At 37.1% G+C, this 115,343-nt stretch carries 99 protein-coding genes and 1 rRNA gene; 36 read left to right on the top strand and 64 right to left on the bottom strand.

Annotation, left to right across the window (positions count from 1 at the left end):
• Positions 1–14 precede the first annotated feature (14 nt).
• Both H4J66_RS14555 and H4J66_RS14550 read right to left on the bottom strand, forming a co-directional pair.
• A complete protein-coding gene (locus tag H4J66_RS14555) occupies positions 15–620 on the bottom strand; it encodes a peroxiredoxin (protein ID WP_182175738.1) in 606 nt (201 codons plus the stop codon).
• Positions 621–761: 141 nt separating this feature from the next.
• Positions 762–1,100, bottom strand: a complete 339-nt coding sequence (locus H4J66_RS14550) for a Grx4 family monothiol glutaredoxin (protein WP_070376459.1) — start codon at positions 1,098–1,100, stop codon at positions 762–764.
• A gap of 311 nt (positions 1,101–1,411) precedes the next feature.
• Here H4J66_RS14550 and sodB point away from each other — a divergent pair, with 311 nt between their 5' ends.
• The 4 genes from sodB to H4J66_RS14530 all read left to right on the top strand — a co-directional run bounded on the left by sodB (position 1,412) and on the right by H4J66_RS14530 (position 7,131).
• Positions 1,412–1,993 carry a superoxide dismutase [Fe] gene (gene sodB, locus H4J66_RS14545; protein ID WP_182175737.1) on the top strand — a complete coding sequence of 194 codons (582 nt, stop codon included), beginning with the start codon at positions 1,412–1,414 and terminating at the stop codon, positions 1,991–1,993.
• Between the two features lie 360 nt (positions 1,994–2,353).
• Complete coding sequence (locus tag H4J66_RS14540) at positions 2,354–4,288, top strand: PrkA family serine protein kinase (RefSeq protein WP_182175736.1); 1,935 nt, start codon at positions 2,354–2,356, stop codon at positions 4,286–4,288.
• 45 nt (positions 4,289–4,333) lie between these two features.
• Positions 4,334–5,611: a YeaH/YhbH family protein gene (locus H4J66_RS14535; RefSeq protein WP_182175735.1), complete on the top strand. Its 1,278-nt coding sequence runs from the start codon at positions 4,334–4,336 to the stop codon at positions 5,609–5,611.
• Positions 5,612–5,637: 26 nt separating this feature from the next.
• The gene (locus H4J66_RS14530) at positions 5,638–7,131 is read left to right on the top strand and encodes a SpoVR family protein (RefSeq protein ID WP_182175734.1); all 1,494 of its coding nucleotides are present in this window, start codon (positions 5,638–5,640) and stop codon (positions 7,129–7,131) included.
• Between the two features lie 59 nt (positions 7,132–7,190).
• Here the strand turns inward: H4J66_RS14530 and fadR are convergent, their stop codons facing one another.
• Positions 7,191–7,901 (bottom strand): fatty acid metabolism transcriptional regulator FadR, encoded by a 711-nt coding sequence (fadR, locus tag H4J66_RS14525; protein WP_070376454.1) that lies wholly within the window; start codon positions 7,899–7,901, stop codon positions 7,191–7,193.
• An 813-nt stretch (positions 7,902–8,714) separates the two neighbouring features.
• Here fadR and nhaB point away from each other — a divergent pair.
• From nhaB to H4J66_RS14510, 3 genes are all read left to right on the top strand, one after another.
• Complete coding sequence (gene nhaB / locus H4J66_RS14520) at positions 8,715–10,289, top strand: sodium/proton antiporter NhaB (RefSeq protein ID WP_182175733.1); 1,575 nt, start codon at positions 8,715–8,717, stop codon at positions 10,287–10,289.
• Positions 10,290–10,517: 228 nt separating this feature from the next.
• Positions 10,518–11,036, top strand: coding sequence for a disulfide bond formation protein DsbB (gene dsbB / locus H4J66_RS14515; RefSeq protein WP_182175732.1), 519 nt, complete (start codon positions 10,518–10,520; stop codon positions 11,034–11,036).
• A 156-nt stretch (positions 11,037–11,192) separates the two neighbouring features.
• Positions 11,193–11,909, top strand: a complete 717-nt coding sequence (locus tag H4J66_RS14510) for a ZIP family metal transporter (RefSeq protein ID WP_182175731.1) — start codon at positions 11,193–11,195, stop codon at positions 11,907–11,909.
• 93 nt (positions 11,910–12,002) lie between these two features.
• Here the strand turns inward: H4J66_RS14510 and H4J66_RS14505 are convergent, their stop codons facing one another.
• The 3 genes from H4J66_RS14505 to H4J66_RS14495 form a co-directional block, all read right to left on the bottom strand.
• Entirely contained in the window at positions 12,003–13,379 is a 1,377-nt protein-coding gene (locus H4J66_RS14505) for a DASS family sodium-coupled anion symporter (protein WP_182175730.1), read from the bottom strand.
• 44 nt (positions 13,380–13,423) lie between these two features.
• Positions 13,424–14,437 carry a beta-N-acetylhexosaminidase gene (gene nagZ, locus H4J66_RS14500; RefSeq protein WP_182175729.1) on the bottom strand — a complete coding sequence of 338 codons (1,014 nt, stop codon included), beginning with the start codon at positions 14,435–14,437 and terminating at the stop codon, positions 13,424–13,426.
• Positions 14,438–14,598: 161 nt separating this feature from the next.
• Positions 14,599–15,219, bottom strand: coding sequence for a TetR/AcrR family transcriptional regulator (locus tag H4J66_RS14495; protein ID WP_070376448.1), 621 nt, complete (start codon positions 15,217–15,219; stop codon positions 14,599–14,601).
• Positions 15,220–15,980: 761 nt separating this feature from the next.
• On the opposite strand from H4J66_RS14495, the gene H4J66_RS14490 reads away from it, so the two are divergent.
• The gene (locus H4J66_RS14490) at positions 15,981–17,822 is read left to right on the top strand and encodes a M2 family metallopeptidase (RefSeq protein ID WP_182175728.1); all 1,842 of its coding nucleotides are present in this window, start codon (positions 15,981–15,983) and stop codon (positions 17,820–17,822) included.
• A gap of 88 nt (positions 17,823–17,910) precedes the next feature.
• On the opposite strand, the gene H4J66_RS14485 is transcribed toward H4J66_RS14490, so the two are convergent.
• The 11 genes from H4J66_RS14485 to H4J66_RS14435 form a co-directional block, all read right to left on the bottom strand.
• The gene (locus H4J66_RS14485) at positions 17,911–18,633 is read right to left on the bottom strand and encodes a hypothetical protein (RefSeq protein WP_182175727.1); all 723 of its coding nucleotides are present in this window, start codon (positions 18,631–18,633) and stop codon (positions 17,911–17,913) included.
• A gap of 310 nt (positions 18,634–18,943) precedes the next feature.
• Positions 18,944–19,864 (bottom strand): hypothetical protein, encoded by a 921-nt coding sequence (locus H4J66_RS14480; protein WP_182175726.1) that lies wholly within the window; start codon positions 19,862–19,864, stop codon positions 18,944–18,946.
• Between the two features lie 63 nt (positions 19,865–19,927).
• A complete protein-coding gene (locus tag H4J66_RS14475; protein ID WP_070376444.1) occupies positions 19,928–20,575 on the bottom strand; it encodes a hypothetical protein in 648 nt (215 codons plus the stop codon).
• A gap of 87 nt (positions 20,576–20,662) precedes the next feature.
• Positions 20,663–21,127, bottom strand: a complete 465-nt coding sequence (locus H4J66_RS14470; protein ID WP_182175725.1) for a hypothetical protein — start codon at positions 21,125–21,127, stop codon at positions 20,663–20,665.
• A 21-nt stretch (positions 21,128–21,148) separates the two neighbouring features.
• The gene (locus tag H4J66_RS14465; RefSeq protein WP_070376442.1) at positions 21,149–21,421 is read right to left on the bottom strand and encodes a DnaJ domain-containing protein; all 273 of its coding nucleotides are present in this window, start codon (positions 21,419–21,421) and stop codon (positions 21,149–21,151) included.
• A 204-nt stretch (positions 21,422–21,625) separates the two neighbouring features.
• Entirely contained in the window at positions 21,626–22,063 is a 438-nt protein-coding gene (locus H4J66_RS14460; protein WP_182175724.1) for a group 1 truncated hemoglobin, read from the bottom strand.
• The gene (locus H4J66_RS14455; protein WP_182175723.1) at positions 22,063–22,884 is read right to left on the bottom strand and encodes a DUF3034 family protein; all 822 of its coding nucleotides are present in this window, start codon (positions 22,882–22,884) and stop codon (positions 22,063–22,065) included. Before H4J66_RS14455 ends, H4J66_RS14460 begins: the two co-directional genes overlap by 1 nt.
• Positions 22,868–25,195 carry an EAL domain-containing protein gene (locus tag H4J66_RS14450; protein WP_182175722.1) on the bottom strand — a complete coding sequence of 776 codons (2,328 nt, stop codon included), beginning with the start codon at positions 25,193–25,195 and terminating at the stop codon, positions 22,868–22,870. Before H4J66_RS14450 ends, H4J66_RS14455 begins: the two co-directional genes overlap by 17 nt.
• Positions 25,185–25,823: a methylamine utilization protein gene (locus H4J66_RS14445; RefSeq protein WP_182175721.1), complete on the bottom strand. Its 639-nt coding sequence runs from the start codon at positions 25,821–25,823 to the stop codon at positions 25,185–25,187. Before H4J66_RS14445 ends, H4J66_RS14450 begins: the two co-directional genes overlap by 11 nt.
• A 479-nt stretch (positions 25,824–26,302) precedes the next feature.
• Positions 26,303–27,160, bottom strand: coding sequence for a polyamine aminopropyltransferase (gene speE / locus H4J66_RS14440; RefSeq protein WP_182175720.1), 858 nt, complete (start codon positions 27,158–27,160; stop codon positions 26,303–26,305).
• Positions 27,150–28,112 carry an adenosylmethionine decarboxylase gene (locus tag H4J66_RS14435; RefSeq protein WP_182175719.1) on the bottom strand — a complete coding sequence of 321 codons (963 nt, stop codon included), beginning with the start codon at positions 28,110–28,112 and terminating at the stop codon, positions 27,150–27,152. The genes speE and H4J66_RS14435 overlap by 11 nt, the downstream gene beginning before the upstream one ends.
• A gap of 212 nt (positions 28,113–28,324) precedes the next feature.
• Here H4J66_RS14435 and speB point away from each other — a divergent pair, with 212 nt between their 5' ends.
• The gene (gene speB, locus H4J66_RS14430; protein WP_259369135.1) at positions 28,325–29,266 is read left to right on the top strand and encodes an agmatinase; all 942 of its coding nucleotides are present in this window, start codon (positions 28,325–28,327) and stop codon (positions 29,264–29,266) included.
• A gap of 68 nt (positions 29,267–29,334) precedes the next feature.
• On the opposite strand, the gene nhaD is transcribed toward speB, so the two are convergent.
• The 10 genes from nhaD to H4J66_RS14380 all read right to left on the bottom strand — a co-directional run bounded on the left by nhaD (position 29,335) and on the right by H4J66_RS14380 (position 40,529).
• Complete coding sequence (nhaD, locus tag H4J66_RS14425) at positions 29,335–30,756, bottom strand: sodium:proton antiporter NhaD (protein ID WP_310650667.1); 1,422 nt, start codon at positions 30,754–30,756, stop codon at positions 29,335–29,337.
• A gap of 783 nt (positions 30,757–31,539) precedes the next feature.
• Positions 31,540–31,803: a hypothetical protein gene (locus H4J66_RS14420; RefSeq protein WP_182175717.1), complete on the bottom strand. Its 264-nt coding sequence runs from the start codon at positions 31,801–31,803 to the stop codon at positions 31,540–31,542.
• A gap of 21 nt (positions 31,804–31,824) precedes the next feature.
• On the bottom strand, positions 31,825–32,070 hold the full coding sequence (locus H4J66_RS14415) for a hypothetical protein (protein ID WP_182175716.1): 246 nt from the start codon (positions 32,068–32,070) through the stop codon (positions 31,825–31,827).
• Between the two features lie 27 nt (positions 32,071–32,097).
• Entirely contained in the window at positions 32,098–32,346 is a 249-nt protein-coding gene (locus H4J66_RS14410; RefSeq protein WP_182175715.1) for a hypothetical protein, read from the bottom strand.
• 296 nt (positions 32,347–32,642) lie between these two features.
• Entirely contained in the window at positions 32,643–35,780 is a 3,138-nt protein-coding gene (locus H4J66_RS14405) for an efflux RND transporter permease subunit (RefSeq protein ID WP_182175714.1), read from the bottom strand.
• Between the two features lie 9 nt (positions 35,781–35,789).
• Positions 35,790–37,202, bottom strand: coding sequence for an efflux RND transporter periplasmic adaptor subunit (locus tag H4J66_RS14400; protein WP_182175713.1), 1,413 nt, complete (start codon positions 37,200–37,202; stop codon positions 35,790–35,792).
• Between the two features lie 246 nt (positions 37,203–37,448).
• Positions 37,449–38,300 carry a DUF6279 family lipoprotein gene (locus H4J66_RS14395; RefSeq protein ID WP_182175712.1) on the bottom strand — a complete coding sequence of 284 codons (852 nt, stop codon included), beginning with the start codon at positions 38,298–38,300 and terminating at the stop codon, positions 37,449–37,451.
• Between the two features lie 234 nt (positions 38,301–38,534).
• Positions 38,535–39,065 carry a TetR/AcrR family transcriptional regulator gene (locus H4J66_RS14390; RefSeq protein ID WP_182175711.1) on the bottom strand — a complete coding sequence of 177 codons (531 nt, stop codon included), beginning with the start codon at positions 39,063–39,065 and terminating at the stop codon, positions 38,535–38,537.
• Between the two features lie 87 nt (positions 39,066–39,152).
• Positions 39,153–39,404 (bottom strand): glutathione S-transferase N-terminal domain-containing protein, encoded by a 252-nt coding sequence (locus H4J66_RS14385; protein WP_182175710.1) that lies wholly within the window; start codon positions 39,402–39,404, stop codon positions 39,153–39,155.
• Positions 39,405–39,416: 12 nt separating this feature from the next.
• Entirely contained in the window at positions 39,417–40,529 is a 1,113-nt protein-coding gene (locus H4J66_RS14380) for an FAD-dependent oxidoreductase (protein WP_182175709.1), read from the bottom strand.
• 187 nt (positions 40,530–40,716) lie between these two features.
• Here H4J66_RS14380 and H4J66_RS14375 point away from each other — a divergent pair, with 187 nt between their 5' ends.
• Positions 40,717–41,334 (top strand): glutathione S-transferase, encoded by a 618-nt coding sequence (locus H4J66_RS14375; RefSeq protein ID WP_182175708.1) that lies wholly within the window; start codon positions 40,717–40,719, stop codon positions 41,332–41,334.
• 88 nt (positions 41,335–41,422) lie between these two features.
• Complete coding sequence (locus H4J66_RS14370) at positions 41,423–42,115, top strand: cupin domain-containing protein (protein WP_182175707.1); 693 nt, start codon at positions 41,423–41,425, stop codon at positions 42,113–42,115.
• 23 nt (positions 42,116–42,138) lie between these two features.
• Here H4J66_RS14370 and H4J66_RS14365 read toward each other — a convergent pair whose 3' ends face one another.
• Positions 42,139–43,083 carry a LysR family transcriptional regulator gene (locus H4J66_RS14365; RefSeq protein WP_182175706.1) on the bottom strand — a complete coding sequence of 315 codons (945 nt, stop codon included), beginning with the start codon at positions 43,081–43,083 and terminating at the stop codon, positions 42,139–42,141.
• Between the two features lie 119 nt (positions 43,084–43,202).
• Between H4J66_RS14365 and H4J66_RS14360 the strand changes: the two genes are divergently transcribed.
• Genes H4J66_RS14360 through H4J66_RS14345 form a run of 4 tightly spaced genes read left to right on the top strand, consistent with a single transcriptional unit; the run spans position 43,203 to position 50,021 of the window.
• Complete coding sequence (locus H4J66_RS14360) at positions 43,203–44,384, top strand: efflux RND transporter periplasmic adaptor subunit (protein WP_182175705.1); 1,182 nt, start codon at positions 43,203–43,205, stop codon at positions 44,382–44,384.
• A gap of 9 nt (positions 44,385–44,393) precedes the next feature.
• Positions 44,394–47,537 (top strand): efflux RND transporter permease subunit, encoded by a 3,144-nt coding sequence (locus H4J66_RS14355; protein WP_182175704.1) that lies wholly within the window; start codon positions 44,394–44,396, stop codon positions 47,535–47,537.
• 3 nt (positions 47,538–47,540) lie between these two features.
• Complete coding sequence (locus H4J66_RS14350; protein WP_182175703.1) at positions 47,541–48,977, top strand: TolC family protein; 1,437 nt, start codon at positions 47,541–47,543, stop codon at positions 48,975–48,977.
• 15 nt (positions 48,978–48,992) lie between these two features.
• Complete coding sequence (locus H4J66_RS14345; protein WP_182175702.1) at positions 48,993–50,021, top strand: zinc-binding dehydrogenase; 1,029 nt, start codon at positions 48,993–48,995, stop codon at positions 50,019–50,021.
• A 25-nt stretch (positions 50,022–50,046) separates the two neighbouring features.
• Here H4J66_RS14345 and H4J66_RS14340 read toward each other — a convergent pair whose 3' ends face one another.
• Positions 50,047–50,820: an ABC transporter substrate-binding protein gene (locus H4J66_RS14340; protein ID WP_182175701.1), complete on the bottom strand. Its 774-nt coding sequence runs from the start codon at positions 50,818–50,820 to the stop codon at positions 50,047–50,049.
• Between the two features lie 767 nt (positions 50,821–51,587).
• Between H4J66_RS14340 and H4J66_RS14335 the strand changes: the two genes are divergently transcribed.
• Genes H4J66_RS14335 through H4J66_RS14325 form a run of 3 tightly spaced genes read left to right on the top strand, consistent with a single transcriptional unit; the run spans position 51,588 to position 53,990 of the window.
• A complete protein-coding gene (locus H4J66_RS14335) occupies positions 51,588–52,313 on the top strand; it encodes a 5-oxoprolinase subunit PxpA (protein ID WP_182175700.1) in 726 nt (241 codons plus the stop codon).
• Complete coding sequence (gene pxpB / locus H4J66_RS14330; RefSeq protein WP_182175699.1) at positions 52,313–53,017, top strand: 5-oxoprolinase subunit PxpB; 705 nt, start codon at positions 52,313–52,315, stop codon at positions 53,015–53,017. Before H4J66_RS14335 ends, pxpB begins: the two co-directional genes overlap by 1 nt.
• Positions 53,001–53,990 carry a biotin-dependent carboxyltransferase family protein gene (locus H4J66_RS14325; protein ID WP_259368533.1) on the top strand — a complete coding sequence of 330 codons (990 nt, stop codon included), beginning with the start codon at positions 53,001–53,003 and terminating at the stop codon, positions 53,988–53,990. The genes pxpB and H4J66_RS14325 overlap by 17 nt, the downstream gene beginning before the upstream one ends.
• A 49-nt stretch (positions 53,991–54,039) precedes the next feature.
• Here H4J66_RS14325 and H4J66_RS14320 read toward each other — a convergent pair whose 3' ends face one another.
• The 12 genes from H4J66_RS14320 to H4J66_RS14265 all read right to left on the bottom strand — a co-directional run bounded on the left by H4J66_RS14320 (position 54,040) and on the right by H4J66_RS14265 (position 63,753).
• Complete coding sequence (locus tag H4J66_RS14320) at positions 54,040–54,285, bottom strand: hypothetical protein (protein ID WP_182175698.1); 246 nt, start codon at positions 54,283–54,285, stop codon at positions 54,040–54,042.
• Positions 54,286–54,494: 209 nt separating this feature from the next.
• Positions 54,495–54,944 carry a hypothetical protein gene (locus tag H4J66_RS14315; RefSeq protein WP_182175697.1) on the bottom strand — a complete coding sequence of 150 codons (450 nt, stop codon included), beginning with the start codon at positions 54,942–54,944 and terminating at the stop codon, positions 54,495–54,497.
• 183 nt (positions 54,945–55,127) lie between these two features.
• Positions 55,128–55,667: a methyltransferase gene (locus tag H4J66_RS14310; protein ID WP_182175696.1), complete on the bottom strand. Its 540-nt coding sequence runs from the start codon at positions 55,665–55,667 to the stop codon at positions 55,128–55,130.
• 401 nt (positions 55,668–56,068) lie between these two features.
• A complete protein-coding gene (locus H4J66_RS14305) occupies positions 56,069–56,761 on the bottom strand; it encodes an SOS response-associated peptidase family protein (protein WP_182175695.1) in 693 nt (230 codons plus the stop codon).
• A 210-nt stretch (positions 56,762–56,971) separates the two neighbouring features.
• Positions 56,972–57,676 (bottom strand): outer membrane beta-barrel protein, encoded by a 705-nt coding sequence (locus H4J66_RS14300; protein WP_182175694.1) that lies wholly within the window; start codon positions 57,674–57,676, stop codon positions 56,972–56,974.
• 291 nt (positions 57,677–57,967) lie between these two features.
• Positions 57,968–59,329: an alkaline phosphatase PhoX gene (locus H4J66_RS14295; RefSeq protein WP_182175693.1), complete on the bottom strand. Its 1,362-nt coding sequence runs from the start codon at positions 59,327–59,329 to the stop codon at positions 57,968–57,970.
• A gap of 115 nt (positions 59,330–59,444) precedes the next feature.
• On the bottom strand, positions 59,445–59,858 hold the full coding sequence (locus tag H4J66_RS14290; RefSeq protein WP_182175692.1) for a MerC domain-containing protein: 414 nt from the start codon (positions 59,856–59,858) through the stop codon (positions 59,445–59,447).
• On the bottom strand, positions 59,855–60,340 hold the full coding sequence (locus H4J66_RS14285; RefSeq protein ID WP_182175691.1) for a Fur family transcriptional regulator: 486 nt from the start codon (positions 60,338–60,340) through the stop codon (positions 59,855–59,857). Before H4J66_RS14285 ends, H4J66_RS14290 begins: the two co-directional genes overlap by 4 nt.
• Positions 60,341–60,345: 5 nt before the next feature.
• Positions 60,346–60,969 (bottom strand): DUF2796 domain-containing protein, encoded by a 624-nt coding sequence (locus tag H4J66_RS14280; RefSeq protein ID WP_182175690.1) that lies wholly within the window; start codon positions 60,967–60,969, stop codon positions 60,346–60,348.
• A gap of 27 nt (positions 60,970–60,996) precedes the next feature.
• Positions 60,997–61,701 (bottom strand): DUF1826 domain-containing protein, encoded by a 705-nt coding sequence (locus tag H4J66_RS14275; RefSeq protein WP_182175689.1) that lies wholly within the window; start codon positions 61,699–61,701, stop codon positions 60,997–60,999.
• A complete protein-coding gene (zigA, locus tag H4J66_RS14270; protein WP_182175688.1) occupies positions 61,698–62,906 on the bottom strand; it encodes a zinc metallochaperone GTPase ZigA in 1,209 nt (402 codons plus the stop codon). The genes H4J66_RS14275 and zigA overlap by 4 nt, the downstream gene beginning before the upstream one ends.
• Positions 62,907–63,198: 292 nt before the next feature.
• On the bottom strand, positions 63,199–63,753 hold the full coding sequence (locus H4J66_RS14265) for a DUF3299 domain-containing protein (protein ID WP_259368534.1): 555 nt from the start codon (positions 63,751–63,753) through the stop codon (positions 63,199–63,201).
• A gap of 131 nt (positions 63,754–63,884) precedes the next feature.
• On the opposite strand from H4J66_RS14265, the gene H4J66_RS14260 reads away from it, so the two are divergent.
• Together H4J66_RS14260 and H4J66_RS14255 are read left to right on the top strand one after the other, a co-directional pair.
• The gene (locus tag H4J66_RS14260) at positions 63,885–64,571 is read left to right on the top strand and encodes an ABC transporter ATP-binding protein (RefSeq protein ID WP_182175687.1); all 687 of its coding nucleotides are present in this window, start codon (positions 63,885–63,887) and stop codon (positions 64,569–64,571) included.
• A gap of 4 nt (positions 64,572–64,575) precedes the next feature.
• Positions 64,576–65,814: an ABC transporter permease gene (locus H4J66_RS14255; RefSeq protein ID WP_182175686.1), complete on the top strand. Its 1,239-nt coding sequence runs from the start codon at positions 64,576–64,578 to the stop codon at positions 65,812–65,814.
• A gap of 57 nt (positions 65,815–65,871) precedes the next feature.
• Here H4J66_RS14255 and rimO read toward each other — a convergent pair whose 3' ends face one another.
• Positions 65,872–67,326, bottom strand: coding sequence for a 30S ribosomal protein S12 methylthiotransferase RimO (gene rimO, locus H4J66_RS14250; RefSeq protein ID WP_182175685.1), 1,455 nt, complete (start codon positions 67,324–67,326; stop codon positions 65,872–65,874).
• Between the two features lie 394 nt (positions 67,327–67,720).
• Here rimO and H4J66_RS14245 point away from each other — a divergent pair, with 394 nt between their 5' ends.
• Both H4J66_RS14245 and H4J66_RS14240 read left to right on the top strand, forming a co-directional pair.
• Positions 67,721–68,242, top strand: a complete 522-nt coding sequence (locus H4J66_RS14245) for a gamma carbonic anhydrase family protein (RefSeq protein WP_182175684.1) — start codon at positions 67,721–67,723, stop codon at positions 68,240–68,242.
• A gap of 206 nt (positions 68,243–68,448) precedes the next feature.
• Positions 68,449–70,245 carry a diguanylate cyclase domain-containing protein gene (locus tag H4J66_RS14240; protein WP_182175683.1) on the top strand — a complete coding sequence of 599 codons (1,797 nt, stop codon included), beginning with the start codon at positions 68,449–68,451 and terminating at the stop codon, positions 70,243–70,245.
• Positions 70,246–70,307: 62 nt separating this feature from the next.
• Here the strand turns inward: H4J66_RS14240 and H4J66_RS14235 are convergent, their stop codons facing one another.
• Both H4J66_RS14235 and H4J66_RS14230 read right to left on the bottom strand, forming a co-directional pair.
• Entirely contained in the window at positions 70,308–74,042 is a 3,735-nt protein-coding gene (locus H4J66_RS14235) for a translocation/assembly module TamB domain-containing protein (RefSeq protein ID WP_182175682.1), read from the bottom strand.
• Positions 74,039–75,790, bottom strand: a complete 1,752-nt coding sequence (locus tag H4J66_RS14230) for an autotransporter assembly complex family protein (RefSeq protein ID WP_182175681.1) — start codon at positions 75,788–75,790, stop codon at positions 74,039–74,041. The genes H4J66_RS14235 and H4J66_RS14230 overlap by 4 nt, the downstream gene beginning before the upstream one ends.
• A 224-nt stretch (positions 75,791–76,014) precedes the next feature.
• On the opposite strand from H4J66_RS14230, the gene H4J66_RS14225 reads away from it, so the two are divergent.
• On the top strand, positions 76,015–76,869 hold the full coding sequence (locus H4J66_RS14225; protein WP_182175680.1) for a universal stress protein: 855 nt from the start codon (positions 76,015–76,017) through the stop codon (positions 76,867–76,869).
• 53 nt (positions 76,870–76,922) lie between these two features.
• On the opposite strand, the gene H4J66_RS14220 is transcribed toward H4J66_RS14225, so the two are convergent.
• From H4J66_RS14220 to H4J66_RS14205, 4 genes are read right to left on the bottom strand one after another with little or no spacing between them, the layout of a single operon-like run.
• Positions 76,923–77,795, bottom strand: a complete 873-nt coding sequence (locus H4J66_RS14220; RefSeq protein WP_182175679.1) for a mechanosensitive ion channel family protein — start codon at positions 77,793–77,795, stop codon at positions 76,923–76,925.
• A 22-nt stretch (positions 77,796–77,817) separates the two neighbouring features.
• On the bottom strand, positions 77,818–78,606 hold the full coding sequence (locus H4J66_RS14215) for a hypothetical protein (protein WP_182175678.1): 789 nt from the start codon (positions 78,604–78,606) through the stop codon (positions 77,818–77,820).
• A gap of 10 nt (positions 78,607–78,616) precedes the next feature.
• Positions 78,617–79,081 (bottom strand): hypothetical protein, encoded by a 465-nt coding sequence (locus H4J66_RS14210; RefSeq protein WP_182175677.1) that lies wholly within the window; start codon positions 79,079–79,081, stop codon positions 78,617–78,619.
• 35 nt (positions 79,082–79,116) lie between these two features.
• Positions 79,117–80,088, bottom strand: coding sequence for a magnesium transporter CorA family protein (locus H4J66_RS14205; protein WP_182175676.1), 972 nt, complete (start codon positions 80,086–80,088; stop codon positions 79,117–79,119).
• Between the two features lie 192 nt (positions 80,089–80,280).
• Here H4J66_RS14205 and H4J66_RS14200 point away from each other — a divergent pair, with 192 nt between their 5' ends.
• On the top strand, positions 80,281–81,306 hold the full coding sequence (locus H4J66_RS14200) for a DUF21 domain-containing protein (protein WP_182175675.1): 1,026 nt from the start codon (positions 80,281–80,283) through the stop codon (positions 81,304–81,306).
• Between the two features lie 186 nt (positions 81,307–81,492).
• The gene (locus H4J66_RS14195) at positions 81,493–82,179 is read left to right on the top strand and encodes a mechanosensitive ion channel family protein (protein ID WP_404842785.1); all 687 of its coding nucleotides are present in this window, start codon (positions 81,493–81,495) and stop codon (positions 82,177–82,179) included.
• A gap of 228 nt (positions 82,180–82,407) precedes the next feature.
• On the opposite strand, the gene H4J66_RS14190 is transcribed toward H4J66_RS14195, so the two are convergent.
• From H4J66_RS14190 to rimK, 4 genes are all read right to left on the bottom strand, one after another.
• Positions 82,408–84,237, bottom strand: a complete 1,830-nt coding sequence (locus tag H4J66_RS14190) for an SLC13 family permease (RefSeq protein WP_182175673.1) — start codon at positions 84,235–84,237, stop codon at positions 82,408–82,410.
• Between the two features lie 462 nt (positions 84,238–84,699).
• Complete coding sequence (locus tag H4J66_RS14185; RefSeq protein WP_182175672.1) at positions 84,700–85,152, bottom strand: RimK/LysX family protein; 453 nt, start codon at positions 85,150–85,152, stop codon at positions 84,700–84,702.
• Between the two features lie 8 nt (positions 85,153–85,160).
• Positions 85,161–86,201 (bottom strand): succinylglutamate desuccinylase/aspartoacylase family protein, encoded by a 1,041-nt coding sequence (locus H4J66_RS14180; protein WP_182175671.1) that lies wholly within the window; start codon positions 86,199–86,201, stop codon positions 85,161–85,163.
• Entirely contained in the window at positions 86,201–87,106 is a 906-nt protein-coding gene (gene rimK / locus H4J66_RS14175) for a 30S ribosomal protein S6--L-glutamate ligase (protein WP_070376387.1), read from the bottom strand. The genes H4J66_RS14180 and rimK overlap by 1 nt, the downstream gene beginning before the upstream one ends.
• Before the next feature lie 150 nt (positions 87,107–87,256).
• On the opposite strand from rimK, the gene H4J66_RS14170 reads away from it, so the two are divergent.
• The 3 genes from H4J66_RS14170 to H4J66_RS14160 all read left to right on the top strand — a co-directional run bounded on the left by H4J66_RS14170 (position 87,257) and on the right by H4J66_RS14160 (position 89,904).
• Entirely contained in the window at positions 87,257–88,105 is an 849-nt protein-coding gene (locus H4J66_RS14170; protein ID WP_182175670.1) for a LysR family transcriptional regulator, read from the top strand.
• A 73-nt stretch (positions 88,106–88,178) separates the two neighbouring features.
• Positions 88,179–89,006 carry an alpha/beta fold hydrolase gene (locus tag H4J66_RS14165; protein ID WP_182175669.1) on the top strand — a complete coding sequence of 276 codons (828 nt, stop codon included), beginning with the start codon at positions 88,179–88,181 and terminating at the stop codon, positions 89,004–89,006.
• Positions 88,984–89,904 (top strand): diguanylate cyclase, encoded by a 921-nt coding sequence (locus H4J66_RS14160; protein WP_182175668.1) that lies wholly within the window; start codon positions 88,984–88,986, stop codon positions 89,902–89,904. The genes H4J66_RS14165 and H4J66_RS14160 overlap by 23 nt, the downstream gene beginning before the upstream one ends.
• A gap of 96 nt (positions 89,905–90,000) precedes the next feature.
• Here H4J66_RS14160 and H4J66_RS14155 read toward each other — a convergent pair whose 3' ends face one another.
• Together H4J66_RS14155 and H4J66_RS14150 are read right to left on the bottom strand one after the other, a co-directional pair.
• Positions 90,001–92,187, bottom strand: a complete 2,187-nt coding sequence (locus H4J66_RS14155; RefSeq protein ID WP_182175667.1) for an OsmC domain/YcaO domain-containing protein — start codon at positions 92,185–92,187, stop codon at positions 90,001–90,003.
• Between the two features lie 397 nt (positions 92,188–92,584).
• Complete coding sequence (locus tag H4J66_RS14150; protein WP_182175666.1) at positions 92,585–92,821, bottom strand: hypothetical protein; 237 nt, start codon at positions 92,819–92,821, stop codon at positions 92,585–92,587.
• Positions 92,822–92,999: 178 nt separating this feature from the next.
• Here H4J66_RS14150 and H4J66_RS14145 point away from each other — a divergent pair, with 178 nt between their 5' ends.
• From H4J66_RS14145 to H4J66_RS14135, 3 genes are all read left to right on the top strand, one after another.
• Positions 93,000–93,968, top strand: coding sequence for a tRNA-dihydrouridine synthase (locus H4J66_RS14145; protein WP_182175665.1), 969 nt, complete (start codon positions 93,000–93,002; stop codon positions 93,966–93,968).
• A 96-nt stretch (positions 93,969–94,064) separates the two neighbouring features.
• Positions 94,065–96,830, top strand: a complete 2,766-nt coding sequence (prsT, locus tag H4J66_RS14140) for an XrtA/PEP-CTERM system TPR-repeat protein PrsT (protein WP_182175664.1) — start codon at positions 94,065–94,067, stop codon at positions 96,828–96,830.
• 115 nt (positions 96,831–96,945) lie between these two features.
• Complete coding sequence (locus tag H4J66_RS14135; RefSeq protein ID WP_182175663.1) at positions 96,946–98,040, top strand: choice-of-anchor A family protein; 1,095 nt, start codon at positions 96,946–96,948, stop codon at positions 98,038–98,040.
• Between the two features lie 61 nt (positions 98,041–98,101).
• Here the strand turns inward: H4J66_RS14135 and H4J66_RS14130 are convergent, their stop codons facing one another.
• Positions 98,102–98,389 (bottom strand): hypothetical protein, encoded by a 288-nt coding sequence (locus H4J66_RS14130; RefSeq protein ID WP_182175662.1) that lies wholly within the window; start codon positions 98,387–98,389, stop codon positions 98,102–98,104.
• 623 nt (positions 98,390–99,012) lie between these two features.
• Between H4J66_RS14130 and H4J66_RS14125 the strand changes: the two genes are divergently transcribed.
• Positions 99,013–99,447 (top strand): hypothetical protein, encoded by a 435-nt coding sequence (locus H4J66_RS14125; protein ID WP_182175661.1) that lies wholly within the window; start codon positions 99,013–99,015, stop codon positions 99,445–99,447.
• A 62-nt stretch (positions 99,448–99,509) separates the two neighbouring features.
• On the opposite strand, the gene ggt is transcribed toward H4J66_RS14125, so the two are convergent.
• Together ggt and H4J66_RS14115 are read right to left on the bottom strand one after the other, a co-directional pair.
• A complete protein-coding gene (gene ggt, locus H4J66_RS14120; protein WP_182175660.1) occupies positions 99,510–101,273 on the bottom strand; it encodes a gamma-glutamyltransferase in 1,764 nt (587 codons plus the stop codon).
• 23 nt (positions 101,274–101,296) lie between these two features.
• Positions 101,297–101,887: a tRNA-uridine aminocarboxypropyltransferase gene (locus H4J66_RS14115; RefSeq protein WP_182175659.1), complete on the bottom strand. Its 591-nt coding sequence runs from the start codon at positions 101,885–101,887 to the stop codon at positions 101,297–101,299.
• A 135-nt stretch (positions 101,888–102,022) separates the two neighbouring features.
• On the opposite strand from H4J66_RS14115, the gene rrtA reads away from it, so the two are divergent.
• Together rrtA and H4J66_RS14105 are read left to right on the top strand one after the other, a co-directional pair.
• Positions 102,023–102,631, top strand: a complete 609-nt coding sequence (gene rrtA, locus H4J66_RS14110; RefSeq protein WP_182175658.1) for a rhombosortase — start codon at positions 102,023–102,025, stop codon at positions 102,629–102,631.
• Positions 102,632–102,689: 58 nt separating this feature from the next.
• On the top strand, positions 102,690–102,863 hold the full coding sequence (locus H4J66_RS14105) for a hypothetical protein (RefSeq protein WP_182175657.1): 174 nt from the start codon (positions 102,690–102,692) through the stop codon (positions 102,861–102,863).
• Positions 102,864–103,109: 246 nt separating this feature from the next.
• Here the strand turns inward: H4J66_RS14105 and H4J66_RS14100 are convergent, their stop codons facing one another.
• Entirely contained in the window at positions 103,110–105,626 is a 2,517-nt protein-coding gene (locus tag H4J66_RS14100; RefSeq protein WP_182175656.1) for a prolyl oligopeptidase family serine peptidase, read from the bottom strand.
• Between the two features lie 310 nt (positions 105,627–105,936).
• Between H4J66_RS14100 and H4J66_RS14095 the strand changes: the two genes are divergently transcribed.
• A complete protein-coding gene (locus tag H4J66_RS14095) occupies positions 105,937–108,267 on the top strand; it encodes a YgiQ family radical SAM protein (RefSeq protein WP_182175655.1) in 2,331 nt (776 codons plus the stop codon).
• Positions 108,268–108,401: 134 nt separating this feature from the next.
• Here the strand turns inward: H4J66_RS14095 and H4J66_RS14090 are convergent, their stop codons facing one another.
• The 5 genes from H4J66_RS14090 to H4J66_RS14070 all read right to left on the bottom strand — a co-directional run bounded on the left by H4J66_RS14090 (position 108,402) and on the right by H4J66_RS14070 (position 113,479).
• Positions 108,402–108,737 (bottom strand): ATP-binding protein, encoded by a 336-nt coding sequence (locus H4J66_RS14090; RefSeq protein WP_182175654.1) that lies wholly within the window; start codon positions 108,735–108,737, stop codon positions 108,402–108,404.
• A gap of 38 nt (positions 108,738–108,775) precedes the next feature.
• Positions 108,776–109,153, bottom strand: a complete 378-nt coding sequence (locus H4J66_RS14085; protein ID WP_259368540.1) for a histidine kinase dimerization/phospho-acceptor domain-containing protein — start codon at positions 109,151–109,153, stop codon at positions 108,776–108,778.
• A 15-nt stretch (positions 109,154–109,168) separates the two neighbouring features.
• Complete coding sequence (locus H4J66_RS14080) at positions 109,169–109,834, bottom strand: hypothetical protein (RefSeq protein WP_182175652.1); 666 nt, start codon at positions 109,832–109,834, stop codon at positions 109,169–109,171.
• Between the two features lie 656 nt (positions 109,835–110,490).
• The gene (locus H4J66_RS14075; protein ID WP_182175651.1) at positions 110,491–111,708 is read right to left on the bottom strand and encodes an ATP-binding protein; all 1,218 of its coding nucleotides are present in this window, start codon (positions 111,706–111,708) and stop codon (positions 110,491–110,493) included.
• A 64-nt stretch (positions 111,709–111,772) separates the two neighbouring features.
• Positions 111,773–113,479 (bottom strand): bifunctional diguanylate cyclase/phosphodiesterase, encoded by a 1,707-nt coding sequence (locus H4J66_RS14070; protein WP_182175650.1) that lies wholly within the window; start codon positions 113,477–113,479, stop codon positions 111,773–111,775.
• Between the two features lie 177 nt (positions 113,480–113,656).
• Between H4J66_RS14070 and H4J66_RS14065 the strand changes: the two genes are divergently transcribed.
• On the top strand, positions 113,657–114,736 hold the full coding sequence (locus H4J66_RS14065) for an ATP-binding protein (RefSeq protein WP_182175649.1): 1,080 nt from the start codon (positions 113,657–113,659) through the stop codon (positions 114,734–114,736).
• 493 nt (positions 114,737–115,229) lie between these two features.
• Here the strand turns inward: H4J66_RS14065 and rrf are convergent.
• Positions 115,230–115,343 (bottom strand): 5S ribosomal RNA (rrf, locus tag H4J66_RS14060).

The raw sequence follows: 115,343 nt of genomic DNA, 5'->3' as shown, positions 1-115,343 counted from the left end.
CCTAAGCTTTTATCTTAAAGCTTGTCAGCATTGTTTGCTAAGTAAGATGCAACGCCTTCAGGAGAAGCAGTCATACCTTTATCACCTTTATTCCAGCCAGCTGGACAAACTTCGCCGTGATCTTGGTGGAATTGTAATGCGTCAACCATACGGATCATTTCATCAACGTCACGACCTAATGGTAAATCGTTAATCACTTGATGACGTACATTACCTTCTTCATCAATTAAGAAAGAACCACGAAATGCAACACCGTCTTCAGGATGTTCAACATCGTAGGCTTTACAGATTTCATGCTTTGTATCAGCAACCAAAGTATATTGTACCGGGCCAATACCGCCTTCGTTTACTGGAGTGTTACGCCATGCGTTATGAGAAAATTGTGAATCGATAGAAACACCAATAACTTCAACACCACGGCTTTTGAATTCTTCCATACGGTGATCAAAAGCTAATAACTCAGACGGACAAACAAAAGTAAAATCTAGAGGGTAGAAAAACACTACGGCTTTTTTACCTTTAATTGCTGTCGATAACGTAAAGCTATCAACAATTTCGCCACTACCTAAAACTGCTGCTGCAGTAAAATCTGGTGCTGCACGGCCAACTAATACACTCATTTTTTTCTCCAATATTTTTATTAAATTGATTTAAATCATAAAACTGACGTACATCTATTATTGAGACGATAAGGTGATTTTCAACTTACTTTTCATCTTTTTTAATAAAAAATTTAGCTAACGTCAGTTTCTAAAATGATATTAAGCTTTTTCTTCAGAATTATTTTTTTCTGCAGCTTCTTTGATCAAGGTTTGTAATTCACCTTGTTGGAACATTTCCATAATGATGTCACAACCACCGACTAATTCACCGTCAACCCATAATTGTGGGAATGTTGGCCAATCAGCATACTTTGGCAATTCGGCACGAATATCAGGGTTTTGTAAAATATCAACATAAGCAAATTTTTCACCACACTGCATTAGTGCTTGTGATGCTTGTGAAGAAAAGCCACAGCTAGGCAATTTAGGAGAACCTTTCATATAAAGCAAAATAGTGTTTTCAGAAAGTTGTTCTTTGATACGTTCAATAGTTTCCATGGGATACCTCTAATTACGACCGAAAAAACCTCGATCTTTACAATATAAAATTTAGTGTTTATTACTTTGATTAATGGAGTCTGACACTAAAATAATCAAGGTAATAAAGACTAAAAAGCACTTATTTAGTAGAATAAACAATAACAGGCTTGATATTTACACTGGCAAAACCTATATAAATGGGTACACTAGTCAGGCTTTAATAATACTTGACTAGTTTACTAGGTTTTAACTGGTTTTTAAATAAAAGCACACAACTTCTTTATTTTTGCGCAAAAATAAATTTGTATAACCCATTTCTGGAGAAACTAATGGCTATTGAATTACCCGCATTACCCTATGCACAAGATGCACTTGTACCACATATTTCAGCTGAGACACTTGAGTTTCACTACGGTAAGCATCACAACACTTATGTTGTAAAGCTTAATGGATTAATTGAAGGTACTGATTTTGAAGGCAAGTCTTTAGAAGACATCGTAAAGACTTCATCAGCAGGCATTTTCAATAATGCAGCACAAATTTGGAATCACACATTCTACTGGAACAGCTTAAGCCCTAACGGCGGCGGTGAACCAACAGGCGCTTTAGCTGATGCGATCAATGCAAGCTTTGGTTCTTTCGCTGAATTTAAAACAAAATTTACTGAAAGTGCAATCAACAACTTTGGTTCAAGCTGGACATGGTTAGTGAAAAAAGCAGATGGTAGCCTTGCTATCGTTAACACTTCAAATGCTGCAACACCATTAACTGATGAGAGCGTTACACCGTTATTAACAGTAGATTTATGGGAACATGCTTACTACATTGATTACCGTAATCTTCGTCCAAGCTACATGGCTGGTTTTTGGGCATTAGCTAACTGGGATTTTGCTGTGGCAAACTTCGCATAATTTATATTCATTAAAGATTGATTTATTAACCTTTAATGAATAATTTTATTAAAAACCAGAGTATCTACTTTGGTTTTTTTATGCATAAAATTCAATAAAAGTGTCCTTTTTTTTAATTCAATATAAAAGATTTCTATAATTTCCTCTTTGCTTACAAAAAAAACCTCTAATTATTCTCTCCCTTAAAAAATACCGTCTAGACTTAATGGTAGACATACTCGTTTCAATGCAAAGTTTAGTGTCTTGTTGAAGCGATTATCGATAGTTTCTTGGTCTTATTTGAATGAGTTAAACAATATCGACTTTGTACTACGGTAAGTTTTTACTCATCTGCAAATTTTTTCCCTTATGGAGGCAGTTATGAGTATTTTTCAGCATTATCAATCACGTTACGATGAAGCTAAAGAAGAGAACTTTAGTATTCAAGAGTTTTTAGCTATTTGTCAAAAAGACAAACTTGCTTACGCCACCGCTTCTGAGCGCTTATTAAAGGCCATCGGCGATCCTGAAATGATAGACACCTCAAATGAACCTACCTTAAGCCGTATATTTTCTAATAGGGTAATTGCTCGCTATCCTGCCTTTAAGGACTTTTATGGCATGGAAGACGCTATAGAGCAGATTGTTGCCTACCTTAAACATGCTTCGCAAGGATTGGAAGAACAGAAACAAATTCTTTATTTATTAGGGCCTGTGGGGGGAGGGAAATCATCATTAGCTGAAAAATTAAAAGCATTAATGCAGCAAGAGCCTATCTATGTGCTCAGTGCTAATGGCATAAGAAGCCCAGTAAATGACCACCCCTTTTGTTTATTCGACGCAAATGCAGATGGTAAGATATTAAAGAAAGAATATAAAATACCAGAACGTTATTTAAAGACCATTATGTCGCCATGGGTGGCTAAAAGGCTACATGAATATCAAGGTGATATTGCAAAATTTGAGGTGGTTAAGTTATATCCTTCAATTCTTGATCAAATAGCCATTGCAAAAACAGAGCCTGGTGACGATAACAATCAAGATATTTCAGCCCTTGTTGGTAAAGTTGATATTCGACAATTAGAGCACTTTTCACAAAATGACCCTGATGCCTACAGTTATTCAGGCGCATTGTGTCGAGCGAATCAAGGCATGATGGAATTTGTCGAAATGTTCAAAGCCCCCATTAAAGTATTGCATCCGTTGTTAACAGCAACACAAGAAGGTAATTATAATCCAACAGAAGGCTTATCAGCCCTGCCCTTTAATGGCATTTTGCTTGCGCACTCTAATGAGTCAGAATGGCAAACCTTTAGAAATAACAAAAACAACGAAGCCTTTTTAGACCGCGTTTATATGGTCAAAGTCCCTTACTGCATGCGGGTTTCTGAAGAAGTAAAAATTTATAAAAAATTACTCGAAAACAGTGAATTAAAAAATGCACATTGTGCGCCAGATACGTTAGAAACCTTAGCAAAGTTTTCGGTACTATCACGTTTAAAAAATCCTGAGAACTCTAGTATTTATTCTAAAATGCGCGTTTATGACGGCGAGAGTTTAAAAGACACCGACCCAAAAGCTAAATCGTATCAAGAATACCGTGATTATGCGGGGATGGATGAGGGTATGTCTGGGCTATCAACACGTTTTGCTTTTAAAATATTATCACGCGTTTTTAACTTTGATCATTTAGAAGTTGCCGCAAACCCAGTACATTTATTTTATGTACTCGAGCAACAAATTGAACGAGATCAATTACCCCAAGAAGCAGCCGAACGGTATTTAGAATTCATTAAAGGTTACTTGTCAGCCCAATACATAGAATTTATTGGCAAGGAAATTCAAACGGCTTATCTAGAGTCTTATTCTGAATATGGACAAAACATCTTTGATCGCTATGTCACTTATGCTGATTTTTGGATACAAGACCAAGAGTATCGCGATGCTGAAACTGGACAGCTTTTCGACCGAGAAGCCTTAAATAATGAATTAGAAAAAGTTGAAAAACCTGCAGGCATTAGTAACCCTAAAGATTTTCGTAATGAGATTGTCAATTTTGTATTACGTGCTAAAGCGAATAACAACGGTAAGAACCCCAACTGGGCAAGTTACGAAAAACTCCGCACGGTTATTGAGAAAAAAATGTTCTCGAATACTGAAGATTTATTACCCGTTATTTCCTTTAACACCAAAACATCGAATGACGACCAGCAAAAACATGACGATTTTATAGAACGCATGATGAGTAAAGGTTATACAAAAAAACAAGTGCGGTTACTGTCAGAGTGGTATTTACGCGTAAGAAAATCTTCTTAACTTGTACTTTATTGTTTTAAAAAGCCAATAAAGTAGGAGGAAAATATGGCGAATTTTATTGATAGACGCTTAAATAGCAAAAACAAAAGCACGGTTAATCGCCAGCGTTTTATTAAACGCTATAAAAGCCAAATAAAGAAATCCGTTGAACAAGCAATTAATAAACGCAGCGTTACTGATGTTGATCGTGGTCAGGACATTACCATCACCAAAAAAGATTTATCTGAACCTGTTTTTCACCAGGGCAGAGGGGGTGTTAAAGATAGAGTTCACCCGGGTAATGACCAATTTTCAACTGGCGATCAAATCAAACGCCCTCCTCAGCAGCAAGGACAAGGTAGCGGTGAAGGTGATGCCAGTAACACTGGTCAGGGAGATGATGATTTTATTTTTTCTATTTCTAAAGATGAATATTTGAACTTACTTTTTGAAGATCTTGAATTGCCAAATTTAAAAATGAACCAATTAGATACGTTAATTGATTATAAGACTGTTCGCTCTGGTTATTGTGCTGAAGGCGTCCCTTCAAATATAGATATTGTAAAATCGCTACAGGGATCAATAGCAAGACGTATTGCCATGACATCAACCAAGCGTAAAGAGTTGAAAGTCCTTGAACTTGCCTTAGCAGCATTAATGGCTGATAAACATGATCATGTCCAAAAAATTAAAGACCTAAACAATCAGATCGATATGCTTAAAGGTAAAATCAGTAAAGTCCCTTTTATTGACACCTTTGATTTACGTTTTAGAAACTATGCAAAACAAGCCCTACCTACATCAAAGGCGGTGATGTTCTGTTTAATGGATGTTTCAGGATCTATGGACCAAGCCACTAAAGATATTGCCAAACGTTTTTATCTCTTATTGTATTTGTTTCTCACCCGCACCTATAAAACAATTGATGTGGTCTATATTCGACACCACACACAAGCAAAAGAGGTTGATGAAGAAGAGTTTTTTTATTCGCAAGAAACTGGCGGCACTATTGCTTCAAGTGCATTAGATTTAATGATTAAAATAATGGATGAGCGTTATAAGGAAAACGAATGGAATATTTACGCAGCGCAGGCCTCTGATGGTGATAACTGGGCCGATGACTCTCCTCGTTGTCAAAAGTTACTCACTGAACATATTCTACCTAAAGCACGCTACTTTAGTTACATTGAAATATCACAACGACCTCATCAAACACTTTGGCAGCAATACCAAGAAATTGCAGCCTATACAGAACATTTTGCAATACAACATATTAAAAGTGTTGAAGATATTTATCCTGTTTTTAGAGAGCTTTTCAAGAAAAAACAGAGTAGCGCAGCCTAAGTTAATAATGGCAAAGGAGGCAAATAATGGACAAACGTAAACCCTTAAGTGACCAATGTGACTGGAATTTTGACTTACTTGATCAATATCAAACTGAAATTGCACGGGTTGCAAAGCATTATCGATTGACTACTTACACCAACCAAATTGAAGTGATCACCGCAGAGCAAATGATGGATGCATACGCTAGTGTCGGTATGCCTATTGGATATAACCATTGGACATTTGGTAAAAAATTTATTCAAACAGAGCAAAACTATAAACGTGGTCAAATGGGCTTAGCCTACGAAATTGTTATCAATTCTGATCCTTGTATTTCATATTTAATGGAAGAGAATTCTATGACCATGCAAGCACTCGTCATAGCACATGCTTGTTACGGACATAATTCTTTTTTTAAAGGTAATTATTTATTCCAAACCTGGACTGATGCGAGCTCAATAATTGACTACTTATTGTTTGCTAAAAACTACATTAGCGAATGTGAACAAAAATTTGGCATTAGTGAGGTTGAATCATGCTTAGATGCTTGTCATGCATTAATGAATCACGGAGTTGACCGCTATAAACGTCCACAAAAAATATCATTAGAGGAAGAGTTACAACGTCAAAAGGACCGTGAAGCATATTTACAATCGCAGGTGAATACATTGTGGCGAACATTACCGAAAAACAAAGGTGATGCTAAGAATAAGAAACCGACATTCCCAAATGAACCGCAAGAAAATATTTTATATTTCATTGAAAAATATGCGCCTTTACTAAAACCATGGCAAAGAGAAATTGTACGCATTGTTCGAAAAATCTCACAATACTTTTATCCGCAAAAACAAACACAAGTCATGAACGAGGGCTGGGCCTGTTTTTGGCATTACACACTGTTAAACCATTTATATGATGAAGGTCTAGTCACCGATAAGTTCATGATGGAATTTTTACATAACCATACCAATGTTGTCGCACAACCCAATTACAACAGTCCTCATTATTCTGGCATTAATCCTTATGCGTTAGGCTTTAATATGTTTATAGATATTAGAAGAATATGTGAACACCCAACAGAAGAAGATAAACGATGGTTTCCAGAAATAGCCAACAGTAATTGGCTAGATACTTTACATTTTGCCATGGAAAATTTCAAAGATGAAAGCTTCATTAGTCAGTATTTATCACCAAAACTAATGCGCGATTTCAAGCTGTTTTATTTACACGATGATGAAAAAGAAAATTTTATTGACGTGGCGGCTATTCACAATGAAAGTGGCTACAAAAAAGTAAGAAGCGCGTTATCTGAACAGTATAATTTGAGTAATCTAGAGGTTAATATTCAGGTAACAAATGCTGATATTGATGGTGACCGATCGCTAACATTAAAATATACACCACACCAAAATGTTCCGCTAGATGATTCAAAAGATGAAGTGATGAAACATTTATACACCTTATGGCAATTTAACGTGCAGTTAGTGCAGAACAATGAAGAGGGGGATGAAGAAGTTATTGCACAATATCCAGAATGAGAGAGCAATGAAGATAATTAAAGGCAAGTTAACCCTTGCCTTTAATCACTATAGATAATTTATTCTGATAACTCTTTTAATACGTCATCTTTAAGTTCTAGCCAAAGTTTCCCTGACTCAATACCATATTTACGAACGGCAAATATAGATTCATCAAATTTATTTTCGCTGGCTAGTTCAATTAATTTTTTGTAATAGTCGCGTGAAATTTCACGACCTTTAGGATGCGCAAAATATAGAGTCCCTAAACGAGAGTACAAGCCTCTAAAACCATTTAAAATCAGTAGATATATAGAGTTTCCAGAAGCAACCACTAACTCTTTATTTAATCGGTAATCAAATTCAGCAAAGGCTTCACCGTTATCTTCAACGTCTTCATAGGCTTTAATGAGCTCAATAGCCTTTTCAGGATTATTTTTAATCGCGCCACGAATGTAAATGGCACTGATATTTGTCCGAGCTGACATTAAATTGTCAACTAGATCAGGTATGCCTTCTTGATCAAGTTGAGCCAAGGTTTCAAGAATATTTAAACTAGAGGTTTCCCAAAAGTTATTCACTTTAGTGGGTTTACCGTGCTTAATAGTCAACCAGCCATCTCGTGCTAAGCGCTGTAAAACTTCACGTAACGTGGTACGTGTAACGCCAATGAGTTCAGATAACTCTCGTTCAGCCGGAAGTATAGAACCGGGGGGGAAACCACCGTTCCAAATAGACTCAACAATATATTGCTCTGCAAACCCTGCTGGGCTATGTGCTTTGATAACCATACTGCTCCACACAATATCTTAATCTTAAAATTTTAACTGATTGTACCAGAACATCTATTTGGTACAAGCGGATAAATTCGACGTTACTGCTAACTTCGATCACTTATGTGGCTTTTTAGTGGCAACCTCACGCTATATTTTGTGAAAAACAACAGAGCTAAACCCTATTTATTATCGGCTGCAGAGAGATAAGCCTATAATTTATGAATAATAAATAGTTTCATTTGTAGATAAAGTCAGTAAGTCAAAATGCAATTTAGTATTTAGTTTTTAAGTCAATACTGAACTAATGTCTAACAAACTATTAATATTCAAAGCTAATGCCTGATAAGAAGCGATGAATTAAGTCAAGAAAACACCCCCTAGTGAAATTTTTCTCTTATTAAGCACTTTTTATGCAGAAACATCGACTAACTCAATAATTTAGCAATATCAACATGCTATATTCTGCGAAGTCGTACGAGAAATCTATAATTAGCATACTAATTCTGAATTTATAGTTCAATCGATGATGTTTAACGCAGGGTTAAAGTGTGTATTTGTAAAGGCAATATTTAATACTGCAAGGTCGAAGCATGTTAAGCAAAACAGCAATTCAATAAATATCTCTGCTGCTAAGTTATTAAATAATATAAAGGGCTTATGCCTGATATTATCAGAAGAAAAGGACACGATTACGCTATATAAAGATAGATTATTTACAAGCTTTTCAATTGCACTTAAACTACTATGCATTTTTTACCAATATAATAAAAAATAGTTCCATTCAAGACGACAAAAAATCGTCATATTCTTAAAACAAACAGGCCAATTATGCAACAATCCTTCATGAGTGCATTTTATAAAAACTTTCTTGGCAACTCGCCAGAGTGGTACAAACTGGCAATTATTTCATTCTTAGTGATTAACCCTATCCTCTTCTTCTATGTTGACCCCTATGTTGCAGGTTGGGCATTAGTCATAGAGTTTATATTCACTTTAGCAATGGCATTAAAATGTTACCCGCTGCAACCCGGCGGTTTATTGGCGATTGAAGCTATTGCCATAGGTATGACTTCACCGGCTCATGTAAAACATGAATTAATGATTAACTTCGAAGTAATTCTACTGCTGATTTTTATGGTTGCTGGAATATATTTTATGAAGAGTTTATTGCTCTTTTTGTTCACGAAAATAGTCACTAAGATCCGTTCAAAAATAGTGGTGTCATTATTATTCTGTTTTTCAGGGGCCTTTTTATCAGCCTTTTTAGATGCACTAACCGTCATTGCGGTAATTATCAGCGTTGGCCTAGGTTTTTATTCTGTCTATCATAAAGCTGCCTCTATAGGTGAAGACCATCCCCATGACAATCCCGATGATGATGATATAAAAAGTGATTTACAAAGCTTTAGAGGGTATTTACGTAACCTATTAATGCACGCGGGTGTTGGTACCGCTTTAGGTGGTGTATGTACTATCGTGGGCGAGCCACAAAACTTGATTATTGGTCAGCAAGCCGGTTGGGATTTCATTGAATTCACCATTCGGATGTCGCCCGTTACTATTCCTGTATTTTTTTCCGGTTTAATCACATGTGCTTTATTAGAGAAGTTCAAATGGTTTGGTTATGGTTTTGCCCTGCCAGAAAATGTTTATCAAATATTACGTGACTTCGACATTGAAGAAAGTAAAAAACGCAATAAAAGTGATAATGTAAAATTAGTCGTACAAGGGTTAATCGCCGTTTGGTTGATTGTTGGTTTAGCATTACATTTAGCACCAGTTGGCTTAATTGGTTTATCCGTTATTATACTTGCAACCGTTTTTACAGGTGTAACTGAAGAACATCAAATTGGCCATGCCTTTGAAGAAGCATTACCTTTTACCGCGCTATTAGTGGTGTTTTTGTCCATCGTTGCCGTTATTGTTGACCAACAATTATTTACGCCAGTCATCACTTGGGTATTAACTTTTGAAGGTAACATGCAATTAGTCATGTTTTATTTAGCTAATGGCCTATTATCTATGGTCAGTGATAACGTATTTGTTGGCACGGTATACATTACTGAAATTGAAAAAGCACTGTCTTCAGGAATAATAAACCGTGACCAATTTGATTTACTTGCGGTTGCTATTAACACAGGCACTAACTTGCCAAGTGTTGCGACACCAAATGGTCAAGCTGCGTTTTTATTCCTATTAACTTCAGCGCTTGCTCCCTTAGTTAGATTGTCATATGGCCGTATGGTTATTATGGCTTTCCCTTATACTATCGTATTGACCATTGTTGGTTTACTTGCTATTTCTTCAGGTCATTTAGAGCAATCGACACAAGATTTTTATGACTCGGGTTTAATTAAGCATCACACAACTAAAGGTGGGACTTCTTCTTCACAAGGGCACTAAAGTTAACATTTAGTAGTTTTACTGTTAACTTTTATCAATAAAGCGCCCTTTTGGCGCTTTATTGATGCTAATGATAAAAATCATTTTTGTACCAAACAAAAATAAGTACTAGCAACTATCACGCTAATGTCACGATTACATCAATTGGATGTGTCAATATGTGACCCAGCTTTAGTTAACTAAACGACAATCTAAAATAGCAACATTGAACATGATTAAGGAAAACTTTTGAAATTTTTAAGTGATTTATCGGTAAACACTCGCGCTTGGCAATTACTTAGCCTAACCGTTTTTGGATTAGAATTATTGGCTCTTTATTTTCAATACGTAATGGGATTAGCTCCTTGCATTATGTGTATTTACCAAAGAACAGCATTATGGGGAATATTCTTTGCTGGCATAGTTGGTAGCATGGGCAATAAAAATATTGTCTTACGATCAGTCGCATTTACACTCTGGGGGGGTGCCGCTATATGGGGGTTATTAATTGCCATTGAGCACGTTGAAATTCAATCAGCTACATTATCATTTCTCTATAGTTGTGAGTTTGTACCTAACTTTCCAAGTTGGGCCCCATTACACGAATGGTTACCTTCGTTATTTGAAGCAACGGGAGATTGTGGTGATATTAATTGGCAATTCTTCGGCTATACGATGCCACAAATGATGATTGTTGTTTTTGGTAGTTTTACTGCTGCGCTAGTGGTTATTCTATTAGCTCAACTGATTAATAAAAAATCCCTGTGATCATTTAAAATGTCGAATTAATCGCTGCTTTAATGAAGGATCACAGAACAGAGTAGTCACTTTATAAGGCCTTTATTGGCCTTCAACAACCTAACTACTCTAATTATATTAAGTATAGTCTCACAATGGGGCCATTGCTGCTTAAGTGATAAAAACATGTCTATATTACTCACTGTTATCGTATCAACATTCCTTGCCGGTTTAGCTATGCCACTAGGTGCTGTTCTAGCCTACGTAGAAAAAATTGGCAATGACTGGCTTGAGCAAGAGCTCAGACATAGCGTTATGGCTTTTGGTGGCGGAGCGCTGTTGTCAGCAGTTGCCTTAGTTTTGGTACCCGAAGGTATAGAAAGCCTTGATATATTACCCGCATGCATTTGGTTTATTGTTGGTGGGTTTAGCTTTATGGCATTAGATATTTATCTTAAAAAAATAGATACACCTGCTAGTCAACTAGCAACAATGCTTGCTGATTTTATTCCAGAATCAATCGCACTTGGCGCAGCATTCGCAACAGGAAGTAGTAGTGCATATTTGCTAGCTGGTTTAATTGCCTTACAAAACTTACCAGAAGGATTTAGCGCTTATCGTGAGTTAAGTGCTTCTTCAACTTATAAACCGCAAAAAATTATCATGGTCTTTGCTTTAATGGCAATACTTGGGCCTATCGCAGCAATTTCTGGCTATTTATGGCTATCGGAGTCCCCCAAAATTATTGGCGCGGTTATGCTTTTCGCTTCTGGCGGAATTCTTTATTCAATATTTCAAGACTTGGCACCACAAGTGAAATTAGAAAATCATTGGGCTCCACCAATGGGCGCTGTGTTAGGCTTTACTCTCGGCATGTTAGGGCTAATGTTAACAGCAACATAAATCATAATGGCATTATAATAGAACCATAATTTACCATTACATTTATGCTAGGTAATGAAGATAAAGGGGCTAAAGTTTAGCCCCTTATTTTTGTTATAACAAAAATAAATAGCAAACCATTGCTATTAAACAAGACAAGATAAAACTTAATATTGCCCCTTCTTTCACCATATCTTTAATTTCAAGTTCACCCGTACCATAAGCAATTGCATTAGGCGCAGTAGCAACAGGCAGCATAAAAGCGCAACTCGCGCACATAGCCGCGGGCACCATTAATACCATGGGGTCGTAACCAGCAGAGGTGGCAACTACAGCCAAAATAGGCATAAGCAAAGTTGCTGTCGCGGTATTACTGGTAATTTCTGTAAGGTAAGTAACCACTAAACAAATTGTCAGTACCATCACAATTACCGGTAAATTAGCCAACGAAGACAGCCATTCGCCTAGTATCTGGCTTAAACCTGATTCAACAAACCCTTTAGCAATGGCAATACCACCAGCAAATAACAACAACATTCCCCACGGTATTGATTTAGCAGTGTCCCAATCAAGCAGGCGCGAGCCCTTACCATTAGGGATTAAAAACATTAACACAACGGCGAATAAAGCGACGGTACTGTCACCCGCAATTTGAACATTTAATAGGTCACTCCATCCACCAAAGGGCTCTGAGCGAGTGATCCATGCGAGTGCTGTAAGGCCAAAAACCCAAAGCGTTCTTTTTTCTTCACTTCGCCATTCGCCTTGCGCGGGTAACTTTATTTCATGGTCGAGTTTTACCTTTCTTGTTAGCCAGAATGCCATAATAGGTAAAGCGATTAACACTATCGGAACGCCTATTTTCATCCATGATAAAAACCCAAATTCTCGGCCCGTATTTTCTTCATATATGCCCATAAAAATAACATTGGGTGGCGTACCAATCGGGGTACCAATACCGCCAACCGACGCAGCATAGGCAATACCTAAAATTAAAGCGACTTTAAGTTCTTTGTTATCTACATGAGTAAGTATAGCTAATGCAATCGGCAGCATAATCAACGTCGTTGCGGTATTTGAAATCCACATACTTAATAAAGCAGACGCTAACATAAAACCAAAGACTAATCGCCGCCCACTTGAAACGCCGACTAACTTAACCATGTAAACAGCAAGTCTTTGGTGTGCTCCACTTTTCTCTATCGCTTTAGAGAGCATAAATGCGCCCATTAACAATAAAATAACGTGACTACCTAATGATGAAGCTACTGTTTTATGATCAACAACCCCCAGTAGTGGCAGCAAAGCAAAAGGGACTAAAGATGTAGCAGGAATGGGTATCGCTTCACTGACCCACCAAATAACGGTGAGTAATGTTATTGCCGCCGCAGTTGCGGGTTTTTCTGCTAAGCCTAACCAAAGTAGCAAAAAGTAAAAACCAAAGGCTAGCGCGGGTGCTAAGACAATAAAACTTTGTTTAGTTAACTTCATTTAACTCTCTATTTTTATTATTTTAAGAGGACGATAAGGCTATTTTATAAGTATTCGGCTAATGCTTGTCGAGCATGTTGCCAATGAGTATTTGCCTTTAACTCATTGAGCCCAGTCGTAGACGTTTTCAATAAACGTAATAAGCGCTGATTACTTTCTTCATCAATAATAATATTGGCATGGTCAATGACATCTATACAGCTATCTCGGTTATTACACAGTAATAGCATGTCGCAACCTGCTTGTTGGGCTGCTTCAGCACGTTCAACATACCCACCAACACATGCAGCACCTTCCATCGATAAATCATCACTGAAAATAACACCACTAAAGCCAAGTTGCTTACGCAAAATATCTTTGAGCCAGTAAGGAGAAAAACCGACTGCTTCGCGGTCAACGTCAGGAAAAATAACGTGGGCAGGCATTAATGCATCGACTTTATTGTTATTAATTAACGTTTTAAAAGGTAACATATCAACAGCAAATATTTCATCACGTGAACGAGAGTCAATAGGTAACGCAAGGTGTGAATCTGCTTCAACACTGCCATGACCAGGAAAATGCTTCCCCGTAGCCTTCATGCCAACCAAATGTAAGCCATCGACAAAAGCACTGGCGAGTTGACAAACAATTTCTGGATTTTTATGAAAAGCCCTATCGCCAATAACAGCACTAATATCGTTTATATCAAGAATAGGTGCAAAACTAATATCAATACCGACGGCTTGAACTTCTAATGCCATTAATATTGCACTTTGTTTAGCCAGCTCTTGCGCCACACTAATATTTTCTTCGGCAAAGTGCCAAATTTTACCCATTGCCGGAATAAGAGAGAAGCCATCACGAAATCGCTGAACTCGACCACCTTCATGGTCAACGGCAATAATCAATGGCTTTTTAGCGGCACGGTGGATATCAGCAGTTAATTCAGCAATTTGTTCAGGAGATTCATAATTACGAGTAAATAAAATTAACCCGCCAACAAGAGGATGTTGCAGAAGCTCTTTGTCTTCTGCCGTTAAAGATGTGCCAAGCACATCTAGCATAATAGGACCCATATACACACTTTGAAGATGATAAGTTTTTGATGTTGCTACTTTACCTAAATCAATAGTAATTACAAAGGCTGATATTGATATATAACGGTGATACCTGAAAATTATCGCTGACAGATTGAAGTATCACGGATATATCATATCAAAATGATAAAAGAGTCAGATTAAAGTAAAGGAGCAGCAACACCTGCGGCGACATAAGGGATAACTTGTTTAATCACGCCGGCAATATCCATATTACGATCAAAATCACTTTTAGCGATATCAATTAAAGCATCACTCGAAGACATGGTAAAAACCACTGTGCCCATAGTGAAGTGCAAACGCCAAAACATTTCCTCAGCAGTAAGCTCTGGATAAGCTTTTTGCACCGCTTTAACAAAGTTATTAATAACGCCTGGGTATTGTGTCGTTAAGAACCAGCGCAAAAAGCCTTGGCTATCGCTATAACCTCGTCCTAATAATTGTAAAAAATTACTGGTACCATTTTCTTTAAATTCATTTAATGATAACAAGGGTTCAATAAAAGCTGAAAACACTTCAAGTAAGGTTAAATCATCTTGTTCGCATATATTCACTAGCGATAATTCTAAACGGGGTGAAAGCTCGTTCATATAACGAGACATTACTGATTTTATTAACTCTTTTTTAGAGCCGAAATGGTAATTAACCGCGGCTAAATTAACTTCTGCTTGGCTAGTAATTTCTCTTAATGATGTGCCATTAAAACCTTGCGTCGCAAATAATTTTTCTGCTGCATCTAAAATTTTGTTTTTTGTACTCATGTGCCAACGGTACCTCTTACCTGCGCCCTAAATGAAAATATTCATCATTAATTAAGCCTAGTTTAAACAAGCGTTTGAAATAACGCAACAATGAATATACAGATCAATCTATTTTCATTTTAATTCAATGAGATAGCTTGATTTTTGGTATGACTACCTCCTCTATTAACCTATTCACAGCCAGATGAATATCGCAGCGTTCACAATACAGAGCAAACGTTGTTATATTCGCAACAACCGCAATGTAGATCTTTACGTTTTATTGAAGCGAATGTTGAAGCAAACAATGTACTGGAGATGGTTTTCAGTTCAGCCCATGAATAAAAGTTAAACCCTAGCATTAAATTCTCCCTTTATAAGCCTAATTTGACTTTAGTCACATTCGCTAAGTTTAAGTTTAAGTTTAAGTTTAAGTTTACACACTGAAAGTAAAGCGCATCATATGGCGATAAAAAAGCATTAAACGTAAAAGCGTTTGGTGCTTTTTTATCGAAACAACTAAAACGTTTAGATACTTTGTTACTTCCCTATTGGCTTATCTGATTTAATCTACATAGGAGATGTTAAATCCTAACTTTATTTAGCATTAACCGCATGAACATTTACCCGTTAGTTATCTAGTAAGATAATGAGTCAAATCTACTTAATCACAGAGTATTGTGAAAGTTTGATCAGTTTTTGCGGTCAAAGCTTTAAGCGGACTAGACAATTTTATATACTGGTGACTCATTATCTATCAATAATAAAAATATAAGACTTTTATGATAAAACTATTCAAACAAACAAGCGTAGCCTTGTGTGTATTGGCCTCACTTACTGCATGTAATGGTGAAAATGCTACACAAACTCAACAAGCACAAACGCAAGTAGCTCCAGCATTAACGGCAAAAGATGCGAATATATTTCTTAACGCTACCGAAAAAGAATTAATCGCTCTGGGTATTGAGGGGAGCCGCGCCGAATGGATTTATTCAAATTTTATTACCGATGATACCGCTGCCCTATCAGCGGCAGCAAACCAAAAATCGACAGAAGCTGGCGTTCGTTTCGCTATGGCAGCAGCTAAATTTGACGATGTCGATGTTACAGAGACTCAACGTAGAAAATTAAATACCTTAAAGCAAAGCTTAGTTATGCCGGCGCCACAAGATTCTGAAAAGTCAGCTGAACTGGCAAAAATTGGCTCTGAACTTGGCGGCATGTACGGTAAAGGAACATACACGACCCAAGCTGGAAAAACATTGAGCTTAGGTGAAATGACTTCGACGATGGCAACATCACGTGATTACGACGAATTGCTAGAAATGTGGCAAGGCTGGCGAACAATTAGTCCAGAGATGAAACCTTTATTTGTTCGTCAATCTGAATTAGGCAATGAGGGTGCACAAGGGCTAGGCTACAAAGACTTAGGCGCCATGTGGCGTTCAAACTACGATATGCCTGCTGACGATTTCGCTAAAGAACTTGACCGTTTATGGGGACAAGTAAAACCCTTGTACGATGACCTTCATTGCTATGTTCGCAGTGAACTAGGCAAAACCTATGGAGAAGACAAAGTAGCACAAGACCAACCCATTCCCGCTCATTTGTTGGGTAATATGTGGGCGCAATCATGGGGGAATATCTATGAGTTAGTGGCTCCTGAGAATGCAGATCCAGGTTATGATGTTACCGAGCAGTTAGCTGCAAATAACTATGACGAAATTAAAATGGTTGCAGGGGCTGAAACCTTTTTTACATCTTTAGGGTTCGAAGCATTACCTGAAACATTCTGGACGCGATCATTATTTACTAAACCAGCAGACCGCGATGTTGTTTGTCATGCTTCCGCTTGGGATCTTGATGCAAAAGATGATATTCGCATTAAAATGTGTATTCAAAAAACCGGCGAAGAGTTCAACGTTATTCACCACGAACTTGGTCATAATTTCTATCAGCGCGCTTACCAAGATCAACCCGTTTATTTTCAAAATAGTGCCAACGATGGTTTTCATGAAGCGATTGGTGACACCATTGCACTTTCAGTAACACCTAAATACTTGAAAGAAATTGGCTTAATCGACACTATCCCTGACGAATCAAAAGATATTGGTTTATTAATGAAAATGGCGTTAGAGAAAATAGCCTTTATCCCCTTTGGCTTAATGGTTGATCAATGGCGTTGGAAAGTCTATTCAGGAGAAATTACACCAGAGAATTACAATACAGCTTGGTGGGAATTACGTCAAAAGTATCAAGGCATTGCTGCACCCGTAGCTCGTGAAGTTGATGCATTTGACCCCGGTGCGAAATACCATGTGCCTGGTGGCGTACCTTACAGTCGATATTTCTTAGCGCATATTCAACAATTTGAGTTTCATAAAGCGCTTTGTGAAATATCAGGTAATACCGATCCCATTCATCGCTGTTCAATTTACAACTCTAAGACTGCCGGTAAAGCACTTAATACCATGTTAGAAATGGGCTCTAGTCAGCCTTGGCAAGAAGCTTATAAAGTGTTGACTGGGAGTAAACAAATGGACGCAACCGCAGTACTCGATTACTTTGCTCCTTTACAAGTCTGGTTAAAAGAGAAGAACAAAGGCAAGCAATGTGGTTTCTAATCTTTTAATGCCATTATAATTTTTATGAAAAAAGCCTGATAATTGACTTATCAGGCTTTTTTATTGGGGAGAATGGGAACTAAAATAATTACTTAAAGTATTGGATGACTTCATAGGTAACATTTAACAACGTCGCTTGCTTGATTTTTATTTCAGCGCCTTTGAAATTAAATAGGATATGCGCGCCTTGTTTATTTTCTATAGAAAAATCTTGGCTAAAAGTCGCTTTAGCCATGTTTGCTGAGTATTCAGCATAGTTAAAGTTAATTTTACCGTTTGATAATCCTTTATAAGAGAGTGTTTTTCTGAAGTAGCCTTTCTCAGGTGTCTTACTTTTATCGCTAAAAATATTATAAGGGATATTTAAAGTAACACTTTCATCGCCAGCAAAAGTTCCCAATTCAAAATACCCATCTTTGTTTTCATCAAATAAACAAAATTTAACCAAACCATCATCATACTCAGCGTCATTAAAACAAGCGGCATTGCCTCCTGAGCGACTCATGCCTAACAAGGTGGTTTTTCCTTTGCTTAATCCTGGGTGTTCATCGTAAATAAACTTAATATGAGTAAGTAAACTAACAGACTGCGTTTTTTGTTCTAAGTAGCTACCTGACACTTTAGTTAATAAGTTATCACCTATGTCTACTGTAAATTCATCGGCTAACTCAGGGCTGTTCTTTTTAGCATTAACCACTATCGCGTCACTAGACAAGTTCAGATAAACAGGTAAAGAAGAACAAGCACTCACTATTACACTACCAGCAACCCAACAAACAACAGGTAAAAAACGCCTCTTTATTCTATTCATCCATAACCCTTTGTCCAAAAATAATAATATGATGAGTAAGGTAGCTTAAACCTAAACTTTACGTCAACCAATCTGTACAAGTAATTGCCTTAGATATATTTTATCAACACAGAAAGTAATATTTCAACCGACAGGTCTAAACTTAATAAAGGGAAGGTTTAATTGTATTAACAAAAACTAAAAAAAAGCGCTAATAATGAATAGCATTGAAAATTTTATCTGGGGTTGAGTTATCACAGAGAAATAACCGCACTAGTGCACGGTATTTAACAAGTTATAGCTTACTTTTAAGTATTTTTTAATACTTTTATTATTGCCCTTCAGGTCTTAAATAAGCCAAATCATCTTCATCGTCAGCATGAAAGTCATAGCCACCGTCAAAGTCGCCATTGAGCTCATTAGCAACAGTGATAGGCAGTTCTAATATCTCCTGAATATAAATAGAGAGATTTTCTTGTTGATCAATAATGCCCTTAAGTTCTGTGAACGTTAATAACTTTATATCTTGCAGGTAACCTTTAGTTAAAACTGATAATTGTTCAGTAAAACTGGCAATACACGTATTGACTTTAGTCAGTAGGGCCTGCTTATCTGTTTTGGTCAGATAAGTATTCAACTGCTCGTACAAACTCGTAGTAAAAACTTTTTTATCACTATCGATAAGTAATAAGGCAATGGCAGTGTTTAGAAATTTTTGTAATTCAAACAACAATACCTCTTCATCATCGTCAACAAGTAAAGTGGTTGCACAATAATCTGCGGCAATGCTTTTATAAACTTGTAATAACTTGGCACTTTTATAGCCTTCATTAACTAACGCTGTATGCATAACTCTGATATCAGTTGCATCATTGATGGCTAAAGCATAACGGCGAATAGATATTTCTTCGAAGTATGAAGGGGATATTGTTTTTAACTGGGCATACTTTGCCCAGCCTGCCCGAAAGCAATAAACAACACCTTGGCTTTTTAAGATTTCTTTTGCCTTATATGTATCGTTATCACAAAGGTCTAACAAACCTAAATTGCTCATTCCCAGAACAATTTCACAGCCTTTTTTAATTTGATCAGCATAAATTATTGATAGATTATCAGACGCTATTCTCAAAGACATATCAGATAACTGTTGTTTGGTTTTATGCATAAATTCAGGCGTAAAAAAACCTTCACTTTCCCCGTCTCTTAATACTAAAAGTAAAAACGGATAATTTCTTAACTCTGCAATGTTCATTGATGAATTCCAATCAATTAAAGCGGTGATTATAAGCTAAATAAATACGGTGGCGGTTTAGCGTTAAAGAGGCGCAAACATATCGTCGGTATCCATTTCTACAGCAGTCACTCTTTGTTTATTTGCATTTTGCTTTAATGCATTCTCTATATTATCGAGTGTGCCATTGGTACTAACCGTCATTACTTCACGATAAGCTTCTTCGCTTAAGGATTTTATTTTCATTAATAATTCTTCAATACTACCAGAGGTTTGCTCTTCATCTTCTTCAATTTCTGAAAAATCATGGCCGATGAATGGTAAAGACAAGTATAAAAGACCAAAGTCGTCTTCAACTATCGCCGTTAATACTTCTCGTTGTTTTTCTTCATCATCAGAAGAAAGAAATATTTGCGTTAACAAACTATGCGCTTCTGTTTGTGCACAAAAGACGTGGTCTTCATCAATATTTTGCCAGTAAGATGGTTCAACATTTAAGAGTTGTTTTATTGACTCAGCATCCATTAACCATGTGGCAATAGAGGGAATGGTGGCATCGTGCTCTCTGACAATTTTTGCTACCGTTAAAATATCCATCTCGGTTAACACTGCCAGCATTTTTTCGTCGCCGTGCTCAGAGGCAATCGCCTCTAATGAAGTGCCTGCACGTCTACCGCTGTGTTGTGCTTGTTCTATAATATCGCTAGCTAGAATTAATGCATTTTTTGTCAAGTTGATTCCTTAAAACTTATATTTATTTGTCGATTATTTCGGTTTTTAATGGTGAGTTAAACTTAATTACACTCTTATTGATTAAGCTTAGTAGTTCTCATCATAATCATTAGATTCATCGTCATCATCGACTTGAGCGTAATCATCTTCTTCGGCTTTTAAGGGCGTTGCATCATAACCATTATAGAAATGAATCAGCAAAATAGCTTTTTTCAAGTCGTCTTCAGCATGCGCCATTATTTCAGTAATACATGCTCGAGCATCAGCATGAACGCCGACAAAAGGCTTAACGTCAGCCCACTCTGGTTCATCGTTAAGCTCGATTGTCGATAAATTTTTACTATCGATTCTTACCTTAGTTGAGATAGCCATCGCCAATTGATCAACCATGCCATTAAATAATAAAGGCATTTGCTTTAATTGTTCAAACAAATTTGATAAATAATTTGATAATAGATCAGGATTTTCTGGATCCGATAATGAATTCATATTCTCTAAATACATAGAGAAATCATCCGTTAAATATTCGGGTAAGTTAGTTTGGGATTGCATACAAATCTCCTAGTAAAAAGGCTAATTCTGCGCTTGATTAAAGGCACTTTGCCAAAAAGAATCAGCAATTTCTCGCGGATCGGTTATCACCGTATAGTTACTTTTTAAATATAATGACCGTTTTTTTGGATCAGAAATAACATCATATGCTTTTTGAATAAGTTGAAACTTTTCTTTGGCTTCAACATTATCATTTCTATCTGGGTGATATTTATTGGCAAGTTTTCGATAAGCTTTTTTAATTTCGATGGTGGTTGACACCCTACTCACGCCTAACTGTTCAAAATAATCCATAAAATTTCAACTACCTTTAGCAAGACAACATAAAAATGACTGTTGACACAATTGGTGCAATTTTACCTTCGCTATTACATAATTAACATCATTATGTTTGCTTATTTTTCGTTTATATTAAGGTATAGGGGTAATCGATTAAAACTAAACGCAAATAATGTTGTTAGGGCTAACTTAAGCAACAGATAGAAACAGTTGCCGACTTTAGATTTTTATTATCTCTGGTCTCAAAACAGCTAATTTAACCAATATTTTATTTTGGGACTGATAAGAGATATCAACATCTTCCATCGCCTCTATTAACAACTCTACCACACGATTAAAATCAGCTTCATTGATATTCATACCGGTATGAATATCAATCATGCTATCGCCATTATACTTACAGGGACCATTAACCACACCACACAGATGGTTGATAAAACCGTGCTTGAAATGTTTGACGCTCGATTTGGCAAAATAAGGCAGTATTGCTTTATCCTTGACAATTCTTTTTACAAAAGCATCAACAAGTTGTTCTATCCCTTGATGACCGCCAATATCTTGATAAAGTTCATCACTTGGTATTAAATTCTTACTACTACAGCCAAGGCAAAGTTGCAGGACTAGGACAATAAAAAAACCGCTAACATATTTAATCATTAATAAGATCCCGACAAAGATAAATACCAACCCTTTTGATCGGCTAATGCAGCTATAGTGCCTAAATTAAGATAGGCGAGGGTAACGTTCAAATGTTTGTTTGGGAACCAAGCAACAAAAACATCTTGCCAGTCGTCTTCTCCAAGACCTAAATTGTCTGGTTTATGGCGATATTCAGTGCCAATCGCCAAGTGTTTATTCATTAATACGGCTACTGACATTTCGGTTTGTAATGCACCATTACCTTTTGGGCCACTAAAACCGAGTAACCCCATTTCATTTGCTTTTGTGTAACGAGCAGTGGCATTCCATAACACGTTATAGCCGGCCAACAAACCTAAATGAAGCTTGCTCGCTGCTAAATAAATATCGGTACCTGCGTCATCTTTCGCGCCTAATGAAAAAGCAACATCGGCAGTTGATAGTGATTTGTGCTGTATACCTACAGATAATTGTGGCCAAGTGCTATAAACCAAGTCACCGTACAAGCGTACTTTAAGACCTAAAATTTTTTGAGATAAGGTTAATGATAATGGGTCGACCTGAAAATTTTGCTTAGCAAATGAAAACTCGACACGGTCATAAAAATTAATTTGGCCTCCGCAGCTATTTAATTGAAAGTCTTTCAAGTTAGCCTGCGAACAAAAGGCAGAAAAGGCTATTTCGTCTTCCGTTGCATAACCCGCTAATTGCGCCCAAGGCACTAAACCACCGCCTCCTGAGCCCTCGACTTGAGAAACACCAGGGGTTGCTAATATTTTACCATTAGCGAAGCTAGTCATAGGTAAAAGAAGTAATATAAGGCTAAAGAGGCGATTCATAAGTTTTATACCATTCTATAAATTTTTCAGCGCTAACAGGTCTTGATAAATAGTAACCTTGTGCATAGTCACAATGAAAGTCATTTAATAACATTAAGCTTTCTTTGTTTTCAACACCTTCAGCTACCACACTCAGCCCAAGCTTATGACCAAGAGAGATAGTTGAGGCAACAATATCTTGATCTTTCTGGCATTGTTCTAACTTTAAAATGAAGGTTTTGTCAATTTTCAATTCATCGACAGGTAAACTTTTTAACTTAGCTAATGAAGATTGACCAATACCATAGTCGTCGACTGAAATCAGAAAGCCTAATGATTTTAGGTGAGATAAACGCGCAACGACTAATGCTTCGTTTTCGGCAATATCTCTCTCTGTTAATTCCAAAGTGATTTGCGATGTTGACACTTCGTGATTATTTACTGTGTTAAGTAAATAATCAACAAATTGCTCATTTTGAATATCTTGTGCGGATAAGTTAATCGCTACCTTAAAACGGTAGCCCATCTTATTCCATTGTTCAGTTTGTTGAATAACTTGTAGGATCACCCAGCGTGTTAAGGATACAATCAAACCGGCTTTTTCAGCTAAATCAATAAACAATTCTGGGTTTACAAAGTTACCTTCTTTATTTATCCAACGAATTAACGCTTCAAGTTTATCAATTTTACCGGTATTCATATTTAATTTTGGCTGATAATTCATGAAAAGTGGACTTACTTCACACTCAAGTGCCTCTTTTAACTCTTCTATTAAGCGCAACTTATAAAGATAAGCCTCGTCTTCTCCATCTTGATAAAATCGCAATAAGACCTGGTCTTGATAAGCTGAAGCAACTGCCATGGTTGATCGCCTGATCAATCGCTCCGCATCGACACCATGCTCTATAGAGTTGGCGACACCAAAATAAAGTGATAAATTAATTTTAATGTCATCAAGCCAAAAAGGACGATTAAGTTCACTCTGCAGCAATTCGATAAAATGTTTTATTTCATTGGTTTTCTGTATAGGAACAGCCAATAAAAATTCATCTGAATTAGTGCGCGCAGCAATAATATCGTGCTCTAAGTTATGATTTGATTTTTCAATATAGACTAAAATACGGGCAGCAATTTCTTTTAAAATATTATCACCATTAGTCAATCCTATGGTGTCATTAAGTGCTTTAAAGGCTTTAATATTAAAAGTAATCACCACTAAGTGAATATCTTTATTAAAGTAGTCAGCTACTTTCGTTAATGTTTTATGACGGTTGTATAAGCCGGTTAATATATCGCGCTCTGCCTGATAAACAATTGACTGCTCACGATTCTCAATAGCCGCGCCCATCAATGAAAATCCTTGATAAAGTTCGCTAAATTCAACAGGCAAACGGTTGGCCAATTTAGGCACATTAAGTTCACCGCGGCCAATTTTTTTCGTAACTTCCATTAAAATATGTAACGGCGTAGATAAGCCTCGAGATAACAGGCGAGAAAAGGTGATAGCAATAACGATGACAATCACCGCTATTATCAACATAGAAAAAATCAGCCGATTAAAATCACTGTGAATTTGTGTTAAAGGCGCAGACAAGGTTGCTTTTATATCTTTAGAACCACCGAAGTTGATGGTTTTGTGGAAGTAATCTGCTCGTGTTAGCAATAAGTTTGGCGACTGTTGTTTAGTGCCTTGTAACAATTGTTTTATAATGTCTTCACGTTCGATACTTGACTCAATCAGTTGATTGTTTTGCACTAATGTTAAGTCTAAAGCGATGAGGTCTTTCAGTTTTAATAGTGCAACTTGGTCAAATTCAAAGCCAATCACGGTGTAAGCAATAACTCTTGGCGCCTTAACCGGGACAACAATAACTTGGTAAACTTTATTTTCGATACTTAGAATTTGAGCATGAACCTCCCTAAAAGGAAGTTTAGTAATATTTGCTTGAATTGTTTTTTCATCGAATGAGTGTAATGAACTGGTCGTCGATAACTTACCTTCTAAGTCTAGAATCAACATCAAATCAGCATTGATACGTTTACCGTGATTAAAGAGAACACTCTCCACAGTGTTTTTGTCGCGAGTCGCTACCGCTTGTTTAAAACCAAAGTCTGCGGCTAAAACACTGGCGGTAGTCGTTAACACTCGCTCTTGCGACATTAATGTTTGGTCGAGTACGTTTTGAGCAAAATACATTTGGCGTTCGATTTGGTTTTCGGCATAATCAGCAAACCTAAACCAATTACTCCCCGTTAAAATAATTACGGTTAATAAAATTAAACTGGTTAATAGCCAAGTAATTTGTGCTTTAAAACTAAACCTAGTGTTCATAGAAAGCTAACTCTTCAAAACTGCCTCTTGCTTGAGGTGCTTTTACGCTTATGGTGATAAAAATTTCATTGTTATCAATCATTTTTTGATCAACGGTTAACAGGGTATGCTTTGTTAAACCTATAGTGCTATTAGGATGCCAAATTTTTAATTGGGTATTTAACGCTAATGGTTGCGTTAACAAGACCTCTCCGTTGGTATCACTTAAGTAGGCATTATTTTCATCTGAAACATAAATATAGCCGACCATAGCATCATGAATATTGCAGCCCATAACGACAAGACCTTTATCTTCGAAACGAACTGGACTTTTAGGCTTACCTGAATACAATTTTAATTCAAATGTTTTAGCTAGCGAAAAAGAATAAACATGATGTCTAATATCATCTTTATTGGGAAAGCTAACCTGACTATTAACCGGCACAACTAAAACATGAGGGGAAAATTGTTTGTTTATTTGATCCATCACGTAGATACGATCATCGATTGATTGATTTATAACGGGTTGAGGTATGACATACTCAATAACAGCATCGGGCAGAGGGTCGTTATTTTGATCAACAATTTTTATAAGTGTTTGGCTAAAAGCAGTTTCAAGGAATACTACTGAACAGAAAGATATAACCATAAACAATCGAAACGTAAACATTATCATGATGGCCTTAAATGATTTTTTTTCGTTTTCAAATAATACCTGTACATATGACAAGAGTCTAATTTTATTAAAGTAATATTCAATCCCACTCCATTGTTAACGGTGTAATAACTTATATTTAACGATAATAGTAAAGTTAAAAGACTTAGCGCTTTACCTGCTAAGCATCAGTAAAAAGAATCGTTGCCAATAGTTTAATGAGTCGATGTAAAAATGAACAATATCCTTTGCACAAGTATAAATATAAATATAAATAAAAGAGCATTAGGGGATCACTTGGGAAATAATCATAAGCTATAGCAAATAAGCTACAGTAAAATAAGGGGATCACTTGGGGAGTAATCATAAGCTATAGCAAAATAAGCGAGTTACTTAGCTATAGCTTGTCTGGTGATTTTTACTTACACAGTTACAACGCAAACGTCTAAAGATTATTGGCCGTTTAAAATGACTTAATTATCAATTAAACCCAGCAAACCTTTTTTGACAAAGCTAGGTAAGGCGAAGGCAGCAGAGTGTAGCGGAGCATTATAATAATCAAAACTTAAGCCTGACTTTTCAACCCGTTCAGCGTTAAAATCATTAATAGGATGGTATTGCTTAGACGCAAAAGTAAAACTCCATAAGCCGCCTGGATAAGTTAAATTACTAAAACTATACAAATAAGTTTTAGGAAAGACATTGTTTAATACTTTCAATAGCGATTGTTGAATATCCATGGCATACCAAGAAGACTCTCCCTGAGCAACAACGATACCGTCATCGGCTAGACAGTTAAAAACATCTTTATAAAATGCTTCACCAAATAAGGGTTGAGCCGGTCCAATCGGATCAGTGCTGTCGACAATAATAACGTCAAACTTCTCAGTGGTTTCTTTAACAAATTGCACACCATCACCGATAATAAGATCTATGCGTTCATCATCGAGTGCTGAAGCGGTTTGTGGAATGTGCTCTTTACAGGCGTTGACAACCATCACGTCGATTTCAACCATAGTACATTTTTTTACTGATAGATGACGAATGACTTCTCTTGCCGTTCCACCATCACCACCACCAATCACTAAAACATTTTTAGGGTTAGGATGCACAAACAAGGGCACATGGCTTATCATATCGTGATAAGCAAATTCGTCTCGCTCGGTGACCATAATCAAACCGTCATTTAGTAACATTTTACCATGACCTTTAGTTTCAACAACATCAACGGTTTGAAATTCACTTTTCCCAGAGAAAAGTACTTTTTCTACTTTAAATTTAATCCCCAAAAAGTCTTCAAACTTTTCTTCTACCCATAAATTAGAGTGCATGGTTTTCTCCTGAAATATCAATCATAATTGGCTCAGCAAAGACTGTCTGTGGCAGAATATAGTTGGCAAAGTTTACTAAATAGCCATTATCAAGCTTTTTACAAACACGTGATTTACTCACATATTGTGTTGGAATTAACACCCTTAATTTTTGCTCAAAAGCTTGTTCATTAAAGCTCATTAAATCAAAAGATTTTGGTGCCAGTATCTCTAAAAGTTTTGGCGCAAGCAAAAGTAAATCTATATTCGATTCAAAGCTAATATAACTACTGTCCATTTGAGGCGTCACATGAATGGTTAAATATTGCTGTTCGTTAATCGCATTAAGTGAATAACCGTAAGGAGAAAAGACAAAGTCATCAATAATAAAGCCAGGTAGAATACTATCAATACACAAAAACTGACGAATTTCTTCAGCTGTCAAATTAGCTTGTGTTAAATGTTTCGAAGCCTGCTCACTTATTTGATAGGCGAGTAACTCGTAGGTAATGTCATCAGTATCAGCAGTAAAGTCGTTATCTAAATGAAAAACGTAGTTGTGGTGACTGTCCATTTCACCAAAACGATAAGCCTTACCCGGTAAATATTGATTAATTAATTTGATATCATCACCAAAGCAGCTAGGCTGGGCGTTTGAAAAATATTCGTTCTTACGCTGATAAGTAAGCTGTTTAATCACTTTTGTGCCAAATTTTTGAATAAAAAACTCTACCGCTTTAACTAACTGCGTTTCACCACAGGTTAATATTAATATTCTATCTGACCAGACAAATAAACTCGACTCGGACAACAAAAAAGCTTTGCAATACTCATTTTCAATCGAAGATAGTATTTGAGCTTGACTACGATGAACTAATGCTGACCAAAATTCGTCATCAATATCGTTAAGTAAAGAAAGCTGCTTACCATCGATTAAGATTTCAGCTTTTTTTTCTGATCCCTCAAAAAACATAACAACTCCTCATTAAAAAATAGTGCGTCATTTTACAAATTATTTCATTTTTATCAATAAAATAATGTAGCTAACATCGAAAAAATAAACAACAAGCTTGCTATTCAATAGCCCTCCTTTTATTAACAACACTATATTTTATAAATAAAACTATACATTTAGCCTTTATTTTGGATAATTAAGAAAATATTGCCGTTAGGTATCACGACTCGATGAATATGGTTAAAGAAATTAATGTGGGTTTAATATCCCCGCCAACACCTTTTGAAGGAGCTAAAGATAAGCGAGGTATTTTTCAAAATACCAGCCACATCATCGGCTTTGAGTTTGATGGTACCGCATGCTTTAGAAAAGGCACTAAAGATGGGCCTAACGCACTTCGAGCCGTTTCTGATGGTATTGAATCGTATTCTCCGTATTTAGACGCAGACCTTGAAGATATTTCATTTGTTGATCTAGGTAATTTACCGATTGATTTATCTATTAATGAACAAAGTTGTCAAGCTGATATAGAAAACGCCTATAGTAATGCTAATGATGCTTTTAACACCTTATTTGAAAATGTTGCTTTAAAAGAAAATAATATTCGCATTGTCACCTTAGGCGGCGAACATTCTATTTCTTACGCTCCAATAAAGAAGTATTTGACCGAATACCCTGACTTAATCATATTGCATCTCGACGCACATGCTGATTTACGCGATGGTTACTTAGGATATCATTATTCCCATGCCGCTATTATTCGCCGTATTACCGATCATTTTGGTAAAGATAATAAGCTAATACAATACGGTATTCGCTCAGGTACTCGTGAAGAATATCAATGGATGAAAGCACATCAAACACTCAAAAAAAGCAGAGCTGAATTTCTTGCCAGTGTTGAGGCGATTGCACAAGATACACCTATTTATTTAACCTTAGATTTAGATTATTTTGATCCAAGCTTTTTTCCAGGTACCGGAACACCTGAACCAGGCGGAGAAGATTTTCATTCATTGATTAGCTTATGCAAAATATTGCGATCTAAATATTTTGTTGGCTGTGATGTAGTCGAGTTAGCGCCTAAAATTGACAGTACAGGAAATAGTGATGTTTTTGCGGCGAAAGTCGTGCGTGAATTATTACTTTGTTTAGCGGGGCCAAGCCCGGCCTAATAGTCGTTCAATATTCTAAGAGAACACCTTTAATATAAAGCAGTTACATTAAAGGTGTTCCAGATTACTTAGCCATTAATCAAAAAATGAACATAGATACTGGCGCTATAGCCTAAAGCGATAGCCCAACTCCATTTAAGGTGGCCAACAAACGAGTATTTGCCTTTCGTTTGCCCCATTAAAGCAACACCCGCCGCAGAGCCAACCGACAGTAAACTTCCCCCTACCCCAGCGGTCATTGTAACTAATAACCATTGTTGTAAATCCATCACGGGGTTCATACTTAAGACAGCAAAAACAACAGGGATATTATCAATAATAGCTGAAAGTACGCCGACAGCAATATTGGCATAAGTAGGATCCCAGTTGGTATATAGTAAGTCTGATACTAAACTTAAATAGCCCATAAAACCGAGCCCGCCAACACACATAACAACCCCATAAAAAAACAATAAGGTATCCCACTCTGCGCGTGCTATTTTTTCAAAAATATCAAAAGGAACAATATTACCTAATCTTTTTAGGGCTTTTTCATCATGACGGATGGTTGCTAAGGTACGTTTTTTATCTAATGAACGAGGAAGGCTTCTTCTTAAATAAAACCCTAAAAACTTGAGGTAACCTAAGCCCATCATCATTCCTAACACGGGTGGCATGTTAACAACACTATGGGTGGCAACTGACGTTGCTATGGTGAGTATAAATAAGAAAATAATTCGCTTCGCGCCACGTTTTAGCATGAAGTCTTCATCGGTTATCGGTGTTGATCTTTCATTAGAGATAAAAAAGCTCATAATAATGGCAGGGACTAAAAAGTTGACCAGCGAAGGTATAAATAGTACAAAAAATTGCTCAAACTTAACTAAGCCTGCCTGCCATATCATTAAAGTGGTTATATCTCCAAATGGACTAAACACCCCGCCAGCATTAGAGGCGACCACTATATTTATACAGGCAATGTTAATAAACTTAAGGTCCTTCGGAGCCACTTTAAGGACAATGGCACACATCAACATTGCCGTCGTTAGATTATTAGCAAACGAAGAAATAACGAATGCCATCATGCCGGTTAACCAAAACAAGCTGCGTAAACTTAACCCTTTAGAAATCATCCAAACCCGTAAGCTATCGAACACCCCTCGCTCTTCCATCGCATTTATATAAGTCATCGCGACTAATAAAAATAATAATAACTGAGCATATTCTAATAAATTATGATTAAAAGCTTCTTCTGCCGCTTTAGGAATGCCGTGTTGAGTATAAATCCAACCAATAATCAGCCAGATGACACCGGCGGCGACCAATACCGGTTTTGACTTTCTCAGATGAAGAAACTCCTCACTAATAACCAGTAGGTAAGCGATAATAAAAATCGTTAATGCAGTAAATCCTGCAACAGTGTTAGTGAGATCAATTTCGCCGGCTCCAGCGGCAAAAACAGGTGTTGCAAAGAGGAGCAGCAATACAGTCGTTATTAATTTTTTCACAATATTTCTCTGAGTTAATTTAAAATTTGTCAAAAAACGTTTTATCTCAGCGAGCAGCGCTGCATTAGATATTCCTTTGACAGAGTAAGCAAAGAGAATACAAGGCAACGGTCACCATCAAAAAAAGCCAGTGGCTAACGCTTTTAAAGGCTGAAAATTAAGAACAGCCATAATATAAGTATGTTTGGGGTTTATCTGCATGTCTTGCTTACATAAAATAAATATGGGTAAATATCATCAATAGATAAGCGTAATTTAACGGTTAATATTTCACATGGCAGTCAACAAAACGACGATTATATTCCAATTAAAAGACAATACAATTTTAATTAAATGATAATCAAAATAACATGTCGCTATACAAACATTAAAGATGGAAAAAAAAACAGCCAAATTTACAGTAATCATTGATGCTAAAAAAGGCGAGCTTTGAAAAACTGGCGGTATTAGCTGATGTCAATGCGTCGTAGAAAGTGCGACAAATGATCAGGGAATATAGTGAGAAAAGAGTAGAGGGAAGTTTGCAAGACAATGTTTTTAAATAAATAATATTTTAAGAGCTTGGTCGTTATCAACTTTTATAATCTTGATTATCGCTATCAAACGCTTAGCTAGGTAGGTTGGTATCAACCGGACTAGTATTGATATATTCGAACGAATATAACGTGAAGTTTCAGCCGCAACCTTAAGTGCCTTGCCCTTTTAAAGGGGAATGTCTAATAGCTATTCATTATTAAATGACCAAAAATAGCTATTAAATTTTAATATCCCTAGCTTAAATAAACATTAACAATATTCAGTTTTATAATCTTGAAGGGGCATGACCGCATCATGCAGGCTATCTTGGTTAACTTGTATAATACCGCGCTTAGGTCTGTCTAAATCAATGATAATAAAGACCACTAAGATGATTAAGGTGAATAATAATATCGTGGGAAATGCGGGACGCTTGTTCCCTAACCCGCTATTATAACCAAGCATGCCGCCAACAGTAACAAAAACACTGAACAACAAAAACAATACCGGCTCGGGCACATGGAGTCTAAGCATAGCCGAACGTTTGTTTTCAATTTAAATCATGCTGGACAATGACTGATAAAAGCCATTGGCAATTAACAATGATCTTGAATTTTCCAATTCTTGTTGTGCTAATTCAATCAGTTTCGCTTGTGATTTACTGACCTTTTTGTTCACAGCCATACGTTGGTCTACATTGCTCAAATCTATTTGGCTTAGTGAAATACGCAGTGATAGATAAGACTCTAATTCATCAAAAACGTCATCTTTTACTTTACCACTCAATAGTTTTGCTTGCATGGCTACTCTTGAAATAGCGCCAGCTTCTTAAATAACCACGCTGCTTCGTCCATCATAACGTTGCAGTGACATATTAAAGGTGAAACCTAGCAGCAAAGCCAATAAACCCAGAATGCCGGCTTGAATAGCCGGAGATTGACTTTTCATCTCGGTGTTTTCTGCGTCTTTATTACGTAAACCGAAGCTGTAGCCTATTTGGTTAATAATTAACATCAAGATAAAAAGGGTAATAATAATGATAATGCTATTTTTGTCGTACATTAATTCTTGGCTCACTAATTAAATCTCTACATTTGAATAAATTCGTGGGCAAAGAGGGGGGTGATTGGTCAAGGAATATTTTAATAAATATCAGTATCAGCGCTAACCTTGACGAAATATTGTAGCCAAAGTGTTATTTTAAGTAAACAGTTTACTGTGTTAAGCATATTTTAATAAAATTTGAAGAAATTAGCACTGCAGATAATAGTGCGATTAAATTTTATTATGAAAAAAAAATTGCCAACCTAATAAAAGGTTGGCAATTTTTTAGTGTAATCGCAACAACATAGTTGAGCGTTTAACAGCTGACGTTATAACGATTTTCCTTTACTAACGCCTTTACGTACTAACCAACGCATGTCATTTTTATAACGATCGAAATAGCGTTTGATATCTTCCATAATCAAATAATTTATCGGCACTAAAAACAATGTAATGATTGTTGCAAATAAAATACCAAAGCCAAGACTTACAGCCATCGGAATTAAGAACTGTGCCTGAGTACTCTTTTCAAATAAAAGTGGCATTAAACCAGCAAACGTTGTTAATGATGTCAGTAAAACCGGCCTAAAGCGACGACCACCAGCGGCATAAACAGCTTCAAAGACAGCACTTCCCTCAGCACGCTTTTTGTTAATATAGTCGACCAGGACCAGTGAATCGTTAACCACCACACCCGATAACGCTAAGACCCCCATCAGACTCAGTAAGGTTAAATCCATACCCATTATCCAGTGACCTATTACCGCACCGACAATGCCAAAAGGAATAACCATCATCACCACTAAAGGCTGGGAATAACTTTTAAACGGAATGGCAAGCAGGATATAAATCACTAATAACAAGCCAAACATACCAAACTTCAGTTCTTGAGAAGACTCTTTTTGATCTCTAGCTTCACCAGCCATTTCATAATTCATGCCTGGATACGTACTTATCGATTGTTGTAAAAACTCTTCTAACTCTTCCTGCACCGCAGACAAATTACCTTGTTCTTTGTTAAAGTCAGCAGTAATAGAAAGTGTTCGCTGTCGATCAATACGTAAAATACTCGAAGGACTTAATCCAGGTACGATATCAGCAATCTGCCATAGCGGAACTTCTTGACCGGCTTCAACTCTGATCATCATCTGCTCTAACGTCTCAATCGACTGTCGAGCAGCAATAGGATAGCGCACCATAACTCGCACTTCTTCACGCCCACGTTGAATACGCTGAACTTCAAAACCGTAGACTGCTTGACGAACTTGTCTTGCAACCATATTCAAATTAAGTCCAAGTAGCGTTGCTTCGGGCTTAAGTTTTAATTGTAGTTCTTCTTTGCCATCAGACATTGAGTCTTCAACATCTGAAACTGCTGAGTACTGCGTTAATTTACTTTTGAACTTATCGCCTAGCTCAGCTAAATCATCAGCATTCTTGCCACGCAATTCGATATTAATAGCGGGTCTACTCCAACCAATTTCAGCTCGATAATTTAACTGCTCAGCGCCAGCGACTTGTCCAACCATTTTACGCCATTCTGCAACTATCTGTTGAGTGCCAATGTCTGTGCTACGGTCTTCTGGGGGGATTGTTTCGACACGAACACGTCCCGTACTTGAATTACGTCCGCCACTAATAGAATAAATATTCTTAATAATAGACTCACCAGATTCGGCATCAATATATTTCTCTTGTAATAACTTCGCTTGCGTAGTCATATGTTGAACAATACGATCGGTACTTTCAAAGGCGGTACCTGTTGGCATTGTTAGTGTTGCTGTTGCTACTTCACTTTGCACACGAGGGAAAAATACAAATTTTGTTTGTCCGCTTGAAAGCGCACCAATGACTATAAAAAGTGACGAGAACATAATTGCCAGCGTCGCGTAACGCCAGCGCAGCGCTAATGCTAATGTTGGTTGATAACATTTAGCAATAAACGTCTCTAAAGAGGTCGATATTGCCATTTGAATGCGTGTTAGCCGCGATGGCGCGCCTGTACGCGGTTTAATGTGTTTAAGATGCGCGGGTAATACCAATTTAGACTCGATCAATGAAAAGAGTAAAACCGGCACAATAACGTAAGGAATACTCTGGTACCAACTGCCTCTTCCTTCAAGTAGAGCCAGAGGTATAAACGCTGCAACAGTCGTTAAAATACCAAAGGTAACTGGCACGGCAACTTCTTGAGTACCTCTAATGGCAGCGGTAAGGGGATCAGTACCGCGTTGCATATGTTCGTAAACATTTTCCCCCGTAACAATCGCATCATCGACAACAATACCTAGCACCAAAATAAAAGCAAATAGGCTCATTAAATTCAAAGATATACCAAAAAATGGCATCAATATAAATGCGCCCATAAATGACATTGGAATACCAAGACACACCCAGAATGCAACGGCGGGTCGTAAAAATAAAGCTAAGAGAAGAATAACTAATAGCGCACCTTGCCAAGCGCTTGTAGTAAGCGTAGCTAAACGTGCTTTTATCGACTTACTGCGATCGCGCCAGTAAGTCATCGTTAACCCTACAGGTAGTGCTTGTTGTTTACCTGCGATATAATTTTTAACGGCATCAGTTACTTCGATAATACTTTGATCACCAACGCGAAAGACCTCTACCTCTATTGCGGGTATACCGTTAAATCTTGTTCTCAAGGGGGTTTCTTCAAATTCATCACGTAAAACGGCAATATCACCTAAGCGGATTAATGTACCATCTTTATCGGTTAATATCGGTAGCTGGCTAAAGTCACTTGCTTTATAAGCTTGACCAATACTGCGGATAAAAATATCTCCACCTTCAGTTTTCAAATTACCGGCGGATACATCTGTAGAGTTACGTCGTAAAGTGTCGGCAACCTGCTCTAAGGTAATATCATATTTTCTTAATGACCATTCAGGTATTTCAATCGATATTTCAAAACGCAAAGAGTTATCAACACTAACTTGAGTAACCCCAGGCAACGAAGCTATTTCATCTCGAACATCTTCAGCATAACGGCGTAATGTTAAGCTGTCATAATCGCCATACATCACCACACCAATAGCGTCACGCATACGCTTAGGCATTGTCACCAAAGGACGTTCAGCTTCAACGGGGAAATTATTAATCGCATCTACGCGAACTTTCATTTCGTCGAGTACTTCTCTAACGTCGAAACCATCTTCTACTTCAACAGTCACGGTTGAACTGCCTTCATTAGAGCGGGAAGTCATTTCACGAATGCCGTCGATATCTTGAATCGCTTCCTCGACTATTATGGTTAAACCTTCTTCAACCTCTTGTGGTGAAGCGCCAGGTAAAACAGTACTGACTTGTACGGTATTTATTGCAAATTCAGGAAATAGATCTACAGGGATTTTGTTGGACAAACTATAAAGTCCGACGGCAACGATGACCACCATAAGAAGATTAGCAGCAACGTCATTACGAGCGAACCAAGCGATTAAACCATGCATAATGAGTTCCTAGTCCGTACTTGAAGTGGATGAATTATTTTGGGATTTTTTTAAAGCAGGTAAACCTTCTTGCTTTTCACTACCACTGTCTCGTATCTCTTGATTCATTTCGGGTGTTGACACTTTCTTTTTAACTAATTCTTCATTGGTTGTCGAATTAATGTCATTCAATGATTTAACTCGGGTACCCGCGGCTAAATTGGCCGTTGGTGTTAAAATAAGTTTATCGGTAGAATCAATAGCGGCAGCATAATTATAAATGTCGCCAGTAAGTGATGAGGCAGAGATAACGACAGACTCAACATCTGTCCACAAAGGTTCAATAGCGCGTTTTTGCAACAAACCATCTTCTGCAACCGCGATCATATTATTCTGACTTACTGCTCTTCTTGGAATAGCATAGACATTCTTCAATTGTGTGCCTTCAATCTTTGCTCTTAAAAACTGCCCAACACGTAATGCGGGGAGTTGGGGAGAGCTAACAAAAGGATTATCAAGCTTGGCAACAACGTAAAGCATACGAGTAGATGAATCAAAAGCTCCTTCGCTGCGCACTAACTTACCTTTCCACGTATAAGTTTTACCACCTAACTCACCTTCAAAAAGAACAACAGATTGATGTTCCTTGTTGTCTGTAGGCTCTTTGCCTGGTGCATTGTATTCATCGGGTAAGTAGATGTGCGCTAGGTCTTGGGCTTTTACCGGTAATCTTACTTCAATATAATCAGTGGAATATATCTCAGCAATAGTTTGAGAGGGATTAACAACTTGCCCTAAATCAACCATTTGCTTCAAAATTTTTCCATCAAAGGGGGCTTTAACTTGGGTTCTCTCAAGGTTGAGTTTGGCTTTCGCCAATTGCGCTTTAGATGCATCATAAGAAGCGAGTGCAGCCGCAACTTGTGGAATGCGAAGTGCTAAATCGCGACCCGCTTTGCTACCAGGTCTAACATTCCAGTCGCGCTCAGCGACATCTGCTTGAGCCAATTCTTCTTTGTATTTTACCCAAGCATTGGCGACTGTTGATTTTGCAACATCAACTTCTATCTGATAATCACGAGGGTCGATCGCCAGTAAAACATCACCTGTTTTAAATGATGCTCCTGCTCGAATATTATTAGCGACCTCAATGACACGCCCACTGACATCTGAAACTAATTGCGTTCGAGTTAAAGGCTCAGCTGAGCCGTAAGATTTAATCCAAACAGGGTAATCCGTAGCCGTTAATTGTACTGTTTCAACACCAACAGAAGCCGGCGGACCTCCTCCCCATTTACGTGGAGTAGGTTTACTAGCAAACATTGCGGCAATAATTGAAAAAGCAATAGCAAAAATAACGATGGTTACAATCAAATGTATTCCCCAAACAACAGGTTTTTTGGTCACTTCCACCGGTTTTTGTGGTGAATTAATATCGTTCATTTAGCACTCTCTTAAATTATTTTTACTGGGTGTCTGCACGTTAATCGCACTTATTACCGATGATACTTATAAATTGATCTATGTTATACGATAAAACCAATATTAAGTTTACTTTTTATGTGAAAAAATAGTTTTATTTTCAGGTGGGTACAGCAAAGATGAGATAATTAAAATTAAGCATGGGGGTGAAATAACAACGTCAACGTAAAACTGCCTTATATAAAGGCTTTAAAACAAGCTCTGCTACTAAGTATTTATAGCCAGTTCTTTTAAATCATCAATTAAACCATCAAGTTTATTATTTAGTCGATTCAATTGTTTATCTGTTAGACTGTTCATCATAATATGAAATATTTTTACAGAGGTATCACTGTTATTTTTAGATAATGTTTTGTGTTGCTCAGACTTTAATAATTCTGGTTCAGAAATAAGTTCGGTAAACATCACTTCATATTCTTGTCTATCTAATCCCATGGCTAATACCTGTTTTAGACCTGAGTGCCATTTTATTCGATAATCCATTCTATGATTAAATGTCGGTGCTAGACTTTTGGTCAGTTGGCATACTTCAATTTTTTGGTTTTCAGTTAACTTCCCCAACCATTTTTTGAACTGCTCTTGTCGTTCTATACATGTTTCGTTAAGCCATTGCTCTTGAGATAACTCATCATAGTCCTCGAGACGTTCTTCATTATTACTGGCAATTTCATCGATGACTTGTTTTCTTTGGCGACTACTCAAGCTATGAACTAACGATATCAGCGCCGGTTTTGCTTGCTCTCGCACTACAAGCCAATGCTGCTTAATATTAACTAACTGATCGTCGACTTCTTTTACGGTAATACCGCGATTTACTTGGGCTTTTAGTGTGATAAGTTGCCGACTATATTCACTGAGTTGTGTTCGTCGGTGCCATATGTGCAGCTCATTAAATTTTGTATCAAATGTTTGTTGCTGTTCTTGGCTTAAGGTAACGTAATCGTCAAGATACCAATTACTCCACCAGTCTAAGTGGTTATAAATAAAACTAAAACTACAGGCTGATAGCAAAAATGAACTAAAAATCACAACAATGCCATTTTTAATAATTCGTTGCATATACCTGACCTTATTTTATTTGTGATTGATAAATAACATGATTAAAGTAATGAAATATTAATTACTGTCAGCTCGGGGAATATTTGTCAATATAATTTTATACGCTGTAGCGTAAAACAAGGATCAATCGCTGTTATTTTAGATACCATAAATTATCGTCAGTACTATCGAATGAAGTCATCAACCATGACAACGGTGTGAACGACATTATAAGGATTTACTTGCTACAGATGACTAAACAAAGTCAGTAAGGCTATCAAAAGCCGTTGTATCGTCTAACACTTTTGCTAAAATCATCATCCCTTCTAAAGTGGCTAATAACTGAATAGCTTTAGTTTTAGCAATGTCTACTGTTAAACCTTTTTCGTCTATATACACTGTTTGTAACCAGTTTATATTTAATTCAAAAAAGCGTTTTATTTCTATGTTGACTTGCTCTGGCAGTGCATCAGATTGTGCGCCTAACAAGCCACATAAACACATTTGATTGTCTTTTTCTAATGCCGTTTTAAAAGCATTAATATAGAGATTAATCGCACTATGGCCCTTTAACTTTGCTTTTTCAGCATTTAATAACGCTAAAAAATCATCTACGTACTGGTGTGCTAGTGCGGCACCTAAATCAGCTTTTGTACGAAAATAGTAATGAACACTTGAGCTTTTAATGCCAATTTCATCAGCCAGTTCCCTAAAGCTAAAATTACCATAGCCACCAGATCTTACTTTATTTTCAGCTAATTTGAGTATTTGAGATTTTTTATTCATAAATAAATGCTATTCGAAGGGTTACGTAAATCATATAGATTTTTACTGCTATTACGACTAATCTGTAGTTTCATCTATTATCAATGACTACGTTATTTTATTCAAATACTTAATAATATCTCCAGACTCATACAGCCAAGATTCTTGCCCATTTTCAATGACTTTTAAACAAGGTACCTGTTTCTTTCCTCCTTTTTGAATTAATTCCTTGTTAAAGGCTAAATTTTTCTCTGTATCACATAATTCAAGGGCTACATTGCTATTTTTCATTGCGGCAATGACTTGTCGACAATATGGACAATGAACTTTGTGATATAAAGCATAAGAACTTTTACTCATTATATTTTCTCTCTAGTTAAGGTCATTAAATTCTTTTTTTAATGACCTAATGGTTGTATTTGCGGCAAATAATGCGCCTTCAAGGTAACCGGCTTCTTGCTGAGCAAATTCGCTACCGGCTAAATATAAATTTAATGAGGATAATTCGCCAGCAAACCCCTTCATATTAAAATAAGGATGATTTGGTGGCTCCACTCTGTCTTTTTCAACGGCAACATAATGATCATTACCCCAGCTTTTTAAATAACACTGTGAGTATTGCTGGGCCTCATCACCAAATAATAAGCTCAGTTGATTAATACACAAAGCTTTAACCCGTTCTACAGATAAGCTTTCTATCGCTTTTGAAGAAAGCCCAATAAAACCAAATAAAGCGAAACCTTGCTGTACTTGTGCCGAAGCATCATGAATTTCTATCATAGGTCCAACACGGCTAAAGGCTTGCCCTGCTAATCCTTTTGTTCGCCAAAAAGCTTCTTCATAAGTTGCAATAAACTTAGCTTGGCTTGCCATCCAAGTAGGCACAGCGACAAGGGCTGCGGTTAAAGCTTTACTTGCCCAATAAACGGGTGTTAAAAATTCATTAATGATCCGCGGTGGTAAAGCTAAAACTAAATGGTCGGTTTCAAAAACAGATGTCGAGTCATCTTTAATATTTTTTACTGCCACTTGCCAGCTATCGTGGACTTTTGTTAATTGCTCGACTTGACAACTAAGCTGATAGTTATCTTTAGATAGCTTAGCCTGTAAAGCTAAAATGAGCTTGTATAATCCGCCAGCTAAACGATGTAAAAGTGGCCCTTGACCATTTTCAATAATTTGTGGCTGAGTATGCTGATCCGCATGATAAACAACAGCACCTTCAATATGTTGGTCAAACAAATGTGTTTGCAAGTCAGCCACTAATGCTTTCATCTGGTGATGATGCGGAAATATCCACGTCGGACCTAAATCATGTAATGGTTCATTTTCATCATACACTTTCGGTTGCTCGCTATATATACGGCCACCAAAAACATCTTTTGCTTCAAAAAGAAGATAAGGAATATTCAACTGTTCTAGTTGATAAGCGGTATATAAACCCGCTAATCCCCCACCGACAATAATCACACGTTTATTATTCATATGTAAACTTTAAAAAAAACTATCTACTGATAGATAAATATTAACTAGCTCGACCTGTAAAAGCAACTTTAATTTTTAGGAGACTTGAGTTTTAAATAAAATTTGACAATATAATTAAAAATACGCAAACTACCTACCAGTAGGTAGTCAAGTAAACAACGATAACTAAATTAATTGGAAATATAAAATGAAAATATATGATGTAGAAGGTTTTCCTAACCCATTGCGTGTCCGCATGGCGTTAGCAGAGAAAAACGCCTCTGACAAGGTCACTTTTATTGCTGTTGATGTGATGAACAAAGAACATCGAAGTGACGCTTTCATCGCTATGAACCCCTTAGCCAGCGTACCCGTATTGGCATTAGATGATGGAACTTACATCGCTGAATGTTCTGCTATTATTGAATATATCGACCACACTTTTGAGGGGATATCGTTAACAGGGTCAACGGCAAAATCGCGTGCCGTTATTAGCATGATGCAACGAAGAGCTGAATTAATGGTACTTGATGCTGTCGCTACTTATTTTCATCATGCTACCGACGGCCTAGGACCTGAACTTGAAACATATCAAAATAAAGAATGGGGTAAGAAACAAGCCGAGAAAGCACTTGCTGGTTTTAAATACTTTAACACTGTTTTAAGCAACCAGACTTATGTCGCAGGTGAAGCTTTTACTGTCGCTGATATTACCCTGTTTGCCGGTCTTGGTTTTGCTGACTTTGCAAAAATAGCCATACCCGATGAATACACACATTTACTCAATTGGCGTGCTAAGGTTGCTGAACGTCCAAGCGTTAAATAAAAATGACTGTCAGTCATTTTACATGAAGGTTTTTACTAAATGTAAAATGGCTCACTTTCACCCTTACTGTTTTAAAATAGGATTGATTATGGAAATTTTAGCTAACTTTGAACAAAGAGCTATCGTGCACAGTACCTCATTAGCATGGTTAGTTTCACCTATGCCTGGCGTAGACAGAAGACCGTTAGACCGAATAGGCGGAGAAGTGGCCAGAGCAACATCAATAGTAAGATATGCAAAAGGGAGTAAGTTTTCTGCCCACGTTCACACCGGTGGTGAAGAATTTATTGTACTTGAAGGTGTATTTCAAGATGAACACGGCGACTACCCTGTCGGCACATACATTAGAAACCCACCACAATCGTCTCATACACCTCGTTCTGATGAAGGCTGTATTATTTTTGTAAAACTTTGGCAATTTCAGCCAGAAGATAGAAGCCATGTTTGTTTACAAACACAGCAAATGTCTGCAACACCGACAGAAATACTAGGCGTTTCAATTATCCCACTACACCAAGATACTATCGAAGAAGTCGCTATTTTATCTTTTGAACCGAGCGCAGTAATGAATATTGTCGCGACTCAAGGGGCTGAAGTTTTAGTGTTATCAGGGGAGTTACAAACACCCAGTGATTTATTACAAAAGCATAGTTGGGTACGTTTACCATTAGGCGATACCTTAAAGGTAACCGCTGGTAGTGCTGGCGCAAGAATTTGGCTTAAGACAGGTAATTTAACTGAGGTAAACAAGCAAATAAAACGAGTAAAATTGGCGGGTTAATATTTAATAGCACAGACAAATATCTACATGGTATATAACTGTTCAAAGTTAGGAATAGCCCGTTCCCAAATAGGTATTTCTTTTCCTAGATACTCACGAACCGCATCAAAAAATAATCGCGTTCTAACGGGTATATCACGATGTGGATATACTGCATAGATAGCGCCATACTCCATTAATCTAACGTCGGTCAATAAAGGTACTAAACGACCATCTTTCACTTCGTTATCAAGTACGAAAGCTGGCGCAACAAAAAACGCGCTACCTGATAATGTTTTCATCAATAAAACTTCGGCATCGTTTGCCCTAAAAATACTATTGAGTTTTTGTTCCTTGGCTTCACCATTTTTATCATAGTAGCGAACACCTTCGACTTTAAATGAGGTGCTAGCGTAACTTGCCGCCGGTAATTGCGTTAAATCTTCGATAGTTTGAGGTAAACCATAATTATCAATAAATGACGGGGTCGCTAAAATTAATAAACGATTACGCGCTATTTTACGAGCAATTAACGACGAATCTTTGGGCTCACCGATACGAAACGCAAGGTCAAACCCTTCTGAGACAATATCAATAACACGATCATCTAAACGCAATTCTACTTCAACCTGCGGAAAGCGCATTTGAAAATCGTTAATGACTGGCTGTAAGTAACGTTTCCCAAATAAGGTAGAAGACGTTATTTTGAGGACTCCTTGGGGCTCCAAATGATAATTTTCAGCCATTCGTACTGTTTCGCCCAGTAACTCTCTAAGTTCAGCTGCTTTTTTAACCATCTCAGCGCCAGCAGCCGTTAAGGAAAATGAACGTGTCGTGCGATTAAGTAATCTAACGCCTAATTGTTCCTCAAGGCGGCTGAGCTGTTTAGAAATAACCGAACGGTCAATATTACGTACTTCAGCCGCTTTAATAAAAGAACCTTGTTCAACCACTTCAAGCAACATCAATAATCGGCTAGTCGTATCCATACTTTATTACCATCACAATTCAATTGATGCCATTTTGGCACTAATCAAATGCAAAATCTATGGTTTTTATCAACAGGTTTGTTACGTAAAATTGCGCTCAAATTAAAAGAGGTCTTATTATGAATAAACATTTAATCGCAGTAGCTATTGCTATGGCAAGCTTAACTTTATTAGGTTGCTCAGAAGCGCCTAGTCAAAAAACACAGCAGCAACAACTACAGTCGATTGATGTGGCAGAAGTGCTAGTCAAATCTGTACAAAATTGGCATACCTATACCACCCACTTAGAAGCTCCTGAGCAAGTTGCTTTGAAACCACGTGTTTCAGGGGTAATAGAGTCGATTGCTTTTGATGAGGGTCAGCAAATTAAAACGGGCGACCTACTGTTTAAACTAGATGATCGACCCTTTTTAGCTATTGTTGCTAGCCTTCAAGCACAAGTTAACAGTGCAAAAGCTGCATTTGATCAAGCAAAAAGTGAAGAAGAACGTGCAATACGTTTAACTCAACGAAAAGCGATATCCACTGAACAAGCAGAGTCTCGCACGTCAACATTACGTCAGCGCGAAGCACAACTCGCTGCATTACAAGCACAATTAACAGCAGCACAACTTGATTTAGAATTTACCGCTATTCGTTCACCTATCGACGGTATTATTTCTCGAGCCAACATTACCAAAGGCAATAACATTATCGCCGGACAAAGTGTGCTAACAACGATTGTCTCTAACCAAGCGATGTTTGCTTACTTTGACATTGATGAGCGCACCTGGAATAGCGATTTTGCTAATATTAGTGCCTCCGATCAGCAAAAAGTCATGATGCAAAAAGTAGGACAAAGTGAGTTTGCTTACCAAGGCTATATTGATTTTATTGATAACCAAATAAATTCGGCAACCGGCACATTGCGGGTAAGAGCGGTATTTAATGAAGAGAAAAACCAACTCCGTGCAGGCTCTTTTGCACGCATCAAGTTGGCTGCAAATGCCATTACCGAAAAAATTATCGTGCCTTCACGCGCTATTGGTACCGACTTAAAAAATAATTTTGTTTTAACTGTTGGTGAAAATAATATTTTGCAATATAAGCTGGTTAAATTGGGTGAGCGTTACGGCAGTTTACAGGCAATTACTTCCGGGCTAAAAGCAACAGATGTTATTGCTGTTAATGGTCCTGCCCGCGTAGGTCCAGGCATGCCTGTCGCACCTAATAATGTCACCATTGATAGTGCTGGTATTGCCTTTACTTTATCACCTGTTGCTGATGCCAGTTTAACGGCAAAACTAACGTCAGAAGAATAAGAGTTAACCATGAATTTTTCCCATTTTTTTATACAACGCCCGATATTTGCAGCTGTCTTGTCATTTGTCATTCTGCTTGCTGGTGGACTTTCACTTTTTCAACTACCCGTTAGTGAATACCCTGGTGTTGTGCCACCAACCGTGGTGGTTACGGCAAATTACCCGGGGGCAAATCCTTCGGTTATTGCACAAACAGTGGCAACCCCACTTGAGCAAGAAATCAACGGCACTGAAAACATGCTATACATGTTTTCACAAGCCACTGGCGATGGTCGTATGACCTTAACGGTGACGTTTGCTCTTGGAACCGATCTAGATCGCGCGCAAGTACAAGTACAAAATAGCGTTAATAGTGCATTATCTCGCTTACCAGAAGAAGTGCAACGTCTGGGTGTGGTTGCAGAAAAATCATCACCTGATTTAGCTATGGTGGTACATTTATATTCACCCCAAGAAAGCCATGATACCGCATATTTATCTAACTACGCCGATCTCTACGTTAAAGATAAAATCTCCCGCTTACCCGGCGTTGGTGATATAAAATTATTTGGTGGTGGTCAATATTCGATGCGCGTTTGGCTTAACCCAGATGCATTAGCTGCGCGTGAATTAACCGCAACCGATGTTATTAATGCATTACGTGAGCAAAACCAACAAGTTGCTGCCGGTAGTTTAGGCTCTCAACCTGCTGCTAACGACAGTCAATTTCAAGTATTACTCAATGTAAAAGGCCGTCTTGATAACATTGAAGAGTTTGAACAAGTTATTATTAAAGTCGGTGAACAAGGCCAGCTGACTCGATTAAAAGATGTCGCTCGTGTTGACCTAGGACAAAATACTTATGCCTTGCGTGCCATGTTAGACGGGCAACCTGCTTTAGCTATGCCTATTTTTCAACGACCTGGTTCTAATGCTATTGAGTTATCAGATCAAGTACGGGCAACTATGGCGTTATTATCTGAAGACTTCCCTGCTGGTGTCGAATACGACATAGTTTACGATCCCACTATTTTTGTCCGTGACTCTATCGATGCAGTAATAACGACCTTAATTGAAGCCATTGTTTTAGTTGTGATTGTGGTAATACTATTTTTACAAACATGGCGTGCTTCAATTATCCCGTTAATTGCCGTACCCGTGTCTTTAATTGGTACCTTTGCGGTAATGCAATTACTTGGCGTTTCAATTAACACCCTATCACTCTTTGGTTTAGTACTGGCAATAGGTATTGTCGTCGATGACGCTATTGTTGTCGTTGAGAATGTCGAGCGTAACATCGAAAAAGGGCTAAGCCCTTTAGAAGCAACACGCGTTGCCATGACAGAAGTCACAGGACCTATTATCGCTATCGCCTTAGTATTAAGTGCGGTATTTATACCAACGGCATTTATTAGTGGCCTATCGGGGCAATTTTATAAACAATTTGCCTTAACTATTACGATATCAACGATAATATCGGCCTTTAACTCTTTAACGTTATCGCCAGCATTGGCGGCATTGTTATTAAAATCACACGATAGTAAACCAGACCGATTAACACGCCTACTTAATAAGCTTTTTGGCCGTTGGTTATTCGCGCCTTTTAACCGTGTTTTTGAACGTGGTAGCCATGGTTATCAGAAGCTGGTTAAAAAATTAATGCGTATGAGTGTTATCGTTATTGTTGCCTATATCGCACTCGTGGGTGGAACCGTACAGTTATTTAGCAGTGTGCCCGGTGGCTTTATTCCAGCACAGGATAAACAATATCTTATCGCTATTGCTCAATTACCTGACGCAGCAAGTCTTGACCGTACCCATGCGGTGGTTAGAGAAATGGAAAAAATTGCGCTAGATATACCAGGTGTTGCTCATACTGTTGCTTTTCCTGGCTTGTCGATCAATGGTTTTACTAATAGTCCTAATAGTGCGATTGTTTTTCTTCCTTTAGATGCTTTTTCTCTGCGAACTGATGATAGTAAATCAGCTATGGCAATTGCAGCGCAATTAAACCAACGTTTTACAGCCATAGATGAAGCTTTTGTTGCGGTATTTACACCACCACCAATCCAAGGTTTAGGTACAACCGGCGGCTTTAAGTTACAAATTGAAGACCGTGGTAACAAAGGCTTTGAAGTGTTATTTAATAGCTTACAGGCAGTTATTGACAAAGCAAGACAAGACCCTGCATTGGTAGGACTGTTTTCAAGTTTTAGAATTCAAGTTCCACAAATGGATATAGATATCGACCGTGAACAAGCCTTAATACAAGGAATTCCACTTGATGAAGTCTTTAATGCCCTGCAAGTCTATTTAGGCTCAGTTTATGTCAATGACTTCAATATGTTTGGTCGTACTTATCAAGTAAAAGCGCAAGCAGAAGCTGAGTTTCGCCAAGACCCTGAACAAATATTAAACCTCAAAGTGCGCAATCGCCATGGTGATATGGTGCCGTTAGGTTCTGTTTTAACCGTAACGCCAACAACAGGTCCAGACCGTGTAATGCATTACAACGGTTACCCAAGTGCAGAGCTTAATGGGAGCCCTGCTCCTGGTTATAGTTCAGACCAAGCACAAACGGCAATAGAAGGTATATTGGCCAATACCCTACCCAAAGGTATTGCTTATGAATGGACAGAAGTGACTTACCAACAAATATTAGCCGGCAACACTATGGTGTATGTTTTTCCGCTAGTGGTGCTTTTAGTCTTTATGGTTTTAGCTGCACAATATGAAAGTTTGCGTTTACCTTTAGCCATTATTCTCATTGTACCCATGACTATATTCTCTGCTTTGTTAGGTGTTTGGCTCGTTGGTTCAGACAATAATATTTTCACCCAAATTGCGTTAATTGTTCTGGTTGCCCTGGCCTCGAAAAATGCTATTTTAATGGTGGAGTTTGCTAAGGATCAAAACGATCAAGGCTTATCTCACTTTGACGCTATTATTGAGTCATGTAAGCTACGATTACGTCCAATACTCATGACTTCGATAGCCTTTACAGCGGGTGTACTACCGTTAGTTTTTGCCACAGGTGCTGGAGCAGAAATGCGCCATGCTATGGGTAATGCGGTATTCTCAGGCATGATAGGTGTAACAGTATTTGGCCTGCTCTTTACGCCAGTATTTTATATTTTAGTGACAAAGACTAAACAAAAAAAGCTTGAGGAATAGCCAATGATTAAATTACTTACCCGTCGGTTAAAAGCCAAGCAATTTAGCACTAAGCCGCTAAAAACCAAGTTAACTGTCGGTGTCGTTTTAGTCGCCAGCTTATTATCGGGATGTGCCACCAAAATTGATGAGCAACAGCATCAACAATTAATGAAAATTTTTATTGCTGATACTGAAATAGCCACACAATTGACCGGTCAAGACGAAATAAATTGGTGGCAACAACTCAACTCAGTACAACTGAATCAATTGATTAAAGATGCACTTACCAATAACCATGACTTAAAAACAAGTCAGTTACAGTTGCAAAGTGCTCTAGCTAAACTCAAGGTAGAAAAGAGTGATTTTCTACCACAAGGTGGCCTTGAAATGGGTGCGCAACGCACCAGCATAGCTGATAACATAAGTCGTCAATCAAGTGCTAATCTAGCCTTAAGTTGGCAACTCGATTTATTCGGTCGTATTAATGCGTTAGTTGATGCAGCCAATGCATCAGCGATGAGCCAGGCTGAACAATTACGCGCCTTGCAAATCGAAGTGATTTCGTCTGTTGTTAAAGGTTATATTAGTTATCAGGGCAATATGCAAAAGCAAGAGATTATTAGTCTGCAAGTTGCTGCGCTTAAAAAAAGTATCTTGGTTCTTTCCGCCAGGGTTGAAGAAGGCATTGCTAATGAACTTGACTTAAACCGCACTCGTGCTCAGTTAAGTCAACAACAAGCATTATTACCTGAAACAAGTTATGCATTATATAACGATTTATCTACGTTGGCCTTATTAACCGGTCGTTTAAGCGGCGATATAAAGCTTAATAATGAACAAAAGATTTTTGACTTACCCTTTGAGGTCACTTTAGCGCAACCCAGTTCAGCTATAGCTTTACGCCCCGACATTAGCCAAGCCTTATATCAATTTAGCCAAGCTAATTCGTTAAGTGTAGCAGCAAGTAAAGCCTTGTTACCTGACATTAGTTTAAGTGCCTTTGTTGGTGTGCTAAGCCTTGGCAGTAGTCAATTAAATAATAACCAGCAACAATGGCAAGTCGCGCCACAAATTCAATGGTCATTATTAAGCTATCCAGCTTTATTGGCGCAACGTGACGCTCAGCAATATTTAAGTGAAGCGGCTTATAGCCAATACCAGCAGGTTGTTTTAGCGGCTATTAATGACAGTGAACTATCGTTACAATTGCTGACAAAGCACCTTGAACAAAAACGCTTTGCAGATAAACGTTTTCAATTTGCTCATCAAGCTTTTATGCAAGCTAACGCTATGTATCAAGAGGGGCAAATTCCTTACTTAGAGTTGTTAGATGCGCGGCAGGATGTTTTAATAGCCCAAGAAAATGCAGTAAACGCGACCATTTCTTCATCTCTGGCCAAAGTAAGTGCCTATCAGGCTTTTAATGGTCGGTGGAGTTACGGTTTAATCACCTTGTAAAGTTTGAGTTTTTTTATGCTAACTACTGAGATATTGCCCAACATTGACCAACCTACTTCTATGCGAGCTATAGTGCTTGAAAAGGCAAACGAAAAAATCCATTTATCTGACGTGCAATTGCCGTTACCTGAGTGCGATGAACACGAGCTGTTAGTTAAGGTTGAATATGTAGGTCTCAATCCTATTGATGCTCATTTCGCTAAAAGTGGATTTTCTCAATGGCAATATCCTCATATTCTTGGTTTAGATGCAGTTGGCATTGTCGTTCAAGCTAAAAAAGGCCTGTTTCCTAATATTGGCGACCGCGTTATGTGGCATGCCAATATTGGACAACAAGGCGTGCTAAGTGAGTACGCTAAAGTCCCTAACTTTGCCGTTTCTATTGTGCCAAAAAATGTTACAGCAAGTGAAGCGGCAACACTTCCTTGTGCCGGTATGACGGCTTTAATTGCTTTAGATAAATTACAAGTAGTACAAGGTGATACTATTTTAATTGAGGCTGGTGCAGGTGCTGTTGGGCAATTTGCTATTCAGTTTGCCAAGGAACGTGGTGCAGATGTGTTTACCACGGCTGCTAAGCATAATCATAAATTAGTAAAGAAACTCGGTGCTGATGCAATATTTGATTACCACGATAAAAAACTTTGTCAAAAAATTCGCCTAGCATTAGGACCTCAAGGTTTTGATGCCGTACTTGACTCTGTTGGTGGTGACTCAACAATGCGTAATATTGAGCTAATGAGGTTTTGTGGTCGTATTGCTTGCTTGCGTCCCTTGCCTAACATTGACCAAGAGCTCATGTTTAGAAAAGCGCCCAATATCGGCATAGTATCACTTGCTGGTGCGTGGTTAGCCAATAGCTTGTGCGCACAACAAAAAATGAGTTTTAAGAGTAATCAATTACTTGATGCACTAGCAAAAGGCAGTATTCAAACGCCTGATATTACTTTAATTGAATTTAACGCACAGCAGGTTTCTCGTGCCCTGCACATTCAAGTTGATGGAGGTTTTACCGGTAAACAAGTGGTAAAAATATTTGCCTGAGGATTTTATTTAGCCCCTTGGGTGGCTACTTTTTTGAGTGCCAATCTGAAATACCATAACGCTGCAATATTTTTGACAATTGTCCTTTTTTTCTTAGTTTTATTAAGCCTTTATCAAAGGCACTAATATAGTTAAGGGTAGTGTCAGGCGCAAAGCCGATATAAAGAGGAACAAATTTCCCTTGGGTACCGGCATATTGTAAGTTAGTGATTTTTTTATCCTGAATTTCATATTCAACATTAAAACGCGAATCAAGCAGCACAGTTATACGCTGCTTACTGAGCATTTTTAAAGCACTGGATAACGGCTTATCTCCCGAGGCTAAAAATATAAATTCGCCTGAGGTTTCTTTTAGGCGACTCACTGCACTGCCGTATTCATAGCCATTAATAAGCCCAAGAATATTGCCCTGTTCAATGAAGTTTTTAAGGTTCTCTATGGTAGAAAATTTCCATTGAGTTTCGTTACTCACATAAAAGTCATTATACAAGCCGCCATAAACTTGTTGGCTTTGCCTTAAATCAAAAGCTTCAATGTGTTCTTTTGTTAAAGCGAGGACCATGTCTAATTTTGATTGTTGAAGAAGCCTTAATGAACGAGCCAGCGGCATAAGGGTAAAGTTAACATCATAGCCTTGAGCTTCAGCAATTTCATTGATGATTTCAATTAATATACCTGGCTTATCATCTTCATTACAAATGTAAGGACACCATTCGTCTGAAGCAATGTTTATGGTGTCATTTGCCCCAACTTGCAGTGACCATGAAAAAACAATCAATAATATATATTTATACGGCATTTAGCACCATCGTTTTTACCTAATTTCAACGGTGAAATTAGCTAAAACCCCATAAGAATGTAAGTAGATCTATTGGTATATTAATAATTATAACAATAGTCAGCTATTAGCTTGTTAAAGATTAGCTTATTTTTAACTTTAACTTTAACAGAAACGACCGATTACTTGTTACTAGGGTCAAAGGTAACAATACCAATTTATACTTTACAGGCATTGCTAATGTAAAGTCGCTCGTCAAACAACTGGCCATTCATCCCGTGATTGTGATCAATACACCCCGTTATTTTATCATGTCAGTGGCAACTACCTATTTGAAAACCTAGCATTAAATCAAGTCTTTGCCTTAACAGGACTACAGACCATAACTGCCGGTAAAGTCTAAAATAATGACATTAACACATGCAAGGAAATATACAGGTAACATTTTATCTTATTACTTGCGAAAATAGGTTATGTAGGATCAATAAGTACACTAAAATGATTATTTATTAAACTGGCAAGTGTCTTATTGCATTGATTTTATTGTTGTACACTCCCAAAAGTATCATTAACATCTTTTTATATTTATCTCAGCCATTTGATTTAAGTAATCTAGCCTCTCTTATTTAGATACTATTAGCCTTATACACCTAAAATTTAGTAAGATGCTGGCTAATCTTTGTCACTTAATAGCATGCTAAAGATTTAAAATAACGATGCTTGGTCAGAGTATCGTTAAAGTAATCATAATTCTTCACTGCATATACGGTAATATTTTAGGAAATGAAATGAAGTTAAATTGCGATCTCGGCGAAAGTTTTGGCTCTTGGAATATGGGCTCAGACGCAAAAGTAATGCAGTACATTGACCAGGCAAATATAGCTTGTGGCTTTCATGCAGGCGATCCTTTGGTCATGCAAAAAACATTACAGTTAGCTAAGCAGCACAACGTTAGTGTTGGCGCTCATCCTAGTTACCCTGATTTAGTTGGTTTTGGTCGTCGCTCAATGAAGTGCTCCACAGAAGAAATTATTGCGTTAGTTTTATATCAGGTGGCGGCTATTGATGGCGTTGCTCAGTCTTTAGATATTGAGCTTAGCTATGTAAAACCTCATGGTGCACTATATAACGACATGATGACTAATATTGAAGTGCGCGAGGCGATACTTTCAGCCATAGCCCAATATCACAAACCACTTAAGCTAATGATACAAGCAAGCTCAAATATTAAAAAACATCGCGCTCAAGCAGAAAAATTTAACGTAGAAATACTCACTGAAGCCTTTGCTGACAGATGCTACAACGATGATGGCAGCTTGTTATCACGCAACATAACAGGTGCGGTGCATAATAGAGAAAAAATGATCGCACAAGTTAAACTGTTAAAAGAGCAAAGCAGTGTCATCACTATTAATGGTAAGCGCTTACCTTTAGAAGTAGACAGCTTGTGTGTGCACGGTGACAACCTCGAGGGTGTAGAAGCAATAGCCACTATTAGGGAGCTTATTCGTTAATGTCAGCAACATTTAAAATAGAAATTGCCGGTGAAAACAGCTTGATCCTTTATTTTGACCAACCCGTTAATGATGAAGTTGCCGCAAAAGTACAGCAAGCACAATGGCTGATCAGGCAAGAGATGAGCAATGATATTATTGATTTAATACCATCTTATGCTTCAATATTAGTGATGTTTAATTTACACAATATCGACCATCATCAGATCACTAACAAATTGCAAAAGCTATTAATAAACTCACCAATAATTAATAATAATCAAGGGGCACTCATCGAATTACCTGTTTATTATTCGAGCGAGTCAGGACCCGATTTAGCGGCTATCGCTAAATCTAAAGACTTAACCATAGAGCAAATAATTACCCTACATCAGCAACAAGAATATAACGTTTATGCTATTGGCTTTGCGCCGGGCTTTGCTTATTTAGGCGAAGTTAATCAGCGTATTGCGATGCCTAGATTAAGCACTCCTCGTATAAAAGTGCCTAAAGGGGCTGTTGGTATTGCTGACAGGCAAACAGCTGTTTATCCAAGTACTTCTCCTGGCGGTTGGAATATTATTGGTCTTTGCCCTATTGAAATTTTTAACGCCAATAAAGCGCCAACAATGCCCGTTCAAGTAGGTGATAGGGTTAAATTTAAAGCGATTTCCAAAGATGAATTTTTTGCACTAGGTGGTGTATTAGATGCAACATATGATTAGTCAAAGTAAAGCTTCTTTAAGAAGACCGGCAATAAACTTAGGTTTTATTGTTAAACGACCAGGCATGTTAAGTCTTGTTCAAGATGAGGGTCGTTATGGTGCTTTTAATGTCGGTTTAACCAATGGTGGTCCGATTGATAAGCTGGCTTTTCACTGGGCAAACCGCTTATGTAATAATGCCCTTAATGTTAGTGCTATTGAAGTGAGTGTTGGTGGTTTTGCCATCATTGCACAAGTAGATGCTGTTATTGCCGTAACAGGCGCTGACATGCCATTAACCATTAACGGTCAAGTAAAAACGTTATGGCGCAGTTATCAGGTGAAAGCCGGTGACTTAATCGAACTAGGTTTTACTAACCTTGGTATGCGAAGTTATTTTGCTGTTGCTGGTGGTTTTAATATAACACCCAGTTTTGGCAGCACTGCAACCGTTTGCCGTGAAGGTATCGGGGGATTAAAGGGCAAAAAATTAGCCGCGAACGATATACTCCCTTGTGTAGCAACAAAAGATTCTCAATTAGTTAGTTTATCTATAGAAGACCAACCTAAATATAGCCAAGAAGTACTGCTGCGTATTATTCCTAGTTATCAGCAACATCATTTTTGTACAGAACAGCAAAAATTGTTTTTTTCAAGTGAATATAGCGTTGGTAAAAGCTTTGATCGGATGGGTTATCGTTTAGAAGGTCAAAAAATTGTCTCTGATATTAACGGCATCTTATCAGAGGGTATTTGTCATGGTGCCGTGCAAATTCCTAGCGATGGCCAACCAATAGTATTAATGAATGATCGTCAAACAATTGGTGGCTATCCTAAAATCGGTGCCGTTATATCCCTTGATACCGCCAAATTAGGTCAGTTATCTCAAGGCGGTAAAGTACGCTTTGCGCCTATTACGATGGAAAAGGCACGTGAACTTATCCTCGAAGATTTAAGCTTATTTGAACAAACCCAAGTTAGCGTCTGTGATTAATATAAGTCACACAAATAAGCTATTGGTTCAGTTTGAAGCTATGGTTGTATTACTTAGCGCTAGTAAATACCTGCTTATAGTGATAATGCAAAACATAACCAGAAGCGAGTACAGGAAAAATGATAGAACTTAATAAATGAGTCAACTGCCCTGTTGATGGCTCAAGTAGAACTAAACTAACCAATAGACTTAGACCAAGCCCAAAAAGTGCACATAGTATAACAACGCCGAATAAAACGATTTTACTGGTAAAATAACAATCATCTTCTGCTAACTTTTTAACACCTAGACCCATTAACTGCCCTTATTAATTTAAAAACTTATTATAACTGTGTTTCATTATATCTATAAAAATTAGAATAATAGCTAATAAAAACAATATCACACTAATAATAATGGAGAAGCCTACGTTTATTAGTACTTCAACTGCAGATATTAACTCGTCTAGTTCTACAGTTGATTTTTATTTGTATCGCTATTTGGGCTTTCATATTTGGACGCACTTCAACATTGATAGACAGTAGCCGTTTTAGCCAAGCCTTGATTTATTTTATGTTGCATATAAACCACATGTAACAAAGACGTAATAAAGGGGTTTAACCAAAGTTTGTCTCCTTTATTAGCGCCTGCAATTAGATTAATACGATTACGCACCATAATCATCCAGATGATATCGAAAATAGATGAGATAACATGAAAACCTAAGGTGAGATTTAAAATACCGGGTTCTTGCCAGTTTGCTAGTGCGTGAATTAGGGTGCCAAATGAAATAATGTATAAAAATATAGTGATAAAAATAAAGGTTTTAGATATTTTAAACGCTGTATGTTTATTAATTTGCTTAGAAAACAGGTAGAGCTTATATATTAAATATGAGCCAATACTTAGAATACAAAGAACTAAAATCTTTGCTACTGATGCCATGTCAAAAACGCCCATAAATCCATTTTTCATTTATTCTCCAAGGGTGAAACACACCCATACTATTTAACTACGCTCCAATAAGGAGAGATTATCAGCTTGCTAAAATGTTGAACAAAATGAAAACAGCAAACTATTAATTTTCACTCTTGGATGGCTTATCAGCTGTATACTGAAATTTAGAATGTCGTCATTACGCCTTAATAAAGCCAAAGCTCACTTTGGTTGCCAATGATATACGTAAATAGGTGTTTGGTAGAAATCTCTAAGCCTGATGACTCTTGTTGGTTGACATAAAGGTAAGGCGAAGGTGTTACTCACAATAGTAACCTTATTAAAGACTTCATCTACTAACTTTTCTTGAAGAGCGACCATGCCTTCAGGAAAGAGGTAACAAACTAGGGTCGAGGCAGTACTGAGATCAGCGTTTTTAAAGTCTTTACGAAAGAGAGTAAGGTTATCTAAACGTAAACTGTGTTTCAAAATTTTTGAAACCAACCACGGAAACCAAGATAACTCGTAGCCGATAACTTGCTGATTGGGGTATTTCTGGGCAACAGCTATAACCAGCGTACCCCAACCAGAGCCTAGATCAATTAAAGGTCCTTTTTCATGGGTATCTATTTCAGCAAGCATGGTTTTGCACGCTTTGCTTGAACTCATCATAGGGGAAATCCCCGTTTTCAGCGTACTCCAAACGATGGATAAGACCATGAGAATAACAATAATAAGAAGTATTAGAGAAAAAAAATCCATGTTAACAATAGCCTAAAACAGTTGAACGCTGATGATTTCGCTTACATCTAACACCGCAATAAGCGGAAAAATAAAACACTTCATTTTACCTTTAATGAAAATTAACAAGACATTCTATCCCTTCTTAAAAATTGATACTCTCGATAAGAATAGCTTAGGCTTTTCAGCATATTACATCAACTAAGTCTCAATAAAAAATATTATTAAACACAAAATACCAGCTTTTAAATGTTCTTCTGCGCTAAAACCTTCTGTTTCTAATACGCTTTTTAATCCTATTAGCAATTATCTCAGATAACTTAGCGTATTATCGACTTTCAATCATAAATAAAGAGCGATGATCTACCCTTTTACTCTCAATAAATAAAAGCGCAGCGGCTGTTAAGTTTACTTGTAAATAATTAATCATAAGGAATTGTTTGCGGCAAAGAAATTGGCTGATGAGTCATGGGTCTATCAATTTGATGAGCAATCAAAGACTGAGGTAAACGCGGCTGTAACAGATGTTCAAATTGATTAAGTTCATCACATTGAGGATCTAACCATTTGTCTACGAGTGATGAATTTTGCGGGAGTATCAGTGGCATGGCTTTGCTATGGATATGTTTTAATTTTTCGTGTGCTGGCAGCGTTATCACCGAGCAACTCAATTTAATTTCTCCCGTTTTCTTATGTTGCCATGTTCGATACAAGCCCCCCAATATTAAACCGCCAGATTCTGCTTGCATATCAAAGTAATGAACCGGCTTTTTATCGACAAATTCTGTTTCACCAAAGCCTTTAACGGCAATAATACACCTAGCACTCCGATAAGCCTGATAACCAGCACTTTGGGGAGTATTAAGCTTATCAAATCGGGTATTAAATGAAGTAAACCGAGAGGGTTTAAAGTCACTTTCAGTTTGATCTAATAATAACCACCACATAGCACTTTCTACTCGGCGTTGTTGACCCACATTCCTCACAATGGAAACGGTGTCTGCGGCTTTAACAAAGCGACGATCAATCGGCCTATCGATAACCTTATTTATTTTTAAGCGGGTATATAGCTTTTTTACACCACTATCAAACGTCGTATTTAACCGACCACACATAATCCTATCCTTATTTATTATCGGCCAGTGTAGCAACGAATATTAGCTGTGTCTTGCCAACGAATATAACAAGTTGGCGTTAAAGAGAAAATGACTTAGTGACGACTGATGATTAAAAAGAAGATATTTTTAATGATGAAAGTGAGCCTATTCAGCTCACTTTCATATGACTAACAAGGGTAGTTATCCCTTAAGTTAAGTTAAGTTAACTTAAAAACGATAGGTAGCGTAAACACCAACCACACGATCAAAATTATTATCATACTGATAACCATTTTCTTGCGCATCAAAGTTTGAATAACTAACAAACATCCCAAGGTCGGTCTGTTTGCTGTAATTATAATTAACACCAAGACTAACTTCATGAGCGGATTTTTGCTGAAAGTCTTTTAAATCTCGATAAGTATAGTTAATGTTAGCCGTCCAATCTTTCGCTAAGTGGGTTTGCACACCAACAGAGTAACGGTATTCATCTTTATTTTGTAGCTTCTCTTCATCCCACTTTACATAACCTAAAGAAAAAATCATTGCTAAGTTTTTATCAAAGACATACTTACCCTTTAAGTCGGTACCATAAGCAACAGAATCTCCATTAATGGTTGACTCTTGAAAGCCCCTTAAACCTAATCCAACCGCTAACTCAAGGCCAGCTTCATTGTCAGGGCGAGCTAAAAGTCGGTAACTAATACCATTTAAACCAATCGTTAAATTGTCAGTCAAACCGTAGCCCAGATTTAAATTTAGCGCTGCGTGTCTTTCATCCTTCTCTTCTCCCCACGCTAAGGCTCCACTGACGGCAATGGTGCCATCAGTTAATGTTATAGGTCTTAATATTGGATTGGTAGGATATTCAGTTTCTGCAAAAACAGTCGATGAAGCTAAAAGTAATACCGTGCTAATAAGTGATTTTTTCATAATAATTGTTCCCTAAAGTTTATGTTTTGTAATTTATGGGGGTATTATAAAAATTTATTGCGTTCGATTCCTGAGGCTTTTTGTCTATCAAATGTCAGCGTTGTGTGAAAAATTGTAAGAAAGAGCAATCCGATGGAAGTCATTACTCATCAATACAAGCGTTATGAACAGGCTTGGTCACCTGTTTGTGCACTTATGTTAACATTTCATTGTAAGCATGAGTCCCAATAACACCTAAAAAGCCAGTGATAATATTAGTAGGAACAGATTTTATAATTATAGTGTTGGCGTTCATTGGTTAAATTTATTCCAAGGTCCAGTAATAGCTAGCGTGGTAGTCGGAGAATACAAGTTTACAAACATTGTATTACCATCAGGCGAAAAACACGGACCAGCTGGCTCTGTTTGTAATTTTATACGCGCAAAATCATAGGTTTGTCCATTTGTAGTCACACCCTTGAGATGATTATCAACTTGAGCAGTGTATTGGTCTTCGCAGACAATAAGATGACCGTTTGGAGCTACGGTAATATTATCGCCAAAATTTAATGATTGCTTATTTTCACTTTCAACAAATAAGCTTAGTTTACCTGGCGTTTTATTCTCTAATGCGCTTCCTTCCGATAATGAAGGAACATAACGCATTATTTGACCCAATTTTTTATTACCACCATTGGTGCAGCAGAAATAAAGTTCGTTATTGCCCCATTGAATACCTTCACCGCGAGCAAATAAAGCGGCACCAGCTTTATGACCACGAATTCGCAAGTCATCATCTGGGCTCTGAGGATTATCAAGATCAGTCCAATAAACTTCCATTTCTACATTTAATAAAATCGATGTCTTATCCCAGTTACGAGTATCAAATTTAAGTCGTTGGCTAATAGTTAATGCTTGTAATTGACCACCTTGATGCAGTCTGCCTTTTACTTTTGGAATAAAACGATATAATAAACTATCGTCTCTATCTTCAGTCATGTATACAATACCTGTACGCGGGTCGACACAAGCGGCTTCATGATTAAATCTCCCCATGGCAACAATGGGTATTGCTTTTACCATCGAAGTTGCATTAGCTGGTATTTCAAATACATACCCATGATCTTTGCTCAGTTGATTATCCTGTTTTACTGTTGACTCTTCGCATGTTAACCACGTCCCCCACGGGGTGATACCACCTGAACAATTACGAATAGTGCCAATAAGCGACATAAACTGATGTTCAACTTGTTGTAATTTATGGTTGTAGATAATGTTGCTCGTGCCGCCAGGCAGTGGATAGGCGTATTGAAAGCTATCGTAAGCTAAATCAAGCATTTTGCCATTCGTTGATTTGTTTATTTGATGTTTGGGAGATAATTCATGATTTCGAATCAATGCTACCCGTTCGTCGTCTAGATAAAAACAGCCCATTCCATCGGCGCGATCAGGCACTGGTAGGCCATCGGCCATTTTTTCATTTAATGAGGAAATAACTTTATATGAAAACCCTGCTGGTAAATCAATTAAGCCATTGGGATCGTTGAGTAATTCCCCATAGCCAATAGAAAGTGAATTATTGGCTATCCCAGAAGTTGAAGCAAGTAAATGACGTGATAGCCCTGTGAATGCAAGTGTTACTATACTTTGATTGAATCGGCGTCTTGAAATCATATTCATTTCTCTAGTTGATAATAGTTTGACTTCACATACCTAATGTATTTAATAATAGTGGCGTTAATTCAAGCATCTTGGTATTAACCATGAGGTCTCTTGGTTATTTTTTTACTTATATACCTTTATTTTCGCAGCTATGGCAATCAGTTTGCTGCTGGCATAAGTTAAAGTTCTGATAATGGCCATAAGCAATGATCATCGCGCCAGATAAGGTTAGTGCTTTTTCCCAGAATTCACCAAGGGGTGAATCACCTAGAACGACAGCGAGTACAAGAAAAACTAACCCTAACGAGCCAATAACAAGCAATCTATAATGTTCATGGCGTCGACATCCCATAAATAGGGCATATATACTGATAGGTACTACCGCGACGATCATCCACAAATGAAAAGCTTCATTATTAAGTTGTAGTACTGCAACACTTGGTAGCAAAACCAGCATTATAGGCATTACTAAACAATGAATTGCGCAGGTTATTGATAAACCAATCGCTAGCTTATCGGTAAGGTTTTTTATTGTTGTCATTTTATTATTTTCTCATGAGTGAGTAAGCTTTTTTCATGACATGATTTACAAATGCACGTCATTTCAAGCTGTGAGCTAACGAAGTGAAAACCCGCATGTAAAACATTATGATGAAGGTCATCCAGAGTCGATTTTTGGATATTAACTTCATCAATTTTATCGCACTTTTTACAAATTAAAAATTGTATGATGTCATGTTCATGCCCTTTCACATTACGAGCGCAAGCTATATATTTATTGATTGAATTCAGTTTGTGTACTAGATCTCTACCCCGAAAAAAGTCTAATGCTCGGTACACTGTCATAGGGTGTAAAGTATAATTAAATTCAGCATTACAGAACTCGATAATCTCATAGGCAGAGAGCGCTTTTCCTGATTTTATTAGACTTGATAGGATCAGCTGTCGTTTATTCGTTAGACGCATGCTTAGTTCTTGATTATGTGTTTCGACATGATTGAAGTTTTCGCAGACGTTAGCCATAAGGTTTACCTCAAATAAATGATGTTATTGTTGATATTGAGTGTGAGAGCACCTTGTTTTTTGTCTGTTACCCACATCGTACGAATTTTCTTAATTCCTGAAAATCGCTCAAAAGCAAGTACAGTAATAGCTGATAACGTTGCTGTTTTTTCACAGTGATAGCGATAATTTGAAACTATTTGGCTATGATTTTCATTGACTGTCTCTTTAATGCTGTGATCATCATGCGATTTTTTACTATTTTTTGACTGATGTTCGTGCTCGTTTTCATGATCTTTTAATAAACCTGAAACATCAATCTCGATATTAATGAGTGAACAACTGCCACCAGAGAAAGAAAAAATTGATGCCGCATTGCTCAGTATACCTTTGGCATTATTAACAAGCATGATCTCTTTTTTGTTGCTTGCTTTGTGCTCAAAACCAAAGAGATTGACTGTTGGAGAAACCAATTGAATATCTAGTATCTCGCCTTCAATCGCCATCGTTATTTCAGATGAACCATGTACATGGGCATCTAAACGAGTACTTTGTTCCTGCTGATTTTTTGCATAGACAAGTTGGCCTGATAAAAAAATATTTAATAATATTATGTTTAGCAAAAACAATACTAATTTTTGTACTTTCATTTATAAACTCCCCTGCACTAACACTATTTAATTATTAATAAAATCAAGTGTTAATAATAAACGACGTTCATTGATTGAGTCTTGTGACTGAGCGGGTGAACGATGTACCAAACCCGCACCTTCATTATTATGCCAAAACTCACCCTTCAGTAAGCCAACATCACCTTGACTTAATTGACGAATATCATCAGTACTATCAAAAAGACCTGATTGTTCATCTGACTTCCCTTGGTTCCCCGAACCTAATTTACTGCGATCAACTAACTGATGAGGAAGCCATTCGGTAGCAACACCATGATATGTTGTTACCAGTCGACAGGGTATTCGATCGAAATGAAACCTGGGGCACATAGCACGATCGAGTGCCGTTAATCGTAACCCAACCTCTTTGAGATCAAACAAACAGCAAAACATATCAACCAATAGTGTGATGTCTTCACTCAATCTCATCACTGCGCTCGAAGCACCTAACGCATTACAAAGTGTAGCATTGACACTTTGTACGGTAACTGCCTCTGCGACTTTTACTCTTACACCCGTTTTTAAAATATCATCCACGGCCAAGGCTAATTCGTCAGACAATTTACGTTGCCAAATTGCAATATTAGTGTCATCTCGATAAATATCGGTGAATACCTCAGGCGTATCACTTTCACTGGCACGTTTTGTCAGTAATTCAGGTAAAAGTGGACTTATTGATCGGTTGTCATTAATCGCTTCTGATGCAATCATACGCTTTCACTCCACTCTGGAAACGGATCACTGAGTGTTGCCCAGTAATTTTTCCCTTTCAGTAATTCATCATCTGACAACAGGCATTCATTGAGTGCACGGGTCATAGCTCCTTGATCGAGTTGCTGACCAATGAACACTAATTCTTGCCGCATATCACCAAATGGCTCAACCCACTGCTTTCGTATAGCGCTCAGTGACTCTTCATCGGTAGGCCAGTCTTTTTTAGGCACCGATTTCCAGAACATAGCAGCAAACCCATAATGAGCAATGCCACCTGCTTGATTCCATTGACCTGAAAATAGGGGGCGTGTGGCTAACCAAAAATAGCCTTTGGAACGAATTAATTTACCAAATTTTTCTGTGTCGTGAAGAAAGTGAAAAAATTTCTCTGGGTGAAACGGTCGGCGAGCAAAAAAACTAAAGCTACTAATACCATATTCTTCAGTTTCAGGAATGTGTTCACCTCGCATTTCCTTTAACCACCCTGGGGCGCTCTGAGCACGTTCAAAATCAAATAACCCCGTATTCAGTACGGCATCAATATCGACTTCCCCCTGAGTAATAGGGCTGATTTTGGCATGAGTATTAAGCGTTTTAAGTATTGCTATTAGGCGTGCAATATCAGAGACATCGACCAAATCAGTCTTGCTAATCAAGATGACATCCGCAAATTCAACTTGGTCAACCAGTAAATCAGAAACACTACGTTCGTCTTCTTCCCCTAACGACTCTCCTACTTCTTGTAAGGAAGATGCCTCTTCGTAATCTTTTAAAAAATTTACCGCATCAACTACCGTAACCATAGTGTCCAGTGTTGCGACATCTGATAATGAAACACCGTCTTCGTCAGAAAAAGTGAAGGTTTCAGCTATAGGCAATGGCTCAGAAATACCTGTGGATTCTATAACCAAGTAATCAAATCGTCCCTCTTTTGCCAGTTTGGTAACCTCTAGAAGAAGATCTTCACGTAATGTGCAACAAATACAGCCATTACTCATTTCAATAAGCTTCTCATCGCTACGATTAAGAGATACTTCGTTGGTAATCGTAGCAGAATCAATATTGACTTCACTCATATCGTTAACGATGACGGCCACTTTTTTACCTTGACGATTATTCAAAATATGACTTAACACCGTTGTTTTGCCGGCACCGAGAAAACCTGACAACACAGTAACCGGTAACTTATTTTTTTGAAGCATGGGAGCACTCTCTATTTATTCTATTGCGATTGACTAGATGAATCATCCAGAAAGTAATATATTGTTATGTTATAACATAACAATATATTAATAAAGAAGCATTGTGATAACATAACAAAAGATTTTCAGGTGATTTTATTTTTGAGTGGACCTTTGGATTAATTTAATGATGTTGATCTAATGAGATATTGGTTTAATTATTAAATATATAACCTAGTCATTGCCTATTTTAATCAGTAAAAATCATCACAACATTAATAAGGTTGGTAGGACTATCTGAGGTTTCCACACCTTACTCTTCGTAAAGATAAGCATGACTAAGTTGTATACTATATGCTGATTTTCCAAGGTGACTATCTGTTGTATCAATACTTAAAGTTCCTTCAAACCAAAACGCATCATACAAAGAGGTTACTTCAATGCCTGCCGGCGATTTTACGAAGATAATTTGATTTGGTGGTGGTGGTGGCATATGTAAGCATGCTCCAAAGTAAGGAACAATAAAGAATTGCGTTACCCGTTGTTTTTCATCTATTTCTATAGGAACAATAAAACCTGGAAGTCGAATGTTTTTGCCATCAAATGTGTCTATAACCTTCGTTGATTCTAGCGCCTGTTGATACCTTTTAGTTTTTGTATCAGTTGAAATAATGTCTTTCAATGCCTTCATATTATCGTTTTCTAATTGATCTTCTATTTCAAATAAAAAATCTGGTGGATTAAGTAATACTTCTAAATCATCAGCTGGGATTAATTCAGTCCATTCTATCTCAATATACTGAACCTGTGCATGTACCGTTAAACTAAAGGTTAATACTACTAATATAAATATTTTTGAGCATAGCAAATGGCAGCTAGTCAGTTTATTAAAATTAAAAATTTTCTTTCCAAGTTATATAGTGATGTTATAACATAATGTAGCATGAAGTATGTACAGATAGAAATACCTCTGCTGTAATTTCTAAAGGTGAATGAAACTTGTCAACACTTGCTATCAGCTTAAAAGATATGAACTACCGCTATAAAAATGCCCCTGCTAATTATGCTGGATTATCTATTGCTCAATGGAATGTTGATATCACTGAACGTGTATTCTTACATGGAAACTCGGGGACAGGGAAAACAACACTTTTAAACTTATTGTGTGGTATTTTAATACCAACATCAGGGAATGTTAGTTTATTTAATAATAATATCAGTAGGTTGTCAAACAGCCAACGAGACTTATTTAGAGCAAAAAATATTGGCGTGGTATCTCAAAAATTTAACCTTATCCCGTATTTATCTGTGCTAAAAAACATTCAGCTCGCAGCCTACTTCGTCAAAAACTCAAGACCTGAGGTCAACAATGACGTAAAAACGTTGCTTAATGCATTGCAGTTACCTAATAATATTATACATAGGCCAGTTAACCAATTGAGTGCTGGTCAGCAGCAACGTATCGCCATTGCCCGTGCCCTAATAAATAATCCAAGACTATTATTAGTTGATGAACCTACCTCTGCACTTGATACATCAGCAAAAAATGCATTCATGGACTTACTTATGCAAATGTGTGATAACACTAAAATGACGCTTGTTTTTGTCAGCCATGATGCCTCTTTGTCGCATCATTTTGATAGTAACCTCGATATTACTAGCTTGAGTAAAACTGAGGAAGCATGACACTATGATATTATTTTCTGTTGCATGGCACAGCTTATTAAGCCGAAAAAAAACAGCCATTTTGACCTTTTTATCATTAACCATTAGCATTGTTGTATTGCTTAGTATCGAACATATTCGCCTACAAGCAAAAGAAAATTTTAATCGCACTATATCAGGTGTCGATTTAATTATTGGCGCGCCTAATGGACAATTGAACTTATTGTTATATTCTGTTTTTAGAATGGGTAGTCCTGCCAACAACATTAGTTACACGAGCTTTACTATGCTCGAAAAACAACAATTAGTTGACTGGGCTATCCCTATTTCTCTTGGTGACTCTCATCGTGGCTTTCGTGTTATTGGCACAAATAACAACTACTTTACTTATTATCGCTATGGTAAACAACAGTCATTGATATTTAAACACGGGGATGTATTTTCATCTTTATTTAACGTAGTTATCGGTGCCGATGTAGCAAAAAAACTTAATTATAATTTAGGCGACAAAATTATTATTGCTCACGGTATTGGTAATACAAGCTTTACCAAACATATGCAAAAACCCTTTGTGATAAGTGGTATTTTAGCCAAAACTGGCACGCCAATTGATAAAAGTGTTCACGTAAGTTTAGGTGCTATTGAAGCGATCCACTTACCTCCACCAGCATTAAAAGCATTAGTAAAAGATCACGAGGCATTACCACCCGTTCCTAAAAGTATTACAGCTGTTATGCTTAAACTAAAAAGTAAATTATCAATATTTGGATTTCAGCGAGAGATTAATAACTACCCAGCGGATAGATTAATGGCGGTATTACCTGGTGTTGCTATGAGCGAACTATGGAGTTTGATGGCAAGCGTTGAAAATTTGCTGCGTATTATAGCTGTGCTAGTACTTATATCATCCTTATTTGGACTTTCAACTATGTTATTGGCCTCAATGTACGAGCGTCAAACTGAAATAGCAGTATTACGCATATTAGGGGCTAGCCCTGCTACCATATTATTGCTAATTTTGTTAGAAGCCATTATTTTAGTAAGCCTAGCCATCATCATGTCAATAGTCGTATTAACACTCGCGCTTTATAGCCTTGAGGCATGGTTGGCTGCTGAATTTGGTTTGTTTTTAAGTGCTGATATTTTTACTGTGGAGTTGATGAGGTTAATCTTTATGATATTTATCGCGACATTGATTATGCCTTTATTACCAGGAATTGCAGCATACAAGCATGCTTTACACGCTCAGCTTTCAAGTAATTAAACATTAACCTCTGTCTGATTTCTCAGACAGAGGTTTTGTAACCTAAATTTTATAACCTTAATCTTCAGCTTCGTCGTCAACTCTAACGCCCCAAACATCATGCTCGTCGGCATGAATTATTTGGACCCACATTAAATCGCCAGGTTTAGCGTCATAATCATCAGACAAATAAACTTTGCCATCAACTTCTGGCGCGTCCATGTAAGAACGCCCAACAATACCAAGGGCACTTACTTCATCAACAAGAATTAAATATTCTTGGCCAATACGGGCTTGTAGTTTGTCGCTACTTATTCTCGCTTGTACTGCCATAAAACGTTGTAAACGATCTTCCATAACTTCGTCTGAATTATGATCAGGTAAAGCATTAGCCGTAGCACCTTCAACAGGTGAGTATTTAAAACAACCGACGCGGTCTAATTGCGCTTCTTCTAAGAATTCTAATAACTCTTCAAATTCTTCTTCTGTTTCACCCGGGAAGCCAACAATAAAGGTTGAACGAATAACTAATTCAGGGCAAATCTCACGCCATTTAGCAATACGCTCTAATACGCGGTCAGAGCTACCAGGACGCTTCATTAATTTTAAGATACGTTTATTGGCATGCTGAAAAGGAATATCTAAATACGGCAGTATTTTACCTTCTGCCATAAGAGGAATTATTTTATCAACATGCGGATACGGGTAAACATAATGGAGACGTATCCAAACGCCCCGCTTGGCTAATTCTTCACATAACTGCTGCATGTGAGTCTTAACCGGCATACCATCCCAAAAATCAGTTTTGTGCTTAACATCGACGCCGTAAGCCGAAGTATCTTGAGATATAACTAACAATTCTTTAACGCCAGCATCAACTAAACGTTTGGCTTCACCTAAGACATCGCCAATAGGACGAGAATCTAAGTCGCCACGCATTGAAGGAATAATACAGAACGTACAACGGTGGTTACACCCTTCTGATATTTTTAAATACGCGTAATGCTTAGGGGTAAGTTTAACGCCTTGTGGCGGCACTAAATCAATAAAAGGGTTATGAACAGGCTTGGCTACATGTTTGTGTACTTGTGTTAACACTTCATCGTAAGCATGAGGTCCCGTAACACCTAAAACATTAGGATGTAATTCGATGATTTCGTCTTTCTTAACGCCTAAACAGCCAGTAACCAATACTTTACCGTTGGCAGCAAGTGCTTCACCAATTGTATCTAAAGACTCTTGAACGGCTGAATCAATGAAACCACAGGTATTTACAATCACTAATTCAGCATCATCGTAGCTATTGGTTACATCGTAACCTTCAGTGCGAAGCTGAGTAAGGATGCGCTCGCTATCAACAAGATTCTTTGGGCAGCCCAATGAAACAAATCCGATTTTAGCCGCTTTAGAGGGCTGTTGACTATTCTTTTGCTCTTCAATCATCTTAGACGGAATGTCTAATGTGGTTGTCTGGCTCTCGGCTGAATTACTGCTTTTTTTAGTTGTTTGTGGATCGAATTGTTCTACGGTCATAATGTGCCTCAACTTGCTCTATATTTTATTACGGTGTTGCTACTGGTGCTTTTACTCATCGTTTAATAAAGATAAAGAGCAGCGTCGTTAATATTGATTTAACAGCCTTTAGTGTAAAGCTGGTGCTTTACCTAGGTCGTTATTTAATGCGCAGGATTATACAGTAATGTTGGCATAGGATGAATAATTAGTTTCAGAGATTTATATTCAATAAACTTAAATGTCTCTCCTTACCTTGTGCTAAATAATTACTTGGCTAAAGGCTTGGCGATATACCTTACATAAATTTACGACGACTTCTTTCACCACTAATATTATAACGTTACAAAGTTAATGATTGTTAATCTCTAATTAGTTATATTAAATCAATACATTAATATTAAGGTACCAAGATATGATCTATCAATTAGGTGAACTTTCTCCTCGTATTTCAAAAAACTGTTTTATAGCACCAAACGCCACTGTAATAGGAAATGTAGACTTAAGTGAAAATGTCAGTATTTGGTTTAATGTTGTGATCAGGGCCGATTTAGCACAAGTGAAGATAGCGAAAAATTCTAATATTCAAGACGGCTCTATTTTGCATGTTGATGAAGGCTTCCCCATTAATATTGCTGAAAATGTAACTATTGGTCATAAAGTAATGCTTCATGGTTGTACGATAGGCAAAGGAAGCTTAATTGGTATCAATGCGGTGGTATTAAATGGCGCTAAGATTGGTAAAAACTGCTTGATCGGTGCTAATGCTTTAGTGACCGAAAATATGGTTATTCCTGATGGGAGTTTAGTTTTAGGCTCACCCGCAAAAGTAATTAAACAACTTGATGAAAAAACCCAAGAGATGATCGCAGCAGGCGCAGCGCATTATGTTCAAAGCAATCATCAATATAGGAAAGAATTAAAGCAAATAGGTTAAGCATCATAATTGTTAAGTTAACCGCGTTTATTGAAAATTCAATGGCCCGCAGTAATTAATACTAAGGTCGTTATTGAGTGCTTGGCTATAAAGAAGAGTTTATGTTAACAGTGAGTTACCAGCCGTTATTTAGCTTTTTTTTGTTTTATCTATTGATTAAAATATGAGAAAGTAACTTTAGGACAACATAAGCGCTAGGAATTAAAGTGATAAAATGGTTAATAGCATTGATACTATCACTAATCGTCACCTCACCAACTTTAGCAAACGAGGTAAATGTTGATTCATTAAAAGCAACATTAACAGCTCTTCCTCAAGATGATAAAGCGCGCTTAGCGGCATTAATTGAGCTGGCAAGCTTTTACCTTTATATCTCTCCAAAAGAAACAAGCGCTTATGCAACACAAGCCCTAGCCTTTACTAGTATTGAAAATAATGATTTCAATAAAGCTAAACTATTACGCTTGCTTGGACAGTCACAGATGTACCAAGGTTTAAACTTTAAAGCTTTCAAACATCTCACTCAAGCAATAAATAGTGCCAAGAAGAGTGAGAACGTGCATTTAATCTCAGTTTCTAATAGAGCAATGGGAGTATTTCACGAGCTCATTATCGATCACAAAAATGCAGTAAAATACTATATAGAAGCATTGAAATTTGCTAAATTAAGCGATCAAAAAGAAGATTTAGCGATGGTTTATAATAACTTAGGGAATGTGCTTAATTCTCAAAATGATTATACTAATGCTGCTAAATATTTTAAAAAATCAATCGTAATCAACACAGAACTCAATGACATTGCAATGCAGATGAATGCTTCTGTTGGATTAAGTGTCTCTTACTTAAGATCCGGTAACCCCCTTAAAGCACAAGAATTACTTGAAGAAGTACTAAGAAATAGAGCTTACATCAATGACTTTAGCTTTAGTGAAGCATCAGCCAACTTAGCTGATGTATATAAATATTTAAAAAACTTTACGGCGGCTAAACCTCTTTATAAGTTTGTTATTAACGATGAGAAAGGTAGTGTTTATCCACCTGCTGTCGCATCAGCATACCTAGGCCTCGCTGATATTTATGTCCAAACAAACCAAATAAAAGCCGCCATCGATTTATATCATAAAGGCATTGTTGAGGTAAAAAATAAAATATCGGTGGAAAGTGAAATGGCGCTTTATGAAAATTTAGCCAAATTAGAATTAAGCCAAGAAAATTTTGAAGCAGCGGCGATTATTCAAACAGAGTACATTAACAGAAGAAATCAAGTTCAACCTTTGACACAAAAGGGTCTAGTAGAAAAATTGGAGAGTCAACTACTCTTAGAACGAGATTACATAAAACTACAAGATGAATTACTGATCAGCGAACGAGAGTCTCGCCACGCTTCCATGTACCTATTTGCTGTCATTATTATTTCACTGATTAGTGTAGTGCTATTTCTAGTATTAATGCTAAGAAAACAGGTAATTTCTCGTTTGGAAGCCACAAACAAAACATTAAAAAAAGCCTCTGAAACCGACCATTTAACAAGTATTGGAAACCGTCGTTTTCTTGAGCATCAAATTGATACTTTTAGAGAGCAAGATATAGAAATGGCTTTTTTGCTGCTTGATGTTGATTATTTTAAAGATATTAACGACAACTTTGGTCATGACGCTGGTGACGAAGTGTTGGTGGCGATTGCGGATAAAATTAAAAGATTGTGTCGAAAAGATGATTTATTTGCACGTATTGGTGGAGAAGAGTTTGTTATTTTATTAATGAACAGTAATGAAGTCTCTGCCTGCTTATTTGCAGAAAGAGTCAGAAGTAGTATTGAAAAAATGTCCCACCCTTTTCAGTCTAAAGTCACAGCAAGCATCGGTGTTACGTTTGGTAATATGAAAAACGCTAATTACGACGAACTATACAAACAAGCCGACATTGCACTTTACTCGGCTAAAGACAAAGGCCGTAATAAAGTGCTGCTATTTCCTAGTTTAAATCCAATAGATGCTGATTAACCTAGGTTAGCGTTTATTAACTTCTCGAGCGGATTAGGAAATAACGATTACCTGTCACCGGCTTACTTTATGTCGAATGAGTAATAAATATCGGCAGAGTTTTCTAGCCCAGAAACTGTTTCAACCCATAGCCTGCTTAATAAATAAAACCTCACGGTTAATTCATTGATAGGATCCTTTATACCAAGCCCATATTTAATATAAACCTGCTCACCTAAATAGCCAGCGATGGAGGCTTGCTCATCGTCTCCATCTATTTCGATTCTATTGATCAAAGGTAATTTTTCTATTTGAGTGAGTACACCAGAAAAGTTTGTTAACGCTGAACCTAAAGCCACACCTATAGCGGTATTACTGTCGCTGGTTTCTGCATCTAAACCACGCCCTCTCACCAAGTATGATAAAGTTTCAGATTGTTGCATGGTTGGCTTTGAAAAAAGTTTGATATTCAAGCTGTTGGCTAATCCAGTTGCATCAATACCAACAATAATATTTTCTTTTTCAATGCTACGTGTCGCTTGCATTGAGACATAGGGATTATTCGCTGTGCCATTAAAAGAAATAATACCTTTAGTTAACGACAAATCTTGCCCATAAGCGCGATAGCGACCCTCTGGTATCTTTAAGCTGCCAAAGAGCTGTAAGGGTTGATTTGCCTGCTGACTCACTTGTAATTCACCGCCTAGACGACCTATGAATCCTTGCCCTTCAACTTTAAATGCATCGGTAATAACCACACGAACATTGGTAAATAACTCAAATGGCTTTTCATTAGCAACTTGTTCGCCTGCATCATTAACCATAATGACATCTTTGCTTAAGCTAACACTTCCTTGTGGCAATTTATTTACCAGTAATTTACCTTCGAGCACTTCTATACGGCCCGATATTTTCAATTCTGATGCTTTTATTTGGGCGTTAAGGTGAGGAGAAACGGTTATGGTAAGATCCGGGGGGACTGATAATTTTAATGATTCCCCATCAAAATCAAAATTACCTTTCAATTCATCTTGCCAATCGACGTCCCCTTTAAGATTAGCTAAGGCATTATTAATATTTACCCCACCAGAAATAATGGCTTGCTGACCTTTAAATTTTAAGGCCATATTAAGATCAGTTAAGGTATTAATATTTCCTAAAATCTTAGCTTCACCCTTAGTTAACGTAATGTCACCGGTTATTATTGGTTTATCTAAATCACCACTCACAGTTAAACGGCTATTTAATAGGCCTTCCAATGAGGTTAACTCTGGCAAAAACACTTGCAAGGGTGAAAGGTTAAACTCATTAATATTAAGCTGGCTATTTATAGTGCGGCTATCGGCAAAGACAAGCGTACTGCTAAGGTTGACTATTTCAGCACTGTTTTGGGCAAAGAAAGCAAGTTTTCCTGCAACACTGCTATTATCAACTATTAACGTTAACTCACCCTTTTGCCACTCAAGTAATTGATGTAATTCGCCTTCTTTAGTTGTCTTTATATCGCCATCACTAATAAGTAATTTAGCATTAACGGTTGGCATTTTGTTTTGTTGCCAACCGACAGCAACATTCCCCACTAGTGTGCTCCGCACAGTTATATCTTTAGGAATAAAGGGCGTTAAAAGGTCTGTGTCTAATTGAATGGCTAACCTTAACTCGTCTTGAGCTACTTTTAAGGTGGCATCGTCCTTTAGACAGAGCTGAGCACCGTCACCAAGCCAGCAATGTTTGTTAACAGCAAGCGTTTTAAGGCTATTGTTATAAAGTATATTAAGTGGCTGACTTGATTTAAAAACATCGTCACCTAGAGAAAATTTTACCTGATCAGTTTGTACTTGCCACTCTTCCCCCACAGGTGAATAGTCACTATTAATTAACAAGTCAATCGCTGAATCGCCAAGCCAGGCTAGCTTTACTTTTTGTTGATTTAAATCACCACTACTCGATAAATTAACACCATTGATGGTATGATCGTTCCAATTGATACGCGCACTGCTAAACGCTACCTCATGTTGATGATTATCCAGCGGTCGATATTTGACCTCGACCTTAATCGCATCACTGGCAAGATTAACCACTAACAACTTTTTTAATTCACCTTGTAGATTGAATTCTGGCTGCTCGACTGGACCAGATATTGAAATATTGGCCGTTATTCCACTTTCAATATCCTTTAACCATAAACTGCTATCTCCAACATTGACCGTGCCATCGACATACCAATGGGTATCGCTATGCCCTTTTATATTAAGCGCTATATCACCATAATTGAGCTTAATCTTACTTGACGCTAATTGCCCTTTATGATTAATATCAACATTACCGCCTGCGTTAAAAGCTATTTTATTAATTTCACCTTTAACCATAGAGTCAGTTAGCGTAAACGCCCATTCATTATCCTGCCAAAACCCTTTACTGTAAATATTTCCCTGTAGACGACCCGATAAACGCTGATCAATATTAGGTAAGCTAATGCCCGAAGAGCTCACCTTAACATCCCATAACAATCGATTGCCTAACTGCAACTCTCCAGTTATATCCAAGCGGCTATTTTCTTTGAACTCTTCAAAATATAAGGTCTTTATTTTAAAGGTTTGTTCACTGTAAGTTGCCTGTAGTTCCAACGCGGCGTCTTGGTAACCAAAGCCACTAATGTTGCTTTTTAAATCAATAACATGCCGATTAAGGTCGCCTTCGCTGTTTAGTAACAGGGTTGATGGAGTAATAACATTAGCGATATCATCAGGTAAAGTAAACTGGCTAACATCAGCTTGCAATTTATAAGGTAAGTTTGCGTTAGTAACATCCACTGACATTTTAGCGGTTAGTGTTAATTCACCCGCGTTGCTAATCGTTGTTACTAAATCAGCTAAATCACCTTTTAATGAAACCTTTTGTTCAGAATGACTAAGTTGTGGCAATAACTCAAAGTTATCAATGGAACTACTTAAGGCTAAATCAACAAGATAAGGGGGTACAAAGTCAACTTTTCCTTTTAATAAAAACGCTCCTACTGCCGCTACTTTTGATGACAATTCTTCAATAGATAATTGCGTTTTAAACCATGATAAACGTGCCACATTATTTGTGGTATTAATTAGCGTTTTTTCACTACCCGTATTGTCTAATTCGTTAATAATTAGCGTTTTTACCGCCAACGACTTTAGCGCTAACTTAACCGGTAAATACATCTTAGGCAGTGATGCCAGTGGCCAAGGGGTAACGGGTTGAAGTGGTGATGAGGTCTTCGCCGCAGATAAATTAATATGTGCTTTAAGCAACCGAGCATTATCTATATTAATAGCGATATTACTCACAACATTCTTATTGACCGATAAAGCACTAGAAAACTCGGTTAAGTTTATTGCTAGCCCCTGAGTTGTTATTTGGGCGCGTGCTAAAGAAAACTTCTTTAATTTAACGCTAAAGGGTAAGGTGAAATTGGTTGAATTAATCGCTTGTTCGGCAAGTTGCTCAGATGATTCCGCTGGCTGTGCTTCTTTTATGTTGACTTGTAGTGTACCTATACTGAGTTCATCAATACAAATCTGGTTTTTCCATAGGCAGCGCAAATGCAATCTTAAACGAATGTTACTGGCATTAATTAGTGCACTATCGTTTTCAATTTTTAGTTTACGTAACACTAAGTCATCTAAAAGTGCACCACTTTTGTATTCAACTTGCAGCGAGGAAACCTTACCGACAAAATAAAGTGATAACTGAGCTCCCCAAGGCGTTGAAAGTAGTATGGCAAAGAAACACAGTAAACCGGTTAACACGCCCATAAGTGTGAAGCTGGCACGTTTATAAGTCATAGTTCAGCACCAATACTAAAATGAAGACGCCATGAAGGGTTTTCTTCACTTAATGGATACCCTAAAGCAAACCTGATTGGCCCAATGAGAGAAATATAATGAAGACCGGGACCAATAGAGTATACCGGTTCAAGTTTGTCATTATCATTAACACTTCCAGCATCAATAAACAGTGCGCCGCGCCATGTATTTGAAAAGTAGTACTGGTACTCCAAACTAGCAACGACCATATTAGTGCCACCAATAACGATTTCCTTCCCTGGGTTAATACCTTCTGAAAGAGTCACCTTAGGGCCAATTGATTGATAGTCGAATCCTCGAATACTTTGATCACCTCCGGCATAAAACCGTAATGAAGGAGACAGTTCCTCTTCAAAGTCTTTGTCGACAATAACATAGCCAAGCTCTACTCGTGCGACAATACGGTGCTTAGGAGCAAACAGCGAAATATATTTCCAACGCCCATTAAAACGTAAAAATGAGGTTTCTGAAGATAAACCTTCATAGCTTCCTTCTAGATTATAGTATTGTCTAAATCCCTTAGTTGGATCGAGTAAAGGGCCATCACGATCAATATCAGACCAAGTAAACCCAGGAATAAAATAACTGGCATCATCGTAAACATTATCAGTCTCCCACTCTTCATCTAAGTGTCTTAAATAAGGTTGGCGTAAAATATCATCTTTTAGATAAACGCGTCCTACTTGAAAAGAAAAAAATCGACTGGTTAAGTCTCCATAGTCATTTTTTTCTAGTTCAGTTTGTAATTGCAACACATCATTGTTGGGGTGTGACAAAGGAATACTGTAAATAAAATGCCCGGTCGGATTAATGGTTGAATAGGACAACCTTGTTTCTTGACGATGCCCATAACGGTTGACTAGCGGTGTTTTCCAGCCAAAAGAAAACCTTTCTTTGGTGTCAGTCGCGTAGCCTAGTCCTAAATTAAATTGATGGCGTTTCGCTTTTTCCAGCGATACATCAATTGGCAAGATGTTATTCGCGCTATTCTCAGTTTCAGGACGAACAACAACATTGCTAAAATATTGAGTTTCATCGAGTTCATTTTGTAAGTTTTGTAGTGAGGTTTGTTGATAAAAATCACCGGGCTTAAAAGAAACCAAAGGTTTCAAAACATCTGTATTGATATCAAAATCATTAAACTTTATTTCACCAAAACGATAACGAGGTCCACTGTCAAAGTGAACAATAATCTCTGCGGTATCCAAACTTTTATTTATAGCGATATTAGTTTTAATGAACTTACTATCAAAGTAACCTCGTTCTAAACCTAAGGAAACCAAGTCCGTTTTAAATTGCTCATAAATGCCATGATGTAATATATCTCCACTGGCAATAGGCACCTCTTTGATAATATCTGAAAAGGCACTATCCCCTAAAGCGTCGCCACTTAGGTTAATACGCACGTGTTTTATTCTTGTTTGCTGATTGAGTATCACAACAAGACCAAGCGTCCAGATATTTTTATCTAAATTCTTGTCAATTGAACTTATTACCTCAGCACGGTAATAACCCAGTGCCTTGAGTGCATTTAAGGCTTGTTTTTTCGCGGTAAAAACAAATACTGTTCGTTCGGTGTCATTCTCTGGCAAATTGCCTAGATAAGCATAAATATTTTGTTTTGCTGCACTGGATAAGTTATCTGAAAGTTGAACGATAAGTGTGTTCGATGTTGCAAATGGTGAGATTAAAATAAACAAGATGAACAAAAAAAAACGACTATACATTATGCTAGATTATCCGTGGAATTTGCAGTAATTAAATAAAAGCACAGCATAACAGTTTATGTGGTTTTGCTAATAGAAAAGTTTTAAGGTAAAAATAACTATCTATGCTTTCAACCTTACGATAAATTTACACAATATTGACTTCTTCAGCAAAGTCGCCAGACTGTTTTAACAAAATTAGGTCAATCCCACGCGGGAATTAACATCCAAAATGAGGGAATAAAATGATAACTGAGCAATTGATTTGGTTTATAGATGGACGTTATTTTTATAAAAACATCACTTTAGATAAAGTTATTCACCTCGCCAATACTCATAAAATGCGCGTTAAAATAATAATCGATGCTAAAGTAAAATCTACCCAACGGTGGTATTGGCATGCAATGGTTGGCGACTCACCAACGGCTAATGAAGATTTAGTGGCGATTAACAAGAAAAAACAAACCTTGCTTAAAGCATTAGAAATGAGTGCAATTAAAGCTGAAATTATTGTTTCAGAGTCTGCAGATCACATAAAAACAATCAATACTGAATTAGCAAAAACAAATAATGGCCTGCTAATTTTAGAAGACACGCCACCTAAAACAAGACATCCCATCTTTCAAACACTCTCTGAAATAAACGCACCCGTATTATTATTAACTGACAAAGTATGGAAAGAAAAAATCAATGCCATTGGCGCTGTTGACCCGTTACACGAAAATGATCGCCCAGCAAAAATTGATGAACATATTGTTCAGCATTTAAAAAGCTGGGAAGATTCGCTTTCAGTAAAATGGAAACTTATCCACTGTTGTTACATTTCATCAGTTTTATACCAATACAAAAACAAAGTATTGTCGATGCACCAAGACGGTTTAAAAGAGTTCGCTGATCAGTTCCGCATTAAGAACGATCAATACAAATTACTTGAAGGTTTACCTGAAGAGGCCTTAAAGTCATATATTAACAAAAACCATATCGATATTTTATTTATCGGTCTAGTTAATAGAAACATGCTTGATAAGTTTTGGGTAGGAAGTACGACCTCAAATTTTTTATATGAGCCGCCATGTGATTTATTGCTTATTAAACAGTAAAATAAATAATGAGCATTAACCAGCAAGGTTAATACTCAACGTTGATTCAGTCACTACTCTTCTTTGGATACAACATCTGCCGTACTTCTCGAGTTCTCATTCATAGCAACTTTAAAAGGTCTACTTGCACTCCCTGCATAAAGGCTAATATGCGGGAATGGGATCTCAATGCCCTGCTCATCAAATGTTTTCTTAATGTTCTGATACATTTCATTTTTAAGCGCAAGAAAATTTTCTCTTCTTGACCACACTGAAAATTGAATATCAACTGACGATGAACCAAACCCGGTCAAAATAAACAAAGGAGCTGGCTCTTCTAAGCAAATAACATTTTTTTCGGCGATTTTTAATAATAAATCACGCACTTTTTCAATATCTTCTTTATAAGCAATACCTAGTTTTAAGTCTGCTCTTCTAATGGGATACTTTGTCATAGTGGTAACCGCACTTTTTATCATGCTTTCATTGGGTATTCGAACAAATAAATTATCAAAGGTTCTTAATTTAACAGACAATAAATCAATTGAAATAACTTCCCCTAAGATGTCATTGACTTTAATCACATCACCGATTGAGAAAGGTCTTTCTATCATCAAAAATATGCCACTGATTAAATTTGATGCTGAAGTTTGTGAAGCAAAGCCAATCGCCACAGTAAAAATTCCCGCTGCACCAAGTAATATCGTTAAGTCGATACCAATATGCTTTAAAGCCGACAAGACAAACAAGCCCAGTAAGGTATAAAATACCGTTCTTTTTAACAAAAACACTCCGTGTGTCGTCATTTTCTTGCTAACAATTCTTTCCATCACGCTACTGAGCGCTTTAGCAATGAAGTAACCGACCACAAATAAAATAAGTGCCTGTGTTAATGTGTATAAATGAGATGCTTTGAGCATATTAAAAAACTCATTAATGACTTCCATATAATATTTACCTAACTAAAATTTACCCAAATAAGTTACTGATTCTTCGTATTAATTTACCGTGCTCAGAGGTTTCTCGCGGACTACTTATCGCGGTAAGAGGTTGAAATTCAAATGAAACACTTCTTTCTATAATTAATTCAATATCGGCTGATTCATTATTTCTTTCAATGGTTATGCCAGATGTCCACAGTTGGTTTTTATCATCACTATATAAATGTAAGTAATTAACAGGAACATTAATCCTGTTGATGATAAGTTCTTTGTTATGGCTATTAATCACCGTAATTGATGTTGTTGCTCGGTGGGGATGTAAATCGAGCTCTTCAAGTTTAGTTTTTGCAGAGGTGTATTTTGCATAGCACAATTGGCCGTCGATGGTTGAGCTACCAAACCATGAATCTGACGGACGCCAAAAGGGTAAATCAACTAAGCATTTAGCACTTGGAAATGTTTCAGCATAAAACCAAATAGGTGTACTAATAAACAGCTGAACTTTTTCACCCGCTAAAATAGTTAGCGGTGATGAAGGACGTGCGATAACCGAACGATCGGCTAATTTTGGAAATACTTTTATTTTATCAGAGCTCGCTTTCTCTAAAAAACGACCGATATCAGTATCGTTTTCTAGTGCAAGTTTTTCGCCAGCAGAAACCACAATGTCTTGGTCTTCTTCTTTATTTTCAATATTCCAAATGTTCCATTCAGTTGCCTTGCGCTTTATGAGTATCGCGCGTTGACCAACACTCCAACATTTTTTTTCATGTCTGTCATCAAAGGTAAACTCGCCCCACCAGATGTTGTTACTCATAGTTTACTCATTAAAAATTAACTTTAAATAATAAATCGCCAAATCCCCAGATAAAGGTGCCTGTTATCAACAATGAAACTTCTAAAATACCGAGCTGGTATCTAACATTATCTTTAACAACATCAATTTTATCGTCAAAATCATCTTCAATCGTTGCAATTTCTTTGTCGATGTACTCTGTTGGTACATTGATTTTTCTGAGTTTCATTTTGGCTCGTGACAATACCAAGCGATGTTGAATATTGAGTTTACTGATAAGAACACGTTCAGAAATAATGGCGCCAATACTTGACCAAACACCAATGATAACAATTAAACAACCACTTCTAGAAAGCCACTCTAGCCCTAAAAACTGAGTTTTTGACAAATAATAGCCCATACTAATCAGTGTTAAAGAAAGTAACCAAGCCATTATCGGTTGTCTTTTTCTGATGTTAATGACTTTTGCTTCATAAAGTGTTTTTGAATCGCTCAATATCTATCTTCTTTTTTTAATTAAATTAGTGGTTATTACAACCAGCGTTTTTTCTTAAACCAAACAATAAGACCAACAGAGATAACCGACATCACCCCAAGCAAAGTAAAGTAACCGTATTCAAATTTAAGCTCGGGTATGTATTCAAAATTCATCCCATATATTCCTGCGAGGAAAGTTAAAGGGACGAACAAAGCGGTGATAACCGTTAACACTCTCATTGTTGCGTTTAGCTGATGTGAAGTAACCGACATATAACCGTTAATTAAATCACCACAAATATCATAATACATTTGAGAGAGGCTCAACAATCGATCAAGTCGCTCTCTTAAGTCATTTACTGTATGTATTTCTTGTTCTGTAATAAGGGATGTTTCGTCATCTTCAAGATAACTGTTTAGGGTATTACCAACAGTTACATGGTAATTAAAAGTTCTTCTAATTTTAACCAATCTCGAACGATGTGAGGTAATTTCTCGCATCATTTTATCGTTACCACTGACTTGAAATTGATCTTCTATTTTTTCTAAATTTTGTTCAAAGTCAAATAATTGCTGTAGATAATTACCACAACTACTATGAAATATTTTCAATGCTAAGTGTACTGGGCTTCTCGCTAAATACTTTTCACTGCTGGTAGTAAACAAGGTATTTATCGCTATCGAGCTTTCAGGATGACCGGTAATTAACACCCGTTGACCGATAAACATACTGATTTGTACATGTTCAAAGGTTAAATTGTTTTCTTTGGCAACAAAGCCACGGTAAAGCAGAAAGATGAAATCATCAAACAGCTCAACTTTCGGAGGGTGTCTTTCTCTTTGAGCATCTAAAATAGCCAAAGGGTGACAGCCAAATTGAGTTAATATTTCTTTTTCTTGAGATTTTTCGACTTTATCAAGATCAATCCATAGCACGCTGCTTTCATCTTGTTGCCATTCACTGACTAATTCTTCGCCACCAATTTTAACAGGCGCAGAGGGTGAAATTAACATACATTTAATCATGATAAATCCTTAGGTATAATTACAAATAATGCGGGTGTCAGCATTACAAATAATAACTTATAGTAAACGTTATAAATTTTCCATTATAAGCAATATTTTAAAGTAAAGGTCAAATAATTAGTTGTCATCTCAGCAAGTAAAGTTAATAATTCACTCAATTAAAGCTATTAACATTCCTATTAGGATTATTACATGTCAATTGACATTATTACTTGGTGTGCCATCGCCTTTTGTATAACTCAATCAGCCATTTTCTCAGGATTAAATCTCGCATTTTTTTCTATAAGTCGCCTGCATTTAGAAGTTGAAGCTAAAAAGGGTAGTAAAGCAGCACAAACTATTTTACGTCTAAGAGACGACTCAAACTTTTTATTAACAACGATATTGTGGGGTAATGTTGGAATTAATGTGTTGTTAACAATGCTCTCTGATTCGGTACTTACTGGCGTCAGTGCTTTTCTGTTTTCAACTATTGCCATCACGATTATTGGTGAAATTACCCCGCAAGCTTATTTCTCAAGAAATGCCTTAAAAATGGGTAGCATGCTCGCGCCTATTATTCGTTTTTATCAGTTCCTTTTTTACCCAGTAGCCAAACCAACTGCACTTATTTTAGATGCTTGGCTCGGCAAAGAAGGGATTACATACCTTGAAGAAAGTGAACTTAGAAGTATTATTCGCCAGCATATTTCCGCAGAAGAAGCCGATCTTAATCATGTTGAAGGTATCGGCGCGTTAAACTTTTTTGCTTTAGATGAGATACAGGTCACTGAAGAAGGTGAGATAATTGATCCCAAATCAATTATTGCCCTACCAACAAAGTTAGACTTACCTATTATTCCGGTAACGACACAAGGTCCAGACGACCCATTTTTAATGCTGGTAAATGAAACTAACCATAGTTGGGTAATACTGACCAATGAAGCTGGCTACCCATTACTCGTGCTTGATGCAGATGGTTATTCACGAGCTGCGTTATATCAACCAGGCGATTTTGACCCTTACAATTATTGTCATCGTCCTGTTGTGATAACGGATGAAACGATACCATTAAATGAAGCTATACTGAAAATGAAAGTGAATACGTCTACTGACAAAAACTTTGATGGTGTGATAGAACACGATGTATTGCTTATTTGGGGAGAAACCAAACGTATTATTACTGGCGCAGACATTTTTGGTTTGCTGCTTAAAGGCATGCTTCCGAATATAAAATAAATAGGTTAAATATTTATAATGGAATGGTTAGACAAAATATTCAATTTAAACAGTTTTACCGAGTTATTGTTTGAATATAAATTTATTGTTACTTTTTTACTGTTGATGACTTCATTTTTGATTAAAAATTTAATCATAAAAGTTATAAAGCTAAAATCGAAACAAACCAAAAGATTAAAAATCAATATGGTGAATAATATTTTTACCATATTGATCATTATTTTACTTTTTAATCTATGGTCCGAAGAAATCCAAAAGTTTGCTTTTTCTATTGCCGCTTTTGTTGTGGCAATTGTATTAGCGACTCGCGAGTTTATTCAGTGTTTTATTGGCTTTATCTATATATTATCAAGTCGCCCCTTTCGTATTGGTGACTGGATACAAGTAGGTAACTATGTTGGTGAGGTGCATTCTACCGATTGGGCTAAACTTACTTTACTAGAGGTCAATAAAGATGATTATGAATATACCGGTAAAACGTTATATTTGCCTAATAGCCAGTTAATTACTTCGGTAATTAAAAACCTTAATTTCCTCAAGCGTTATGCGGTACATCATTTCACTATAGTACGTGATGACAGTGCTAATCCCTTTGACTTTATCGAGACCTTGTATGAGAAAGCAGACTTATATTGTCATGACTTTAAAGAGGTGGCAGTTCGTTATAATCATCTTATTGAAAACCGCTTAGATATAAAGATTGCAGGTCCAAAACCGCACATTCAAGTAGCTACCTCTGAGCTCGGTGACACTCAGGTGTTTTTTACTATTTTTTGCCCCACTGAAAGTGCGATGGAAATAGAACAGAAATTAACGTCCGACTTTATGAAACTATGGTTTGAGAATAAAGCTTTAAAAAATATTAATAAATAACAGAGCGACAGACATCGTCTTGTAATAGGTCTTAATCTTTGTAGCTAATCCATGAGCACAAAAGCTTGTTGTGCTTTATTTACAAGCCCCACAACAAACACCATCCTATTTCAACGTTACAAAAAAGCCTCATTATTAATGAGGCTTTTTGCTTACCAATGTACCTTTCATCTTTAGTGTATTAACGAAGATTAGCGCAGCCTAAAACAAAAGACTGCTTTGTTTATCTTACAGATATAACCAATTTAACAGTAAGGATAGCGTTACCCACATTAGAATAATCAAGGGAATACCAACACGCATAAAATCAGAAAAACGATAACCACCGGCGTTCATTACCAAAAGGTTAGTTTTGTAAGCCATAGGGGTTGCATAACTTAAGTTAGCACCAAAGAGTACTGCCAATATAAAAGGTTCTGCTGGTAGGTTGAGTTGGCTAGCAACAGAAATGGCAATAGGCGTACCAATAACAGCAGCGGCATTGTTAGAAACAATATTAGTTAATATCGCGAGTAACAACATTAAGGCTGATAATACACCTCCTGGTGGTAAACCAAATGATAATGCGACAAACACTTGGGCTATGTACTCAGCGCCACCGGTTGTCATCATTGCAGAGCCTAACGCTAAAGACGCGGCAACAATTAAAATAACTTGCGTACTAAGTGCTGATGAAGCTTCTTGCCAATTTAAACATTTTGTTAATAACAGGACGAGTACACCACAAACCGCACTAATTTCTATAGGTAAAATACCCAAGGCTGACGATACAACTACTGCTAACAAGGTACCTAAGGCAATGGGTGCTTTACTTGTTTGAGGTAATGACTCCGCACCATCAATAATAAGTAGTCCTTGTTTAGCTTTTAATAAGTCAATTTGCTCTTGCTCTCCTTGTACCAGTAAGACATCGCCAATTTTCAGGCGGGTATTGCCGATACTGCTGCGACCAATTTCCATCGCTTTACCTGCTCGATGCAAAGCGATCACTGATATGCTGTGTTTTTGTATAAAATTGACCTGTTGTAAAGTGTGCCCTTCAACTCCCGAGCCAGCAATAATAACAATCTCTGCCAACGTTTGTTTCTCGGCTTTTAGGGGGTGTTCGTCATCAACTTTATGCAGTCCTGAGAATAAAGTGGCACCTAATACTGACTCATATTCTTTTAAACGGTCTGGATAGTCATGAACTTTTAAGCGGTCACCAACAATAAGCACGGTATCGGGCAAAGGCATTATATTACGATAGTTGGCCCCGCGCTGAATACTCTCAATTTTTAGCTGGCCGTCAGTCAAAGCAATTATCTCGGTAATTGTTTTCTCGTTAGCCACACTTTCTTCATTTATATTAAGATAAGCGCTAAATAGACGTGGCGAAGTATCAGGCATTGATGGTGTTCTGCTTGGGAGAAGTTTAGGCGCAATTAGCCATAAGTAGAGAACGGCAACAACAGAAGCAATAAGTGCTGGTTGTATAAAATCAAAGAGCCCAAACTCAACCGCTCCCATGTTTTTTGCAATACTAACCACTAATAAATTGGTCGATGTACCTATCGTTGTCGCCATTCCCCCAACTAAAGTTGCTAATCCCATAGGCAGTAGCATTGGCGAAGAATCTGTTTTAGTACGCAGTGATACACTAATCAAGATAGGCAGTAACAGCACCACAACCGGGGTGTTATTAATAAAAGCACTTAAGCCTCCAGCTAAAACGAGTGTTAGCAACAAAGATAATGTTGGACTTATCTTCCATAATTTAGCCAAGTATCGACCAATGGGCTCCAATGCCCCTGTACGCACAATACCGTGACCAATGATCATTAACGAACAAACCGTCACTAAGGCTTCATGACCAAAGCCAAAAAATAATGAGCTGGGTTCGAAATGTGTGCCATCTATATAAAAAGGGAAGAATGCAAACGCCAAACACAATATAGCGATAACAGCCAAAGAAGAGGTTTCTAAAGGGATATCGTCTCGACGAAAGAGATACAAGGCCAATACGGTAATGAGTAATACCGCTAACGCATGATTATTAGGTAAGTCAGGAATATTCAAAAAGTAGTACCAAGTTAATTTAATTATTTAGCGGCTACAGCAACTGCTTATAAAGCTTATTCTAAATGAATACGCGAAATTATTACAAGTCAATGAAGCCTATTCTAATTATTTTTAATAACTATAATACGTGTTTTCAATTAAGTACATAGTCACTAATCAATAGATATTTTTATAACGAGCTCGTTAAAGGGTGAACTATATTAGTTAAAAAGAGTGGCAACAATAATTCAGCAGCCTCTCTCAATATGCACTTTTAAAAGCGAGGACTTGGCAGACAGGGAGCAATAAGGAACTTTTAGTGACAAAAAAGTAGCGATAACATGTTCTGAATATTATTAGGTCACTTTACGTTACATGACGCGCTACTTTTAACGTTGATTGTCGGACAGCGATTCATCTTTTGTGGTGTTTACCGCAGACAATGAATCGCTTTTTATATAAAAAACGTATAGATAAGGATTAACCTAGCTCACTTTCTATTTTTGATCCTAAAAAAACTTTTGATGGATCAACAAGAAAACGTCTGCCTAAAGCTTCTCTTCCTAACAACATTAAATAACTCATATCAGAACGGTCCGTTAAGGTTATTTCAATTGACCACTTTTCTTCGCCAAGTACGATTAATGTTTCAATAACGTAACGTTGCTCTACAGTGCCATTAGAAGACTTTATTTTCCTGATATCACTAATTGGCGCACTACATTTAACAATAGTATCAACATTATGCGCATCAGGATGAATATCAAAAATAACTGAAGGCTTGCCATTTTTAATAACTTTTGTAATATTATCAACGTGTAACGATGACGTTTTTGCGCCGGTATCAACTCGCACTTGTAAGTCGTCAATAGCTAAGTCTGGCAAAGCTATTGACTCTAAACGGCCAATAACAACTTTGTTTGCTTTTTTCATACGGTTTCCTAACTGTCGTCATTTTCTGGTAAAAGCTGCTCTTGTACGTTTTCAATGTGTTCAGCGATTTCTTCATCGTCTTCACTGAAATAAGCGACATGAAACATAGCTTCTCCATCTTGTACTAGCGGTATATTTTGCTTACCGATTAAAATGCCTGAGCGTGTTGCTTTAACCGAATCAAATATTGCACCATATGGACTACCAATTTCGGCTAACACTTGACCTTTAGTGATCTGATCGCCCAAATTTACAATATTATGAACAATACCACTGGCATTTGCGCGTACCCATTGGCTGCCATTAGCAATAAAAGGCACAAGTTTTTTCTTCTTAGAACGGACAACTTTTCTAGTCATGCCTAAATATTGTAAAACATTTAAGATACCTTTCATGCCCGCTCGAATTGAAAACTCATCAAAACGCAGCGCTTCACCCGCTTCATATAATAATATTTTCGTTTCGTTTTTAACGGCTGATTCTCTTAACGAGCCATCAACTAAAGTAGAATTCAACACAACTGGTACGCCAAACACTTCCGCCAAGGCTTTGGTGTCGGGATCAGACATATCCGCCCTAATTTGTGGCAGGTTTGAGCGATGAATTGCCCCGGTGTGTAAATCGATACCGTAATCACAATGCTTAACGATTTCATTGAGAAATATATGTGCAACACGCCCCGCTAAAGAGCCTTTCGCAGAGCCGGGAAAACAGCGATTAAGATCACGACGGTCAGGCATATAACGACTTTGATTAACCACGCCATAAACGTTAACCATAGGAACAGCAATAACGGTGCCTCGCGTGATTTTAAGTTTCTTTTCGTGGATCAAGCGTCGAATAATTTCAATACCATTTAATTCGTCGCCATGTACCGCCGCACTCAAAAAAATAGTGGGCCCCGGTTTTTTAGCGCGAATAATATGAACGGGCAAAGAAACGTCGGCATCGGTATATAACTTAGCAACCGGCAGCTCTATTTTACGCTGCTCTCCAGGTGAAATTTCAAATTCACCAATGCGTAATATATCTGTAGAACTCACTTTCATTATCCTTTGCCACGTGTCTTAGTGTCATGAGGTTTTGCATTTTTTTCTAAAAACTCAAACACCATCCCGGCAACATTTTTGCCCGTCGCTTTTTCAATACCTTCAAGGCCAGGAGATGAATTAACTTCCATGACCATAGGACCATTTTGTGAACGCAGTAAATCGACACCACACATGTTCAAACCCATCGCTTTTGCAGCACTGACAGCAGTATCACGCTCAGCCTTAGATAATTTAACCACTTCAGCAGAGCCACCGCGATGTAAATTAGAACGAAACTCACCTTCAGCGCCTTGACGTTTCATCGCCGCAACAACTTTACCGCCAATCACTAAACAGCGAATATCTGCACCACCCGCTTCTTTAATAAACTCTTGTACCAAAATATTCGCGTTTAAGCCCATAAACGCTTCGATAATGGCTTCAGCCGATTTAGCAGTATCGGCTAAGACTACACCTATACCCTGTGTGCCTTCGAGTAACTTAATCACTACCGGCGCGCCACCAACATTTTTAATTAAATCTTTAGCATTATCAGGTTTACTGGCAAAGCCTGTTCGCGGTAAACCCAAACCTTTACGTGATAGCAACTGTAATGACCGTAATTTATCGCGCGAGCGGCTGATAGCGACGGATTCATTAATGTTGAAGGTACCCATCATTTCAAATTGTCTTGCCACCGCTGTGCCATAAAAAGTTACAGAGGCGCCAATACGAGGAATAATTGCATCATACTTTGGTAGTTCTTTACCGTGATAACGCACCGATGAACGGCTACTCGTAATGTCCATATAACAATGCAAAGTATCGATAATATCAACTTCATGGCCCATAGCTTCACCCGCTTCTTTTAAGCGGCGCGTAGAGTAAAGTTTTTTATTTCTAGATAAGATAGCAATTTTCATAAGTCAGTCTTTTGATATTCACTTTTATTTAATGATAAAAAGTGAGGTAATAAGTGCTGCGGAGTGTATAGTCAGCTTATTAAATAATATAGCGCTATATTTTGATGAGTTTAATCAAAAAAAATGATTGCGTTGTTTGTCGAGGTTTGTATGAGAATCGAACTATTAAAAACATTTCTTGAAGTGAGCCGTACATTACACTTTAGAATAGCATCTGAGAACTTATTCATTACTCAATCTGCGGTAAGCGCAAGGATTAAGTTATTAGAAGGTGACTTAGGTGTACTGTTGTTTGACCGAAGCCAAAAGCATTTAAAATTAACCCCTGAAGGTAATCGGTTAATAAAACATGCTAATGAGTTATTGTTTATGTGGCAAAAAACGAAACAAGATGTTGGTGTTGCAGACAGTGATACTTATCAATTAGTTGTTGGCTCTATGATGTCTATTTGGGATATTGTCTTACAAGATTGGTTGAAAAAGATTCACCGCAATCTTGATGATGTTAGTTTATTAACCAACACTTACTCGCCGTTAGAGCTTAGAAAGAGTTTACTAAGTCGTGTGGTCGATGTTGCCTTTTTTTTCGAACCACCGTTTGTTAAAGATTTAATCACTGAAAAAGTCGCCACGGTTCCACTACATTTAGTCACCACAGAGCCAAACGATATTATGGAAAAGTTAACATTAGATAACCACATAATGGTCGACTATGGTGAATCAGTGAATGCGCAACACCTTCGAGAATTTCAAGATGCTCCTCCCGCAAGACACTATATGAGCCAACCAAGAATTGCATTAAATTTTCTATTAGACGCCGGCGGAAGTGCTTATTTACCCAGACAAATGACTTTTGAGTATATCGAGAAAAATAAATTATACCTAGTTGAAGAAGCGCCGGTATATTCAAGAGATATATATGCCGCTTATTTAGCGAAAAGTCAGAAAACTGATATCATTGAGCAAACCCTGCAACTGTTTCCTTCTGTGGTAATATAAACAAGATTATTAGATAGTAGTATAAACAAGGTTAGTGACCGTTAATTAATGATACGTTTGAGTAGGAAATATTATGCTTTTGTCAAAAGAGGTGTTGATTAGAAATAATGTTAAAATTATTGGAAAAGGCGAAAAAACACTTTTTCTTGCTCATGGCTTTGGTTGTGATCAAAACATGTGGCGATTTTTAACGCCTAAGCTATTGAGTCAATTTACCATTGTATTATTTGACTATGTCGGCTCTGGTGGTTCGGATATATCACAATACAACAAAAAACGTTATAGCCAACTTGAGGGATATGCCGAAGATATTATTGAAATAGCTGAAGTGCTACAGCTATCAAGTGCAATTTTTGTCGGGCATTCAGTAAGCAGTATTATTGGTGCGATTGTCGCCAATAAAAGGCCTGACTTTTTTTCTAAGCTTATCATGATATGCCCTTCTCCTTGTTTTCTAAACTTTCCTCCTGAATACTTGGGCGGCTTTGAAAAAGAAGATTTACTCGAGCTATTAAGCTTGATGGATAAAAATTATATTGGTTGGGCTGATTATTTAGCGCCATTAGTAATAGGAAATGATCATTCAACAGATTTAATAGGAGAGTTAACGGGAAGTTTTTGCTCTACCGACCCTGTTATAGCGAAGAATTTTGCTGAAGCAACATTTTTATCTGATTATCGCCATATTTTAAAAGATATAAAGCAACCTTCATTAATTTTCCAAAGTAAGAATGATGCATTGGCTGCGACGACTGTTGGTGAGTTTATTCATAGCCAAATAAAAGATAGTCAACTGGAAGTGGTTCTGGCTGACGGACATTGTTTACATATGACGCATCCGAACGAAATTGTCGACTTAATAATAGAATACGCAAAAAATGACCACAACACGCAAAAATAAAACACAAAGTAACATGCAAAATTATTCGCTGGATAGTTTTCCTTGCGGTGCTTTAGTCACTAATTCGTCAAGAATTATTACCTATGTTAATACATATTTCACCACTGAACTATTATGGCAACCAGCAGAACTTATCGGTAAAAGTACTGATGTGATTTTCACAAAATCGTCAAAAATATTTTTTCAAAGTTATCTCATTCCAACACTTTTACACAAGAAAACGTGTGAAGAAATGCAGTTAATTATATTTAATGCTCAAGGGGGTCGCATTCCAGTAACCGTTAACGCGCATTTAGGTGATGATGGCTGTATTTATTGGAGCTTTTTTAATGCCTCGAAAAGAGACCAACTTTATAATGAATTATTAAAAATCCGCAAAACATTAGAAGAGCAAGCAGAAGAGTTGAAATTATTTGCTTCTACTGACGAGTTAACCGAGTTATTAAATAGAAGAGAAATGAAATACCGAAGTGTTTTAGTCCTTGAGCAGGCAGCGAGATCTCATCAATCGGTTGGTTTGTTAATGCTCGATATTGATTACTTTAAGAAAGTAAATGATAACTTTGGCCATTTAGAAGGGGATCGTGTATTAAAAGAGCTTGGTCAAAAATTAAAAGCCTTTTGTCGACAAACAGACCTCGTTGCTCGCTTTGGTGGTGAAGAATTTTTGATCATGCTACCTGACACAGACAAAGTGAATGTTTTATTGTTTTGTGAAAGATTACATCAATTAATCGCTGACATTACGGTTGACAATAAACCATTAACGGTAAGTATTGGTGCCAGTATTTGTGACGATAAAATATCATTTACTGACTTTTACGCTCAGGCTGATGATGCCGTATATAAAGCAAAAGAACTTGGCAGAAACAGAACCGAGGTGTATAAAACTGATTAATGCTCATTAAACTTAAGATTTAAAATTTAAATTCGCAACGTTTATAAAAAGCCAATACCCATAGTAGATATTGGCTTTTTACATGATATGTTTTTACTATTTCTCAGCCGCTATTTTACGTGCTTGGTGTAATTTTTTGTAGCTTTCAATCAACCTCAGGTGCTTATCTAAACCTTCAAGTTTCATACTTGTTGGTGTTAAACCGTAAAACCTAACTTCACCAAAGACTGAACCAACCACGTGTTCCATAGTCTCTTCACCAAACATTCGATTAAAGTTACCGATATAGTCTTCAAGTTCCATCTCTTCGTCTAGGGTAACTTCTAATACCGCATGAACCGCTTGATAAAATAAGCCACGTTCAACCGTATTGTCATTGTATTGTAAAAACTCTCCAACTAATTCAATAGCCTCTTCTAAAGCACCTAAGGCAAGATAAATAAGAATCTTTAATTCAAGAATAGTGAGCTGACCCCAAACAGTATTTTCATCAAACTCAATACCAATTAATGTTTTTATATCAATGTAGTTATCTTGTTGGCTATCTTCTAAACGCTCAGCTAAAGCGACTAATTGTTCTTCACTTAAAATGTGAAGATTTAAAATATCTTCGCGGTATTCAAGAGATTTATTGGTGTTGTCCCAAATAAGGTCTTCAACCGGATACACTTCTGAATAGTCTGGTACTAGCATACGACAAGCGGTAGCCCCCAATTGATTGAACTCTGCAATATAGACTTCTTTGCCCAAGTCTTTCAAAATCGCCATTAACACAGCATTTTCTTCTTCGTTAGTGCCAGAAAAATCCCATTCACAAAATTCATAATCAGCTTTATTGCTAAAGAAACGCCAGGAAACAACACCTGTTGAGTCAATAAAGTGATCAACAAAGTTTTCAGGTTCAGTAACCGCCATGCTATTAAAGGTTGGCTTAGGTACATCGTTTAAGCCTTCAAAGCTTCTTCCTTGTAATAACTCAGTTAAACTCCTTTCTAGCGCAACTTCAAAATTTGGATGAGCACCAAATGAGGCAAAGACACCCCCCGTTTTAGGGTTCATAAGCGTGACACACATGACTGGGAATTGACCACCTAAGGATGCATCTTTAACAACAATAGGAAAGCCCTGCGCTTCTAAGCCTTCAATACCTGCTAAAATACTTGGGTATTTTGCGATCACTTCTTTGGGCACATCAGGTAAAACAATTTCTTGTGCAATAATTTGTTTTTTTACCGCACGTTCAAAAATTTCTGACAAGCATTGTACTTGTGCTTCGGGTAAGTTATTACCTGCACTCATACCATTACTTAAAAATAAATTTTCAATTAAATTTGAAGGAAAATAGACGGTTTCACCATCAGAATGGCGTACATAAGGAATAGAGCAAATACCTCGATCTGCTAAGCCAGAGTTGGTATCTATTAGGTTTGAGCCCCGCAATTCATCGTCAGGGTTATATATCGCTAAACAATATTCATCAAGTATGTCGCTGGGCAACTCATCATTGGCGCCAGGTTTAAACCATTTTTCATTGGGATAATGAACAAAATCACTGTTGGCAACATCAACACCAAAAAACTGATCGTTATAAAAGAAATTACAGTTAAGACGCTCAATAAATTCACCAAGTGCAGAGCAAAGCGCACTTTCTTTCGTTGCGCCTTTACCGTTAGTAAAGCACATCGGTGATGCAGCATCACGGATGTGCAATGACCAAACATTAGGCACAATATTTCGCCAAGAAGATATTTCAATTTTCATACCTAAATCAGCCAACAGGCAGGTCATATCGGCAATAGTTTGTTCAAGTGGTAAGTCTTTACCTAAAATGTAGGTGCTGGAACCACTTGCTGACTGCCCCATAAGCATTGCTTGGGCGTCGTTTTCAAGACTATCGACTATTTCTACTTTAAACTCTGGTCCACTTTGAACGACTTTTTTAACGGTACAGCGATCAATGGAACGGACAATGCCTTTACGGTCTTTCTCAGAAATACTTTCAGGCAACTCAACCTGAATTTGAAAAATTTGGTTATAACGATCCTCAGGATCTACGATATTGTTTTGTGACAAACGAATATTTTCAGTGGGTATATCACGCGAATTACAATAAACCTTAACAAAATAGGCGGCACAAAGTGCTGATGAAGCTAAAAAATAATCAAAAGGCCCTGGAGCAGAACCATCACCTTTATAGCGAATAGGTTGATCAGCGATGACAGAAAAATCATCAAATTTAGCTTCAATTCTAAGGTTGTCGAGATAATTAACTTTGATTTCCATTGAATAATTTCCGAAGTTTTGCACTAAAAGCTCAGTGATTTGCTTAGTTTTAGCGACTGCCAATTGGCAAGATGTAATTAATGATCGCTATTATCTGTTTTTTCGAGACATTAGTCTTGGAAAAAAAGACATTAATTAAGAAAGACACTGTTTTAAATAAAATAGCGCGGTGTAACCAGGAATTTGATTTTACAGGGACATTAAAATAGCTAGGTAAAGTGTGGTAAAACAATAATTCAACCAAGGTAGTGAATCACTTTTTATCATTCCTCGCGCAACAGTAAACGATAATAACTATAAAAACTGACCGTCGTATAAGCTATAAATAAACAAAAAAGCTATTTAACGAAGGGTTAAATAGCTTTTTTAAAGATATATGATAACGTTTAATAAATGATTAAGAATTAACCGCCGCATTTCTTAGCGTCAGTTTTAGTTTCGCCACATTTACCTTTTTTGTCTGCTTACCTTCGCCACATTTAGCTTTTTCGTCAGCTTTACCTTCACCACATTTTCCACTAGCATCTGCCGCGGTAATCGTTACAATGCTTTTAGTTTCAAAAGGGTTCATTTCTACTTTTACAGGAGCTGAAATGGCAAGTATTAAGGCAAATAAACCTAATAAAGCTGTCAATGATGATTTTTTTTAAATTTTCATGATATTTTCATTTAATATTATATATTTTGGCACTACATATGTAAGCTACTAACAAAGCCCCCTTCACCGAATAAATAAATTTCAATGAAGTTGAAAATATTTATTCACTCTTAAATAAATCTTATCGCTCATTTTTGAGGTTACTCGCTGATCTATGAATACTCAAGTAAAGAAAGTTGTTTTAGCACCAATGGAAGGTGTTGCTGATGCCTTAATGCGCCGTCTACTCACCTCATTAAATAATTACGATTTTTGTATTACTGAATTTCTACGTATTGTTGACCAGCTTTTACCTGAGCGATGTTTCTACAAAGTTTGCCCTGAATTAGAACAACAAGGTTATACACAGTCAGGCACACCATTGAGAATGCAGCTACTTGGTCAAGAACCCAACTGGATGGCAGAAAATGCTGTTCGAGCAATAGCGCTAGGCTCACATGGTGTTGATCTTAATTTTGGCTGTCCAGCTAAAACTGTTAATAAAAACCGTGGCGGTGCCGCATTACTAAAAACCCCTGAAGATATTTACAAAATAGTGCTAGCGGTAAAAAAAGCGGTTGGCGAGGATGTGATCCTTTCGGCAAAAATTCGCTTAGGCTTTGATGATGCCTCATTGTTAGACGAAATAGTTAGTGCTATAACCTCTGCCAAAGCGGATCAACTCACCATTCATGCCAGAACTAAAGCCGATGGCTATCGTCCTCCCGCTTATTGGCACTTCATTGCTGGCATTGTCAAAAGGTACCCAATAGAGATCTTCGCGAATGGTGAAATATGGAATTTAGCAGACGCCCACCGCTGTATTGAAGAAAGCCACACCCAAAATTTAATGCTTGGTCGTGGTGCACTTGCGCTACCAAATTTAGAGGCAGTAATAAAAAACAACCAACAAGCTATGCCTTGGCACCAACTTTGTATCCTATTAAAACAATACAGTGATCTTGAATTAATAGGTGATAAGAGCTTTTACTTTTCTAGTAGATTGAAACAATGGTTGCGCTATTTGAAATTACAATACCCAGAAGCACAACAGTTATTTAATGATATTAAAACACTAAAAAACAAAGAAGAAATTTTAAATTTATTAGACAAGTCGTCAGTTAACAGCACTAATATTATTTAATAAATTTCAATTTATTTTATTTTATTACTAAAAATACAATATCACTTAACGTCATTGTGTTTTAACATAAAGTATCTCTAATTATTTTGTGCTGCTATGAATAAATCTCATTCCATCTTATTCTTCATATTTTTTATCTCAACTTGTTGTAATACTCATGCTGAACAATTGCCCAGTTCTTACGAAAATGCATTGATTTTTTTACAACAAGGCAAGCTTAATGAAGCTGAAATAGCGGTTAAAAATAGTATTCAGCAGCGTCCTAATTACTTACCTTCTCGATTATTATTAGGCGATATCCTTTTGCAAAAAGGTCAGCCACAGTCAGCAGAAAAAGAATTAGCTATAGCTTTATCTTTGCAAGCTGATAGTTTTGCTGTGATTCTACCTTTAGTTAAAGCGAAATTATTCTTGTATAAACATGATGACGCTTTAGATTTATTAAACCAATATCCACAACTTGCCACTGAAAATGAATATTTTCTCTTACAAGGTAATGCATACAAAGGTTTGAATCAGTCAACTTTAGCTAACAAGTCATATCAGCAATCAATAAATATCCATGGAGAAACGTTAGAGCTGTTTATAGCTATGGCTGATTTATCATTTAAAGAAGGAAAACTTGATAGCGCTTTAACTTTGGTAAATAAAGCGATTTCATTAAAAGATAACCACCAAGGTGCGCTTATGCTCAAGGCTGAGATATTAAAGAACACTGATAACTTTGATGATGCCTTAGAAATATATACTGAAATGCTTCAAAAGGAACCCACAAATAAGCAATCATTATTTGGTAAAGCGACCATTTTATTAGAGCTTAACCAACTCAATAGTGCGCTTAGTTTTTCACTAACGTTACGAGAAAACTTCCCAAATGACCCTTATATAAAACTATTACACTCTTCAATTATCGCATTACAAGGTAATGAAAGAGAAGCACGCACTTTGTTACGTGATATTCAGCAACAGTTTATGAATTTAAGCAACGAGCACATGCAAAATAGAGAAGTATTGTTGCTGTCTGCTAGTGTTGATTATTTAAATGAAAACTATCATCAAGCACGCCGACAGTTTTTACTTTACCTTAGCGATTATGAGGGAAATGTCGTTGCTTATCGCCATCTTACTATGATCGCTTTAAAAGAGAATAACCTGACTTTAGCACAACAATATGTTGATAAAGCACTAACCCTATCGCCAAATGAAGTTGATATTCACTTGCTTGCCTCTCATATTTATCAACAACAATTCGACAAAAATGAATACTTAAGCTTCATTGAGAAAGCCCAGTCGACGTTTCCTGATAATACGCTACTCAGAGATCAGTACATAGGCGCACTTATTTCTGTTAACCGAAGCAATGACGCGGTAGCTTTACTTAATAAAACAAGTAGCAGCAGTACATTAGCAAATAAAACGCTATTAGGGTTTTTACAATTACAAACCAATAATATTGAACAAGCTAAAATAACGACTCAAACATTATTAGACGAAAATCCCAATAAAGTTGAAATTTTACAACTCGCCGGTGAATTATCATTAAAGCTTGGTCGGGATGAAGACTCGATAAAGCTATTTAAACAAGCACTTATATTAGACGATACATTTCGTCCCGCATTATTGGCATTAGCGGGTATAAGTCTAAATAAAAAAGATGAACAACAAACTGAATATTATTATCAACAATTACTGACACTTTACCCTAATGATGTTTTAGTACTTCAGTTGTATGCAGACTTTGCGATTAAACAACAACAGTTATTTTTAGCGATAAAGTTACTTAGCCAAATACCCAAAGGTCATATTGATTTCATGACAAATCAGCGGGCATTACTAAAACTTTACCTAGAAAATAATCAGTTAGCCAACGCAGAAAAAACACTTCAGTTATTAGAAGAGTTCTTCTTGTTTGATCAAGAGTTACTATTAGCAAAAAGTAAACTACAAAAACAGCAAGGTAAAACGGCTAAGTCTTCTAAAACACTTAAAATTTTATTTGGTTTAATTTATGATGACGTCGCTAAAATTGAGACGTTAAGTAACCTTCAAATTGATATAGCTGACATTGAGGCAGCAAAACGCAGTATTGATAGAATTAGACAATTATCAAGTGGCAAAATTTCTCCTTATATTGAAACTCGTTTTGCTTTAGTTACGCAAGATACTAAAAAAGCTAATCAATTGATTGAACAACAGTTGTTAATAAATCCTGAAGATCCTACTTGGATAGAGCTAAAAATTCATCTTTTACTCACCGAAAACAACATGGATCAAGCAATCGATTTATTAAGACCACTTTATCAAAGCCAAAAGAATCGTGAGCACATGCAGTTACTCGCTCAACTTTACTCACAGAAGAAAAACCTTGCAGCTCTCACCTTATTATTACAGGAATGGATAGGACAACAAAGTTCAGATGCTTGGGCAGTTTCACAGCTAAGTACCATTGCTCTAAATAACGGTGATACAGCATTAGCAATATCGACGCTTGAAAACTATGTACATATTAACCAACAGCCTATTTTTCTAAATAACCTTGCTAATTTATACCAAGAAAACAATCCAAAAAAAGCACTTTTTTTCGCTAAGAAGGCCTACGAATTAGCCCCTACGTTAGCGGTAATTAATGACACATTAGGTTGGTTATTTGTTAAAAACAATCAACCTCAAACAGGTTTAAGTTACTTAAGAGAATCAATTGCTCGCGATGTGAATAATCCAAACTATCATTACCACCTTGCTTATACCTTAGCAATTTTGAAGCGAATCCCCCAAGCTAAAGCTGCTTTGCTCACAGCACAAAAGCTAGCCCTAGATCACGAACTAACCAAAAAAATAAACCTATTAATAAATAAAGATTAATAGAGTTAATACCCAAAATAAACATCCTGCATAAAAGACAGCGTTGTCAAATAGGTTTATTTAATGATATGATGTGCAAAATATAGTCATATTGATTCAATTATAAGGAACATTAATGCGACATTTAGCTGTTATCGCAAGCTTATTCTTAAGTTTTCCACTATTTGCTGACATCATCGATTTTGGTCAAGCGGGTAAATATCATGCTTTTATTAAAGAAAACTACTCTGTTAGTTCATCTGACGTAGAGGGTCGAATCGCCGTTGGTGGTAACCTTTTAGTTGATGGTCAATATGACATTGGCGCAAAGATAATTGACTTTGCTATGGGGGATGGCCCGAGTTTAGTTGTTGGCGGAAATATTGAAAAAATAAATCCCTCTGGCAACCTTGCTGTTTATCAGCATCATAAAGCAGGAGAAACCCCTGAATTGGGTGATGCAATAATTGGTGGAACATTAACGGGTACTCTCAATGATGTGCGATCATTAACTCAGAATTCTGACTCTTTACCGGTTGATTTTAATAGTGCATTTTCCCATTTAGAAAACCTTTCACAACAATTATCAGCGCGAACTGCCTACGGTAGTGTTAAAGACAATGGATGGGCATTAATATTTTCAGTTGATGAGAATGTTGTGCCAGAAAATGGCGTTTACGTTTTTAATGTTACTCAGCAACAATCTGAGAGCGAATTCTATATCAATACTAATGGCATGGCTGAAGACGCAACGGTTGTATTTAATATATCAAATGACACAGGATCTTCCGTTATCGACCTTTCATCAAGAGGAATGGTATATATTACGAACGATAGTGCCCCAACAAGTTCTACGAACCCTCTAAGCAATAAATTTATTGCAGGTGAAGCGAATACCCCCGTACCTTTCCAGTTGCTTTACAACTTTTATGGCGCTAGCCAGTTAAACTTAGATATTGCATTATATGGCAGTATATTAGCTCCTACTGCCGATATAGCAGCGAATGGTGGGCAGATGTTTGGACAAGTTATTGGTAAATCTTGGCAAGCTAATCGTGCATTTCAAACAAATTACAACCCGTTTCAACCAACAGGTTCACCGGCAACTTCTGTTCCAGAACCAAGCACTTTCATTATTTTTGCAGTGGCTTTTTTAATGATGCTTTCTCGTAATACATTATCTAAAATTAGATCAAAATTGACGTTGAAACAATTTAGCAGTTTTGCCTAGCGATTAAAGTAACCAATAGATAACTAAAAATGCCAGACATTATGCTCTGGCATTTTTTGTACTACAAACTCTCTTCAGTCTTTTTTGGTCGTGTTTTTATTAAGTTCCCCCCACCACCATCTTCTTCTTGCTGCTTTTTAATCACTCTTTTTTCAGAAACCACCATAGCAATCGCTTTTTCCACAAAAGGTTCGGCAGAAAACATTTGCACAAAAACAGCAAAGGCAATCGCTATACCACGGCGTTTTTTAGCAAGCTTCATTAATATTATCGCTAATACTGATAGCACCGCAAAAACGAACCATGGCGCTAACGCCAGATATAAATCATACCTAAAGAAATTTTCCATAGAGCACTTAATCAAATTATTTAAAAGGTTTAAACAATGAAATGATTAAACGGATATTTATTAAAATAATCCATTACGCGCTGAGGTTTTCACTTTCAACTTGATAAAGCGTTTTAATGAATTGTAGATGAATCGTTACCACAGACTTTTGAAAAGTTTGTTTTTGAATTTTATACTTTTACCTACTTATCTGTGTATCGACAAGTATAAGGGAGTTATGATGTAAATCAAAAGCGTCAAGAAATAAATCCGAATATAAATAAGTACCACTAATATTTAGAGCATTTAATGCTTGATATAGTTAAACTTCGGCTTTTTTTGTAATATAAGTAAGGAGACTTCAGCACAATACTCTATGTATTCTTCTTGTTGAGTATCCTTGCTAATCACAGATGACAAAGCAACTGAGATACAGTATTAGCCGATACTAAAGAGCTGATGAACAAAATAAAGTTCAAAACGATATTTTGCAATTGGTATTCCTAAGGATCTGTTGATAGCTTATATATTGAACTTACTCTATAAAATTTCAATAATATTTGAATTTTTATAATATTTAATACTAATGAGTTAATAATTTCAGGTAGTATATAGGTATACTTTCCCAGTAATATTTACATCTTATGAACTATTTAAAATTAATTATTATCTCATTTACTCTTCTACTTACGGCATGTGGTGACGAAGGAAATGGAGATATTAAAACGTCAGAAAGTCCTGAAGTTGTCGCTGTCGCCTTTTTTGATGCGCTTTATAATGAAAAAAATGTGAAGAAAGCAGCTAAAGTATGTAGCCCGCAATTGTCTCGAATTATATTACATTACAAGTCACCCAAAGCTGTTGGCCGTCATTTATTTAATATGTCATACGATTCAGTGGTTGCATCGCCAGATGACAGCGGTGTAAAAGTTCGTGAGCAGTTCAAAGACGCAGCGGTAATTACTGTTTATTTTGATGGTATTTACGATAATAATCGTTTGAAAGACGTTAAGCGCTTATCTCTTATTCAGATAGATGGCGATTGGGTTATTGATAAAATATTAAAAGACCCTTTCTAAATTAGTCTTTGCTTTAAAATACACTTTTGACCTATCCTAAAAAAGATAGGTCAAAAAATGATTTATAAACCTAAGACAACCCCTTCTCTGCGCGGATCTGCACCGCCAATTAATCCCTGCTCTGTCACTTCAATTGCATGAAGACCACTATTTAAATCTCTAACGATAACTTTATGTCCCTTGGCTTCTAAAGCTGGCCTTAATAATTCAATATTCGTGCCTTTTTCTAAGGTGGTCACCTTATTACGATTGGTTACTTTTGGTAAATTTATTGCCGTTTGAGGGTCTAACTGCCAATCAATTACACCAACAATGGCTTGCGCAACATAGTTTATAATCCGGCTACCACCAGGTGAACCCACTACAAGTTTTAATGAATTATCTTGGTTAAATACCATCGTAGGAGCCATAGAACTTCTAGGTCGCTTTAGTGGCTCTAAGCGATTTGCTACCCATTGCCCATTCACTTTTGGTGTTAATGAAAAATCCGTTAATTGATTGTTTAAAATAAAACCTTCCACCATCACCGCTGAACCAAAAGCCATTTCAACACTGGTCGTCATTGATATCGCATTTCCTTGTTTATCAACAATTGAAATATGACTGGTTGATGGTAACTCCAAAGCAAGATCGTCTGCTTGTACTAAAGCGCCCTGCGGGAAACCAGCTTGCGCTGTTCCCATATCCTTATCGATATTAATTAATTTCGAGCGTTTTGCTAAATAGTTTGGAGATATTAGCCCCGCAACAGGTACATTAACAAAGTCGTTGTCGGCAATATATCGTTCTCGATCGGCAAAGGCTAAACGTGAACTTTGTGTAAGTAAATGCACGGCCGTTAAACTGTTAGGGCTTTCTTTCGCAAAGTCGTAAGGTTGAAGTTGGGCAAGCAGTTGAATAACAGCAACACCGCCAGAACTAGGAGGTGCCATACCACAAATATTATAGTCGCGATAACGACCACAAACAGCAGGCACTTGTTTAGGCTGATAATTAGCCATATCTTGCAGAGTAAGTCTACCTGGCGCTATGATAGAATTTTGCACCGCATCAACAATTTTTTCCGCTATCCAACCTTGATAAAAAGGTTTAAGTCCATCTTTAGCGATACTTCTGTAAACAGCAGCAAGCTTCTTGTTTTTTAAACGATCACCGGCTTTTATGGCGATATTATTAGGGAAGAAATAATTTTTTATTTCAGGCAGCTGGCTAATGCCTGGATTAAACTGCATTGATACTAGTTTTTCGAGCCGCGGAGAAACAATAAAACCTTGCTCGGCAAGCTCAATGGCTTCGACAAACAATTCTGACCAAGCAAGCACCCCATATTGTTGATGCGCTTGTTTTAGTGCTGACAACACACCAGGAACACCAACAGAACGACCACCAACAACGGCTTTAATCCAAGAAATGGCTTTACCTTTATCATCTAAAAACAGCTCAGCCGTAGCCAATTTTGGCGCAGTTTCGCGACCATCAAAAGTCGTTAAGAATTGTTCTTTTTTATCCCAATGCAAAATAAAAGCACCACCACCAATCCCCGATGATTGTGGTTCAACTAAGGTCAATACCAGTTGCACAGCAATCGCCGCATCGATAGCACTGCCACCTTTTTTTAGGATGTTGAAACCAACTTGGCTAGCATAAGGATTAGCTGCTGCGATCATAAAGTCTTTGCTGGTAACTGCTTGTTTATGGATAACACCCGTAGCAGCTTCGGGTTCACGGTCTTCTTGTTGTTTTATTATTTCAGCTTGACTAGTAAAGGTAAGTACCAGTGATAGCGTTACCATACTTAAACGCTGAAATAGTGGGATTCGAGACATAGTTTTCCTTAAAAATACATAAACTAATTTGGGTTAAACGATAACTGAAAATGATTAAATTCTACAAAGCTTGCCAATACTGCTTGATACTTATTTTCTCCATCACGTTGGTGTTCTAAAACACTAAGCCCATAACAACATGCCTCTAGCGATGACAGAGCGTGCTTTTTGGTTGTTTTTCGAATTTGATATTGTCCAACAATATCATTCTCCAAGGTAAAATGCGGCAGTTGTTGCAGCCAAGTGTTACTCATAAACATTTTATACGCTTTTTTCCAAGTACCGTCTAAGATAAACAAACACTTAGGCGTTGTTATATCACTATTATTGGCACTTAAAACAACGGCGTCATTAGCTGGATATAAAACAGCACATTGTTGATGATAATGCTCTAATAATCGATGTACTTCAATGTGGTCAGTAAAGTTTTCACCCACAATAACTTGGCTATTTTTTAATGACAGATGCAATAAGGTAACACTGCCTTTACTTTGTTTAACTTCTAATGGATGTTGTAAAATCACGATATGAATATCATTATCAACCAATGTGACTAAATGACACAGACAAGATTTTTCAGGACGTTCGCATTGTAAGCAGTATGCTCGGGTCATTAATTTGGGCTTAACAGATAATTATTAGCGATGAGTCTACGCTGTTCACCATTAAACGTTAAGAATATTTTTAATATAAAAAACATCTAAAATGCAGTAAAATATATTTTACTCTTTGTTTATAAGCCTATTTTCATGCGATTGTCACTTTCTGCTTTTCCCATTTCTGTTCAACAAGTAACGGTTCCCGCGATAGTTCTGATTATTTCACTGGTTGCTTTTATATTTGATAGTAGTTTCAGTGATTTATTTGTTTATCAACGCAGTTTAGTCACACAAGGCGAAGTTTGGCGGGTATTTACTGGGCACTTTTTTCACACCAATGGTGCGCATTTCCTGTTGAATAGCGCAGCGGTTATTATGTTGTGGGCCTTGCATGGTCAATTCTACACCATTAAAAATTATCTGATTGTATTTATGATAAGTGCTGTTATTTGTGCTGTTGGCATCCATTGGTTTTCACCAAACATTGAACAATACGTGGGTTTATCCGGTATTTTACATGGCCTGTTTATTTGGGGCGCTATCGAGGATATTAAAGCAAAAGAGCGCACCGGTTACTTATTACTTATTGGAGTAATTTTAAAGATAGCTCACGAACAATATTATGGCGCAAGTGAAGACGTCGCTGACTTGATTGGCGCTAACGTAGCAATAAATGCTCATTTATGGGGAGCATTAGGTGGTGTATTCGCCATCTTATTTTTAATGGCTCTAAAATTATTTCCACTAAAAAAACATTAAGGTAAAGACTGATTTTTTTAAATATTGTCGATAACACCTGCTTTTTTCAACGCGATTAATGCCTTATTATATTATTTTATTATTTTATTATTTTATTGATAGATTAGAATTAGCTGAAAGCGCTATGGATATTATGCTCACTTATCACTTATCACTAAGCTTTGAATTTGATATTGCTCCAGCTGCTCAATTTCTCAGTAATAGCATCATTAATATCTTTCATGGTACCTGACACTGACTTTCCCTTTACAATAATGGCATAAGGGGAATAGTTATGCTCCCCAAACTGACTTTACATACCGCTTTAGCCTGAGCATTTACAATAAAGGCGAGATAAAATAAGACCACAAATATTAGTTTCATCCTCCTGCAACGATTTTATGTCAATCAGTGAGTGTCGTTCGTTCGCCAAAAAAAAAGGTTACCGCTCTTAATTTATAAGAAAGGTAACCCTTTAGTCTTGCAAGCTCTAGATAAATTACAAGGTATTTTCAAATAACTTATAGATGCGTCGATATTCATCTAACCAAGAACTTGGCTGAACAAAACCATGAGGTTCGACTGGATAAATAGCCGTTTCGAAGTTTTGCTTTTCTAACTCAATCAAGCGTTGCACCAAACGAACGGTATCTTGAAAAAAGACATTGTCGTCGACCATTGGCGCATTAATTAATAAGGGTTTTTCTAATCCCTCAGCAAAATAAATAGGTGAACTTCTCTCATAAGCAATTGCGTCATCGCCAGGGGTGTTCAAAATATTTGAGGTATAACCATGATTATAATAGGCCCAGTCAGAAACTAAGCGCAGTGCTGAACCTGATTGAAATAAATCAGGCTGAGTGAACATAGACATTAAGGTTAGAAAGCCGCCATATGAACCGCCATAAGTCCCAATACGTTGACGGTCGACATTAGCATTATCAACTAACCAGTTTACGCCATCACGCATATCTTGTACTTCAGGTTTACCCATGTGGCGATATATAGCTGTTCGCCAATCTCGGCCGTATCCTGCAGAAGCACGATAATCCATGTCAATAACGACATAACCTTGTTGCACTAACATACTATGGAACATGTATTCTCTAAAATACCCAGACCAACCTAAATGTGAGTTTTGTAGATAGCCAGCACCATGACTAAACATTACCGCACGATTTTTATCAGCCGTTTTATCATAGTCTTTTGGTAAATAAACACGAGAATAAACAGGTTCATCTTGATATGAAGAGGGCACAGCAACCACACTTGGCGCAGTCCAAGGCATACTTAAGAATTTTTCAGAGACCGTATGAGTTAAGCGTATCGCCGTAGCATCATCTTTAAGTGCTTTTACATAAAGCTCTGGAGGCATAGCTACTGTTGAATGTTCAATTAATAACGTTGAATCATCTGGGCTTAATGCATAGTCATTCATACCACCTAAATCAGTTAAAGCACTGAACTGACCAGATTTTATATCTACTTGATAGATTTCATAAATACCAGGGTGTTTCTTATTGGCTTTAAAGACGAAACGCGACTTATCTTGCGTTAGGCTCACATCACTGATTTCAAATTGGCCACGGGTGAGTTGTTTAGCTTTACCTATTAAGTTTTTACTGTAAAGATGAGAATAGCCAGTTTCTTCTGAGAGGTAGTACAAGGTATTGTCACCTTTTAACCAACCAAACTCATTAAAGCTCCAGTTGATCCAAGCATCATCATGTAAGCGATGTTGGCTCTCTAGCTTATTCTCCATTAAATTAACTGTTGTTAACCAACGGTCTTTGTTGTCCCATGCTTCTAGTAATACTGCAACTTGTTTGCCATTTTCGTGCCATTGAATAGGCGAATTAGCTTGCATAACATGAATATTACGGGGTGATTTTTTAGACTGATAAACCTTACCTTCACGTTGATAGTTCTCAGTTTTGACACTGGTAAGTACATCTTCATCAGCACCGGGTAAAACCTCGTAAGAGAGTGGAAATTTTTGACCTGACTTTAAATCAAGTAAAAAAAGCTCATCATTATATTGACGATTATCAGCAACACGCTGACGGACCTTTTCCGCTTTTATATGACCATCATCTGCAATATAGTTAGGCATAGTATCACTATCAGCTTGGCTTGATTCACCGCTACTAATACTGACAATAAGTTTATCACCGTTGGGCGATAGACTCGCGTGATTGATACGTTTATTATCGCCTAGATAAAAATCACTCTTAGTCAGTGTAGCGTTTTGCGCTTTGAGTTTTTCTTGTTGATTCTTTCGCAGTTCGCTATTTCTTTTTTGCAAGGCAACATAAGCGATTAAGTCATGTTGTTCACTGGCAATATAGCTCTGACTCTCCTCACTGTCTTTAGGATCTTTTTTTAATTGTAAATTAGCTAATTCAATAATTTTATTACTGGATAAGTCATGTTCAAAAAATTTGTTGCCAACTCGGTAAGCGACATTACCATTATTTAAAAACATCGTTGAATATTCATAAGCTGACGTATAAGTCAGTTGTTGAACATCTAAACTCGCCAGCTCTTTAACAAAAACATTGCCTTCAAAAGTGTAAACTTCATGCGTATTGGCTTTGTTTCGCTGTGCATTTCTATCACTGACCACATGCATTTGCGCTAATTTAACTTTTTCTGCTTCCCTGTCCAACGTCGCTTGGCGGTATAAATCACTTAGCGGACTACCAGCACGTTTTTGTTTGTAGAAAATAGTCTGATTATCATCACCCCAATACCAACTTTGTGGTGAACGCCCCATCCAATCTGGGTCAGACATAATTTGTTCTAAGGTGATTAATAAGTCGTTATTTGCTGACAAAGACTCTTTTAGGGCAACGGCTTTAGCAATAGCGATTGTCTTTACTTCTTTAGCGGCCGCCACAGATTTATTATTGCTGTAGTTATCATCTAAAATCTTTTCAGCCGATTGATCAGCCGTTGTTGTTACACAGGCAACTAAAGATAAACTTATAGCGGCGGTTAATATTTTTATTTTCATAGGTAAGAGACTTATTTTAATCGTGAATTTTGAGAATGGACATCAGATAGTTAGTTATACTCAACCCGATAAATTTATACAATCAAATAGTAAATTTAACTGGCGGCAAAGTGTAATCTTATGCGACCAACCGCAATAAAGTTGCGTCATAATGTATGGAGGCTTTTTAAATCATGCCCATGCATCAATAAAGGCTACAATTAAAATGATAATTTGCTATAATCGCGCGCCTTGTTCTATACAACAAATTATTGTTTTTTGTATTGACCAGCGACAATAAAATCTTACTTACACAATCCTAGGCCAAATTATGCTCACACAAGTAAAAACCTCATTGTTCGAATACCCAAAATACTGGGCTGAATGCTATGGAACAGCGCCGTTTTTACCTATGTCTCGAAGTGAGATGGACACCCTTGGTTGGGATTCTTGTGATATTATTTTAGTAACTGGCGATGCTTATGTTGACCATCCAAGTTTTGGAATGGCAATTATTGGCAGAATGTTAGAGTCGCAAGGATTTCGTGTCGGAATTATCGCCCAACCTGCATGGCATACCAAAGATGCCTTTATGGAGCTAGGTCAGCCTAATCTATTTTTTGGCGTTACAGCCGGAAATATGGACTCAATGATCAATCGTTATACCGCTGAACGTCGAATGCGTCATGACGATGCCTACACGCCAAACGATGAAGGCGGCAAACGTCCAGACAGAGCAGTAACTGCATATACTCAGCGCTGTAAAGAGGCTTATAAAGGTGTGCCAGTAATTATTGGCGGCATCGAAGCAAGTTTACGTCGCATTGCCCATTACGATTACTGGACAGACAAAGTACGTCAATCGGTATTATTTGATTCAAAAGCAGATATCCTCGTCTACGGTAATGCCGAACGCCCCTTAATTGAAATTGCCCACCGTATTGCAAATGGTGAGGAAGTTAAAAATATCACCGATGTTCGCGGCAGTGCTTTTCTTGCTAACCAAGTATTACCCAACTGGAAAGGTATCGACTCTCGTTCGATAGATAAACCCGGTAAAATAGACCCAATATTCAGTCCTTATCAAGAAATCACCTCTACTGATTGTTCTGAGAACAGTGCAGAAGCAGATGCTGCGGCTAAAAACACCGACACTGATATAACCAAAACAGCACAAGTGATTGAACTGACACCGCATCGGGCAGAGCAACATAAAAATAAATCTTGGGCTGATAAAAAGAAGCCTTGGGAAACGACTTATATTAACTTACCTACTTTCGAACAAGTACGTGATAATAAAGTATTGTATGCCCATGCTTCACGTATTTTTCACCAGGAAGTAAACCCTACTTCTGCTAAACCTTTAGTACAGCGTCATGGCAGCAGACTTATTTGGTTAAATCCACCCGCAACCCCATTAACAGAAAGTGAAATGGATGGTGTATTTGGCTTACCTTATGCCCGAGTACCGCACCCAAGTTACGGTGATGCAAAAATCCCTGCCTATGACATGATAAAAACTTCGGTTAACATCATGCGTGGTTGTTTTGGTGGTTGTACTTTTTGTTCGATAACAGAGCATGAAGGCAGAATTATTCAGAGTCGTTCACAAGAATCGATACTCAATGAAATAAAAGATATTCAACTAAAAGTACCAGGATTTACCGGCGTAATATCTGACTTAGGTGGTCCTACCGCCAATATGTATCAGCTAAATTGTAAAAGCGAAAAAGCTGAGGCAACCTGTCGTAAACCCTCGTGTGTATGGCCCACAATATGTGGTCATTTAGATACAGATCATACGCCTACTATTGAGCTATATCGTGCTGCGAGAAAAATACCTGGTATCAAGAAAGTATTAATAGCATCTGGAGTTAGATACGACTTAGCGATTCAAGATCCGGAGTACGTCAAAGAACTAGCTACACATCATGTTGGAGGTTACTTAAAAATAGCCCCAGAGCATACTGAAGAAGGTCCTTTAAATAGCATGATGAAGCCAGGTATGGGCAGCTATGATAAATTTAAAGAAATGTTTGATCATTACTCTAAGTTAGCCGGTAAGAAACAATATTTAATTCCATACTTTATTTCTGCACATCCAGGCACAACAGATCGTGATATGGTTAACTTAGCACTTTGGTTAAAAAGTAATGATTTTAAATTAGACCAAGTTCAAAACTTTTATCCATCACCTTTAGCCAATGCCACCACTTTGTACCACACTGAAATAGATTCACTGCGAAACGTAAATAAAAACAGCAAGAGTGTTGCCGTACCTAAAGGCACTATTCAGCGTCGCTTACATAAAGCTATATTACGTTATCATGATCCAGCTAACTGGCCGATGCTTCGTCAAGCTTTTACTAAAATGGGCTTAGGAAAGACGCTAATTGGTTCTAAACCGGGCTGTCTGGTACCCAACGAAACCCGTGGTGAGAAAGAGCAACAACACTATAAGAATAACGGTAAAGGAAAAAATAACGCTAAAGGGAATAAAACCACCTTTGGCAAAAAGCCAGTAACGACTAAGACGGCTTATGGCAAGAAGCCGGCAACAAGCGCAACTGCTGAGAAAAGTAAGCAAGGCTTAACACGTTTCTCTGAAAATCAGTTTGATGATAGAAAGCCAAAGCAACCATTTGGTAAAAAGAAAAAGTAATATTATCTGCCCAAAAATAAAGCCGTGTTTACTTGATAAGTAAACGCGGCTTTTTAGTAAAAAAATAAATGATATTAGATAAATAATATCCCACTACAGTTAGCGTGAGCAATATATTGAATCCGTTATCAATGTTAAGTCACTGTTTTATTATTACCGTTGACATCGTTAGGAAATTCAAGAGAAAAACAACACCCTTCGCCCAGTGCCGAAGTAAGTAGCACCTTGCCGTTATGCTTATCCATTATTGTTTTAACAGTCGTTAAGCCAACGCCAGTATCTTTTGTTGCGGAAAGCTTTTCAAAGATACCAAATATTAAGCAATGGTATTTTGAGTCGATGCCTATAACGTTGTCTCTTACATGAATTGTTGCTGATAATTTTGTTTGGCTGGTAAATACGTCAATAAGGAGAGGAGTGACTCGATAGCGTATGGCATTGTTGAATAAATTCAGTATCCCCTCAGGCACCAAGCGTTAATTGGCATTTACGGTATGTAAATTGTCAGTTAAATTAATAGTAGCAGTGGCTTTGAGAAGTCCCTCTTCAATACGGCACTTTGTTGTCCTACTACTTGCTTAATATTAATTACAGAGGTTTCTATAGCTTGTTGAACAATAAGAGATAAATCAAGTAAATCAGTTAATACCCTCTCCATGTTATCAACATTTTCGATGATGAGACTCAGACGATATGCTTGCTTATCGATTAACTTATCAGCAAATTCTAATTCTAATTTATGACTAAAAGCGGAAATAGTGACTAATGTCGATTTTAGATCGTGTGAAACTGTATAGATAAACTGTTCCATTTCTTTGTTCTTATTTACTAATTGCTTGTTGAGTTTAGTCGCTTGACGTCTTTCTTTTTCAACATTTTTCATCATACTCAATAAGATGACTTATGAACGAGCCATATCAACTTTATGCCCTTCCATCTTGATGTTTAACATAGTACTTTGCGCGCGTACCTTTTGCTGATCTTTAAAGAAAAAACGGATAATGACGACTAAGGTCAATAACAAAGCAACTAGCACAATAAAGCCAGATTTAAGGCTGTTACGAAGTAAGTCAGACATCTTATCTTCAAGTAAAATCGCAACCTTATCTGCAACAACTTTTATTTCAATATGAGAAGGCTCATCGTCGTAACGTAAATAATTATCAACTTCACTTATGCTCATATTTTTCTCAGTTAAGGCTGGTAACAGGGATACCCGTTCCTTATAAGCCACCATCATGTATCTTACCGCTAACATGTTAAGTTGCCTGAGAATTAACGCGCCTTTTATTTCTAGTTTATCTAATTGGATGTTTGCTTTACGGCAGTTTTCAAAAGCATCAGCCCAATAGTGCGGTTCATTGGGCCGTAAGATCGCATTTTTAAAATTATGTATTAAACCAACATAACCAATCTGACTTTGCATTTCGATAATAGCCGAATATACCGAAACGCGTTGCCCACGCATGTATTTTTGTTTCGATACATAATAGAGTGCAATAAGTACTTCTTGTGTGATGAAGAATAATAGTAGTAGCGCAGTTAGTACGGAATTCTTAGAATACATCGATATTCCACATAAAAGCGAATGTGCAATAAAAATTTAATATAGACAACCTGGCGAAGTTAAACATCGTAGACCTGCTCTCGCTTAAGTTCGACCATTAAGGCATTAACTTCTTTTTTTAATTCGATGACGCGTTCTTCTCAGTCGAGTGTTGCAGAATAAACTGAACTCATTTGGGCATTTTTATGTTTTAACGCCTCAACGTCCTTTAGTGCCTCATGATATTTAATTTCGACACCCGGTAATTGAATAAGATCGGGTAATATTGGTGGTAAAACAATGGCAGTTAAAATAGAAGTAAAAACGGTTAAGGCTTTTATCCAGCCTTGGTAGTCATAAACGGGTTACCAAGTTACATAAATAGGGACAAAATGGGTGATGTCGCAAAAGAAAATAAACGCCATAAATAAGGCAAATATATCTTTATGTGGCACACTTTCTTTCCTCTTGTAGAGTAATATAGCCAAAATAATAGTGATCAGATAATAGGATGCACCTATAGTGATATCAGAAATAACATGGGTCCATAAGATATCAGGTCACCAAAGGTAGCAATGTCCGTGCGGCATAAAATTGGGGTTGGCAAATTGCTGTACCCATTCGTTCATGGTTATTCCTAATATGGATTATTTAGTGGATTATTTAGTGGGTTATATTTATATTTTTGGAAAATGCAATTCAAAGAAACATCCTTGATCTAATCCAGAGACTAAAGTCACTAAACCGCTGTGTTTTTCCATTACTGCCTTAACAATAGTCAAGCCAATTCCAGTCCCTTCACCTTCAACAATTTGCTCAAAAACATCAAAAACACGTTCGTGATCTTTTTGTTCTATACCCAAGCCATTGTCGCAGACAAATAAAGAAATCGCTGTATCTGATAATTCAGTATGAATTTTTACTTGTAGATTCCGCTCAACACTCCGATATTGCAAGGCATTTTTTAATAAGTTATCGATACATTGTGAAAAAAGTGGCTGATGAGTCAAAATGGAGTGTAAGGGTTTAGTTAAAATAAGCTCAGCGTTCAGTATTTTGTTTTTGGTCAACAATCTCTGCCAACTTTTTTCAATAAGGCTAGTTACATCATGAGGTTCTTTAATGACGTCCCCTTTCATGACTTTAGAAAACTCAAGTAGATTGGTGAGCAGATCCCCCATATGCTGAACATTTTTAAGTATTCTACTAAAACGATGCTGCTGTTTTTCGGTAGTTTTAGCCAATAATTCTCTCGCTAACGTGGACGTAAAGCTATTAATAGTGACCAAAGGTGATTTCAAGTCATGCGATACCACAAAAGCAAACTGTTCAAGTTCCTTATTCTTTGCCACTAAGTTACTCGTTAATGATAATGACTTCGAAACAAGGCTATCTTTGATACGGGCAACTTTCTTGAGCTCTAAATGGGCTACAACTTGCTGAGCAATAATGGTTAACTGTTTTTTTTGAATATAGGTCAATTGTGACGGTTTGTTATCGATGACACATAAAGTCCCCAGCCTTAGACCTTCAGGTGTTATCAATGGAGCACCTGCATAAAAAACAACTTGAGCGGGTCCAGTTACTAAAGGGTTATCATGAAAACGTTTATCTTTACGACTGTCTTGTATTTCAAAGATGTCATCCTGATGAATAGCATGCGCACAAAAGGCAATATCGCGCGGAGTCTCTCCTACTTCAAGCCCGTAATGAGACTTAAACCATTGTCGCTTCTCGTCGATAAAAGAAATTAGCACAATAGGAGTACCACAGACACTGGAGACAAGCTCGGTAAGCTGATCATAAGCTAGCTCAGATGGCGTATCTAAAATATTGTACTCATCTAATGCTGCCAAACGTGCCAGTTCATTGTCGGGTATTAAAGCTGATATCATCGAATTCTCGCTCCATTTATATCAAGTTATACGTAAGAGTTAAGTGATATATAAAACCATTAAGTTATGCAATCTGTGCAAGCAACTTTTCTTCTAACATATGTGCTGGCATAGGCTTACCCAATAAATAACCTTGTATCTTATCTATTTTAAGTTCACGACAAACTAATAATTGACTCTCTGTTTCTATACCTTCAGCAACAACAATGAAATCAAGAAGTTTAAGCATAATAGTGACGGCTTCAAGCAAGCTTTTTTTCTTGTTAACGTACTGCTCCTTTTTTTGTAGCGACTTGTCGAGTTTAACGATATCAATAGGGAAGTTATTTAAATGAGCAATAGAAAAAAAACCCATACCAAAATCATCTAATGCTATTTGGAAACCATGAGATGACAATGAATGAAGTGTATCTCGCGTTACTTCATCGTCTTCTAAAAGTGCTGTTTCAGTAATTTCTAAGATGATGGTACTAGGTAAAACTCTTTGCCGTGTTGTTTCGTATATTATTTTTTTAGTTAATTGAGGGTCTTGCAATTGTAAGGCTGAGATATTGATGGACATGGAGAAATCATCAGCAAATTGTCTTTGCCATGATCCTAGGTCAGCTAAAGCAGTCGTAAGTACCCATTGACCGAGATCATGAATCAATCGTGTTTCTTCAGCAACAGGAATAAATTCACCAGGTGTATATGACTTCGGTGAATCAGGCCATCTAATAAGGGCTTCAACACCAATGATTTGAGCGTTATGTGCACAAAACACGGGTTGATAAAATAGTCTAAACAATGATTTACGTTGATTTTCACTTATTTCACTTTGAATCAAAAAACGGCGATTAAATTCATTTTGATAATGCGATTCATAGAATCTTAAAGCGTTTTTACCATTCTGTTTTGCTCTGTACATCGCGATATCAGCACACTTGACCAATTCTACTTGGCTATCCGCATCGTTTGGGTATAAGGCAGCACCCATGCTAATAGTACATTTAATACGATGATCGTCGATTAAAAATGGCTTTTGAAATGAACTTAAAATACGATTGGCAATCATGTTAACTTCTTCGACAGATTGAACATTGGCTAAAGTAATAGCAAATTCGTCACCACCTAGTCGAGCGAAACCATCATTGATTCTTAAGCATTCTTTAACTCTTACAACCAAATCAACCAGTAATTGATCTCCTGCATGATGACCTAATGAGTCATTAACATGTTTAAATTCGTCTAAATCCAAGGCTAGCATACCGACAGATAGCTTTGTTCGGTCACTATTAGCAATCATAAACTTGAGGGTTTCATTAAAGTAATAGCGATTATGTAGACCCGTCAGTTGATCTGTTTCAGCCATATTCTTTAAAGCTAAGTAGCTTTCGTGCAATCGCTGTTCCATTTCAAAGCGTTTTTTAGAGTGTATAATCGCTTGATGGAGTTTGACATGTGATATGTCAATTTTAGAGATAAAGTCTTGTGCTCCAGCTTCAATACAGTTCAACGCAATTGAACTGTCTTGTGCGGCACTGATAACAATAATAGCGGTATTACCAAGATTTAAGCGAGAGCGGATGTCGATAATCATTTCAATACCATTAACTTCAGGCATATGATAATCAAGTAAAATAACGTCAAAGGTTTCAGCTTCAATTAGGGCAAGACCTTTGATGACAGAATCAGCCTCTTCCACTTCATAACTATTTTGTAAAGATGTACTCAACGCTCTTTTTACCAGAGCACTATCAATTTCATCATCATCAACAATCAAAATTCTCATTTAGTACCATCCTAGCATGAACATCTACTTTAAAAATACGAACACAAAGACATCCATAACCTTTTGTGAAAATCTACAAGACAATTGGTACGTATTTACATTAGCAACCTAAGTTGATAATGTCTAATTTTCATGGATGTATTCACATTTCATTAATGACATAGGAAAACATATATCATGAAGGTAATGGTAATAGAGGGTAACCCTGACCATTTTGAGATTATTGAAGATGCTTTAGCGTCTATTACGGAAATACATGCTCATGTTGTAAGGTCAGAAACTTTATCTACAGGTGCTGCAAGACTTTCCTCTGAACACTTTGATATATGCCTGTGTGACCTACAATTACCTGATTCAACTATAAGCGAAACTGTACTGTGGTTAAGTTTACAAACTAACCCCTTGCCAATGGTGGTATTGACTTCTGTAAACAGTATTAAAATTGCACAAACTTTGCTGAACAAAGGCGTTCAAGACTATTTATCTAAAGATGAGTTGACACCACAATTACTATATAAAACATGTTATTATGCTATTGAGAGATTTAGGCACCAACAAGAATTTGCTGGATATAATCAAGATATGCAAGCATTTTGTGCTAGCTTATCTCATGATTTTAACGGTCATATTAGTCGTATTATGGGGGTATCTAAGGCATTAAAAGCCGACTTAACCTCAAGGATAGACTGTACTCCTGATGAATTAAAATGGTTTAACTACCTTGAGAAAAGTACAAAAGATGTACATAGCATAGTATCAGACTTACAAAGTTACTTATCTGTAGGCTATGCAAATCAAGTATTCGAAATTGTTAACTTAAAGCTCGTTATTACTAAAGCAGTTATATCACTTAAAGATACAATACAAACTGACTTTAAAGTGAATATACCGGATGAGCTGGCTGATATCTCAGGTAACATTGGTTTGTTACAACTCTTGTTCCAAAATCTAATTGCTAACAGCATAAAATTTAATAATAGCTTACCAATTATCGACATAGCCATGGACGATACTGGTAATTATATTGAAATATTATTGCAAGATAATGGTATCGGTTTCAATCCATTACATGTTAATAAAATATTCTCGCCGTTTCATCGACTAGTTAATGGTAAAAAATTTTCAGGCTCTGGCTTAGGCTTAAGTATTGTTAAGCGCATTATTGAACATCATAGTGGCAGTATAGAAGCTAAATCTGAATTAGGCGTAGGAAGTCTATTTATCTTGAAATTTAAAAAAGTCAAAATAATAGCGTAGAAAACTGTTTAAATTGTTTATTATCACCAAACAGATAGAGATAAAATTAGGTATGATCTTAAAGCAATTTAAACCTTAATGGTTGAAAACAATATTGATCATGCTGAACATGATAGATGCTTTCAGTGATTTTAATATTAAAAATTCAATCGCGTATTTAGTAAATTAACAACAAACGGTTACTTACTTGAGAAATGAAATACCCTAGGAAAATAGTAGTGAATTTATATATCCAGATATTATCTTTCTCAATATTAAAATGCCAAGAAGAGGCGATATAAAAACGTTAAAAATAATTAAAGCCGATATCGCTCTGTGTAGTATTTTAGTGGTGATGATAAGTACGTCAAGTACAGCACTTAAGATAGAGGAATAATATGTTTTAGTTACACAACTGTTGGTAAAACGATTTTATTAGTTATAATTACTAAGTTTTTAAACGCCAGAAAGCAAAAAACCCGTAGCATTAGCTACGGGTTTTTCTTAATTAGAAGCCTAGCAATGTCCTACTCTCACATGGGAACTCCCACACTACCATCGGCGCTACTGCGTTTCACTTCTGAGTTCGGAATGGGATCAGGTGGTGCCACAGTGCTATTGTCGCTAG

The sequence above is a fragment of the Colwellia sp. MB3u-55 genome, from assembly GCF_014076785.1.
In the GTDB taxonomy this organism is placed as follows: Bacteria; Pseudomonadota; Gammaproteobacteria; order Enterobacterales; family Alteromonadaceae; genus Colwellia_A.
Note: the sequence above shows the minus strand (reverse complement) of the source record. Positions and strands in the feature narration are given on the sequence as shown.

Coding starts and splice junctions, on each gene's coding strand:
- H4J66_RS14480 (WP_182175726.1), bottom strand. CDS start 19,864: ATGAACATTGCAGAGTTAAGAAATTATCCGTTTTTACTTTTAGTATTA.
- H4J66_RS14415 (WP_182175716.1), bottom strand. CDS start 32,070: ATGCAAGCAAAACTATTGAGTGGTAAAGTAAAAGATGACGTTTTTGAT.
- H4J66_RS14230 (WP_182175681.1), bottom strand. CDS start 75,790: ATGTATAGTCGTTTTTTTTTGTTCATCTTGTTTATTTTAATCTCACCA.
- nagZ (WP_182175729.1), bottom strand. CDS start 14,437: ATGGGTCCTATTATGCTAGATGTGCTTGGCACATCTTTAACGGCAGAA.
- rimK (WP_070376387.1), bottom strand. CDS start 87,106: ATGAAAATTGCTATCTTATCTAGAAATAAAAAACTTTACTCTACGCGC.
- H4J66_RS14255 (WP_182175686.1), top strand. CDS start 64,576: ATGATATTATTTTCTGTTGCATGGCACAGCTTATTAAGCCGAAAAAAA.
- H4J66_RS14555 (WP_182175738.1), bottom strand. CDS start 620: ATGAGTGTATTAGTTGGCCGTGCAGCACCAGATTTTACTGCAGCAGCA.
- H4J66_RS14495 (WP_070376448.1), bottom strand. CDS start 15,219: ATGAGTACAAAAAACAAAATTTTAGATGCAGCAGAAAAATTATTTGCG.
- rrtA (WP_182175658.1), top strand. CDS start 102,023: ATGCGATTGTCACTTTCTGCTTTTCCCATTTCTGTTCAACAAGTAACG.
- H4J66_RS14535 (WP_182175735.1), top strand. CDS start 4,334: ATGGCGAATTTTATTGATAGACGCTTAAATAGCAAAAACAAAAGCACG.
- H4J66_RS14445 (WP_182175721.1), bottom strand. CDS start 25,823: ATGGTTATATCTTTCTGTTCAGTAGTATTCCTTGAAACTGCTTTTAGC.
- H4J66_RS14155 (WP_182175667.1), bottom strand. CDS start 92,187: ATGGAAATCAAAGTTAATTATCTCGACAACCTTAGAATTGAAGCTAAA.
- H4J66_RS14485 (WP_182175727.1), bottom strand. CDS start 18,633: ATGAATAGAATAAAGAGGCGTTTTTTACCTGTTGTTTGTTGGGTTGCT.
- rimO (WP_182175685.1), bottom strand. CDS start 67,326: ATGACCGTAGAACAATTCGATCCACAAACAACTAAAAAAAGCAGTAAT.
- H4J66_RS14315 (WP_182175697.1), bottom strand. CDS start 54,944: ATGAAAAATGGATTTATGGGCGTTTTTGACATGGCATCAGTAGCAAAG.
- H4J66_RS14355 (WP_182175704.1), top strand. CDS start 44,394: ATGAATTTTTCCCATTTTTTTATACAACGCCCGATATTTGCAGCTGTC.
- H4J66_RS14075 (WP_182175651.1), bottom strand. CDS start 111,708: ATGATATCAGCTTTAATACCCGACAATGAACTGGCACGTTTGGCAGCA.
- H4J66_RS14220 (WP_182175679.1), bottom strand. CDS start 77,795: ATGGAAGTCATTAATGAGTTTTTTAATATGCTCAAAGCATCTCATTTA.
- H4J66_RS14405 (WP_182175714.1), bottom strand. CDS start 35,780: ATGCATGGTTTAATCGCTTGGTTCGCTCGTAATGACGTTGCTGCTAAT.
- H4J66_RS14205 (WP_182175676.1), bottom strand. CDS start 80,088: ATGATTAAATGTATGTTAATTTCACCCTCTGCGCCTGTTAAAATTGGT.
- H4J66_RS14225 (WP_182175680.1), top strand. CDS start 76,015: ATGATAACTGAGCAATTGATTTGGTTTATAGATGGACGTTATTTTTAT.
- H4J66_RS14325 (WP_259368533.1), top strand. CDS start 53,001: ATGCAACATATGATTAGTCAAAGTAAAGCTTCTTTAAGAAGACCGGCA.
- nhaB (WP_182175733.1), top strand. CDS start 8,715: ATGCAACAATCCTTCATGAGTGCATTTTATAAAAACTTTCTTGGCAAC.
- H4J66_RS14530 (WP_182175734.1), top strand. CDS start 5,638: ATGGACAAACGTAAACCCTTAAGTGACCAATGTGACTGGAATTTTGAC.
- H4J66_RS14385 (WP_182175710.1), bottom strand. CDS start 39,404: ATGAGTAAAAGTTCTTATGCTTTATATCACAAAGTTCATTGTCCATAT.
- H4J66_RS14115 (WP_182175659.1), bottom strand. CDS start 101,887: ATGACCCGAGCATACTGCTTACAATGCGAACGTCCTGAAAAATCTTGT.
- H4J66_RS14350 (WP_182175703.1), top strand. CDS start 47,541: ATGATTAAATTACTTACCCGTCGGTTAAAAGCCAAGCAATTTAGCACT.
- H4J66_RS14095 (WP_182175655.1), top strand. CDS start 105,937: ATGCTCACACAAGTAAAAACCTCATTGTTCGAATACCCAAAATACTGG.
- H4J66_RS14165 (WP_182175669.1), top strand. CDS start 88,179: ATGCTTTTGTCAAAAGAGGTGTTGATTAGAAATAATGTTAAAATTATT.
- H4J66_RS14470 (WP_182175725.1), bottom strand. CDS start 21,127: ATGCAATCCCAAACTAACTTACCCGAATATTTAACGGATGATTTCTCT.
- H4J66_RS14305 (WP_182175695.1), bottom strand. CDS start 56,761: ATGTGTGGTCGGTTAAATACGACGTTTGATAGTGGTGTAAAAAAGCTA.
- H4J66_RS14235 (WP_182175682.1), bottom strand. CDS start 74,042: ATGACTTATAAACGTGCCAGCTTCACACTTATGGGCGTGTTAACCGGT.
- H4J66_RS14275 (WP_182175689.1), bottom strand. CDS start 61,701: ATGATTGCATCAGAAGCGATTAATGACAACCGATCAATAAGTCCACTT.
- H4J66_RS14465 (WP_070376442.1), bottom strand. CDS start 21,421: ATGGATTATTTTGAACAGTTAGGCGTGAGTAGGGTGTCAACCACCATC.
- H4J66_RS14510 (WP_182175731.1), top strand. CDS start 11,193: ATGTCTATATTACTCACTGTTATCGTATCAACATTCCTTGCCGGTTTA.
- H4J66_RS14100 (WP_182175656.1), bottom strand. CDS start 105,626: ATGAAAATAAAAATATTAACCGCCGCTATAAGTTTATCTTTAGTTGCC.
- H4J66_RS14085 (WP_259368540.1), bottom strand. CDS start 109,153: ATGATGAAAAATGTTGAAAAAGAAAGACGTCAAGCGACTAAACTCAAC.
- fadR (WP_070376454.1), bottom strand. CDS start 7,901: ATGGTTATCAAAGCACATAGCCCAGCAGGGTTTGCAGAGCAATATATT.
- H4J66_RS14245 (WP_182175684.1), top strand. CDS start 67,721: ATGATCTATCAATTAGGTGAACTTTCTCCTCGTATTTCAAAAAACTGT.
- H4J66_RS14375 (WP_182175708.1), top strand. CDS start 40,717: ATGAAAATATATGATGTAGAAGGTTTTCCTAACCCATTGCGTGTCCGC.
- H4J66_RS14335 (WP_182175700.1), top strand. CDS start 51,588: ATGAAGTTAAATTGCGATCTCGGCGAAAGTTTTGGCTCTTGGAATATG.
- ggt (WP_182175660.1), bottom strand. CDS start 101,273: ATGTCTCGAATCCCACTATTTCAGCGTTTAAGTATGGTAACGCTATCA.
- H4J66_RS14360 (WP_182175705.1), top strand. CDS start 43,203: ATGAATAAACATTTAATCGCAGTAGCTATTGCTATGGCAAGCTTAACT.
- speB (WP_259369135.1), top strand. CDS start 28,325: ATGAATATGGTTAAAGAAATTAATGTGGGTTTAATATCCCCGCCAACA.
- H4J66_RS14215 (WP_182175678.1), bottom strand. CDS start 78,606: ATGAGTAACAACATCTGGTGGGGCGAGTTTACCTTTGATGACAGACAT.
- H4J66_RS14280 (WP_182175690.1), bottom strand. CDS start 60,969: ATGAAAGTACAAAAATTAGTATTGTTTTTGCTAAACATAATATTATTA.
- H4J66_RS14365 (WP_182175706.1), bottom strand. CDS start 43,083: ATGGATACGACTAGCCGATTATTGATGTTGCTTGAAGTGGTTGAACAA.
- H4J66_RS14310 (WP_182175696.1), bottom strand. CDS start 55,667: ATGGATTTTTTTTCTCTAATACTTCTTATTATTGTTATTCTCATGGTC.
- H4J66_RS14105 (WP_182175657.1), top strand. CDS start 102,690: ATGCCTTATTATATTATTTTATTATTTTATTATTTTATTGATAGATTA.
- H4J66_RS14170 (WP_182175670.1), top strand. CDS start 87,257: ATGAGAATCGAACTATTAAAAACATTTCTTGAAGTGAGCCGTACATTA.
- H4J66_RS14490 (WP_182175728.1), top strand. CDS start 15,981: ATGATAAAACTATTCAAACAAACAAGCGTAGCCTTGTGTGTATTGGCC.
- H4J66_RS14370 (WP_182175707.1), top strand. CDS start 41,423: ATGGAAATTTTAGCTAACTTTGAACAAAGAGCTATCGTGCACAGTACC.
- zigA (WP_182175688.1), bottom strand. CDS start 62,906: ATGCTTCAAAAAAATAAGTTACCGGTTACTGTGTTGTCAGGTTTTCTC.
- H4J66_RS14200 (WP_182175675.1), top strand. CDS start 80,281: ATGTCAATTGACATTATTACTTGGTGTGCCATCGCCTTTTGTATAACT.
- H4J66_RS14320 (WP_182175698.1), bottom strand. CDS start 54,285: ATGGGTCTAGGTGTTAAAAAGTTAGCAGAAGATGATTGTTATTTTACC.
- H4J66_RS14340 (WP_182175701.1), bottom strand. CDS start 50,820: ATGCCGTATAAATATATATTATTGATTGTTTTTTCATGGTCACTGCAA.
- H4J66_RS14185 (WP_182175672.1), bottom strand. CDS start 85,152: ATGAAAAAAGCAAACAAAGTTGTTATTGGCCGTTTAGAGTCAATAGCT.
- H4J66_RS14135 (WP_182175663.1), top strand. CDS start 96,946: ATGCGACATTTAGCTGTTATCGCAAGCTTATTCTTAAGTTTTCCACTA.
- pxpB (WP_182175699.1), top strand. CDS start 52,313: ATGTCAGCAACATTTAAAATAGAAATTGCCGGTGAAAACAGCTTGATC.
- H4J66_RS14550 (WP_070376459.1), bottom strand. CDS start 1,100: ATGGAAACTATTGAACGTATCAAAGAACAACTTTCTGAAAACACTATT.
- H4J66_RS14435 (WP_182175719.1), bottom strand. CDS start 28,112: ATGTTTTTTGAGGGATCAGAAAAAAAAGCTGAAATCTTAATCGATGGT.
- H4J66_RS14290 (WP_182175692.1), bottom strand. CDS start 59,858: ATGACAACAATAAAAAACCTTACCGATAAGCTAGCGATTGGTTTATCA.
- speE (WP_182175720.1), bottom strand. CDS start 27,160: ATGCACTCTAATTTATGGGTAGAAGAAAAGTTTGAAGACTTTTTGGGG.
- H4J66_RS14285 (WP_182175691.1), bottom strand. CDS start 60,340: ATGGCTAACGTCTGCGAAAACTTCAATCATGTCGAAACACATAATCAA.
- H4J66_RS14070 (WP_182175650.1), bottom strand. CDS start 113,479: ATGAGAATTTTGATTGTTGATGATGATGAAATTGATAGTGCTCTGGTA.
- H4J66_RS14180 (WP_182175671.1), bottom strand. CDS start 86,201: ATGAAAGTGAGTTCTACAGATATATTACGCATTGGTGAATTTGAAATT.
- H4J66_RS14195 (WP_404842785.1), top strand. CDS start 81,493: ATGGTGAATAATATTTTTACCATATTGATCATTATTTTACTTTTTAAT.
- prsT (WP_182175664.1), top strand. CDS start 94,065: ATGAATAAATCTCATTCCATCTTATTCTTCATATTTTTTATCTCAACT.
- H4J66_RS14380 (WP_182175709.1), bottom strand. CDS start 40,529: ATGAATAATAAACGTGTGATTATTGTCGGTGGGGGATTAGCGGGTTTA.
- H4J66_RS14455 (WP_182175723.1), bottom strand. CDS start 22,884: ATGAATCGCCTCTTTAGCCTTATATTACTTCTTTTACCTATGACTAGC.
- H4J66_RS14160 (WP_182175668.1), top strand. CDS start 88,984: ATGACCACAACACGCAAAAATAAAACACAAAGTAACATGCAAAATTAT.
- H4J66_RS14505 (WP_182175730.1), bottom strand. CDS start 13,379: ATGAAGTTAACTAAACAAAGTTTTATTGTCTTAGCACCCGCGCTAGCC.
- H4J66_RS14540 (WP_182175736.1), top strand. CDS start 2,354: ATGAGTATTTTTCAGCATTATCAATCACGTTACGATGAAGCTAAAGAA.
- H4J66_RS14065 (WP_182175649.1), top strand. CDS start 113,657: ATGAAGGTAATGGTAATAGAGGGTAACCCTGACCATTTTGAGATTATT.
- H4J66_RS14080 (WP_182175652.1), bottom strand. CDS start 109,834: ATGTATTCTAAGAATTCCGTACTAACTGCGCTACTACTATTATTCTTC.
- H4J66_RS14130 (WP_182175662.1), bottom strand. CDS start 98,389: ATGGAAAATTTCTTTAGGTATGATTTATATCTGGCGTTAGCGCCATGG.
- H4J66_RS14420 (WP_182175717.1), bottom strand. CDS start 31,803: ATGCTTAGACTCCATGTGCCCGAGCCGGTATTGTTTTTGTTGTTCAGT.
- H4J66_RS14345 (WP_182175702.1), top strand. CDS start 48,993: ATGCTAACTACTGAGATATTGCCCAACATTGACCAACCTACTTCTATG.
- H4J66_RS14400 (WP_182175713.1), bottom strand. CDS start 37,202: ATGAACGATATTAATTCACCACAAAAACCGGTGGAAGTGACCAAAAAA.
- sodB (WP_182175737.1), top strand. CDS start 1,412: ATGGCTATTGAATTACCCGCATTACCCTATGCACAAGATGCACTTGTA.
- H4J66_RS14460 (WP_182175724.1), bottom strand. CDS start 22,063: ATGATTAAATATGTTAGCGGTTTTTTTATTGTCCTAGTCCTGCAACTT.
- H4J66_RS14125 (WP_182175661.1), top strand. CDS start 99,013: ATGAACTATTTAAAATTAATTATTATCTCATTTACTCTTCTACTTACG.
- H4J66_RS14300 (WP_182175694.1), bottom strand. CDS start 57,676: ATGAAAAAATCACTTATTAGCACGGTATTACTTTTAGCTTCATCGACT.
- H4J66_RS14390 (WP_182175711.1), bottom strand. CDS start 39,065: ATGAATAAAAAATCTCAAATACTCAAATTAGCTGAAAATAAAGTAAGA.
- H4J66_RS14145 (WP_182175665.1), top strand. CDS start 93,000: ATGAATACTCAAGTAAAGAAAGTTGTTTTAGCACCAATGGAAGGTGTT.
- H4J66_RS14450 (WP_182175722.1), bottom strand. CDS start 25,195: ATGAACACTAGGTTTAGTTTTAAAGCACAAATTACTTGGCTATTAACC.
- H4J66_RS14295 (WP_182175693.1), bottom strand. CDS start 59,329: ATGATTTCAAGACGCCGATTCAATCAAAGTATAGTAACACTTGCATTC.
- H4J66_RS14395 (WP_182175712.1), bottom strand. CDS start 38,300: ATGCAACGAATTATTAAAAATGGCATTGTTGTGATTTTTAGTTCATTT.